The organism is Mesorhizobium amorphae CCNWGS0123 (assembly GCF_001686985.1).
GTDB lineage: Bacteria > Pseudomonadota > Alphaproteobacteria > Rhizobiales > Rhizobiaceae > Mesorhizobium > Mesorhizobium amorphae.
In genome coordinates, this window is record NZ_CP015318.1 from 1,574,204 (window position 1) to 1,688,843 (window position 114,640).

Genomic DNA, 114,640 nt, shown 5'->3' on the forward strand with positions numbered 1-114,640 from the left:
TTGCCGATGGCGTGTTCACCGTAGCCGCGATCCAATCAGTCTTTCGAACCGCATTCGGATGCGCGTAGGGAGCAAATGCGACGGTTTTTGTCCTCCGAGCCGCAACTCCCGGCTCGGACGGCCTTCGGTTCCGAATCCCGATCAATGCCTCGCGCCTGCCTATGTTCTGCACCTCTTCAATGGCGCTGAAGACGATATTCCGGTCGCTCAGCCCCAGTTTTTCGATGTTGCGTGCCAGGTACCAGGTCATCCAGGTGCCGGCGGACACACGGATGGGCGCCGATACGTTTCGTCGCGAGAACTCCCTGGCGATATCCAGGAACCGTTGCTCGATGGTCTCTGCCTGCGATGTCAGCGCTCGACCTGCCGCCGTCAACTCATAGCCGGATGGCAGCCGGGAGAACAATTCGGCGCCCAATGCCCGCTCAAGATCGACGATATGCCGGCTCAGGGTCGCCGCACTCTGGCCAACGGCCTTGGCCGCGGACGAAAGGCTCCCATCGCGCGCGACCGCCAGAAAGATCCTCAGATCCGACCAGTCGATATCCGTTTCATTCATGCATTGCCCTCTCCATTTTTGCCGACTCCCATCTGAGGTCTATCTGGCGCCATATCAAGACCGGGTGGCCTGCGGAGAACATGATATGGCAATGACAATTCACTTGGGATCGCGGATCGGCATGGGCTGCTGGGCAATCGGCGGTCACTTCTGGTCAGGAGAGACACCGGTCGGATATTCCGGCGCCGACGACAGCCAATCCGTGGAAACCATTCATGCGGCATGGGATGGTGGAATTCGGCTCTTCGATACGTCGGCGGTGTATGGAGCCGGCCACTCGGAGGCGCTTTTGGGCGAGGCGCTCTCGGGCCGTTCGGAAGCAATCATCGTGTCGAAATTCGGCCATTCCTTCGATCCGGTTTCCCGCCAGATGACCGGCCCGAAGTTCGACCCCGACTATGTGCGCTGGTCGGTTGCTGAGAGCCTCCGTCGACTGGGCCGCGATTGCATCGACGTGATGTTGCTTCACCTCAATGATCTCACCATCGAAGATGCGGCACCCGCGTTCGAGGTCCTGGAGCAACTTGTCCAGGCCGGAGATATTCGAAGCTATGGCTGGAGCTCTGACTTTCCACCAAGCGTTGAAGCCTTCGCTGACCGGAGCGGCTTTTCAACGGTCCAGCATGCGATGAATGTCTTCTTCGATGCACCCTCCATGTGCAAAACCGCGCATGACAACGGCTTGGCGCAGCTGATCCGGTCGCCGCTTGCCATGGGCGTGTTGACGGGGAAATTCTCGGATGGACGGGCGGTCCCATCCGACGATGTCAGGTCGGTTCCAGCGGATTGGCAGCTATATTTTGAAGCATCGCGCGCCCGTCCCGACCTGAGCAGGCAGATCGATGCAATCCGCGATCTGCTCACCGTCGGTGGGCGGACTCTCGGTCAGGGTGCGTTGTGCTGGCTGCTGTCGAAAGGCGACAACATTCACCCCATCCCCGGCGCAAAAACGCCCAGGCAGGCTGTCGAGAACGCCGCGGCCACGGAATTTGGGCCCTTGCCGGAGAGCGTGATGGTTGAGATCGAAACCATTCTCCAAAGACCGCCGGAAGGTGAGTTTCGCGCTCGGTAGCTGCGCTTTGGATCGAAAGCGGCCGTTCTAACTCCAGCCGAGCGGCACGTAGTCGATCTCCATGAACGCCTCAACTTCCGGCAGCCAACAGTCGCGGACGAAGGCGACATGATCAGGGTGGTCGTTGTAGCGCGTGTAGGCGGCCTGGTCGGCGAACTCCATCGAGAAGCCGAAGCGGTAGTTGTTCTTGGGACTGACCTGCCGCAACTGCTCGAAATGGGTGACGCCCTTGATCGCGGTGAGAATCCTCTTGGCGTCGGCGAGAAACCTCTTTTCCTCCAGCGAATGCGGCGCATGCTTCAGCGTGAACACCACGGTATGACGGATCATTTTTCTGCTCCTACTCGCTATCTACCCAGGCGCGGATAAGGTGGTGGGCGATCGCCCCTTTCGGCGGTGTGACCAGGCCGCCCGCATGCTCGCGGGTCAGCATGAGCCGCACCTCGTCGCGATAGAACCAGCGGCAGTCTTCGAGCTCGTTCAGGTCGGCCTGGATGTCGTCGTTGAGCGGTTCGCCGAAGCAACCGATCATCAGCGAATAAGGGAACGGCCAGGGCTGGCTGGCATGATAGACGACACGGCCCAGCCGGATACCGGCCTCCTCCAGCGTTTCGCGGCGTACCGCCGCCTCGATCGTTTCGCCCGGCTCGATAAAGCCGGCGAGCGCAGAATACATGCCCGGCCCAAAATGCCGGCCGCGACCGAGCAGGCATTTTTTCCGGCGTCACCGTCAGCATGATCGCCACCGGGTCGGTGCGCGGGAAATGCTCGGTGCCGCAGGCCGGGCAGTGCCGCTTGTAGCCGCCCGCTCGCATTTCGGATTCATTGCCGCATTTGCTGCAGAAGCGATGGCTGGCATGCCAGGCCAGCAAGGCCGCGCCTTGCGCCAGCGCGCCGGCCGCCCCCTCGTCGATCAGCCCTTGCATATAGACCGAGCGGTAGTCGATGGCCTTGATCGTTTCGGGAAGCTGCTCAGGTTCGATCCCGACCGGCACGGCAAGCACCGGGCCGCTCTCGGAAAAGCCGAGCAGGACACCTTGTGCAAAGGAAGGCTGCAGCAGCCCGCTTTCGGCTACATGGAACCATGGGTCGAAAGTGCCGTCGTTCAGTTTCAGATGGAGCCGGCCGCCATGCATCAGCAAAAGCCTTGCCGAAGGGTCGGTCAGCGCCTTTTCAACGGAATCGTCGGCGCGGTTCTCGGACTGCCGGTCGATCGTGTTGCCGGCAAAGCCGACGAACTGGCTCGGCTCGCGCAAGGGCGCGTCAAACAGGCGGAAGCTCATGGGGACTCAGAATTGCTCAGGATGGACTCAGGGGTCAGCTTATAACGCCGCCTTGATCGTTTGGGCAAACCGGCGCATGTCGGACTTTTGATAGGGCTCGCGCATGCCGTGTCCCCAGACCGGCCCCGGCCAGCCCGAATCGCCCTCCGAGCGCGCGATGACATGGACGTGCAGCTGGCGCACGATATTGCCGAGCGCGCCGGTGTTGATCTTGGTGCAGCCGGTGGTCCTTTTCAGAGCCTGCGCCACCATGTTGGTCTCGAAGGTCAGCATCGCCTGGTCGAGCGGCGTCATGTCGTGGATTTCCTCCACGCCCGGCCGCTGCGGCACCAGGATCAGCCATGGCCAGCGACGGTCGTTCATGACCCTGAGTTCGCACAGGCCAAGCCACATCAGCTGCTCGCTGTCCGCCTCCAGCCTGGCGTCGAGCGTGAATCCGGCCTTGAGGCCCGGCAGCATCGGCGTTTTCCTCACTTTTATGGGCTTTGCAGCGCTTTTTTGACTCATGGACGCTAGAGCGGCTGCAAGGGGGCTGCAAGCGATTCATTGGCCGGTATTGCGGATTTGAAGGCCCGCAGGGCGAAGAACCTTCCGGGCTTCGTGGCGCCGATTCTCGTGCGCCCTTGCATTTCATCGCCGAATTGCCGATATGGAGCCTGGGAGGTTGGTGGTGGACGATCCACTCGCCAACCGGGTCAGGTCCGGAAGGAAGCAGCCCTAACGAGCCCGGAACGGGTCATTGTTCCAGCCTCCCGCCTCTTCGCCTTTCTGTCGCGACATTGACGGCGCCAAGCCGTGCGGGCGAAACTACGCGCAGGAATCGGCCGCCTTCCGTCGCGGTCCTGGGAGCTTTGACGGCGAATGAGCGAAGCCGGAAATTTGGGGCCTGAAAGTCCGCAGACAGGCAAGGCCGGCGCCTATCGCGTCCTGGCGCGCAAATACCGGCCTTCGAATTTCTCCGAGCTGATCGGCCAGGAGCCGATGGTCCGCACGCTGACCAACGCCTTTGCTTCCGGCCGCATCGCCCAGGCCTGGATGCTGACCGGCGTGCGTGGTGTCGGCAAGACGACGACGGCGCGCATCCTGGCGCGGGCACTCAACTACAAGACCGCCACCGTCGACCAGCCGTCGGTCGACCTTGCCGTCTTGGGGGAGCATTGCCAGGCGATCATGGAAGGCCGCCATGTCGACGTCATCGAGATGGACGCCGCCTCGCACACCGGCATCGACGACATCAGGGACATCATCGAGCGCGTCCGCTATGCGCCGGTCTCGGCTCGCTACAAGGTCTACATCATCGACGAAGTGCACATGCTCTCCACCCAGGCCTTCAACGGCCTGTTGAAGACGCTGGAAGAGCCGCCGCCGCATGTCAAATTCATCTTCGCCACCACCGAAATCCGCAAGGTGCCGATCACCGTTCTGTCGCGCTGCCAGCGCTTCGACCTCAGGCGCATCGATGCCGGCGCGCTGGTCGCGCATCTGTCGTCCATCGCCGGCAAGGAGGGCATTTCGGTCGACGACGACGCGCTGGCGATGATCGCTCGCGCCGCCGAAGGCTCGGCCCGCGATTCGCTTTCCATTCTCGACCAGGCCATCGCCCATGGCAGCGGCGCGGTCAGCGCCGAAGCGGTGCGGGCGATGCTTGGGCTGGCCGACCGCGCCCGCATCGTCGACCTGTTCGAACATGTCATGAATGGCGACGTCGCGGCGGCACTGGCCGAATTCCGCAACCAATACGACACCGGCGCCGATCCGGCCGCGGTGCTCACCGATCTGGCCGAGTTCAATCATCTCGTCACCCGCCTGCGCTTCGTGCCGACGGCGCTGGATGACGCCTCGCTGTCCGAGGACGAGCGTCGGCGCGGCGCCGATTTCGCCGGGACGCTTTCGGTCAGGGTGCTGTCCAGAACATGGCAGATGCTCCTCAAAGGCATCCCCGAGGTGCAGTCGTCCAACCGGCCGGTAAGTGCCGCCGAAATGGTGCTGATCCGGCTCGCGCATGCCGCCGACCTGCCGACGCTGGACGAGGCGCTGAAGTCGCTGGAGGGCGTGGCACCGGTTGCCAATGGGGCGCCGCGTTCGAACGGTGCCCCCGCAAATCCCGGAAATGGTGGCGGCGCAAGCGCTGTTGCGCAGACGCGCATGCCGACGACCGGCGGCGGCGCGCAGACCATGCGGCTGGTCGAGACCGAGCCGATGCCCGCGGCTTTCGTGCCGGCGCCGGAACCCGTCGCTGAGGCCCCGGCCGTTCCGGTGAAATCGCTCGCCGATATCGCCGCCTTGGCCGACACGCATCGCGACATCGCCTTCAAGGTGCTGATCAAGCGTTGCGTGCGCCTGGTGCGCATCGAGCCCGGCCGCATTGACGTCAGCCTGACCGACGACGCGCCGAAGATGCTTCTCAACGACCTGACGACCAAGCTGCGCGCCTGGACCGGCCGCAACTGGCTGGTGTCGCTGTCAAAGGAAACCGGCGGCCAGACAATGGCCGAGATGGAATCGACGAAACGCGAAAACGCCTTCCTCGATGCCAAGAGCGATCCGATCGTCGCCGCCATCCTGGCGCGCTTTCCCGGCGCCAAGATCATCGACGTGCGCATTCCCGACGTGCCGGAAGTCGACGATGCCGAGGCCGACCTGCCGGTCGAGCCAGCGGCGGACGACGAAGAAAACTGAAAACTGAGGACCTAACGATGAAAGATCTTCTCGGCCTGATGGGCAAGGCGAAGGAAATGCAGGCCAAGTTCCAGGCCATGCAGGACGAGATCGCCACGCTGGAAGCCACCGGACAGGCCGGCGGCGGCCTGGTCAGTGTCACGCTGACCGGCAAGTTCGAGATGAAGTCGCTGAAGATCGATCCGTCGCTGTTCAAGGAAGACGAGGTCGAGATTCTCGAGGACCTGCTTCTGGCCGCCCACAATGACGCCAAAAATAAGGTCGAGCAGGTCATGCAGGAGAAGACCAAGGCGCTGACGGCAGGCTTGCCGATCCCGCCCGGAATGAAATTGCCGTTCTGAGCCGGCTCTGACCAGTTAATTGATTATGAACGGAAATTGGACGCCGGGGCTGTTGTTAAGACTTTTCCCGGCGTTGTTCACGCGGGCATTTCCGACCATTCATAAAGTTTTACCTAAGCTGCACGAATGCTAATCCTTTAGCCATCTTTTTGCCGTTAAGAGTCTCATTCTTGCCACATCTCGGGGCGGGCTGGCAGCTGAAAATGAGGCATTTTTGTTGATCGCGACGCGATGGAAGACGCCGCTGCTGCTTAGCATCGTCACTTCTCCCCTGTTCCTGGCCGGTTGCAGCCAGACAACCACGCACGGCATGTCGGTCGCCAGCCTGACCAATGCCATCACGCCAAGCTTCCTTAGCACGCGCGCCTACGGCCACACTCCGAAGGAGAAGGAGTGCCTGGAGCGGGCGATGTTCTTCGAGTCCAACCGGTCCAGCCGCGACGGCATGATCGCCGTCGGCACGGTGGTGATGAACCGGCTGCGCTCAGGCCAGCATGGCAACACCATCTGCGAAGTCGTCGGCGAGAAGGGCCAGTTCGCCCCCGGCGTGATGACGCGGCCGATGAACTCCAAGGCGATGCCCGATGTCGAGGAAGCCGCCGAGGCCGTGCTCAAGGGCGAGCGCAAGGCCAAGCTGAAGAACACCATGTTCTTCCACACCGCCGGCCTGCGCTTCCCCTACAAGAACATGCACTACACGATGGTCGCTGGCGGCAACGCCTTCTATGAGAAGCGCGGCCGCAACTGGAAGCCGCTGCCGGACGAGCCCCAGACGATGGTTGCCTCTGCGACGCCCCGGTCATCGGAACCCGCCGCGCCGGTGCTTGTCGCTTCCGCGGAACCTTTGCCTGGCGTCAAGCCGACCACCGCCAAGGCGACAACTGCCAGGGCGACGGCCGACAAGACAGTTCCCGCCCAGGCAACTTATGTCACTGCAGCAGTAGCGCAGCCGGCGAAATCCTCGCGCGTCGCGGCGGAGGCGAAACCCGCCCCCAAGCAGACCGTTGTGGCGATGCAGGAGCCCATGCAGGAACCGGACGCTTCGCGTTTCGGCGGACCCGCCCCCCAGCAGGTCATCACCTCGTTCCCGGCGCCCCAAGAGGCGGCGATGGGGTTCCAGTCTACGCCTGAGAACACCGATGCCATCGGCGCGATGATCGTCAGCCAGAGCCGGCCGCTCGAAGCCTACTGAGGACGGTCGGCGCTCAGCGTCCTGGCTTGACCACTTATGGCAGGATAGCCTGCGGACGTGCAGCGCTGCGCTGTTCCAAAGCGCGCGAAAAAACCCTAGATCAGTGCGATGTCCAAGCGAATCGCCGGTCCCGAGATCGAACGCCTGATCCAGCTCCTGGCCAAGGTGCCGGGGCTCGGTCCCCGTTCGGCACGGCGTGCCGCCCTTCATCTCATCAAGAAGAAGGAGCAGCTTTTGTCACCGCTCGCCGCCGCCATGGGCGAGGCCGCCGACAAGGTGCGCATCTGCACCACCTGCGGCAATGTCGATACCTCCGACCCCTGCATGATCTGCACCGATCCGCGCCGCGACGCCGCCACGCTGATCGTCGTCGAGGATGTCTCCGACCTGTGGGCGCTGGAGCGGGCAGCCGCCATGAACGTGCGCTACCATGTGCTCGGCGGCACGCTGTCGCCGCTCGACGGGATCGGCCCCGAACAGCTCAACATCCGCTCCCTGGTCGACCGTGTGGCGGGTGGCGAGGTGAAGGAGGTGATCCTCGCCGTCAACGCCACCGTCGAGGGCCAGACCACCGCGCATTACCTGACAGACCAGTTGTCCGGTTTCGAGATCAAGGTCACGCGGCTGGCGCATGGCGTGCCGGTCGGTGGCGAGCTTGATTATCTCGACGAAGGCACGCTCGCTGCCGCGCTACGCTCACGGACGGCGTTTTGACGCAATTGGCGAGGAGGATCTGTGATGGATGATTTTCCTGAAACGATTGCACTCCAGTCTCTGAGGCTGGCTCTGCTTTCGTTGTTTGCAGCGCTAGTTGCCCTCATCCTCGTCAACCCCGCCTCCGCCGCAAAGATCGACGACCAGTTCTACGCCTGGCTGCAGAACGACCTCTGGCCAGAGGCGAAGGCGAAAGGCATCTCCAAGAAAACCTTCGACGAGGCCTTCATCGGCGTGAAGCCGAACCTCAAATTGCCCGACCTGGTCATGCCTGGAGAGAAGCCGAAGACGCCGCAGAAGCAGCACCAGGCAGAGTTCGGTTCGCCCGGGGCCTATTTCGCCGAAAAGACCGTTCGCGCCGTCACCGCCGGCGGGCGGACGCGCGAGGGCTTCAATGCGAGGGTGCTCGGATTGCTCGAGAAGCGCTACGGCGTGCCGGGCGAGGTGCTGCTGGCGATCTGGGGCCGCGAGAGCGGCTTCGGTGCGGCCAAGATGCCTTACGACGCCTTCGAGGTGCTGGGCACCAAGGCCTTCATGTCGACGAAGAAGGATTTTTTCCGCACCGAGGTGCTGGCAGCACTCGAGATCGTCGAGCGCGGCCTGGCCCCGGTCACAGCGATGAAATCGTCCTGGGCCGGCGCGCTCGGCCAGCCGCAATTCATGCCGACATCCTTCCTCAAACACGCCGTCGACTTCGACGGTGACGGCCGGCCCGACATCTGGAACTCGACCCCCGATGTACTCGCCTCGATCGCCAACTATCTCGTCCACTATGGTTGGGTGAGGAACCGCGGCTGGGGGTTCGAGGTGACGGTGCCGCAAAAAGTCTCCTGCTCGCTCGAAGGACCCGACCAGGGCAAGAAGATCTCCGAATGGGTGGCGATGGGCATCAGGCGCGTCGGCACGAAAGCCTTCCCGGCAAGAGAATTGAAGGCCGAGGGCTTTCTCCTGATGCCGGCCGGGCGTAGCGGCCCAGCCTTCATCGTCACGCCGAATTTCTACGTGCTGAAGGAATACAACACCAGCGACCTCTACGCCCTGTTCATCGGCCATGGCGCCGACCGCATCGCCCATGGCGACTCGAATTTTGCCGGCAGTTGGGGGCCGGTCGGCGGACTGCACCGCTCCGACATCGCCACCCTGCAGCGGGCACTCGAGGCCGAGGGCTACGATGTCGGCAGCGCCGACGGCCTGCCCGGCTTCAAGACGCGCCGCTCGATCGGCAGCTGGCAGGCCAAGAACGGCCGTGCCGCCACCTGCTTCCCCGACGCCGATCTGCTCGCCGTGCTGAAGTAGCCCACGCATTGGCAGTTTTTCCCGATTGGCGGCATTGGTTAGCCGGCGTTTGCCTTGGCTCGCCAAGCTGTTCTGGACCAATGTGCGGCCTTGCAGATGCGCGTTGCCGGTTCGGAGACCGCCGGATATGGTGTTGACCAATTGGACAAAAACCACGACGCTAAAGGGTCATGGGGCCGCCGTTCGGCCTCGAAAGAATTCTGCAATCCTGAGCCGGGAACTCAGGTCAACAAACCAACAAAACAGGGAACGATCACCATGATGCTGGAAAAGTTTGCTCTACGCTCACGCGCATTGCTTGCAGGTGCCGCACTGTCCGCGCTGCTCGTAGCACCCGCGTTTGCCGTCACCCCCGCCGACACGCTGGTCGAAGGTTTCGCCATCGACGACATCATCTCCATGGATCCGGGCGAGGCGTTCGAGCTGTCGACCGCGGAGGTCACCGGCAACACCTATGACCTGCTGGTTCGCCTCGATCTCAGCGACACCTCCAAGGTCAAGGGCGACCTCGCCGAAAGCTGGACCGTTTCCGACGACGGCCTGACCTACACGTTCAAACTCAAGCCCGGCCTGAAATTCGCTTCGGGCAATCCGATCACGGCGGCCGATGTCGCCTATTCCTTCGAGCGCGCCGTCAAGCTGGACAAGAGCCCGGCCTTCATCATCAGTCAGTTCGGCATCAGCGGCGACAATGTCGCCGAGAAGGCCAAGGCCGTCGACGACACCACCTTCCAGTTCACCGTCGACAAGGCCTATGCGCCGAGCTTCGTGCTGAATTGCCTGTCGGCCACTGTCGCCTCGGTTGTCGACGCCAAGCTGGTCAAGGAACATGTCGCGGCGGTGACACCGAGCGCCGACTACAAATGGGACAATGACTTTGGCAATGCCTGGCTGAAGACCGGCTATGCCGGCTCCGGCCAGTTCAAGCTGCGCGAATGGCGTGCCAACGAAGCCGTCGTCATGGAGCGCAATGACAATTACTTCGGCGAAAAGGCCAAGCTCGCCCGCGTCATCTACCGCAACATGAAGGAAAGCTCGGCGCAGCGCCTGGCGCTGGAGGCCGGCGACATCGACGTTGCCCGCAACCTCGAGCCGAACGATCTCGACGCCATCGCCAAGAACGCCGATCTGACAACCACCAGCGCGCCCAAGGGCACGGTCTACTACATCAGCCTCAACCAGAAAAACCCCAACCTCGCCAAGCCCGAGGTCCGCCAGGCCTTCAAATATCTGGTCGACTATGACGCGCTGAGCACGACCATCCTCAAGGGCATTGGCGAGATCCACCAATCCTTCCTGCCCAAGGGCGACCTTGGCGCCATCGACGAGAATCCGTTCAAGTTCGACGTCGCCAAGGCCAAGGAACTGCTGGCGAAGGCCGGGCTGGCGGACGGCTTCAGCGTCACCATGGACGTGCGCACCGGCCAGCCGACGACCGGCATGGCGGAATCGATCCAGCAGACGCTGGGCCAGGCAGGCATCAAGCTGGAGATCATCCCCGGCGACGGCAAGCAGACGCTGACCAAGTACCGCGCCCGCAACCACGACATTTATATCGGCCAGTGGGGGCAGGACTATTTCGATCCGAACTCCAACGCCCAGACCTTTGCCTCGAACCCCGACAATTCGGATGAGGGCAAGACCAAGACGCTGGCCTGGCGCAATGCCTGGGACATTCCGGACCTGACCAAGCAAACCGAAGCCGCTCTGCTCGAGAAGGATTCGGCCAAGCGCGCCGACATGTACAAGGATCTGCAGAAGACGATCCTCGACACCAGCCCTTTCGTCGTCATCCACCAGCAGCTGGAGGTGGCCGGCCTGCGCAAGAACCTCAAGGGATTTGCGCTCGGGCCGAGCTTTGACTCCAACTTCGTCGGTTCGGTCTCAAAGGAGTGATGCCGGCGGACGCGCCGCATGAGCGCGGCTGAAAACCAGGTGGCGGCAAGGCGCGGCAGTGCCCGTGCCGTCACTGTTCTGTCAGCGATTGGCCGCTTCCTGGTCATCGCGATCACGACCTATCTCGGTCTTCTCGCGGTGACCTTCTTCATCGGCCGCGTCATCCCGATCGATCCGGTGCTGGCGGTGCTGGGCGACCGGGCGCCGGCCAACGTGGTCGAGCGCACGCGCCGCGAGATGGGGCTCGACCTGCCGTTGATCGAGCAGTTCTACATCTACGTGAAAGGCGCGCTGAACGGCAATTTCGGCACCTCGGTGCTGACCACCAACCCGGTGATGACCGACATCCGCCGCGCCTTTCCGGCGACCATCGAACTGGCGACTCTCGGCACGCTGATCGGCTCGGTCATCGGCGTGCCACTGGGCGTGCTGGCAGCAGTCCGGCGCGGTAGCCTCATCGACCAGATCGTGCGCATCATTGGCCTGATCGGCTATTCCGTGCCGATCTTCTGGCTCGGTTTGCTGGGTCTCGTTCTGTTCTACGCCAAGCTGCAATGGGTCGCTTTCCCGGCGCGGCTCGACGTCGTCTACGAATACACGTTCACGCCGATCACCGGCTTCTACCTTCTCGACGCGGCGATGCAGGGGCAATGGGATGTCTTCTACGACGCCTTTCGCCACATCATCCTGCCGGCCTCGTTGCTCGGTTACTTCTCGCTCGCCTATATCAGCCGCATGACGCGCTCCTTCATGCTGAACGAGCTTTCGCAGGAATACATCGTCGCCGCGCGCGCCAAGGGCCTGTCGGAACGGCGCATCATCTGGGCTCACGCGCTGCGCAATGCCGCGGTGCCGATGGTCACCGTGATCGCGCTTTCCTATGCCGGACTGCTCGAAGGCTCGGTGCTGACCGAAACGGTGTTCTCGTGGCCGGGCATCGGCCTCTACATCACCAATTCGCTGCAGAATGCCGACATGAACGCCGTGCTCGGCGGCACCATCGTCATCGGCTCGGTCTTCATCGCCATCAACCTTCTCTCCGACCTGCTCTACCGGGTGCTCGATCCAAGGACCAAGGCAGGATGAGCGCGGAAACAATCCAGACCCGCCGCGACTGGCTGCTCAGCGATCGGCCGGCTTCGCGCATGCAGGCAAGGCTCGGCCGCGCCTATGTGGCCTGGCGGCGCTTTTCCGCCAACCGGTTGGCATTTGTCGGCCTGCTCATCATCATCGGCCTGCTGGTGGTCGCCGCCTTCGCCGACGTGCTGGCGCCCTATTCGCCGACCATCGGCGACCTCAAGGGCTCGCGGCTCTTGGCACCAAGTGCCGCGCATTGGTTCGGCACCGACGATCTCGGCCGCGACATCTATTCGCGTATCATCTATGGCTCGCGCTGGACGCTCTACGTCGTCATTCTCGTCGCTGTCATCGCAGCGCCCATCGGCCTGCTGGTCGGCACCGTCGCCGGCTATGCTGGTGGCTGGACCGATGCCATCCTGATGCGCATCACCGACATCTTCCTCGCCTTCCCGAAGCTGATCCTGGCGCTGGCCTTCGTCGCGGCCCTTGGCCCCGGCATCGAGAATGCGGTGCTGGCCATCGCCATCACCTCCTGGCCACCTTACGCCCGCATCGCGCGCGCCGAGACGCTGACGGTGCGCAATTCCGATTACATCAAGGCGGTGCAATTGATGGGCGCCTCGCCGTTCCGCATCGTGCTGCGCCACATCATGCCGCTCTGCATCTCCTCGCTGATCATCCGGGTGACGCTCGACATGGCCGGCATCATCCTCACCGCAGCCGGTCTCGGCTTCCTCGGCCTCGGCGCACAGCCGCCGCTGCCGGAATGGGGCGCCATGATCGCATCCGGCCGCCGTTTCGTGCTCGACCAATGGTGGGTCGCCGGCGCGCCGGGCTTCGCCATCCTCATCGTCAGCCTCGGCTTCAACCTGCTCGGCGACGGCCTGCGCGACGCGCTCGATCCAAGGAGTGGTGACCAATGAGCGGCACGCTTCTCGAAGTCGACGACCTGCGCGTCAACTTCCCGACCCGGACCGGCCTGGTCCAGGCGGTGCGCGGCGTTTCCTTCTCGCTCGGCCGCGAGCGGCTCGGCATCGTCGGCGAGAGCGGCTCCGGCAAGTCGCAGACCGGCCGCGCCATCATGGGCTTGACGCCGCCGCAGGCCGAGGTGACGGCGAAAAAACTAGCCTTCGACGGCATCGATCTGCTGGCGGCGCCGGCTCGCCAACGCCGGGCGCTGCGCGGCAAACGCATCGCCATGATCCTGCAGGATCCGAAATATTCGCTCGACCCGGTGATGAGCATCGGCCGCCAGATCGTCGAGACGCTGCGCACGCATGAGAAGGTCGGAAAGGCCGAAGCGCGCGACCGCGCGCTCGCCATGCTGGAGGCGGTGCAGATCCGCGATCCCGCCCGCGTCTTCGACCTGCACCCGCATGAGGTCTCGGGCGGCATGGGCCAGCGCGCCATGATCGCCATGATGCTGATCGCTGGCCCCGAGATGATGATCGCCGACGAGCCGACCTCGGCGCTCGACGTCACCGTGCAGCTCGACGTGCTCGGCATCCTCGACAAGCTGGTCAGCGAACGCGGCATGGGGCTGATCTTCATTTCGCATGATCTGCGCCTGGTCTCCTCCTTCTGCGACCGGGTCATCGTCATGTATGCCGGCAAGGTGGTCGAGCAGCTCAAGGCGTCGGAACTCCGCGACGCCCAGCATCCCTATACGCGTGGCCTGCTCAACTGCATGCCGAGGATTGGCTTCGAACGCCACCCGCTGCCGGTGCTCGACCGCAAGCCGGAGTGGGCGGCATGAATGCGGCGCTTTCCATCGACGGACTGGAGGTGGTGTTCGACCGCTTTCGCGCGCTGAAGGGCGTCAGCCTCGAAGTCAAATCAGGCGACTCCTACGGGCTGGTCGGCGAGAGCGGTTCCGGCAAGTCGACGCTGCTGAAAGCCATCGCCGGGCTGGCGCCCGCCGCATCCGGAACCATCGCCGTCAACGGCAAGACGCTGGGCACGCGCCGCGACAAGGCCTTCTACCGCGAGGTGCAGATGGTCTTCCAGGACCCCTATGGCTCGCTGCACCCGCGCCAGACGGTCGACCGCCTGCTGCAGGAGCCGCTCGCCATCCACGGTTTTGCCGATGGCGAAAAGCGCATTCAGCGCGCGCTCGACGAGGTGGGCCTCGGAACCGGTTTCCGCTTCCGCTATGCGCACCAGCTTTCCGGCGGCCAGCGCCAGCGCGTGGCGATTGCGCGCGCGCTCATCCTCGAACCCTCGATCCTGCTGCTCGACGAGCCGACTTCGGCGCTCGACGCCTCCGTGCAGGCCGAAGTGCTCAACCTGCTGGAAGAGATCCGGCGGCGGCGCAAGCTCACCTTCCTGATGGTCAGCCACGACCTCGCCATCGTCACCCACATGTGCGAGCGGCTGATGGTGATGCAGAACGGCGAAGCGGTGGAGAACCTCACGGCGAGCCAGCTTATCGGCCACCGCGTGACCAAGGATTACACGCGCAACCTACTCAGGGCCTCAGAGGGGTTTGTGAGGGGGTAGCTTTCTATGCCGCTCCACTCTCCGCCAGCGCTTCGCCTTGCGCACTATCCCGTTTCGGTTCCTTGATCCTGAACCACGTCACATAAAGCGCCGGCAGGAACAGCAGCGTGATCGCGGTGCCGGCGATGATGCCGCCCATCATGGCGTAGGCCATCGGTCCCCAGAATACTTCGCGCGCGATCGGGATCAGTGCCAGGCTGGCGGCGGCAGCCGTCAGCGCGATCGGCCGCATGCGGTGTTCGGTCGCCTCGATGACGGCCGCCCAGCGGTCCTTGCCCTCGGCGACGAGGTCTTCGATCTGCACGATCAGGATGACCGAGTTGCGGATCAGGATGCCGATCAGCGCCAGCACGCCGAGGATGGCGACGAAACCGAGCGGCGCGCCGCTGGGCATCAGTGCGGCCACCACGCCGATCAGGCCGAGCGGTGCCACCGCCACCACCAAAAACAGGCGCTGGAAGCTCTGCAGCTGGATCATCAGGATCGTCGCCATGACAAACAGCATCAGCGGCACGACAGCGGCGATCGGCCCCTGGCTTTTGGCGCTTTCCTCGACCGCGCCGGCGGTTTCGACGGAATAGCCCGGTGGCAGCTTGGCGATGAAGGCATCGACCGACGGCTTCAGCTCATTGACGACGGTGGCGGGCAGCACGTCACCGACCAGCCCGGCACGCACTGTAATCGTCGGGATGCGGTCGCGGCGCCATACCGTCGGCTGTTCGAGTTCGTAGCGGAAGTTCGCCACCGCCGCGAGCGGGATCGACTCGCCGGTCCCGGTCGGCAGCTGCATGTTCTGCAGCGTCCCGATCGAGCCGCGCTCGGCCTCGCGTGAGCGGGCCACGACATTGATCAGGTAGGTGGCGTCGCGCACCTGGGTGATGGTGACGCCGCCGACCGTGCTGTTCAGCGCGCTGGCGATGTCCGAGGAGGTGATGCCGAGCTGGCGCGCCTTGTCCTGCAGCACATCGACCCTGAGCACCCGCTGCGGCTCGTTCCAGTCGAAGGTAGGCGCTGCCAGCTTCGGATTGGCGGAAATGATGCCGGCAAACTGCTGCGCCAGGTCCCGCACCGTCTGGATGTCCGGACCGCCGACGCGGTACTGCACCGGGCGTCCGACCGGCGGCCCGAGTTCCAGCGGTTTGACGAAGGCGTCGGTGCCGACGAACTCCTCGCGCAGCAGCTTTTCCAGCGCCGGCTTGACCCGGTTGCGGGCCTCGATGCTCTTGGTGACGATGACGGTCTGGCCGAAATAGGGATTGGCCGGCTGCACGTCGTAGGCGAGCAGGAAGCGCACCGCGCCCTGGCCGATATAGGAGCTGAAATGCTCGATATCGGGATTTCCGGCCAAGGCGCGCCCTTCGAAGCGTTCGATCTGGTCGCGGGTCTCGGCGATCGATGAGTTCTGCGGCAGGTTCCAGTCGACGACCAGCTCCGGCCGGTCCGACGGCGGGAAGAATTGCTGCTGGACCAGGCCGAAGCCGGCGATCGAGGCCGCGAACAACAGCACCGTGGCGAAGATGGTCAGCCAGTGATGGCGCACGGAGCCGACAAGCACACGCCGGAACAGTGAAGTAAAGCGGCCAGGCTGGTCGTGATGCTTGGCCTTCATCGTCGCCGGCAGGATGGTGACGCCGAGCAGCGGCGCGAACAGCACCGCCACGATCCATGACACCAGCAGCGACACGGCGATGACGACGAACAGGGTGAAGGTGTATTCGCCGGCGGCGCTGTTGTTGAGGCCGATCGGGATGAAGCCGGCCACCGTCACCAGCGTGCCGGTCAGCATCGGGAAGGCGGTCGAGGTGTAGACATAGGTCGCCGCCTTGCGCAGATTGTCGCCGACCTCCAGCCGCGCCACCATCATCTCGACCGCGATCATCGCATCGTCGACCAGAAGGCCGAGCGCGATGATCAGCGCGCCCAGCGAAATGCGCTGCAGCGAGATGCCGAGATAGGCCATGACCGTGAAGGTGATGGCCAGCACCAGCGGGATCGACAGCGCCACGACGAAGCCGGCACGCATGCCGAGGCTGATGAAGGACACCGCCAGCACGATGGCCACCGCCTCGAACAAGGCGCGCGTGAAACCGGAAACCGCTTCCTCGACGATCACCGGCTGGTCAGCGACCAGATGCACACCGACGCCGACCGGCAGGTCGGCCAGCACCTTGTTCATCTCCTCGTGCAGGGCTTCGCCGAACTGCAGCAGATTGGCATTCGGCTTCATGCCGATGGCAAGCCCGATCGCATCCTGGCCGTTGAAGCGGAACAGCGCCGTCGGCGGATCGATATAGCCGCGCCTGATCGTCGCCACATCGCTCAGCCGGAAGAAGCGGTCGTTGACGCGCAGATTGATGGCGCGCAGGCTCTCTTCCGAGGTGAACTGGCCGCCGACGCGCACGCTGATGCGCTCCGGCCCGGACTGGATGACGCCGGACGGCGTGATTGCGTTCTGCGCCTGCAGGCTGGCCACGATCGCCTGCTGGTTGAGGCCGAGTGCCGCGATCTGGCGGGTCGAGAATTCGAGGTAGATCGCTTCGTCCTGGGCGCCGACCAGGTCGACCTTGCCGGCGTTCGGCACAGTCAGGATCTGGGTCCTGACATCCTCGGCATAGTCGCGCAGCTGGCGCGGCGTCAGCCCATCGGCGGTGAAGGCGTAGATGTTTCCGTAGACGTCGCCGAAGCGGTCGTTGAAGAACGGGCCTTGCACGCCTTGCGGAAACTGCGCCCAGATGTCGTTGACCATGTTGCGCACCTGAATCCAGGTCGGCACCACATCGCGCGCCTTGGTGGTGTCCTTCAGGTTGACGAAGATAACGGTCTTGCCCGCAGTGGTGACCGAGCGGGTGAAGTCGAGGCTGTCCAGTTCCTCGAGCTTCTTCTCGATACGGTCGGTCACCTGCGTCACCGTCTCGTTGACCGATGCGCCGGGCCAGTTGGCCTGGATGAGCATGGTCTTGATGGTGAAGGCGGGGTCTTCCTCGCGGCCGAGATTGAGGTAGGCAAAGACGCCGGCCACGACGAAGACCAGCATGAAATACCACACCAGCGAGCGATGGTTTAGCGCCCAGTCGGAGAGGTTGAAGCCCTTCATGTGGCCCCTCCTTGCGGGATCTTGACCTTCTGGCCCTCGGTAAGGCTGTGGACGCCGGCGGTGACGACGCGCATCCCGGCTTCGAGCCCCTCGGCGACGGTGAAGGAAGCGGCGCCCTTGGCGGCGACCTTGATATCTCGCGCACTTACGCTCGACGTCTTCTCGTCGACGATCCACACCTTCTCGGCACCATTCTTTTCGAGCAGCGCCGACAGCGGCAATTCGATCGTCGGCGCGACCTTGGCCATGCGTGTCGCCGTCACCGTCGAACCCAGCCTGAAAGCCTGCGGCGGATCGGTGAGCGTCAGCCGGACGCGGCGGGTGCGGGTCGAGCCCTCGGCCTGTGGCGCGATCTCGCGCAGCTTGGCTTCGGTCCGGATGGTTGGCAGCGATTGCAGGATGACCTGGAACGGCGTGCCGGCCGAGAGGTCGCCGGTCAATCGGTCGGGAATGTCGACCACAGCTTCGCGCAGGTCCGAGCGCGCCACGGTGACGACCGTCTGGCCCGGCGAGACCGTCTGGCCGACCTCGGCGCCGACAGCGGTGACGACGCCGTCGAAGTCCGAGAACAGCCGCGCATAGCCAAGCTGCTCCTGCGATTTGGCGAGTGCCGCCTTGGCCCGCTCGACGCCGGCCTCCGCCGCTCGCCTCGCCTGCTGCGCGGCATCGAACACGGCTTGCGAGGTATTGGCCGAGGCAAGCAGCTGCCGTTGCCGTTCCTCGCCGGCGGCGGCGTTGGCGAATTGCGCCTCGGCGTTGGAAAGCTCCGCCCCGGCGGCCTGGAGGGCCAGCTCCAGCGCCGTCGGATCGAGTGTGGCGATCGTCGTTCCCTTGCTGACGATGTCGCCGACCTTGACGTCGCGCGAGACGACCCGGCCGAGCAGCCGGAAGGCAAGGTCGGCGCTGAATTGCGGCTCGACCGAGCCGGCGAAGCCGAAAGTCTCGACGGTCTTCGGTTCGACGACCATCGACAGCACCGGCCGGATGATCTCGGGCGGCGGCTTCTCTTCCGATTGCGAGCAGGCGGCGAGCCACGCAAACAGGGCAGGCGCAAGCAGGATGCGTGGCAGCCGGTTCATTGGCCCGCTCCCATGATCTCGACCGTCTGTCCGGGGCTGAGCAGCTGGCCGCCGGCGGTGACGACGCTTTGCCCCTCCTGCAGTCCCTTGTTGATGACGACCACGCCGGAATCGAAGGCCAGCACCTCGACCGGCGCAGTTGCCACCGCCTTGGTCGAGGGATCGACGATCCAGACGACCGGCTTGCCTTCGCTCGAGGTCAGCGCCTGCCAGGGCAGAAAGATCGCCTTCGCCGGCTTGGCGCTGACCGAGCCGACGACGGCTGCACCGAGCGGCATGCCGGCAGGCGTATCGGGAATGGCGACCTTGACCCGGATCGAACCCGAAGCCGGATCGACCGCAGGCGAGATCTCGCGCACCTTGCCCATCGCCTTGACCTGCGGGTCCGACAACAGCGTGATCGTCACCGCCGGCGATGCCGGCGCCCTCGCAACCAGCGTCTCCTGCACGTTGAAGACCGCATCGCGATCGCCGTCCTCTGCAATGGTGAAGACGGTCTGCGCCGCCTGCACCACTTGTCCGGCTTCGACCTGTCGCGCGGTGATCACGCCGGCCGCGCCCGCCTTGAGTTCGGTGAAGGACAGGTTCTCCTTGGCGTTGGCGAGCGCGCTCTTGGCGGCATCGAGGCTGCCCTGGGCCACCTTCGACGCCTGGTCGGCCGCGTCGTACTCGCGCCTTGTGGTGAAGCCCTGTGCGAGCAACGTCTTCTGCCGCTCGAAGGTGGCCGCGGCCTGGGTCAATTGCGCCTGCGCCGCATCAAGGTCGGCCCGCGCCGAGCGCAGGTCGGATTCCTGTTCCTGCGGATCGATGCGGGCAAGCACCGCGCCCTGATCGACATGCTGGCCGACATCGACGAGCCGTTCGGCGACGCGGCCGCCGACACGGAACGACAAATTGTTCAGCGTGCGCGCCGCGATCACGCCGGTAAGCGAGGTCCTCGGCGCATAGTCGGCCATCGCCACGGTCTCGGCGCGCACCATGACCGGCAGCTTCTTGTCGGCCGCCTCCTGCTTCTGGCAGCCGGTCAGAAGCAGCGGCAGCGCTGCAAAAACGAGCATGGCGCGAGTGGTCGGGAATGACAAAAGGCGAGGGGAAGGCGGCTGCGGGGCGGACGATGTCGCGTTCCTGTTCATGGGTCCCTCACCAGCCAGGGGGCGCAATTGACGACGAGCTGTCACAGGCGACAGCGAGGATAGTCGATCCCCGAGAAAAGGGAACCTGTCTCGTACATGTATCGGCCGACTGGTTAAGAGCGGAGCTATCTACAGATCCGCCACCGGCAGGCTTAATCGCCCGGCAATGCTGCCGACTTGAGGAAAACGTGAAATAAGGTCAGAAGAGGTCTGGAACAGCCAGCAACGAGAACGGGCGCCGGCCCGATGAGGGATGAAATGAAGAATTCAGCCATTTCCGAGCGCAAGAATCAGTCGATTTCACGTGGCGTCGGCATGACGACGCAGATCTACGCCGACCGCGCCGAGAATTCGGAGATCTGGGATGTCGAGGGTCGCCGCTATATCGACTTCTCGTCGGGCATCGCCGTCGTCAACACCGGCCACCGCCATCCCAAGGTGATCGAGGCCGTCAAGGCGCAGCTCGACCGTTTCACCCACACCTGCCACCAGGTGGTGCCGTATGAGAGCTATGTGCGGCTGGCCGAGCGGCTGAACGGGCTGCTGCCCGGCAAGTTCGACAAGAAGACGATTTTCGTCACCACCGGCGCCGAGGCGGTGGAGAACGCCATCAAGATCGCCCGCAACGCCACCGGCCGTCCGGCAGTCATCGCCTTTTCCGGCGGCTTCCACGGCCGCACCTTCATGGGCATGGCGCTGACCGGCAAGGTCGTGCCCTACAAGGTCGGCTTCGGCGCCATGCCGGCTGACGTCTTCCACGCGCCGTTCCCGGTGCCGCTGCATGGCGTTTCCGTCGCCGATTCGCTGGCGGCGCTCGACCGCCTGTTCAAGGCCGATGTCGACCCGGCCCGCGTCGCCGCGATCATCCTCGAGCCCGTGCAGGGCGAGGGCGGTTTCTACGAAGCGCCACGCGATTTCATGGCGGCCCTGCGCAAGATCTGCGACCAGCACGGCATGCTCTTGATCGCCGACGAGGTGCAGACCGGCTTTGCCCGCACCGGCAAGATGTTCGCCATGGATCATCACGAGGTCGCCGCCGACATCACCACCATGGCCAAAAGCCTGGCCGGCGGCTTCCCGCTGGCGGCGGTCACCGGACGCGCCGAACTCATGGATGCGCCGGGCCCCGGCGGCCTCGGCGGCACCTATGGCGGCAGCCCGATCGGCGTCGCCGCAGCCCACGCCGTGCTTGACGTGATCGAGGAGGAAAAGCTCTGCGACCGCGCCAATGCGCTCGGCGCCCGGCTGAAGCAGCGGCTGCAGTCGTTCCGTGATGATGTGCCGGAGATCGTCGATATCAGAGGCCCAGGCTTCATGAACGCGGTCGAGTTCAACGATGTGAAGAAGGGTCTGCCGTCGGCCGAGATCGCCAATGCCGTCAGGCTGAAGGCGCTGGACAAGGGCCTGATCCTGCTCACCTGCGGCGTCTACGGCAATGTCATCCGCTTCCTGTCGCCGATCACCATCCAGGACAGCGTCATGAACGAAGCGCTCGATATTCTGGAAAGCTCGATCCGCGAAGCGCGCGCCGCCTAACCAGCCGCTCGTGCAGGCTCATCCTGTTGGAAGGCGGCTAGCGCCGCCTTCAGTCCCTCGGGTCCGGCCGCAACCGTTTGCGGCGTCGGCGAGAAGCCGGCGCCGAGCATCTTGCGGCCGAGCATGTGGTCGCCGGGGCGGTTGACCGATTCGATGCCTAGCAGCCGATTGGCCGCATAATGGTAGATCGAGAATTTGTTCTCGTTGATGTCGCCCAGCACGACATGGCTGTCGCCGCCTGACGTCAGCCCGACCATCTGCAGCTTCATGTCGCCAATGTCCGACCAGAACCAGGGTACGGCGGAATAGGCGTCCGTATGGCCAAGCACGGTGCGCGCGGCAAGCCGCGCTTGGTCGGTGGCGTTCTGCACCGATTCCAGCCGCACGTCGGCGCCGGTGAACCAGTGCCGGTAGGACGCAGCGTCGCCTATCGCGAGAATCTCGGGCAACGAGCTGCGCATCTGCTGGTCGACGCGGATGCCGTTGGCGGTCGCGATGCCGGCCGCCTCGGCCAGTTCGACATTCGGCACCACGCCGATGCCGATGACGACCATCTGCGCAGGCAGCCGTTCGCCGTCGGAGGTCACGGCGCCCGACACATGGCCGTCTTCACCTTCGAGCCGATCTATGGTGGTTCCGGTGAGGATGCGCACGCCGGTCGCTTCCATCCGCTGCCGGACATGGCTGGCGATGACCGGCGCCACCGCCCGGCCAAGCAGCCGATCGACGGCTTCGACCACCGTTATTTTGCGGCCGGCCGCTCTCAGCGTCGCCGCGATCTCGAGGCCGATGAAGCCGCCGCCGAGGATGACGACATCCTCGCTTTGCGAACTCAACTCGCGGATCAGGCGGGCATCGGCGAGCGAACGCAGCGACAACACGCCGGCAAGTTCCGAACCCGGCAACTTGAGAATGCGCGGCCGCGAGCCGGTCGCCAGGATCAGCCGGTCGAAGCCGAGCGCGCCGCCGCCTGATATCTCCAGCCTGCGGGCGCCGGCATCGATAGCGTCGATCCGGATGCCCGGCCTGTAGTCGACGGCGCTGCCGGTGTAGAAAGCCTCGCCACGCAATGGCTGCGGCTTTGCATCCTGGTCCTTGATGAAGGTCTTCGACAGCGGCGGCTTGTGGTAGGGCAGCTCGCTTTCGTCGCCGATCAGGATAACCGGTCCGTCATAGCCCTCTTCGCGCAGGCTTGCGGCCGCTTGCACGCCCGCATGCCCCGCACCGACAATGACGATACCATTCTTCATCGCAATCCTGCTTTTTTCACATCAAATCTAGACTGTTGCGCCAAGTGGCGATTGTCCGCCGGCGCCGCAAGAGCCCCGATCCGGGTCGCACCGGGAATGGTCGCCTGTCAATCGCCGTGTTTCTGGCGGCATAAGCGCTTAAAGTTGACAGTCGTAGTTTAGAATAATTCTAAACTGTTGTTTCAATTGAATTTTCTGATGCGTGCCAGTTGACTTCCGCCCCCTTCGCCGCTTTATGGAGGCTCGCGCGTCAGCGCATCCCTTTGATGTCTGGGCCTTGAACCCTTTCGATTGGAGGCATTTAGGTGTCTTTCTTCCGCGAACCGCGCAATGGCGCGGCGTCACTTGCGTCCTACGGCATGCCTGTGCCCTGGCACCGGTCGGCACGCACGCCTATTACCGAATTCCCAAAGAACTGGAGAACGATGATGACAGCACGATATGGCGGCAGGCTGGCTGCGATCGGCGCTACGGCTCTGCTGACGGCGGCGGTGTTCGTGCTGCCGGCCAAGGCGGAAACCGACGCCAAGGCGGTCATCCAGACCTATGCCGACATCGCGCTCGCCAAATATGAGGATTCGCTGACCACCGCGCAGGCGCTCGACAAGGCCGTCGACGCGCTGCTCGCCAAGCCCTCGGTGGACACGCTGAACGCCGCCCGCGAGGCCTGGAAGGCATCGCGCGTTCCCTACCAGCAGACCGAGGTCTACCGCTTCGGCAACAAGCTCGTCGACGACTGGGAAGGCAAGGTGAACTCCTGGCCGCTGGACGAAGGCCTGATCGACTATGTCGCCAAGAGCTACGGCACCGAGTCCGACACCAACGCGCTCTACACCGCCAATGTGATCGCCAACAAGAAGATCGAAATCAACGGCAAGAAGGTCGATGCTTCGAAGCTGTCGCCGGAATTCCTCTCCGGCACGCTGCAGGAGGCCGGCGGGGTCGAGGCCAATGTCGCGACCGGCTACCACGCCATCGAATTCCTGCTCTGGGGCCAGGACCTGCACGGCACCGGTCCCGGCGCCGGTGAGCGGCCCTACACCGACTATGACCTCGCCAACTGCACCGGCGGCAATTGCGACCGCCGCGCCGAATACCTGAAGTCGGCGAGCGACCTTCTGGTTTCCGACCTGCAGGACATGGTCAACGACTGGAAGGAAGACGGCGCCGCCCGCAAGAACCTTGTTGACGGCGAGCCGAATACAGCCATCACCGCGATCTTCACCGGTATGGGCTCGCTGTCCTATGGCGAACTGGCCGGCGAGCGCATGAAGCTCGGCCTGCTGCTGCACGATCCGGAAGAGGAGCACGACTGCTTCTCCGACAACACCTACAACTCCCATCTCTACGACGCCATCGGCATCCGCGCCGCCTATCTCGCCAGCTACACCCGCCTCGACGGCACCGTCGTTCAGGGGCCTTCGGTGCACGACATGGTCAAGGCGGCCGATCCGGCGATTGACAAGGAGCTGTCGGACAAGCTGGATGTCTCCGTCGCCAAGATGGAGGCCATCAAGGCGCGCGCACTGGCCGGCGAGGCCTATGACCAGCAGATCGCCGAGGGCAACACCGAAGGCAATGCCACGGTGCAGGCGGCGATCGACGCGCTGATCGACCAGACCAAGTCGATCGAACGCGCCGTCGGCTCGCTGAAGCTCAACACCATCGCCTTCGAGGGTTCCGACAGCCTCGATGCGCCGGACAAGGTGTTCAAGTAGGATCAAGAAAGTACCAGCCAAACGGCGCGGAAGCGACGTCAGCCAGAGCAAACTATGCTGATCTGCCATTGCAACATTATCACCGAGAGGGAGATCGAGCAGTCGATCGTCGAGCTGCTGGACCAGGATCCCTGGCAGCTTATCGTGCCGGCTAAGGTCTATCATGCCATGCACAAGCGCGGTCGTTGTTGCGGCTGCTTCCCAAATGTGGTGGAAACGATCATTCGGGTAACCGAGAACTACCACGCCCGCTCGGAGGCGAGCGGCGTGGACATCGTTTCACATCTGGATCGCGTCAGAGGCCTGCGCGTCCAATACGGGAGCAGAACCCATGAAAGGCGAAAAGCAGATCATCGAGCGGCTTAACGAGGCTCTGTTTCTGGAGCTTGGAGCCGTCAATCAATATTGGGTGCATTTCCGGCTGCTCGAAGACTGGGGATACGCCAAGCTGGCAAAGAAGGAACGCGCCGAATCGATCGAGGAGATGCACCATGCCGACAAGCTCGTGGCCCGCATCATCTTCCTCGAAGGGCATCCGAATCTGCAGTCCGTGGCGCCGCTGCGCATCGGCCAGAACGTCAAGGAAGTGCTCGAGTCCGATCTGGCAGGCGAATATGACGCGCGAACCGCCTACAAGCGCTCGCGCGAGATTTGCGAAGAAGCAGGCGACTACGTGTCGATGAAACTGTTCGAGGAATTGCTGTCCGACGAGGAAGGTCACATCGACTTCCTCGAGACGCAGCTCGACCTGCTTGCCTCGATCGGCGAGGAAAAATACGGCCAGCTCAACGCCGCATCGGCCGACGAGGCGGACTAAGGACATGCGGGAATGCGGCGCCCCGTAGAAGTCTTGCGCCGCTTGCGGCGGGCCGGAGATCATGGCCCGTCGCTCCAGAAGACCCCGCGGTATCAGCTGTTTCGCGGGGCTTCGCTTGCAGTCGGGCTGACACTTTCGGCTTCGGCCCTGGCCGGCGCGTTGGAACCGGCAGGCCTGGCGACGAGCCGCACCGATCTGACGCCGAAGGATCAGGCTCGCGTCCTTGCCGTGACACGACCGACAACGGATTTCTCCAAGCCCGAGCAATTCGAGTTGATGCAGGGCGGCGCCGGTACGTCGCGCAGGGACGCCAACCGCGACGCCTTCTCGCAATTCTCCGCCAACATCACCTTCGAGGAAGAAGGCAACTTCAAGCTCGGCAATGCTCTTTTCCGCAAGAACTGGGTCTCGTCGCCGTCCTCGACCCAGGCTTCGGACGGCCTTGGCCCCCTGTTCAACGAGCGCGCCTGCCAGAATTGCCATTTGAAGGACGGCCGCGGCCGTCCGCCGGAAGGCGACGTCGGCTCCACCTCGATGTTCCTGCGGCTGGCGCGCGATGCCAGCAGCGCGGAAGAAAGGGCTGAGATCGCCGACCACAAGGTGCTCAATTTTCCCGACCCGGTCTACGGTTCGCAACTGCAGGACCTCGCCGTTCCCGGTCTGCGCGGCGAAGGCAGGATGCATGTCGACTACCGGGAACAGGAGGTGACGCTCGGCGACGGCAGCGTTGTTTCGCTGCGCAAGCCCAGCTATTCGGTCGATGGCCTGGCTTACGGGCCGCTCGACCCGTACACCACGCTGTCGCCGCGTTTGACGCCGCCGATGATCGGCCTTGGCCTGATCGAGCAGATCGCGCCGGCCGATATCCTCGCCCATGCCGATCCGGAGGACCGGAACAATGACTGGATTTCCGGCAAGCCGAACATCGTGCGCGACGGCCTGAGCGGCGCGCTGACGCTGGGCCGCTTCGGCTGGAAGGCGCAGACGCCGTCGATCCGCGAGCAGGCTGCCGACGCCTTCGCCGGCGATATCGGCATCTCGACGCCGGAGATGCCGAAAAGCGAGGGCGATTGCACCACGGCCGAGAAGGCATGCCTTGCCATGCCGAACGGCGTGCAGCAGCGCCTCGGCCCGGTCGAGGCGCCACCGCCGGTCATGGACCTGGTCACCTTCTATTCGCAAAACCTTGCCGTCCCGGCGCGGCGCGACCTCGACACGCCGCAAGTGCTTGCCGGTAAGAAGCAGTTTTACGAAATGGGCTGCATTTCCTGTCACACGCCGAAATTCGTCACCCTTCGCGGCACGCCGAACAAGGCGCAAGCCTTCCAGTTGATCTGGCCCTATTCCGACTTTCTGCTGCACGACATGGGCCCTGACCTGGCCGACGGGCAGGCAGTCGGCGAGGCGACGGGCAGCGAATGGCGCACACCGCCGCTGTGGGGCATTGGCCTGACCCGGACGGTCAACGGCAACACCTTCTATTTGCATGATGGGCGCGCGCGTAGCCTGGCCGAGGCGATCCTCTGGCATGGCGGTGAGGGCCGGAAGGCGCGCGACCGCTTTGCAGCCGCCGATGCGGCCGACCGCGATGCGCTGGTCAAGTTCCTGGAGTCACTCTGATGCTGAAGCGTCTTTTGCTTGTTCTCGCTCTTCCGCTGGCCATGTTTGGTGCTTCCCCGGCGTTGGCGGAGGTGAAGGCTACCGACGTCATCCAGCGCGCGATCGATGGGTTCGTCCGTCCGGCCTATGCCAGTCTGCATCGGCACACTGAAACCTTGACCAAATCGATGCGCAATCTGTGCGATGCGCCTTCGCAAACCGCTCTCGATGCGGCGCGTGCCGAGTATTCGTACACGGTCGAGGCCTGGTCGGAGGCCGAGATCATCGGCTTCGGGCCGATCAAGGAGAACAACCGGCTGGAACGCATGCTCTATTGGCCGGACCGCAAGAGCATCGGCCTGAAGCAGGTGCAGGCGGCATTGGCCGGCAAGGACCCGACGGCTACCGATCCGGTCCAACTGGCCGGCAAGAGCGTCGCCATGCAGGGGCTAGGCGCGCTTGAGTTCGTGCTCTATGGCGATGGCGCCGAAGCCCTCGCCGGCAAGGACGATCCCTACCGCTGCGCCTATGGCGCGGCCGTCGCCAGCAACATCGAAACCATGGCCACCGACGTCGATGCGGCTTGGAACAAGCCCGATGGGTTTGCGGCACTCTGGGCCAATCCGGGACCGCAAAACCCGCTCTACCGCGACGGCACCGAAGCTGTGACCGAACTGGTGGGCGTGTTCATCAACGAACTCGAAATGGTCCGCGACGTGCGCCTGAAAGGCTTCCTGGGCGGCAAGCCGGAAGGCGACAAGCCCAAGCTGGCCATCTTTTGGCGCTCGCAAAGCACCGCCACGTCCCTGGCGGGAAATCTCTCGGGCATGGATACGCTGTTCCAGGCTTCGCAACTTGGCGATGCCCTGCCGGAAGATGCACGTTGGATGGCCGATTCGATCCATATCCAGCTCACCAACGGCGTCGCGACCGCCAAGTCCGTGAACGGCCCGATCGACAAGGCGCTCGCCGATCCGGCGCAGCGTGACAAACTCGACCATTTCGCGCTGATCACCTCCAGCCTGTCGACGCTGATCGGCACCAGGCTGACCGCCGAATTCGGCCTGACCGCCGGCTTTTCTTCGCTCGACGGAGACTGATCCATGAAGACGCCGCTGATCGACCGCCGGGATTTCCTCAAGGCCGCAGGCGCGGGTTTCATCGCTGCAATGGCGCCTCAGGCCTGGGCTAACACGCTTGGCACGGATGCTGTCTTTGCCACCGCCTTCGTCAAACGCGACGGCAGCTATGGCGCAGCAGTGCTGTCCGAGGCCGGCAAGCTGCTGCACGCCATCGACCTGCCCGATCGAGGCCACGACGTCACTTTCGATCCGGTGTCGAAGCGCTCGGTGGTTTTTGCCCGGCAGCCCGGCACCTTCGCCGTGGTCTTCGACCACACCGGCCGCGACAGGCCGCTGACCATCGCCAGCATCACCGGCCGGCATTTCTTCGGCCATGGCGTGTTCTCGACCGATGGGGCGCTGCTTTACGCCACCGAGAATGATTTCGACAACGCCGCCGGCGTCGTCGGCGTCTATGACGCGCGCGCGAAATTCAGCCGCGTCGGCGAGTTTCCGACCTATGGCATGGGGCCGCACGAGCTCTTGCTGCAGGGCGACGGCAGGACTATCGCCGTCGCCAATGGCGGCATCGAGACGCATCCGGACTACGGCCGCGCCGAGCTTAACATCGCGACGATGAAGCCGTCCTATGTACTGGTCGACCGCATCACCGGCGATCTCATCGAAAAGCACGAATTGCCGGCAGCACTGCACCAGCTGTCGATCCGCCACATGGATGCAGATCCGTCCGGCACGGTCTGGTTCGGCTGCCAGTATCGGGGGCCGGGCACCGATCGTCCGCTGCTGGTCGGGCGGGCCGCGCGCGGCAAGGAACTGCAACTGCTCGACATGCCGCAGGATGTGCTCTCCGGTTTCCGCAACTATATCGGTTCGGTCGCCGCCAATCCTGCTGCGGGCACGGTCGCCGTCTCCTCGCCGGAAGGCAATTCGCTTGCCGTCATCGACGCTGGGAATGGCCGTATCGTCGCCACCAGGGCGCTGGTCGAGGTCTGCGGCCTGGCGCCGGATGGTTCGGGCTTCATGGCGACGACGGGTGCCGGCGAGATCGTCGAGGGCAATGGCACGACGCGCTCCGAGCCTGACTATGTCTGGGACAATCACATGCTGCGCATCGAGCAGGCTGCATAGGCAGCGGCCCGGAGGCCGACGGATCTGGACCCTGGCCGAAGCGAAGCCGCTTAACAATTGTGCACCATCCCCCTTGCGGCGGCGGGCCATGGCGGGCACAGGGAATTGTTTTTCAACCCTGGGCGTTAACCAGACACCATGAAGTTGCTTGCCATCGACTGTGCCGCCAGTCTCTGCGCCGCCTGCGTCTATGACGCGGCGGCCGGTAGCGAGCTTGGCCGCCAGGTGCTCGATCTCGGCAAGGGTCATGCCGAGCATCTGATGTCGGTTATCGATGCGGCGCTGAAGGCCGCCGGCACCGGATATCCCGGCCTTGGCGCCATTGCCGTCTCCATCGGCCCGGGATCCTTCACTGGCCTGCGCGTCGGCGTGTCGGCCGCGCGAGGCCTGGCGCTGGCGCTGAAAATCCCGGCAATCGGCGTAACGACGCTGGAAGCACTGGCGGCGGAGGCGGCGACGCTGTTTCCGGACCGGCCGGTGCTGGCCGCGCTTGATGCCGGACGCGACGAGATTCATGCTGCTCTGTATGATAAAGCGTCAGCTTTGACTTACGGGCCATCGGTCGCCACTATTCCCGAAGCGGTTGCTATGGCGCTGGAGCTTTCTGCAGTCCTTGCCGGCACTGCCGCGGCACAGATCGCAGCTTCGGTCGACCATCCCTTCGACATCGGTCCGACATCAGCCACAGCCGACATCGCCGTCTATGCCCGACTGGCAGCGGCCAAAGGTGCAGGCGAAAAGCCCAAGCCGCTTTATCTGCGCGGCGCCGATGCAAAGCCGCAGGCGGGGTTCATCCTACCGAGGCAGGTCAGTTGATGCGCATTCCTTTCCTTCCGCCGCGTCGCAGAGACTATGCGCTTCAGCCTCTGACGGTTGCCGACAGTCCCGCTGTCGCGGCGCTGCACCAGGAGGATTTTGTCCGACCCTGGACCGACGATGAGTTTGCCTCGCTGCTCGAGCAGGACACGGTGTTCGGCTATGCCGCGCGCGAGACCGGACAGGGCTCCAAGCCGCCGGTAGGCTTCGTGCTCGCGCGGTTGGCCGCCGGCGAAGGCGAGATCCTGACCGTCGCCGTCGCCCGCTCGCATCGCCGCCAGGGCCTTGGCTGGCAGTTGATGGATGCGGTCCTGCGCGAATTGCACGCGCAGCGCGCCGAGGCGCTTTTCCTCGAGGTCGACGAGACCAACGTGGCGGCCATTGCGCTCTACCGGCGGCTCGGCTTTCGCGAAGTCGGCAAGCGCGCCAACTATTACAGATCGGCGGAGCACGGCCCGACCGGCGCGCTTGTCATGCGCCGCGATCTTCGCTAGCCAGACGCCGCATGGCCCCGAAAATCGGATCCGATTTTCGGAAAGGATTATGCGGCAAATTCACATTGGGGTGTTACAGCGTCCTTTGCGCGTCCAAAAAAGAACGCGCGGCGCCGTAACGGCAGGGCCGGCGAATGATCAAGAAATTCAGGATTTTCGCGGCGCTGGCCCTCGTCGCCACCGGCACGCTGATCCTCGCGCCTCTGCAGATACTGTCGATGAAGACCGGGCTCTGGCCGGAGACGTTCATCCTGAAGATCTGGCACAGGTTGATCGCGAGGGCGCTGGGATTGCGCATCCATGTCAAGGGAGAGCTGTCGACCAAGCGCCCCCTGCTGGTTGTGTCCAACCACATCTCCTGGACCGACATCATGGTGCTGGGGTCCATGGTCGACGTGAAATTCATCGCCCGCGCCGATATGGAAGGCTGGCCACTGATCGGCATGCTGTCCAAACTGCAGCGCACCGTCTTCATCGAGCGCGAGCGCAAGCGCACGTCGGGCGAACAGGCGAGCGAGATCGCCGGTCGCATGGCCAAGGGCGATGCCATGGTGCTGTTTGCCGAAGGCTCGACAGGTGACGGCAATCTGGTGTTGCCGTTCAAGAGCACGCTGTTCGGCGCCGCCTCGATGGCGATCGCGGAAGGCGCGACGGAACAGGTTTTCATTCAGCCGGTGGCAATCGTCTACACGCGGTTGCACGGCGTGCCGCTCGGCCGCCGCCACCGGCCGATCGCCGCCTGGATCGGCGACGAGGATTTGATGCCGCATCTCAAGGTGCTGCTGGCCGAAGGTGCTCTGGACGTCGAGGTCCATTTCGGTGAACCGATCGCCTTTGCCAAGGGATCGAACCGCAAGGAGACGGCAAGGCTGATGGAAGCCAGGGTGCGCGAGATGGCCCAGGCCGCGCTCGCCGATCCACGCCCAAGCCGGTAGGCTGAAAGCGCTAGGCCAGAATCGTCTGTTTTTTGTCACGGAAAGGCGTTAGAAGCCGCCCAATGGACTTGAACACGATAGAGCGCGACGACATCGGCCCTGCGGCTGACAGCGCACCTGCACCCGCTGGCACGGCGAAAAAGGTCTTCGTCAAGACCTATGGCTGCCAGATGAACGTCTACGATTCGCAGCGCATGACCGATGCGCTGGCCGCCGACGGCTATGTCGCGACCGATGCCATCGCCGAGGCCGATCTGGTCCTGCTCAACACCTGCCATATCAGGGAAAAGGCGGCGGAAAAGGTCTATTCCGAGCTTGGCCGCATCCGCGACATGAAGGCCGAGCGCGCCGCGGCCGGGCGCGAACTGCTGATCGGCGTCGCCGGCTGCGTGGCCCAGGCCGAAGGTGCCGAGATCATCCGTCGCTCGCCGGCCGTCGATCTGGTCATCGGCCCGCAGACCTACCACCGGCTACCCGACGTGCTGGCAAGGGTGCGCGGCGGCGAAAAGATCGTCGAGACCGACTACGCCGTCGAGGACAAGTTCGAGCATCTGCCGCAGCCGAAGCGCGCCGAAGTGATCAAGCGCGGCGTCACCGCCTTCCTCACCGTGCAGGAGGGCTGCGACAAGTTCTGCACCTTCTGCGTCGTACCCTATACGCGCGGCTCCGAAGTCTCGCGGCCGGTGGCACAGATCGTCGCCGAGGCCGAGCGCCTGGCCGAGGCCGGCGTGCGCGAAGTGACGCTGCTCGGCCAGAACGTCAATGCCTGGCACGGCCTGGGCGAGGACGGCAGCGAATGGGGCCTTGGCCGCCTGCTGTTCCGGCTGGCCGAAATCCCCGGCCTGGCGCGGTTGCGCTATACCACCAGCCATCCGCGCGACATGGACGACGAATTGATATCGGCGCATCGCGACCTGCCGGCGCTGATGCCTTATCTGCACCTGCCGGTGCAGTCGGGCTCCGACCGTATCCTCAAGGCGATGAACCGCAGGCATACCGCAAGCGACTATCTGGCGCTGATCGAGCGTATCCGCGCTGCGCGCAACGACATTGCTCTGTCCGGCGACTTCATCGTCGGCTTCCCAGGCGAGACGGAGGCGGATTTCGAGGCGACGATGGAACTCGTGCGCCAGGTCAACTATGCCTCGGCCTTTTCGTTCAAATATTCGCCGCGTCCCGGCACGCCGGGCGCCGAAATGACCGATCACGTGCCGGAAGCCGTCAAGGACGAACGCCTGCAGCGGCTGCAGGCCCTGCTCCTGAAGCAGCAGCAGGACTTCGGCACGAGCCTGGTCGGCAGGACCATCGGCACGCTGATCGAGAAGCCCGGCCGTCAGGCCGGTCAGAAGGTCGGCCGCTCGCCATGGCTGCAGCCGGTTATTGTTGATGAAAAGGCCGGCGAAATCGGTGACATTATCCAGGTGCGAATCACAAGGACGGGCTACAATAGCCTGTTCGCCGAATTGGCCTGACGGCCTCGGCAGATGAGGAGAGACGGTTGAGCGCTGCTGAACTGAAGAATCTGCCCCCGAGCCAGGCATCCGGGGCCTCTGACATGGCGCACATCGTTCTGACCTTCGACAACAACAAGCTTGCCAGCGCCCTGTACGGCCAGTTCGACGAGAACCTGGCCAGACTCGAACAGAAGCTCGGCGTCGATATCCGCTCGCGCGGCAACCAGCTGACCATAAAAGGCTCGGCCTCCGCCGCCGAGCAGGCGCGCCGCGCCTTGGACAATCTCTACGGCATTCTCCAGAAAGGCGTCGACATCGGCCAGTCCGACGTCGACGGCGCCGTGCGCATGGCGATCGCCGCCGACGACCAGCTGACGCTGCCGACGCTGGAGCGCAAGGGCAAGATGTCCGCCGCCCAGATTTCGACGCGCAAGAAAACCATCTATGCCCGCTCGCTCAACCAGGACGCCTATATGCGGGCGCTGGAGCGGTCCGAGCTTGTCTTCGGCATCGGCCCGGCCGGCACCGGCAAGACCTATCTGGCGGTGGCGCATGCGGCGATGCTGCTCGAACGCGGCATGGTCGAACGCATCATCCTGTCGCGGCCCGCCGTCGAGGCCGGCGAGCGGCTGGGTTTCCTGCCCGGCGACATGAAGGAAAAGGTCGATCCGTATCTGCGGCCGCTCTATGACGCTCTCTACGACATGATGCCGGCCGACAAGGTCGAGCGTGCGATCGCCGCCGAGGTTATCGAGATCGCCCCGCTGGCCTTCATGCGCGGCCGGACGCTGGCACATGCCGCCGTCATCCTCGACGAGGCGCAGAACACCACGCCGATGCAGATGAAGATGTTCCTCACCCGTCTCGGTGAGAACTCGCGCATGATCGTCACCGGCGATCCGACGCAGATCGACCTTCCCTCGAACACCAAATCGGGCCTGGTCGAAGCACTGCGCATCCTCGATGGCGTCGCGGGCTCGGTGACCGTTCGCTTCGGCGACGGCGACGTGGTTCGCCATCCGCTGGTGGCGGAAATCGTCAGGGCCTATGACCGCGACGCCAAGCTGGCGCGCGGCCTGGGCACCGAGAGCTGATGTGACGATGCGGGCTCATGCCTGAAGACATAAAACCTGGCGGCGGGGATCTTTCGGTTCCCGTCGACATCGATATTTCGATCGAGTCGGGCGACTGGCCTGATGAGGCGGCGCTGACGCGTCTGGTCGATCGCGCCGTGTCGGCCGCCTTTGCCGAAACCGGCGCCGCCGGCCGTTCCGAGCTCAGCATCGTCTTTTCCGACGACGCCCATATCCGCACCCTCAACGACGGCTGGCGCGGCAAGGACAAGCCGACCAACGTCTTGTCTTTCCCGGCTTTTCCGTTTCCGAAGGGCGGTCCGCTGCCGCCGATGCTGGGCGACATCGTACTGGCTGCCGAGACGGTCGCGAAGGAAGCGGGTCTGGAAGACAAGCCGCTCGAGAACCATATCACCCATCTCATCATCCACGGCCTGCTGCACCTTCTGGGCTACGATCACGAGACCGACGCCGAGGCCGAGGAGATGGAAGCGATCGAGCGCTCAGCGCTTGCGAGGCTTGCCATTCCCGATCCCTACGCGTAACTAAAAAGATCAATTGACCGGACGACGATGAACGACAAACCAGAGACTGCCGCCCGCTCCGACGCCGGCAGTGCGACCAAGCCTTCCGAAACGACGGAAGAGGGCTCGAGTCCGAGTACAACGACCGGCAGCATCGCCAGCGAGCCATCGCCTGCCGGTCCTTCCCTGTTCGATCGCGTGCTTGGCCTGTTCAGGCAGCGCAACGGCACCAGCCTGCGTGAGGAAATTGCCGGCGCGCTTGCCGAAACGACCAGCGATGCCGGCGCCTTTTCGCCCGGCGAACGGGCAATGCTCAACAACATCTTGCGCCTGCGCGAGGTGCGCGTCGAGGACGTCATGGTGCCGCGCGCCGACATCGAGGCGGTCGAGATCACGACGACGCTGGGCGATCTTCTCGGCCTGTTCGAACAGTCCGGACATTCGCGCATGCCTGTCTATTCCGAGACGCTCGACGATCCGCGCGGCATGGTCCACATCCGCGACGTGCTTGCCCACATCACCAAGGTCGCCCGCGTCAAGAAGGGCCGAACCAGCCGGAAGGCGCCGGCCACGACGTTGCTTGATCTCGCCCAGGTCGATCTCGCGCGCACCATCGGTGATCTCAACCTGATCCGACCGGTGCTGTTCGTGCCGCCGTCAATGCTTGCCTCCGATCTGATGGGTCGGATGCAGACGACGCGCACTCAGATGGCGCTGGTCATCGACGAATATGGCGGCACCGACGGCCTCGCCTCGCTGGAAGACATCGTCGAGATGGTGGTCGGCGACATCGAGGACGAGCACGACGATGACGAGCCGATGATCACCCAGACCGGCGAAGGCGTCTTCATCGTCGACGGCAAGGCCGAGATAGACGAGGTCGCCAAGATGATCGGCGAGGATTTCGCCGCCGGCGAGCACGGCGAATATGTCGACACCATAGGCGGTATGATCTTCAACACCCTTGGCCGCGTGCCGGCCCGTGGCGAAGTTGTGCAGGCCATACCCGGCTTCGAGTTCCACGTGCTCGACGCCGATCCGCGCCGGGTCAAGCGCGTGCGCATCGTGCAGAGCCAGAAGGGCGAGCGTCGCCGCCGCGCCGCCCGCGCCGAACAGGCCTAAGCGCCGATCGATGTCGGTCGACGACCCGTTCAAGCACTCGACCATAGGTTCCGGCGTATTCTACAAGGACGCGCGGGCCGCGTTGAAATGGCTCGAAAAGGCCTTCGGATTCGAGCCGAGCATGGTCGTCAGCGACGCCGACGGCAGGCTTGTCCATTCCGAGATGCGCTTCGGCGACGGCTACATCATCGTCGATTCCGAATGGGCCGACCATATCGCCAGCCCGGCTTCTGTCGGCGGCCGGAACACGCAATCAATCTATATCCGCCTTGATGCCGGCCTGGACGTGCATTGCGAGCAGGCGAGGGCAGCAGGCGCCGACATCACCCAGGAGCCTGCCGACCAGTTCTATGGCGAACGGCTTTACCGGGCGCGCGATCCCGAAGGCCATGTCTGGACATTCACCCAGACCATGCGGGCCGTGCCACGCGAAGAGGCTGAGCGGCTCGGCGATCTGAAGATCGAGGGCTGGCACCGATAGCGCGGTGATTGGCCGGTCGGGGTTCTCGGCGCAAGCCCCGTTCCGATAATTCTGATAAATCTGCTGTCGTGATTCGCGCGACTGGAAGTGTGTATGCAGCGCCTGGCCGGCCGGATAATACTGCTTTGGGGTTGGCGCCGCGCGCTGGTGGCGTTTCTCGCTGGAGCGTTGGCGGTTCTCGCCCAGGCGCCCTATGATTTCTTCGCCGTCTGCTTCATCTCCTTCCCGCTCCTGGTCTGGCTGCTCGACGGCGCGACCGGCGAGGCCTCCGACGGGTGGCTGAGGCGGCTCAGGCCCGCCTTCGCCATCGGCTGGTGGTTCGGCTTCGGCTATTTTCTTGCCGGCCTGTGGTGGATCGGCGAGGCGCTGCTGGTCGAGGCCGACAGTTTCGCCTGGGCTCTGCCCTTCGCGGTGGTCGGAATCCCCTTTGCAATGGCCTTCTTCTACGGCTTCGCCGCGGTCGTCGCGCGACTCCTGTGGAACAACGATATCGGCCGCATTGCGGCACTCGCCTTCGGTTTCGGCCTGGCGGAATGGCTGCGCGATTTCCTGTTCACCGGCTTTCCCTGGAATGCCGTCGGCTACGCGGCAATGCCGGTGCCGCTCTTGATGCAGAGCGTGTCGGTGACCGGCATGATCGGCATGAACGCGCTGGCGGTCTTCGTCTTTTCGCTGCCCGCGCTCGTTGCGGGGCGCCGGCACCTTCGCCTGGGCTTTGGGCTGCTTATCCTGCTTGTCGCCGCCCATGTCGGCTTCGGCTATGTCAGGCTTGCCATGCCGGTCGAACCGGCAACCCGCTCGATCGATGTCCGCATCGTTCAGCCGGACGTCGATCTCAGCGAAAAGTGGGACGCTTCGGTGCGCGACCGCATCTTCGCCACACTGCTCGGCCTGTCGGCGAAGGAACCGGAACCCGGCCATGCCAAGCCGCAACTGATTCTGTGGCCGGAGACATCGGTGCCTTTCCTGTTCACCGAACGCCCGGACGCGCTGACCGCGCTTGGCGATATGCTGGGTGAAGGCCAGATGCTGGTCGCCGGCGTCGTTCGCGAGGAGGGCGGCTCGGCGGCCGGCGCCGACAGCCGCTATTACAATTCCGTGGTGGCGATCAACGACAAGGGCGAGATCACGGACGCCGTCGATAAGGTCCACCTGGTGCCGTTCGGCGAGTATCTGCCTTTCGCCGGCTTGCTCGGCCGCTTCGGCATCGAACAGCTCGTTGCCGGGCCGATGAATTTCGCGGCCGGCAACGAACGGCATCCGATCACGCTGCCGGACGGTGTGCGGGCGCTCCCGTTCATTTGCTACGAAGTTATCTTTCCCGATCTGGTTGCAGTTGACGCTACGTCATCCGAGCTTATTGTGAATGTCACGAACGACGCTTGGTTCGGGGATACACCGGGTCCGTACCAGCACTTCAGGCAGGCTCAGATCCGGGCCGTGGAGAATGGTTTGCCTTTGTTGCGCGCGGCTAACAATGGCATTTCCGCCGTTGTCGACCCGCGCGGACGCATCGTCGACGCGCTCGCCGTCGACGCGCGTGGAGCCATCGATGTGCGGGTGCCGATATCTGGGCGCGCCCTCATTTCCGCCGCCCAGCGGCGAATTAACGGATTGCTGATCATATTCCTGTTCGCCCTGGGAGGGTTCACATCGAATGTAAGGCAACGGCTACGGGTGAATTGACAGCCGACACATTAGAAACTCATACTGTAAGTGCCTAAAATTTTCTCGAAGTCGGTTGGTGGTTCTGTTGGGGCAGTTGGCTCCGGCTTCGTTTGGGCAAGAAAAAATAGAAAAAGCCGGAAAAATTCGGCGAGGAGAAAATGACAGAAGAAAACAAGAAAAAGCCGAACCCGATCGACATCCATGTCGGAAGTCGCATCAGGCTCCGGCGCAATATGCTTGGAATGAGCCAGGAGAAGCTGGGTGAGAATCTCGGCATCACGTTTCAACAGATCCAAAAGTATGAGAAGGGCACGAACAGAGTGGGCGCCAGCCGTTTGCAGGCGATAGCCTCCATCCTTAGCGTGCCAGTTGCCTTCTTTTTCGAGGATGCCCCGGGTCAGGAGGCCGTGGGCAATCGTGGATTTGCCGAAGATGCGTCGATGGCTTTCGCCGTCGAGTTCTGCGGCAGTCCGGAGGGGCTTCAACTCAACCGCGCCTTCGTCAAGATTGGCGACGTCAAGGTGCGCCGCAGGATCATAGATCTGGTGAAATCCCTTTCCACCGATGACGCCGACTGATCCAGGGGCTTGTGCCACCGGCGGCGCCCTGCCGTCGCTGGCACAAGCCAACTGAGCCGACATTTCATGCCAGAACCGCGGCAGCGCTTGACGAGCGGCGCCCGGCACCGCTAACACGTGGCGCGCCAAAATCGGCAACCAGCCGATTTTTTTCAAGAGGGGACACCCGTGACGCGGCAGAATTACTTCTTCACCTCGGAATCCGTTGCCGAGGGCCATCCCGACAAAGTTTGCGACCGTATCTCCGACGAAATCGTCGATCTGGTCTATCGCGAAGCCAAGAAGACCGGCATGGACCCCTGGAAGGTCCGTGTCGCATGCGAGACTCTGGCTACAACGAATCGCGTCATCATCGCCGGTGAGGTCAGGGTTCCCGAGACGCTGCTGAAAAAGGACAAGGCCGGCAACATCCTGATGGATGCCGCCGGTCATCCGGTCGTCAATCCGGCCAAGTTCAAATCGGTAGCCCGCAAGGCAATCCGCGAGATCGGCTACGAGCAGGCCGGCTTCCACTGGAAGACGGCGAAGATCGAGGTCCTGCTGCACGGCCAGTCGCCCGACATCGGCCAGGGCGTCGACAACGCCGCCGACCGGCAGGGCGAGGAAGGTGCCGGCGACCAGGGCATCATGTTCGGCTATGCTTGCCGCGAGACGCCGGACCTGATGCCGGCGCCGATCTACTACAGCCACAAGATTCTCGAACTGCTGGCCGCCGCGCGCCATGAAGGCAGCGGCGATGCGGGCAAGCTCGGGCCGGACGCCAAGAGCCAGGTCACCGTCCGCTATGTCGACGGCAAGGCCGCCGAGGCGACGCAGATCGTGCTGTCGACCCAGCACCTCGATTCGAGCTGGGACTCGAAGAAGGTCCGCAAGGTCGTCGAACCCTATATCCGCGAGGCGCTCGGCGATCTAAGGATCGCCGACGACTGCAACTGGTACATCAATCCGACCGGCAAGTTCGTCATCGGCGGGCCGGACGGCGACGCCGGACTGACCGGCCGCAAGATCATCGTCGACACCTATGGCGGTGCCGCACCGCATGGAGGCGGCGCCTTCTCCGGCAAGGACACGACCAAGGTCGACCGCTCCGCCGCCTATGCTGCGCGCTACCTTGCCAAGAACGTTGTGGCCGCCAAGCTTGCCGACCGTTGCACCATCCAGCTATCCTACGCCATCGGCGTCGCCCAGCCGCTGTCGGTCTATGTCGACCTGCATGGCACCGGCAAGGTCGAAGAGGCCAGGCTCGAAGACGCACTGCGCACCGTGATGGACCTGTCGCCGTCCGGCATCCGCCGTCACCTCGACCTCAACAAGCCGATCTATGCCAAGACCTCGTCCTATGGCCATTTCGGCCGTAAGGCAGGCCGCGACGGTTCCTTCTCCTGGGAGAAGACCGATCTCGCCAAGGCGCTCAAGGACGCGGTCGCCGCCTGACGGCGGCGCGGAACCCGTCCATGGATCCGAAAGGCAGGCCGAGCCGCGCGACCGAAGGGTTCTTCGGCCGCCGGCGTGGCAAGACCATTCGCCCGCAGCAGGCGGCGGCGCTGGAAAGCGGTCTCGGGACCTACGGTCTCGACCTGTCCGCCGCTCAGCCTGCCGACTTGCGCAAGCTGTTCAAGGCGGATGTCTCGGCGGTGCGGCTGGAAATCGGCTTCGGCGGCGGAGAGCATTTGCTGCATCGCGCCACGGGGGCCCCGGGGACCGGCTTCATTGGCGTCGAACCGTTCGTCAACGGCATGGCCAAGCTGATGAAGGCGGTGAATGAAAAGCCGCTCGCCAATCTGCGCGTCCATGACGATGACGCCACGCGCCTGCTCGATTGGCTGCCGCAAGCCTCGCTCGACGGCATCGATCTTCTCTATCCCGACCCCTGGCCGAAGAAGAAGCACTGGAAGCGACGTTTCGTTGGTCCGTCCAACCTCGACCGTTTTGCCAAGGTACTGAAATCAGGCGGAAAATTCCGCTTTGCTTCCGACATCGACAGCTATGTGAACTGGACGCTGCTCAATTGCCGGGCGCATGGTGCGTTCGCGTGGCAGGCGCAGGACGCGGCCGACTGGCATCGGCCCTACGAGGGCTGGCCGGGGACCCGCTACGAGGCAAAGGCTATCCGCGAGGGCCGGCGGCCGGCCTATCTCACCTTCATCAGAAAATAGTCGAACGCGGGACAGCAGCCCCGCGTTGTCATCCGGTCCGGCTTTAGAAGCGGCCGATCTTGTCGAAAGCGGACGGGTCCATGCCGAGCCGGCGCAAATCGTTGGCGCGCGGCTTGCGGCCGGCTTCGACGGCCCGCGAGGCGGCAACAGCGCTGCCGAACACGGCGAAGGCTTCGCCTATGGCGGAAAACACGGTACGGTTATTCATTGTCTTGACCTTTCGCGCGCCACCGCGCGCTCATCTCGGTTTGTGCAGTGCAACATAGATAGGGATGCGAACTCCGAGATCACAGGGCCGTTACCGCATAGGCGGTATGCGCCCCGCGCAATCCTGGCCGACCACTCCCGGCGGTGCTTCGCCCGGCGGCCCGTTAACAGACTTGAAACGCCGGCCGGGATCGTCTATATCAGCCTCAAATTCTTGGTCGGTATGACGAAGAGTGGGTCCACCCGGTCCCGCTCTTTTTTATTACCTGCCGGTCAGCCACCAAACGACAGGGATCGAATGACTGCAACGGCAAGCGAAGGCGACGACCGCATCATCCGCGAAAGCGGTATCGATGCGCGCATCGCGCTGATCGTGCAGCCGGTGCTGCGCGGGATCGGCTTTCGCCTGGTGCGGGTGCATTTGTCGGGCCAGAACGGGCTCACGCTTCAGATCATGGCCGAGCGCGAGGACGGCACCATGACCGTCGAGGATTGCGAAGAGGTCAGCCGGGCGGTGTCGCCGGCCCTCGATGTCGATGATCCGATCGAAAAGGCGTATCATCTCGAAGTGTCGTCGCCGGGCATCGACCGGCCGCTGGTGCGCAAGTCGGATTTCGCGACATGGACCGGCCATCTGATCAAGATGGAGACCTCGATCCTCGTCGCCGAACGCAAGCGCTTCAAGGGCAAGATCGCCGAAAGCGACGCCGATGGCGTGCTGATCGCGCGCGACAAGGCGGCCTATGGCGAGGAGCCGACGGTGCGCGTGCCCTATGATGCGATCGCCGATGCCCGGCTGGTGCTGACCGACGATCTCATCCGCGATGCCCTGTCGAAGGACAATCGGGCACGCAAGGAAGCAAAGAAGCGCCGCGGCGAACCGGAAGATGCGCCAGAGGGTGCCGAACCGGACGCCGAAGACGGAACCGAACAGGAAAGTTGATTGAGCTGCCGGACGAAAGATTCGGCAACAAGCTCGGGAGAAAGACAATGGTTGTAAGCGCCAACAGACTTGAACTGCTGCAGATCGCCGACGCAGTCGCGCGCGAAAAGTCGATCGACAAGTCGATCGTCATCGCCGCCATGGCCGATGCGATCCAGAAGGCGGCGCGCTCGCGCTATGGCCAGGAGACCAACATCCGCGCCGACATCAACGCCAACACCGGCGAGATGAAGCTGCAGAGGCTGATGGAAGTGGTCGAGAAGGTCGACGATTACGCCACGCAGATCGCCATCTCCTCGGCGCGCGAGCGCAATCCCGACGCCCAGCTCGGCGATTTCATCGCCGAACAGCTGCCGCCGATGGATTTCGGTCGCATCGCCGCCCAGTCGGCCAAGCAGGTCATCGTCCAGAAGGTGCGCGAAGCCGAGCGCGACCGCCAGTATGACGAATACAAGGACCGCATCGGTGAGATCGTCAACGGCACCGTCAAGCGCGTCGAATACGGCAACGTCATCGTCGATCTCGGCCGTGGCGAGGCGATCATCCGCCGCGACGAGCTGATCCCGCGCGAGAACTACAAATATGGCGACCGCGTTCGCGCCTATGTCTACGACGTGCGCCGCGAGCAGCGCGGCCCGCAGATATTCCTGTCGCGTACCCATCCGCAGTTCATGGCCAAGCTCTTCACCATGGAAGTGCCGGAAATCTACGACGGCATCATCGAGATCAAGTCGGTCGCCCGCGATCCGGGCTCGCGCGCCAAGATCGCCGTCATCTCGCGTGACTCGTCCATCGATCCGGTCGGCGCCTGCGTCGGCATGCGCGGCAGCCGCGTCCAGGCGGTGGTCGGCGAACTGCAGGGCGAGAAGATCGACATCATTCCGTGGTCGCCCTCGGCCGCCTCGTTCATCGTCAACGCGCTGCAGCCGGCCGAAGTCGCCAAGGTCGTGCTCGACGAGGATGCCGAGCGCATCGAGGTCGTGGTTCCGGACGACCAGCTGTCGCTGGCCATCGGCCGCCGCGGCCAGAACGTCCGTCTTGCTTCGCAGCTCACCGGTTGGGACATCGACATCCTGACCGAGCAGGAAGAGAGCGAGCGCCGCCAGAAGGAATTCGTCGAGCGTTCGGCGCTGTTCATGGAAGCCCTCGACGTCGACGAGATGGTCGGCCAGGTGCTTGCTTCCGAAGGTTTTACCAGCGTCGAGGAAGTGGCTTACGTCGATTCCGGCGAGATCGCCTCGATCGACGGCTTCGACGAGGACACCGCCTCGGAAATCCAGACCCGCGCCCGCGAGTATCTGGAGAAGATCGAGGCCGAGCACGACGACAAGCGCAAGGCGCTCGGCGTTGCCGACGAACTGCGCGAAATCCCCGGCATCACCACCGCCATGATGGTGACGCTCGGCGAGGACGGCGTGAAGACGATCGAGGACTTCGCCGGCTATGCCGCCGACGACCTGACCGGCTGGAAGGAACGCAAGGACGGCGAGACCAAGGTCTATCCCGGGGTGCTCGCCAACCACGGCGTTTCGCGCGCCGATGCCGAGCAGATGGTTCTGGCTGCCCGCCTCAAGGCCGGCTGGATCACCGAGGACGAGATTGCCGCGCAGGATGCGCCGGCTGACGAAACCGTCGGTGCGTGAGGTGAAACCGCATCGCACAGAACCCGCCCTTGGACGAGATGAACGATCGCACCTGCATCGTCACCCGCAGGCAGGCCGAACCGGATGAACTGATCCGGTTCGTCGTCGGCCCGGATTCGGCCGTCGTTCCGGACATCAAGAGAAATCTGCCAGGCCGCGGTTGCTGGGTCAGCGCCGAGCGCCTACATGTCGACAAGGCAGCGGCGAAGAACCTGTTTGCCCGCGCCTTCAAGGCGCAGGTGACCGTTCCCGCCGATCTCGGCGGCATGGTCGACGGGCTGCTTTCCAGATCCGCTCTGGGTATGCTCGGCCTCGCCCGCAAGGCAGGCGCAATCGCGCTCGGAGCCACCAAGGTGGAGAGCGCCGTGCGCTCAGGGCTGGCGCTTTTCGTGCTCCACGCGACTGAGGCGTCCGACGATGGCGTGCGCAAGATCAGCCAGGCGCGGCGGGCAACCGTCCATCTCGGCGGCCCCGCGATCCTTGCCTACAAACTTTTCTCCGAGGCCGAGTTGAGCTTGGCATTGGGGGGTACAAATGTGATACATGCTGCCGTTCTCGCGCAAGACGCGGGCAGGGCGGTCCAGAGGCGCATGGTTGCGCTCGACCGGTATCGGGGCGGTTCCCCGGACGATCTGGCAATGCTTGCGGCCGTTGCTGACGAAGATGATGCCGCAGAGGATATGGAATGAGCGATACGAAATCGGGCGACGACAAGACGTTGAGCGTTACGCCGAAGAAGACCTTGACGCTGAAGCGGCCCGGCATGGAGCAAAGCACCGTGCGCCAGAACTTCTCGCACGGCCGCACCAAGGCGGTCGTCGTCGAGACCAAGAAGCGAAAGTTCTCGTTGCCCGGCGACAAGCCGGAGCCGGCCGCCGCTCCCGTGTCCGTCTTCACGCCGAAGCCCACTGTTGCGGCCGCGCCCGTCGTGCAGGAAGCGCCCAAGGCGCCGCCGCCTCCGCCGCCGGTCGAGCGAAGCGGCATGGTGCTGAACGAATTGTCGCGTGGCGAGATGGAAGCCCGCCGCAGGGCTCTCGAAGGCTCCAAGGTCCGTGAGGTCGAAGACCGCCAGCGCGCCCAGGAAGAGGCCAAGCGCCGCGCCGAGGATGAAGAGCGCCGCAAGCGCGAGCGCGAGGAATCAGCGCGCCGCCAGGCCGAGGAAGAAGCGCGGCTGCAGACCGAGGCCGAATCCCGGCGCCGCGCCGAGGAAGAGGCACGCCGTCGCGCGCCGCTGGCCGCCGAACTGGCGACAGTCGACGACGATGAGGATGTCAAGCCGAAGCGCACTGGCGCCGGCGCCCCCGTGCGCCGTCCGGTCACGCCCGAAGTGGCGCGTCCGGCCAAGCCCACCAAGGGCGAGGAAGACCGCCGTCGTGGCAAGCTGACCCTCAACACGGCGCTTTCCGACGAGGATGCGCGCGCCCGCTCGCTGTCGTCGATGCGTCGCCGTCAGGAAAAATTCAAGCGCGCGATGCACAATGAGCCGCGCGAGAAGGTTATGCGCGAAGTGATCTTGCCCGAAACCATCACCATCCAGGAACTGGCGCAGCGCATGTCCGAGCGCGCGGTCGATGTGGTCAAGTTCTTCATGAAGCAGGGCCAGATCATGAAGCCGGGCGACGTCATCGACGCCGACACGGCCGAATTGGTCGCCACCGAATTCGGCCATACGGTCCGCCGCGTCGCCGAGTCCGACATCGAGGAAGGCCTGTTCAATATCGCCGACAATGCCGAGGACCTGGTGTCGCGTCCGCCGGTGGTGACGATCATGGGCCATGTCGACCACGGCAAGACCTCGTTGCTCGACGCCATCCGCAACGCCAACGTCGTCTCCGGCGAAGCCGGCGGCATCACCCAGCACATAGGCGCCTACCAGGTCGAGAAGAACGGTCAGAAGATCACCTTCATCGACACGCCCGGCCACGCCGCCTTCACGGCGATGCGCGCCCGCGGCGCCCAGGCGACCGACATCGCCGTGCTGGTGGTGGCGGCCGACGACAGCGTCATGCCGCAGACGATCGAATCGATCAGCCATGCCAAGGCGGCCGGTGTTCCGATCATCGTGGCGATCAACAAGATCGACAAGCATGATGCCGACCCGCAGAAGGTGCGTTCGGAACTGCTGCGCCACGAAGTCTTCGTCGAATCGATGGGTGGCGAGGTGCTGGACGTCGAAGTGTCGGCGACCAAGGGCACCAATCTCGACAAGCTGCTCGAAGCGATCCTGCTGCAGGCCGAAATCCTCGACCTGAAGGCCAATCCGGACCGCACCGCCGAAGGCGTCGTCATCGAAGCCCAGCTCGACAAGGGCCGCGGTCCCGTCGCCACCGTGCTGGTGCAGACCGGCACGCTGATGCCGGGTGACATCCTGGTTGCCGGCAACGAATGGGGCCGGGTGCGTGCGCTGGTCAACGACCGTGGCGAGCATGTCAAGGAAGCACCGCCGGCGATGCCGGTCGAGGTGCTTGGCCTCCAGGGCACGCCGCAGGCCGGCGACCGCTTCGCCGTGGTCAACAACGAGGCGCGCGCCCGCGAGATCACCGAGTATCGCCAGCGCCTGGCGCGCGAGAAGGCGGTGGCCAAGCATGCCGGCCAGCGCGGCTCGCTCGAACAGATGATGTCGCAGTTGCAGACGAGCGGGCTGAAGGAATTCCCGCTGGTCATCAAGGGCGACGTGCAGGGTTCGATCGAAGCGATCAACGCCGCGCTCGACAAGCTCGGCACCGACGAGGTGCGCGCACGCATCGTCCATGCCGGCGCCGGCGCCATTACCGAAAGCGACGTGTCGCTGGCGGAAACCTCGGGTGCCGCGATCATCGGCTTCAACGTCCGCGCCAATGTGCAGGCGCGCGCCGCGGCCGCGGCCGCGGGCATCGAGATCCGCTACTACTCGATCATCTACAATCTCGTGGATGACGTGAAGGCGGCGCTCTCCGGCCTGCTCTCACCCGAGCGTCGCGAGACCTTCATCGGCAATGCCGAGATCCTCGAGATCTTCGACATCACCAAGGTCGGCAAGATCGCTGGCTGCCGTGTCACCGAAGGCAAGGTCGAGCGTGGTGCGGGCGTGCGCCTGATCCGCGACAACGTCGTCATCCACGAGGGCACGCTGAAGACACTGAAGCGCTTCAAGGACGAGGTTTCGGAAGTGCCGGGCGGCCAGGAGTGCGGCATGGCCTTCCAGAACTACGAAGACATGCGCGTCGGCGACGTCATCGAGTGTTTCCGCGTCGAGATGGTGACCCGGACGCTCTGAGTTCGTATACTGTCGATACGGCCGGGCGGTGGTCGAAAGGCCGCCGCCCAAGCCGTATTGAGAAAGCCCTATTGAGACATGCGGTGCGGTCCCATCCCGCGCTTCACGATTTCAGGATTGAGAAAAATGCCCCGTTCAACCACATCAGGTCCATCCCAGCGCATGCTGCGCGTCGGCGAGCAGGTGCGCCACGCCTTGTCCGAAACCCTGCAGCGCGGCGAGATCATCGATCCGCTGATCGAAAATGCCGTGGTCTCGGTGTCGGAAGTGCGCATGTCGCCCGATCTGAAGATCGCCACCGCTTTCGTCTCGCCGCTTGGCGTCAAGGACACCGACGCGGTGGTCGAGGCGCTCAACAAGCATGCGAAATTCGTGCGCGGCCGCGTCTCGGGCGCGCTGCGGCAGATGAAGTACATGCCGGAATTCCGCTTTAGGCTCGATACGTCCTTCGACAATTTCGCCAGGATCAACGACCTCTTGAAATCGCCCGAAGTGGCGCGCGATCTCGACAACGACAAGGACGAGAAATAATGGGGCGCCGCGGCAAGAAGAAGGGCCGGCCGGTCTCGGGCTGGCTGGTGCTGGACAAGCCGGTCGGCATGGGCTCGACCGAAGCCGTCTCCAAGATCAAGTGGCTGTTCCAGGCCGAAAAGGCCGGTCATGCCGGCACGCTCGATCCGCTCGCCTCCGGCATGCTGCCGATCGCACTCGGCGAAGCCACCAAGACCGTGCCCTACGTCCAGGACGGCGCCAAGATCTATCGCTTCACCGTCGCCTGGGGTGACGAGCGCTCGACCGACGACCTCGAAGGCCCGGTGACCAACAGCTCGGACAAGCGTCCCGCCGAGACCGAAGTAAGAGCGCTGCTGCCGAAATACACCGGCGTCATCATGCAGACGCCGCCGCAGTTTTCGGCCATCAAGATAGCCGGCGAGCGCGCCTACGATCTCGCACGCGATGGTGAAACGGTCGATATACCCGCGCGCGAGATCGAGATCGGACGTTTGGACGTCATCGAGCACAGTGGCGAGCGAACCATTTTCGAAGTCGAATGCGGCAAGGGAACCTATGTGCGCTCGCTGGCCCGCGACATGGGCCGCGACCTCGGCTGTTTCGGTCATATCGCCGAATTGCGCCGGGTCGAGGTCGAGCCGTTCACGCAGGAGGACTTCATCACCATCGCCGAGCTTGAGGCAGCGCGTTTCGGCGAACAGGGCGATGAGGATCCGGACACGGCCGATGACGCATCCGACGCTGCCAATCTGCCGGTCGACTTCACGGCCATCGATGCGCTGCTGGTCGACACGTCGGCCGCGCTCGATTGCCTGCCGCAGGTCGCGATCAGCGACGATGCGGCGGTGAAAATCCGGCTCGGCAATCCGGTCATCATTCGCGGCCGCGACGCGCCAGTGGAGGCCGAGGAAGCCTGCGCCACGGCGCGTGGCAGGTTGGTCGCCATCGGCGCCATCGAACAGGGCATGTTCAAGCCCAAGCGGGTCTTTGCCGGGTGACGGCACTAAAGCAATTCCAGGAAAAGTGTGAAACGGTTTTCCGTCCGGAATTGCGTCAAGACCAGAAGATAAAGCGGTTCGGCGTTTCCATGAAACGATGAACCGCTCTAGTTTCGGCTCGACATTACGCTTGAGGGGGCACATGGCAAAAGCTGAGACGGTCGGGAAGCGGGCGCCGCTGAAAACAAGGCGGCCGCCGGTCGGCGCCTCGCCGGGAACGCTGATCGCCGATCCGTCGGCGCGGCGCAGCGAACTCAGGCTGACGCTGATATCGCCGGAGAAATTCGAGACCATCGAAAATGCCAGCATCGACGACCTCAACACGCATTGCGACAGCTGGCCGGTCATCTGGCTGGATTGCACCGGCCTTGCCAACATTCCGCTGATCGAGGAGATCGGCCGCATTTTCAGCCTGCATCCGCTGGCGCTGGAGGACGTCGTCAACACCGGCCAGCGGCCGAAGGTGGATTTCTTTGAGGATCACGCCTTCGTTGTCGTGCGCATGATCGACGACGTCACGGCGCATCGCTACGAACAGATCGCCGTCTTCTTCGGCAAGAATTTCGTCATCACCTTCCAGGAGCGCGAGGGCGACCCGTTCAATCCTGTGCGCAAGCGCATCGAAAGCTCGATGCCCAACAGGCTGCGCTCGCGTGGCGCCGATTATCTCGCCTATGCGTTGATCGACGCCATCGTCGACAGCTATTTCCCACCGATCGAGGCGGCCGGCGAACAGGTAGACAGCATCGAGGACCAGATGCTGAACATGCCGCACAAGCACCAGATGCGGCAGCTGCATGAATTACGCCGCGACGCCAATGTGCTGAAGGGCGTGCTGTGGCCGATGCGCGATGCGCTGGCGACGATGATCCGCAACGACGTGTCCTATGTGAAGGCGGAGACCAAGATCTTTCTCAACGACACGCTCGACCATTCGCTGCGGCTCATCGAACTGGTCGAGACCCAGCGCGACATGCTGACCGGGCTGATCGAGATGCATCTGTCACTGAGCCAGGCGCGCACCAACGACGTCATCTCCTATCTCACTATCGTCTCGGTGATCTTCATGCCGCTCACCTTCCTGGTCGGCGTCTGGGGCATGAATTTCGACCCTGACAGCTCGCCGTGGAACATGCCGGAGCTGAAGTCCCAGTACGGCTATCCAGCTTCACTGTTGTTCATGGCGCTTGTTGCTGTCGGGCTTGTCGCCTTCTTCAAATGGAAGAAGTGGCTTTAAGGCCATTTCGGCCGCGGAATTCTTGGTTTTCACAACAAAAGCCTGCGACAAGCCGGCTTGTGAATTAGGCTGGTGTTTTTGTCGGAATTGCCCTATATGCGCCGCAGCTTCGCGCCCTGACGCGTTGCTTGCACCGGCCCCTGCTGGACGACATCCCGGCTGAGGGCGTCCCGTTTCCTCGAACAGATAAGGAAAAACACGATGTCGATTACTGCTGAGCGCAAACAGGAATTGATGGGTGAATTCGCTACCGCCAAGGGCGATACCGGGTCTCCGGAAGTCCAGGTGGCCATCCTTTCCGAGCGCATCAAGAACCTTACCGATCACTTCAAGGACCACAAGAAGGATAACCATTCCCGCCGTGGTCTGCTTGCTCTCGTCTCCCAGCGCCGCAGCCTGCTTGATTATCTCAAGCGCAAGGACGACGCGCGCTATCAGACGCTGATCGAGAAGCTCGGTCTGCGCCGTTGACGAATTGACCGGCGGGCTTTCTTCGGAGGGCCCGCCGGTCGCGCATTGGAGCATCGGGTCAAATCCAGTACTCCAATGAAAGGAATGGAGCGCCGTGCGTCCCCCTTTGGACGCGCAAAAGGACGCTCCGAAAAGTTTGAATTTGCGCGTGATGCTTCCCGAGATTTCGGAGTCAGGCGCAAGGCCGGTCGGATCGATTGGCCAGACCCGGTTTCGAAAGTGCAGAGGGCCATTCGGAACCGCCCATGGACGGTCATGGGGCAGGATTGCAGGATGCTCGTGCGGCCACCGCGCCGATTGACCCGAGCTTCCCGTTGTCTTGCCCGTGGCTGCCCGAGAAAGGAAGCCAGGCAAGGGCATACGCGCACCGTGAAACGGCGCGGCCCTTTCCGCATATGAAGGACAAGACATGTTCAATCACCACAAAGTGGAAATCGAATGGGGCGGCCGTCCGCTCGTTCTGGAGACCGGCAAGATCGCGCGCCAGGCTGACGGCGCGGTGCTGGCCACCTACGGCGAAACCAAGGTTCTCGCCACCGTCGTCTCGATGAAGGAGCCGAAGCCTGGCCTCGACTTCTTCCCGCTGACCGTCAACTACCAGGAAAAGACCTACGCCGCCGGCAAGATCCCGGGCGGCTATTTCAAGCGCGAAGGCCGTCCGAGCGAGAAGGAAACGCTGGTTTCCCGCCTGATCGACCGCCCGATCCGCCCGCTCTTCGCCGATGGTTACAAGAACGACACGCAGATCGTCGTCACCGTCGTCCAGCATGATCTCGAGAACGATCCGGACATCCTGTCGATCGTTGCCACTTCGGCCGCGCTGACGCTCTCCGGCGTCCCCTTCATGGGCCCGATCGGTGGTGCCCGCGTTGGCTACATCAACGGCGAATACGTGCTCAACCCGCATGTCGACGAGATGCAGGAATCCAAGCTCGACCTCGTCGTCGCCGGTACCACTGATGCCGTGCTGATGGTCGAGTCCGAAGCCAAGGAGCTTGGCGAGGATCTGATGCTCGGCGCCGTCATGTTCGGCCACAAGGGCTTCCAGCCGGTGATCGATGCGATCATCAAGCTGGCCGAAGTCGCCGCCAAGGACCCGCGCGACTTCACTGCGCCGGACTATTCGGCGCTCGAGGGCGAGATGCTGAAGATCGTCGAAAACGAGCTTCGCGACGCCTACAAGATCACCGACAAGCAGAAGCGCTACGCTGCCGTCGACGCCGTCAAGGCGAAGGTCAAGGCCGCGTTCACCCCGGCCGAGGGCGAAGACGCCAAGTACACCTCCGAGCAGATCGGCAGCGTGTTCAAGGAGCTCCAGGCCAAGGTCGTGCGCTGGAACATCCTCGACACCGGCTCGCGCATCGACGGCCGTGATCTGAAGACGGTCCGCAAGATCGTCTCGGAAGTCGGCGTCCTGCCGCGCACCCATGGTTCGGCGCTGTTCACCCGCGGCGAGACCCAGGCGCTGGTCGTCGCCACGCTCGGCACCGGCGAGGACGAGCAGTATGTCGATTCGCTGACCGGCATGTACAAGGAGAAGTTCCTCCTGCACTACAACTTCCCTCCCTATTCCGTCGGTGAAACCGGCCGCATGGGTTCGCCGGGCCGCCGCGAAATCGGCCACGGCAAGCTCGCCTGGCGCGCCATCCGCCCGATGCTGCCGACCGCTGATCAGTTCCCCTACACGCTGCGCGTCGTCTCGGAGATCACCGAGTCCAACGGCTCTTCGTCTATGGCCACCGTCTGCGGCACCTCGCTGGCGCTGATGGATGCCGGTGTTCCGCTGGCCAAGCCGGTCGCCGGCATTGCCATGGGCCTGATCAAGGAAGGCGAGCGCTTCGCGGTGCTCTCCGACATCCTTGGCGACGAGGATCACCTCGGCGACATGGACTTCAAGGTCGCCGGCACCGCCAACGGCATCACCTCGCTGCAGATGGACATCAAGATCGACGGCATCACCGAGGAGATCATGCAGATCGCGCTCGGCCAGGCCAAGGACGGTCGCCTGCATATCCTCGGCGAGATGGCGCATGCGCTCTCCGGCGCCCGCGCCGAGCTCGGCGAGTTCGCGCCGCGCATCGAGGTCATGCACATCCCGACCGACAAGATCCGCGACGTCATCGGCTCCGGTGGCAAGGTCATCCGCGAGATCGTCGAAAAGACCGGCGCCAAGATCAACATCGAGGATGACGGCACGGTCAAGATCGCTTCGTCCAACGCCAAGGAGATCGAGGCGGCGAAGAAGTGGATCCACACCATCGTCGCCGAGCCGGAAGTCGGCGAGATCTACGAAGGCACGGTCGTCAAGACCGCCGACTTCGGCGCTTTCGTCAACTTCTTCGGCCCGCGCGACGGCCTCGTCCACATCTCGCAACTGGCCAACGATCGCGTCGCAAAGACCTCCGACGTCGTCAAGGAAGGCGACAAGGTCTGGGTCAAGCTGATGGGCTTCGACGAGCGCGGCAAGGTTCGCCTGTCGATGAAGGTCGTCGACCAGGCCACCGGCAAGGAAATCGTCCGCGACAAGAAGGCCGAAGGCGAAGAAAACGCCGCCTGATCGGCCTGACGACAGAGTTGAAGCGGGCGCGGCTTTAGTCGCGCCCGTTTTCTTTTACAGGGCACCAGAATGGCCGCAGAACCGTTGAAGACGCTGTTCCATCCCTATGAGGTCGACGCCGTCGCCCTGCCGCGCAAGGACGCCCGGGTTCTTTTTCTCGGCGCCGAACCCGGCTTCCGCTTGCCTTCGGGCTTCGATGCAGCGCTTCACCTCGTGCAGGGCTTCCGGCCGCATTTCCGCGCCCTGCAGGCGTCGGGATTCAAAGTCACGCCGCAAGCCGAAGGTGTCGGCTTCGACGCCGCACTGGTGCTTGCCGGGCGTCATCGCGGCCAAAACGAATTGCGCATTGCCGAGGCGATCGAACGTGTCTCCCCCAGCGGATCGATCATCGTCGCCGGCGGCAAGGAGGACGGCATTGCCAGCCTGCGCAAGCGCATCGACGAGCTTGCGCCGCTTGACGGCCATCTGCCGAAACATCACGGCATCGCCATCTGGTTTGCCCGACCGGCCGATACCGGGGCCGCCTCAGTGCTTCGCGCCGCCAATCCCGACTTGGTCGTGGAAGGCCGCTTTCGCACCGCGCCCGGCATGTTCTCCTTCGACAAGGTCGACACCGGTTCCAGATTGCTGGTGGACAATCTGCCCCACGATCTGCGTGGCAGCATTGCTGATTTCTGCGCCGGCTGGGGCTATGTGGCAGCTGAAGTCGCGGCGCGCTCGTCCGGCATATCCAGCCTCGATCTCTTCGAGGCTGACTTCGCCTCGCTGGAGGCAGCGAAGGGCAATATCGGCAACACGGCGGCCGAGACACATTTCTTCTGGACCGACCTGCTCAGCGAGCCTGTCGAACGCCGCTATGACGCGATTGTCATGAATCCGCCCTTTCATCGCAGCCGGGCTGCCGAGCCGGAGATCGGCGCCGGCATGATCCAGGCAGCGGCCAAGGCGCTGAAGCCGGGCGGCAAGCTGTTCATGGTGGCGAACCGGCAGCTTCCCTACGAACCGGTGCTGGCGAAGGCGTTTTCAAGCCATGCGGAGATCGCCCGCGACGGCATGTTCAAGGTTTTCTCGGCGCGCCGGTGACTGGCACGTTTTGGCTTAATGCACGCTGACGATGCGCGCTTCGCTCTTGACGTGGATGACCTGCGCCTCGAGCCCGATCTTGAGCGGCGCCGGCCGGCCGAACAGATAGCCTTGCACAACCTCGCAGCCGGCCGCCCTGAGCAGCGTCGCCTGGCTCTCGGTTTCGACACCTTCAGCGATGATGCCGACGCCGAGCGCCCGCGAGAGCCCGACGATGGTCGAGACGACGGCACCCGAGTTGGAGTCCGTGTCGATGCGGCTGACGAAGGAGCGGTCGATCTTCAGCTTGCCAAATGAGAAATCGATCAGGTAGCTCAGATTGGAATAGCCGGTGCCGAAATCGTCGACGGCGACCGAGATGCCCATGTCGGCGAGCTCCCGCAGCATGACCGCGGCGCGTTCGCGGTCCTGCATCATCGCCGTCTCGGTGACTTCCAGCTCCAGCCGCGACGGCTTGATGCCGGTGCTTGCCATTGTCTCGCGGACGATGCCGACGAAATCCTTGGTCATGAACTGGACTGGCGAGATGTTGACGGCGACGAAACAGTCCTCGGGCAGATGGCGGGCGTCGTTGCACGCCTTGCGCAGCACCCATTCGCCGATCGGGTTGATCATGCCGGTTTCTTCCGCGATCGGGATGAACTCCATCGGCGGGATCATGCCGCGCTCCGGGTGCTTCCAGCGGATCAACGCCTCGTAGCCGATGATGCGGCCGCTCGGCAGGTCGAGCTGCGGCTGGTAGTGGAGGTCGAAATCGCCGCGCTCGAATGCGGTGTGCAGCTCGGCTTCGATCCACTGCCGATGGTCGGCGACCCGACCCATGTCGGAATGGAAGACCGACCAGTTGCCCACCCCTCCGGCGCGTGCGTTCTGCAGCGCCAAATTGGAGCGGCGCAGCACCAGGACAGGATCGACGCCGTCCTTCGGCATGGCCACGATGCCGGCCGACAGGCTGACCGATTGCAGATGGGTATCGAGCTGGTAGGGCTCCATCATCTCGTCGATGAGCTTCTCGATGATCCGTTCCACGGATCCCTTGATTTCGCGATCCGGCAACAGCACCGCGAACTCGCCGGCGCCGATGCGCCCGATCACCGCGCCTTCCGGCATGCTGGTCTTCAATCGCTGGGAAAAGGCGCGGATCAGCTCGTCACCGTGGCTGTAGCCGATCGCGTCGTTGATTTGCTTGAAGCGGTCGATGTCGATGTCGATCAGAAACACCGGTTCGCCGCTGCGGATCGTCGCCGATGCCGCGTCCGCGATCTTGCCGACCATGGCTGGGCGCGTCAGCAGGCCCGTCAGCTTGTCGAAATTGGTTTCGTTGAAGACGTAGTCGGCCGATTCGTCGACACCGGCGAAGAACGACAGCGCCGCGCCCGCGGCGGCCAGCGCGCAGAGCAGGGCCATGACGGCGACCATCGTCTGGGCCGGCATGCCGGCAAGGCCGTCGCCGAAACCGAACTTCAGGCCCCAGATACCGAGGATGAAACTGCCCAAGCCCGAGCTGACGATGGTGATCAGCCGGAACAACGGTGTGCGCTTCGGGTTGCTGACAGCAGGCATGCGGGTCCCTAAGTTACGGGACTTCTAGCGGATATCCCCTTAAAATGGGTTTCCGCCATTGCGTCCAATTTTACCGGACAGGAATTATTCTTCCGATCGCGGACTATTCCCGACCGTCGCTCTGCTTCAGTTCGTCGAGCGTCGGCATGGAGACGATGTGATAGCCGGAATCGACATAGTGGATTTCGCCGGTAACACCGGAAGACAGATCGGACAGCAGGTAAAGAGCTGAACCGCCGACCTCGTCGATGGTCACCGTGCGGCGCAGCGGCGAATTGCGCTGCTGGTAGGAAAACATGTGGCGCGCGTCCGATATCCCGGCGCCGGCCAGCGTGCGGACCGGTCCCGCCGATATGCCGTTCACCCTTATCCCGCGCGGACCGTAGTCGTTGGCGAGATAGCGCACGCTGGCCTCAAGGCCGGCCTTGGCGACGCCCATGACATTGTAGTTGGGCATGACCCGGACCGAGCCGGCATAGGTCAGCGTGATCATCGAGCCGCCGTCCTTCATCAGCGCGGCGGCATGCCGGGCGATCTCGGTGAAGGAATAGCAGGAGATGACCATGGTGCGGACGAAATTGTCGCGGCTGGTGTCGGCATAAAGCCCCTTCAGCTCGTTCTTGTCGGAAAAGCCGATGGCATGGACGACGAAGTCGAGTCCGCCCCATTCCTTGCCGAGCGTCTCGAAGGTGGCAGCGACCGAAGCGCTGTCCTCGACATCGCAGGGCACGACCAGCGACGCGCCAAGCCTGTCGGCGAGCGGCTTGACCCGGCGGCCAAAGGCGTCGCCCTGATAGGTGAAGGCGAGTTCCGCGCCGTGCTCGGACAATTTCTGGGCGATGCCCCAGGCGATCGAATGATCATTGGCGACACCCATGACAAGCCCGCGCTTGCCCTTCATCAATCCGTCCATGGCTGGCAATCCTTATGCCGAATAGCGCTGGAAAATCAGCGTTGCGTTGGTGCCACCGAAACCGAACGAATTGGACAAAACGGTGTCGATCCTGGCGTTGTCGATGCGCTTGCGTACGATCGGCATGCCCTCGAATTCGGGATCGAGTTCTTCGATATGGGCGCTCTCGCCGATGAAGCCGCCCTGCATCATCAGGATCGAGTAGATCGATTCCTGTACGCCGGCCGCGCCCAGCGAATGGCCGGTCAGCGACTTGGTAGAGGTGATGAAAGGCATCTTGTCGCCGAACACTTCGCGGATGGCGCCCATCTCCTTGGAATCGCCGACCGGCGTCGAAGTGCCATGCGTGTTGATGTAGTCGACCGGCGAGGAAACCGTGGCCAGCGCCTGGCGCATGCAGCGCACCGCGCCTTCGCCCGAGGGCGCCACCATGTCGTAGCCGTCCGAAGTCGCGCCATAGCCGACGATCTCGGCATAGATCTTGGCGCCGCGCGCCTTGGCGTGCTCGAGCTCTTCCAGCACCAGCACGCCGGCGCCGCCGGCGATGACAAAACCGTCGCGATTGACGTCATAGGCACGTGAAGCGGCCGACGCCCTGTCGTTGAACTTCGACGACATGGCGCCCATGGCGTCGAACAGGTCCGACATCGTCCAGTCGAGGTCTTCGTGACCGCCGGCAAAGACCATGTCCTGCTTGCCCCACTGGATCAGCTCGTAGCCATTGCCGATGCAGTGCGCCGAGGTCGAGCAGGCGGACGAGATCGAATAATTGACGCCGTGGATCTTGAACCAGGTGGCTAAAGTCGCCGACGCGGTCGACGACATCGCCTTTGGCACCGCGAACGGGCCGATGCGCTTGGGGCTGTTGTTCTTGAGCGTCGTTTCGGCCGCCTCGACGATGGTGCGCGTCGACGGTCCGCCCGAGCCCATGACGATGCCGGTGCGCTCATTGGTGATGTCGCTCTCGCCAAGGCCGGCGTCCGCGATCGCCTGGTCCATGGCGACGTGGTTCCAGGCCGCGCCTTGCGACAGGAAGCGCATGGCGCGCCGGTCGATCATGGCCGACGGGTCGAGCGACGGGGCGCCCCAGACCTGGCAGCGGAAGCCGTGTTCGGCGAATGAATCCGAGAAGCTGATGCCGGACTTGGCATCATGGAGCGAGGCCTGCACCTCATTGGCATTGTTGCCGATCGACGACACGATGCCGAGGCCTGTCACTACGACCCGTCTCATGGGCTGCTCCTTAGTGTCTGGTGGCGATCAGGCGACCGCCGACTGCTTTGACAGACCTACCTTGAGATCCGTTGCCGCGTATATGGGTTCGCCGTCCGCCTTGAGCCAGCCATCGGCGATGCCGAGCACCAGCCGGCCGCGCATCACGCGCTTGAAATCGATGCCGTACTCGACCTTCTTGACCGACGGCGTCACCATGCCTTTGAACTTCACCTCACCGGTCGACAGCGCCATTCCCTTGCCGGGCTCGCCGAGCCAGCCGAGGTAGAAGCCGGTCAGCTGCCACATGGCATCGAGGCCGAGGCAGCCCGGCATGATCGGGTTGCCGATGAAATGACAGGCGAAAAACCACAGGTCCGGCTTGATGTCGAATTCGGCGCGGATGAAGCCCTTGTCGAACGCGCCGCCGGTTTCGCTGATCTCGGTGATGCGGTCGAACATCAGCATCGGCGGATAGGGCAGCTGCGCATTTCCCGGTCCGAACAGCTCGCCGCGGGCGCAGGCAAGCAGTTCCTCGTAATCGTAGCTGGACTTCGAACCTGCCATCAATTTTCGTCCCCGTGATCGTCCTGGGCGGCAGGGCGCCCTTTGTCGTTGGTTTCCTAACACAGTCTGTTTATGGCCGGAAACCGGCGTCTGCGCTTAACCCGCCCGCCTGCCGGGGTCAATGCGCACCGGGATATCTGCGCGCATGTTGCTCTATTGATCGAATTCGGCCGACAGAATATATGTCAGGAGCTGTCCAGTTTCGGCCGATGCCGTTTTTTCGCCATTCTGGGCGGGTTCTTGGGGCCGAACCGCGAGTTTCGACGGATAGGATGGATCAGGGCTGCCGGAAGGATAATGTCGCTGTGGACAAGCGGGTTCGCGAAGCCGGCCTGAGGCCGACACGCCAGCGCATCGCGCTGGCCGATCTGCTTTTCGCCAAGGGCGATCGTCATCTTTCGGCCGAGGAACTGCATGAAGAGGCGATCGCCGCCGGCGTGCCGGTGTCGCTTGCCACCGTCTACAATGCCCTTCACCAGTTCACCCAAGCGGGCCTGCTGCGCATCCTGGCCGTCGAGGGCTCGAAGACCTATTTCGACACCAACACCTCCGATCACCATCATTTCTATATCGAAGGCGAAAACCGCATCTTCGATATCGCCAGCGGTCCGGTGACGGTTTCCAACCTGCCCGACCCACCGGAGGGCATGGAGATCGCCAATGTCGACATCGTGGTGAGGCTGCGCCCGAAGCGCCGCGATTGATCCGCGCTCGATGAGACCAGTCGACCTGGCAGTCCGGCTCGAGTGGATTGCCGTTGCGGTGGTTGCGCTCGTCCTCTACGCGATGGCCGGTGTCTCGTGGTGGCTGTTTGCCTTGCTCATCCTGGCGCCGGACCTGTCGATGCTGGGCTATCTCGGCGGGCCGCGCGTCGGTGCCGTCGCCTACAACGCGCTGCACATCCTGATCGTCCCGCTGCTGCTGGCGCTTGCCGGCCACGTCCTTGCCAATCCGATGGCGACCGCGATCGCCCTGACCTGGGTCATCCACATCGCCGTCGACCGCGCGCTGGGTTACGGCCTCAATCTGTCGAGCGGTTTTCAGCACACCCATCTCGGCCGCATCGGGCGCTAGACCATGATCCCGAAAAGTGGAAACCGGTTTTTGCTGCGCTGACCTACGGCTCGGATACGATCATGGTCCAGACAAGAAACCTCAGTTCTTGACGTGTTCGCCCGGATAGGCGCCCCAGACGACCGATTGGGGGAGCCAGCCGGTGTGGCCGTCGAAGGTCATTTCGCACCACTGGCCGTCGCAGGTCTTGATCGACCCCATGACCCCCGGCTCGATGATGGCCACCACGCTGGCGTCCTTGTCCTTGTCGTCAAGCAGGTTGATTCGTCCGCCCTTGCCGCGTTGCCAGGGCGCGACGATCGCCGTGCGGCGGCCAGACAGCAGCGACTGGTTGATCCAGCCTTCCGAACCGTCGGCATCGCGCACGCGGCGCCAGGTATCGAATTCCTGGATGATTTCCATCGGCAGCCCGGCCTTCATGTACATCCAGTTGACGGAGTAGTTGGCGCCGGGGCCGACGCGCGCGTTGACGCGACCCGATTTCAGGCTGACGAAACGCGGCAGCGGCAGGCCGCTCGGCCCGAGCGTGATCGTCTGCGCGGGGGCCGCGGCGCTTTGCGCCACCGTTTGCGGGGAACAAAGGAGGGTGCCGAGGACTGCTGCGCTGAAGGCCAGGCGGAGCGACGCGAAACCAGACACTTTCATTCCTTTCGGCGCTTGCCCGTCGGCACCGGCGCCCCTTTTTCTTTGTCTTCGGCGGCACCGCTTGTTACAGAGTGGCAGGCACCGCGACCGGCTTCGATTTTCGCCTGTCTTGGTTAAAGAGGTCTCAACGAGATCGGGTTCGAGGAAACAATGGCAGGCAAGAAAAGGCCCCTCGTCGTCATCACGCGCAAGCTGCCCGACCCGGTCGAAACCCGCATGCGCGAACTGTTCGACGCAAGGCTGAATGTCGAGGACAGGCCGATGACGCAGCCCGAACTGGTCGCGGCGATCAAGGAGGCCGACGTCCTCGTGCCGACGATCACCGACAATATCGACGCGGCGCTGATCGCCCAGGCCGGCGACAATCTCAAGCTGATCGCCAATTTCGGCAACGGCGTCGACAAGATCGATGTGGAGGCGGCGGCCAAGAAGGGCATCACCGTCACCAATACGCCGAACGTGCTGACCGAGGACACGGCCGACATGACCATGGCGCTGATGCTGGCAGTGCCGCGGCGCCTGGCGGAAGGCGCCAACGTGCTGACCAGCGACAAGAAATGGGCTGGCTGGTCGCCGACCTGGATGCTCGGCCGCCGCATCTGGGGCAAACGGCTCGGCATCGTCGGCATGGGCCGCATCGGCACCGCCGTCGCCAGGCGTGCCAAGGCCTTCGGCCTGTCGATCCACTATCACAACCGCCACCGCGTACTGCCGGCGGTGGAAGACGAGTTGGAGGCGACCTATTGGGAAAGCCTCGACCAGATGCTGGCCCGCATGGACATCATCTCGGTCAACTGCCCGTCGACGCCGGCGACGTTCCACCTGCTGTCGGCGCGGCGGCTGGCGCTGATGCAGCCGTCAGCCTACATCGTCAATACCGCGCGCGGCGACATCATCGACGAGGAATCGCTGATCAAGCTGATCCACGACGGCAAGATCGCCGGCGCCGCGCTCGACGTCTACGAGCACGAGCCGGCGCTGAACAGCAAGCTTCTGAAGCTCGCGGCAAAGGGCAAGGTCGTGCTCTTGCCGCATATGGGCTCGGCGACGCTCGAGGGCCGCATCGACATGGGCGAGAAGGTGATCATCAACATCCGCGCCTTCGTCGATGGCCATCGCCCGCCGGACCGTGTGCTGCCGCTGCGAACCTAATTCAGAAGTCGCGCTTCATCATCACCCATTCGCGCGGACCGCTTCTGCCGCCATAGGCGACCCAGGGAAGTCTGTCGGCAATGACGAACCCAAGCCGTTCGTAGACGAAAATTGCCGAAAGGTTGGTGTCTTCGACGACCAGGCACAGCCCTTCTGCTCCAGCCGCGCCAGCCAGTTCGCCGGCGTGAGAAAGCAGCTGCATTGCCAGTCCCCTGCCGCGAAATTCGAAGTAGACGGCAATTGCCAGGATTGACCAGTAGCCGACGAGTCGCGTTTCCAGCGTCACAAGCGGCATCAGCGCGGGTGAAATTTCCGCTGCATAGTGGTCGTGTTCCGTAAGCAGTTCTCCGACCAAGCCGCCGGCGACGATACCGTCCACTTCAATGAGGTGAGCCTTTGAAAAGTGGTAGGGCGAATTCAAGTCGGCGGATGCCGCCCGCCGTGCCGCTTCAAGGACCGCGTGATCATCCCCGCTGCTCCTGATCCAGTTTTCGAGATCGATGCCGTGGCCGGCAATATCCACGAACGCAGCCACGTGAAGCGCGTCATTGCTGGTGGCGGGGCGGACCCGGGTGTTCATGGATTGCAAGCACTCTTCCCCGCGTCGGTGTCCAAAATGATTGACCCATCGGTCTTGATGCCGGGCCTTCTTCCTCGAAACCGGTCGAACTGATCGCGACCGAGCCTGAGCGCCATCGGCGTCTCCCAGCCCATTTCCCTGGCGACGATCAGGCCGAGCAGCAAGATCGCGTCCGGTTCGTGCAGTACCAGCGCCGCTGGCGCGTGGCCGTTGTGGACCAGTTCCAGCAGCACGGCGGAGGCCGAGGACGAGCCGATCGTGCCGGGCAGGAACAGCACCCGCCTCTCAAGGTTCTGCCCGTGCTGCGGATGGCGGACATCGGCGATGCGGCCCGTCTTCGGGTCGACGCCGCCCCAGAAGCTGATCGGCGCCGTCAGCACCAGCGCCTCGCCTTCGCCGGCGCGGCCCGGCACCAGGATCTCGGCCATCGCGCTCATGCGGCGATGTCCGTAAATGCCGGCTTACCGAGTACCGCGCTTTCGACGCAATCGGCCAAGGAGCCGTAAAGCACGGCGTAACCGGTATTGCCCGGCGCGTAATGCGCGAATTTTCCGGAGTTGGTCATCAGTATGCCGCCGGCAAGCTCGGGCATGATCGGCGTCACCACCACGCAGGTGTCGGCGACGATGATCACCCCGCTTGCTTCCAGCGTCTTGCGCCGACCGTTCTTCTCCAGCGACGAAAGCACGTGGCGCCCGGTGCAGGCATAGATCGGCACGCTGAGCCGCCGTCCGGCGATCAGCCGCTCCAGCAAGTCGAACTCGTCGAGCGACAGGTGCGGGCTGCCGATTGCCACAGCATCGATGGTCTTCGCTGCTGTCGCCGTCGACAAGCCAGCACGGGCCTTCGCCGCCATCTCCGGCGTGACACGAACGACCGTTTCCGGTGCTGCGCCGTCCAGAATGGTCAAAAGATCGGGCGCCTCGGGCGTCACGCCGGCAATGTGGAAAAGGCCGACCGCGCCGGATGAGGCGGCGGCCGCGCCGAACGCCTTCAGCGCGTCTTCGCCGGGATGGCCCGGCACGCCGGTGACGACGCCGATTGTGTTGCCGACCTCGCGGCCATAGAGGCTGCCCAACACCGGCCAGGCGATCTCGGAGCCAAGGAACGATGCGGAAAGCCCCGAGACGTCGAACACCAGCCGCGCCCGCCGGCCCTCGGTGCGGTGCAGGCCGTAGTCCGGCGCGCGGCCTGATATGGCGCAAGCGATGTCGAGGAAGTCGCCATAGCGGTTGGTGCGCGCGCCCAGCACCGAATTGCAGAACACCACGGCGTTGGATTCGCCCCAGGCGACATCGCTGCCCAGCGCCGGCCGATGCCCCGCCTGGTAGGGCGCGCAGGTCCAGCTCTGCTCGCAGCCGAGCTTGCGATAGGCCTCCATCATCCGCCGCGCCATGCCGCGCGCCGGCTCCTTGAGGCGGATGCGCGAGCAGCCCATCAGGTCAAGCGCCCCGACATTGAGCGTCGAGCGCACCGAAACCCGGGCGCCGCCCTCGACCAGCCTCTCGGCGAACAACGTGCCGGAATCGCCATGATAGAGCGCCCCGTCAATATGCGCCGAGGCGATCGGAATCAGCCGCGGCGCACCGAGCAGGCGGGCGCTGTCGGCAACGATGCGCATCGCCGTCGCCGCGCCGTCCTTGCCGGAGGCGATCGCCTGTTCTTCCGGACTGAGGATAAGGCTCACGAAAGCACCTTGCGCATTGTGATCGAAGTCGGCCGGTCATAGCCCGTATGCGCCGTGCGTCCGGTCTCACGAAAGCCGAGCCGGGAGAAGGCGGCGTGATTTCCGCTCAGTTCAACGCGGGTCTGCAACTCGATGGCGCACTTGCCGTGGCTCAGCGCAAGATGCTCGGCGGCTAGCATCAGCCGCCTGCCGACGCCTTGCCCCTGAAGACCCGGCTCGACGGCGAGCTTGCCGACATAGAAATCATCAGCCCGCTCCAGGACGAAGATGCAGCCGACGATCCGGCCAGCTTCCAGCGCCAAAAAACCCGTCTCCTGTCGGGCCTTGTCCTTCAGCCTTTCGGCGGTCAGCAGATGCGCCGAGGATGGCGGATCGATGATGCCATCCATGTACGCGAAGGCGCGTAGGATCAGCGAAAGCACCTCGTCCCAGCGCCTGAAATCAACTGGGATTTGCGTGACGAAGGCACCGGTCGTCTGATCCATGCGGTCAGTTTCTCTTGTAGCGGATGGTGTCGAAGCGCGCCGAGAGCGCATCGTAGAGCAGCAGCCGGCCGACCAGAGGCTCACCAATGCCGGTGATCAACTTGATAGCCTCCATCGCCTGCAGCGTGCCGACGACGCCGGTCAGCGCGCCGACCACACCGGCCACCGCACAGGACGGCACCAGTCCCGGCGGCGGCGCCTCGGGGAAGAGATCGCGATAGCCTGGGTTCGGCCTGCCGTCCGCGCCGGCCTCGAACGGCTTCAGCACGGTCAGCGAACCGTCGAAGCGGCCGACGGCGGCGTGAACCAGCGGCCGTTTTTCTGCGGCGCAGGCGTCGGCAAGCGCGTAGCGCGTTTCGAAATTGTCGGAGCCATCGACGACCATGTCGTAGCGCGCTACAAGGGCAGGGGCGTTGTCAGTCGTCAGCCGAAGCTGGTGCAGTTCCACCGCGACATTGGGGTTGATGCGCGCGATGGCCGCCTTCGCGCTGTCGGTTTTCGCCATGCCGATCGTCTCTGTGTCATGGATGACCTGCCGTTGCAGGTTGGACAGCGAGACGTCGTCGTCGTCGACGATGCCGAGCGTGCCGACGCCGGCGGCGGCGAGATATTCCAGCACCGGTGCCCCCAGCCCTCCGGCGCCAATGACCAGCACCCGCGCGCGCTTCAGCTTCTGCTGGCCGGCACCGCCAATCTCGGGCAGCACGATGTGGCGGGCATAGCGTTCGAGTTCTTCGTCGGAAAGGGCGGTAGCGGTCATTGCCGGACCATATAGCGGCGCAAAAACCTTGTCAGGAGGCTTCGGTTGGCCCAACCGTGCCGTGATCGACCGTCAGGAACAGCGCCCTTCCAGCGAGACTGGAAAACAGCGCCGCATCGGTTCCGGTCATGAAGGCCTGGCAGTTGAGTTCTTCCAGGATCGAGAACAGCGCCGCACGCCGGCCGGCGTCGAGATGCGCCGCGATCTCGTCGAGCAGCAGGATCGGCGTCATGCCCGACATCTCGCCGGTCAGCCTTGCATGCGAAAGCACGATGCCGACCAGCAGTGCCTTCTGCTCGCCGGTCGAACAAAGTTCGGCCGGCATCGCCTTGGGCCGGTGCCGCACGACGAGGTCGGAACGGTGCGGGCCTTCCAGCGTGCGCCCGGCGGCGCGGTCGCGGTCGCGGCCGCCGGCAAGCGCTGCGCGGAACCGCTCCTCGACGTCGACGGCAGGCGTGGTGGCCACCTGCTCTTCCAGTTCGCCGGAGAGGCCAATGTCTGCCTGCGGGAATGGGCCGCTATCGGGCAGCCTGTCGATCATGGCGGCGAGCAGGCGCACCAGTTCAGCCCTGGCCGCGGCAATCGCCACGCCAGTCTCGGCCATCTGCGTCTCGATCGCATCGAACCAGGCGCTATCGCGCGATCCTTCCGTAAGCAAACGGTTACGGCCGCGCATGGCCTTTTCATAGTCGAGCGCGCGCTGGCCATGCCCGGGGTCGATCGCCAGCACCAGCCGGTCGAGAAAGCGCCGGCGGTCGGCGGCCGGCCCCGGGAACAGGCCGTCCATCGCTGGCGTCAGCCAGACGACGCGCAGCCATTCCAGCATGTCCTCGGCCGATCGTGCGGCCGCGCCATTGATCCGCACCCGCCTGCCGCCTTCGCCGGCATTGTCGCCGCCGGCGACGCCGGTGCCGATTTCAACCTCGCCTTCCGCCCCTTCGATCAGGGCGTGCAGGGCAAAGCCGCCATCGCCACCGTCGCGCGCCACGTCGGCATAAGGTGCGCGGCGCAGGCCGCGGCCCGGCGTCAGCAGCGAGACCGCTTCCAGGAGATTGGTCTTGCCGGCGCCATTGTCGCCGGAAAGCACCACGGCGCCTGGCGCAAGGTCGATCGTCAACGCCGCATAGTTGCGGAAATTAGTAAGCGTTAGCTTACTTACATAGGTTTGCTTTTGAGACTGTTTTGCGGTCACGGCAGCAAAATGGCGTGCCGATCTCCACCTCCCTGTATGCAGAGGAGATGTCCGGCAGGACGAAGAAGGGTGATTTCTCGCATAGGCCTCGTTCGGGCCTACACCCGCATCGGCATCAGCACGTAAAGAGCGGTTTCGTCGGCCATGTCGTGGATCAGCGTCGGCGAGCCGGCATCCGCCAGCATAAATTTCGCTTCCGTGCCGGTCAATTGCGCGGCAACGTCGAGCAGATATTTGGCATTGAAGCCGATCTCGATCGGATCGGACGAATAGTCGGCCGCCAGTTCCTCGGTGGCGCTGCCCGAATCCGGATTGTTGACCGCAAGCGTGACCTGGCCTTCGGCGATCGAAAGCTTCACCGCCCGGCCGCGCTCGGACGAAATGGTCGAGACGCGATCGACGGCGGCGGCGAAGGACTGGCGGTCGATGATCAGCTTCTTGTCATTGCCGGTCGGAATGACACGCTGGTAGTCGGGGAAGGTGCCGTCGATCAGCTTCGAGGTCAGAACGACGCTGCCGATGGTGAAGCGGATCTTGGTGTCGGACAGTTCGGTGGTCACGGCCACGTCCGGGTCATCGACCAGCTTCTGCAGCTCGCTGACCGTCTTGCGCGGGATGATGATGCCGGGCATGCCCTCGGAGCCTGCCGGCGCGTCGATCTCGGCGCGCGCCAGGCGATGGCCGTCGGTGGCAACCGAGCGCAGCTTCAGCTTGCCGCCGGCCTCATGCGTGTGCAGATAGATGCCGTTCAAATAGTAGCGCGTCTCTTCGGTCGAGATGGCGAACTGGGTCTTCTCGATCAGGCCCTTCAAACCGACCGAATCGAGCCGGAAGATATGCGAGAAGGAGCCGGCCGAGAGTTCCGGGAAATCGGACTGCGGCAGGCATTGCAGGCGGAAGCTCGAACGGCCCGACGTCACCGTCATGGCGTTGCCGTCCTCGTCGGTCTTCAGCATCACCTCCGCCCCATCGGCGAGCTTGCGCACGATGTCATAGAGCAGATGCGCCGGAACCGTCGTCGCCCCGCCGCGCTCGACCTTGGCGGGCGTGGCTTCGGTCACCTCGAGGTCGAGGTCGGTCGCCTTCATTTCAAGGCTGGCGCCTTCGGCGCTGAGCAGCACGTTGGACAGGATCGGTATGGTGTTGCGTCGTTCGACTACGCGGTGAACGTGGTTGAGCGACTTCAGGAGATTTGACCGTTCCAGGATAACACGCATGACGAAACAGGCTCGCTTGAATGGATGAGCGGGTCTCCGGCTGGCGGCGCCCCGCGAAAGGTCTGAACAGGCTCAGAATCTGCGTAAGCTGACAGGAAAAAGCCTGCAAACGCAAGCCCGCGCCACCGGTTCAGGCCGGTTACGCGGGCTTTCTGGGGATAAAGCCGGCACGGCGCGCCAGCCGGCGTTTTCCATGCGATCAGGCCTGGTCGTTGATCAGCCTTCTCAGCAGTTCCAGTTCCTGCGCCAGCGTGTTGTCGTTGCCGGAAAGATCCTCGATCTTGCGCACGGCATGCAGCACCGTGGTGTGGTCGCGCCCGCCGAAGCGCCGCCCGATCTCCGGCAGCGAACGCGGCGTCATCACCTTTGACAGGTACATGGCGACCTGCCGCGGCTTGACGATGGTGCGCGTGCGCCGATTGGACAGAAGCTCGGTCTTCGACACATTGTAGTGGCGCGCCACGATGCGCTGGATATCCTCGATGCGCACCCGCTTCGGCTCGCCCGAACGATAGATATGGCCGAGGATCTCGTCGATGCGGTCGATGCTGATCTGCGGTTCGAAGGATTGGCGGAACAACAGCTGGTTGAAGGCGCCTTCGAGTTCGCGCCCGCTGCCCGTCACCGTGCGGGCGACATGGTTGAGGATCTCCTCCGAAATGTCGAGCGAGGCGTCATCGACCTTGGCGGTGGCAAGACGCAGCTTGAGCATGCCGATCCGCATGGCGAAGTCGGGCGCCGACATTTCGAGCGCAACGCCGCCATTGAGACGGGAGCGCACACGGGGCTCCAGCGATTCCAGCTCCGATGGCGGCCGGTCGGCGGCAACCACCACCTGCTTGGCGCTGTCGAGCAGCATGTTGATCAGATGGCAGAATTCATGCTGGATCGACTTGCCCTGCAGGAACTGCATGTCGTCGATGATCAGGAGATCGATGTCGCGCAGCTGTTCCTTCAGCGTCAACGCGTTGTTGTCGCGGATGGCGGTGGCGAAGCGCCACATGAAATACTCGGCCGTCAAATAGACGACGCGCGACTTCGGATTGTGCCGCAGGGATTCGGCCGCGATCGCCTGCAAAAGGTGTGTCTTGCCTAGGCCGACCGTTGCATGAAGGAAGAGCGGATTGAAACGCACCGCGCTCGACTGCGATTCCGCAACAGCCTTGGCGGCGGCAAAAGCCACCCGGTTCGACGGCCCTTCGATGAAGGAGCCGAAAGTGTAGCGTGGGTCGAGCGGGGAACCCAACACATTGTGCCGGTATTCGGCTTCGATGGGCGTGCCCTGGCGAGGCGCCGGCGCCCGTTCCACCCTGCCGGGCCCCGCGGTGCCGGCTGCCAGCGTCGTCTGCGTCTGCCTGGTCATCTTGCGCGCCGGAACGGCCTCCGGCTCGACGCCGTTGCGTCCCTGGCGCGTGGCGGTGCGCACCACGATCTCGATCTTGAGGATTTCGGGATCTTCGTGCTTCCACAGCTCCGCGATAAGGTCGAGATAATGGCCGTTGATCCAGGACCGCAGGAAGGCCGTCGGCACGGAAATGCGCACAATGCCGCGCGATGCTTCGGCAACCTTCATGCGGCCGAACCAGCTTGAATAGACTTCGACTCCGAGACGTGCCTTCAGCTGGGTCTTGACGCGCTCGAACTTCTGTTCCGCGTCGCTGGAAGCCGCCATGCTGTCCCCTCCGACAAATGTTGCTGGGAATGGGAGTTCGCTCGTTAGCTCCCTTTCGATGCCGCTCTGCATGATCGAGTTCCTTGTCCTTTGTACCCTTTTTCCGCCGGGGATGCGCCTCCTGCATCCATGTTTCCGGCGACCGTATCTTCGTTGCGACACCACCGCCGCCGCCGGCAGGTGAATGTCGCCTCGTCACAAAGGGACCGGTGCCAGCTCTCGCAAGCCGGGCCGTCTCGACACCAGGGCAATACAATGCCATCCGGCGAAAACGCCGGCGCCATCGACCTGCCATGTACAGTTACGCCAGTCCCCTACCGCCTCGAAAAGACAAATCGAACCCGTTCGCGGAATTGATCCACGTCATGAATTCTGCCATTTTGTGCTGGCCAATTCAGGCTGGGTTGAGAGCCAAAAGCCCGTCCCTTCGATGGATGGACATTACCGAAATCGCTGTGGATAGGGCAAGGCCACGACTAACCAATTTTTAACGAATCTGGTTAGCGGAGACGGGTTCGGAGCAGATGCCGCAACGGCACATTTTGATAAAGCCATTGTGATTCAAACCCTTTTCCGGCGAATATGAAAATGGCCACCCGACGCGAAATTTTCTGAAATAATTCTCTTGACAGCAACTTGTCCCCCATCGCCCGGACGCGATGTGAACAAGCTGTGGATCACCATCTGTAACTATTTGAAAAATATATGGAATTTGTGTCAGCCCGAATTATCGACCCTGCCACTTTCGGCATAACCGGGTATCAGCGCGCATGTATATGCCGGCAAAGCTTTCCGGACTTTGAAATCCAAGCCAGACGCGCTTTGCGGGCGTTCTTTTTAAGTACTTGCCGGCAAACGAAAAAACCCGGCGCGATGCGCCGGGTTTGAACAAGCCAAGTTTAGTTAAATGTAATATTAGGCCGACAGCACCTTGAGGCGGTGGGCCAGGCGCGACACCTTGCGGGATGCCGTATTCTTGTGCAGCACGCCCTTGGTCGCGGCGCGCATCAATTCCGGCTCGGCGGCCTTGAACGCGGCAAGTGCCGCGGTCTTGTCGCCGGCGGCCAGCGCCTCTTCGACCTGCCGGACATAGGTGCGGACACGCGAGCGGCGGTTCTTGTTGATCGCTGCGCGGCGGGCGATCTTGCGCGTTGCCTTTTTGGCCGAGGAGGTATTGGCCATGATGCCTCTCTTCTGATCTGGTGGGCGCATGCGGGATGCCGCAGGGCGCAAAAAACAAACGGGCAGCCAAAGGCCGCCTCGGTTGGAGCGGCTTATAGTTCAGCTTTTCCGGCGCGTCAACGCCGCTTGGCCTTCTTTTTGGCCCGCTTAGCGGTTGGTGAAATTTGGCTTCCGCTTCTCGGCAAAGGCGGCCATGCCTTCCTTCTGGTCGTCCAGCGCAAACAGCGAGTGAAACAGGCGCCGTTCGAAGCGAAGCCCTTCGGCAAGCGTTGTCTCATAGGCGCGGTTGACCGCCTCCTTGGTCATCATCACCGACGGCAGCGAAAACTCGGCGATCTTGCCCGCAGCCTTCAGTGCTTCCTCGACCTGGTCGCCGGCGGGCACGACGCGCGATACCAGCCCGCAGCGCTCGGCCTCCGCCGCATCCATCATCCGCCCGGTAAGGCACATGTCCATGGCCTTCGACTTGCCGACGAAGCGGGTCAGCCGCTGCGATCCGCCCATGCCGGGCATGACGCCGAGCGTGATTTCGGGCTGGCCGAACCTGGCATTGTCGGCCGCGATGATGAAATCGCACATCATTGCCAGTTCGCAACCGCCGCCAAGCGCATAGCCGGCAACCGCGGCAATGACAGGCTTTCGCGTGCGCGCGAGTTCTTCCCAGCCGACGAAGAAGTCCTGCACATAGGCGTCGACGAACGTGATTGCCTGCATTTCCTTGATGTCGGCGCCCGCCGCAAAGGCCTTCTCGGAACCGGTGATGACCATGGCGCCAATCGTGGCATCGGTGCCAAACCCGTTCACAGCCGCCACCACCTCCGCCATGACCTGGGAGTTCAGCGCGTTGAGCGCCTTGGGTCGGTTCAGCATGATCAGCCCGACCTTGCCGCGCGTTTCCACGATGATGGTTTCATAGGCCATGGCTTCGCCTCCTCGTTCCGGCCGATCGATGTTGACTGGTCCTAGCTTACCGCTGACAGGTCCGGCAATAGAAGGTCGAGCGCCCGCTTTGCACGATGCGCTCGATTTGGCCGCCGCAGCCGGGCGTTGAGCATGGTTCGCCTTCCCGGTCGTAGACCGCGAACGAATGCTGGAAATAGCCCAGCGAGCCGTCCGTCCGCACATAGTCGCGCAGCGACGATCCGCCGGCGGCGATTGCATCGGCGATGACTGAACGGATCGCCCCGGCCAGGCGTTCGCTCTGCCCCGCCGCCTTCTTTCCAGCCTTGGCGATCGTGCCAGATTCACGCAGCGGCGACAGGCCGGCTCGCCACAGCGCCTCCGACACATAGATATTGCCAAGTCCTGCGATCAGACGCTGGTCGAGAAGCGCTGCCTTCAACGGCGATCGGCGGCCTTCGAGCAGCGAGGCGAGCAGAACGCCGTCCAGCGTATTGCCGGTCGGCTCGACGCCCAGCCCGGCCAGCATCGGATGCGTGTCGGGCGTCCCTTCGGCAAACAGCATGAAGCCGAAGCGGCGCGGGTCGTTGAAGATCACGCGCGAGCGGGCGCCTTCGGCGGAGACCACATCGAACACGACATGATCGTGCGCAGCGCTTTTCGAACGCTCGTGATGGAATACACCCGGGATATCGCTGCCATCTGATGTCTCGATGCGGAACGAACCCGACATGCCGAGATGGCAGATCAGCACCGGCCCACCATCGATATGCATGGTGAGATATTTGGCCCGCCGGCCTAGGGCGGTGATGGTCTTGCCGGTCAGCCGCGCGGAGAAATCCTTGGGAAACGGGAACCTGAGATCGGGCCGGCGCGCCTCGACGCGGACGAGGCGGGCGCCTTCCAGAACCGGTTGCAGGCCGCGCCGGACCGTCTCGACCTCAGGCAATTCGGGCATGGCCGCCTATCGTCGCATAGAAAGAAGTGCCGTGACGGCCACGCGCCAGCCCGAGATGTTCGGCGACGGTTTCGCCGATGTCGGCGAAGGTCGCTCTGAGCCCGATATTGCCCCCTGTGAGCCCCTGTCCGACGCCGATCACCGGAATGCGTTCGCGCGTGTGGTCGGTGCCGCGCCATGTCGGGTCGTTGCCGTGGTCGGCGGTGAGGAAGAGCAGGTCGCCCTGCTTCAGTTTGGCAAGCGCCTCTGGCAGGCGAAGGTCGAAGGCTTCGAGTGCTGCCGCATAGCCGGCGACGTCGCGGCGATGACCGAACTCGGTGTCGAAATCGACGAAATTGGCAAACACCAGATCACCGTCGCCAGCGTCGTCCATCGCACCCAGCGCCTTGTCGAACATCGCCATGTTGCCGGCGGCCTTGCGCACTTCGGAGATGCCGCGATGCGCGAAGATGTCGCCGATCTTGCCGACCGCGAAGACCTTGCTTCCGCGTTGCGTCAGCCGGTCGAGCAGCGTTGGTTCCGGCGGCGGCACCGCATAGTCGCGGCGGTTGTAGGTGCGCTCGAAGGTAGCGACGGTTTCCCCGACAAAAGGCCGTGCGATCACCCGGCCGATGTTCAGCGGATCGACCAGCCCGCGCACGGTCTTGCAGAACGCGTAGAGCCGCTCCAGTCCGAAATGCGCTTCGTGCGCGGCGATCTGCAGGACGGAGTCGACCGAAGTGTAGCAGATCGGCTTGCCGGAGCGGATATGCTCCTCGCCGAACCGCTCGATGATTTCGATTCCCGCCGCATGGCAATCGCCCAAAATGCCGGGCACCTTTCCTTCCCGGATCATCGCCTCGGTCAGGGCCGCCGGAAATGCCGGCACCGTCTGAGGAAAATAGCCCCAGTCGAAGCGCACCGGAAGGCCGGCGATTTCCCAATGACCCGAGGGCGTGTCCTTGCCGCTCGAGACCTCCTGCGCCGCGCCATGAATGGCCGTGGCAAGCGGGATCTTGCTGCCGTCGAATCGAAAACCGGTCGCGGTTTCCGCCGCGCGGTCGAGACCGAGCGAGACCATGTTCGGCACCGCGAGCGGCCCCTTGCGCAGGCCTTCGCGATCCGCGTGGCCTTGCGCGCAGGCCAGGGCGATGTGCCCGAACGTATCGGCGCCGGCATCGCCATAGCGCTCGGCATCGGCGGCGCCGCCGATGCCGAAGGAATCGAGAACGAATAGGAAAGCGCGTGCCATCGAATGGGATCGTGTTGCCTGTCTGCGGTCCCAGACATAGGGTTCCACATCGCCATTGGCAATTCGGAAACCAAACGGCAACGGCTTGGACGCGATAGTCGGGCGAGACCGGACGGCGAAGCGGCAGGGCAGGGATGAGACATGGTGGCGCATTTTCGGCGAGGCCCGCCTTGAAGGCATGCGTGGCCGCGTTTGCGTTGCTGGCCGCATCATGGCCGAACGCGGCGCATGCTGACTGGCGCGACGACATCGGCACGTTCCGCATCGGCATCGTCGCCGAACCCGGGGCCGGCAACACCGTTCCGGGCCTGGCGCTGCTGACGGACGCCTACACCAAGGCGCTCGGCATGAAGGTGGAATTTGTCGTCGCCCGCGACTACGCGGCGCTGATCGAGGCGCAGGCAAGCGGCCGGATCGAATACGCGGTCTATTCGGCGACGGCCTACGCCACTGCCGCGCAACGCTGCGGCTGCGTCGAACCTCTCGTGGCGCCGGTCGATGAAGACGGCGCCATCGGCATCCGCTCCGTCCTCGTGACGCGCGACGGCAAGGTTCCGGATCTTGCCGCCATGGCGACGCACCGGATCGCGATCGCGCCTTCCGACAGCATCGGCGGTTCTCTGTTGCCGTTAGCCGGGCTCAAGGCGGATGGCGTCGAGCTCAGCGAGGATGCGCCATATCTGGTGCGCGCCGCCTCGGCCGCCGCGGCCGAAACGATGCTCATCGACGGCCAGGCCGATGCCCTGTTCGGTTGGGTGGAAGCTATGGCGGACGGCCAGCCCGCGACGCCGGACGGCCAATCGGCGGTCCCGGACGGCCAACTGGCTGACCCAGGCGGCACCGTGGCGAGGCTTGAAGCGGCGGGTCTTTCGAAGAGCGAACTTCAGGTCGTATGGACGTCCGGCTTGCTCAGATACGGCCCGCATGCCGTCCGCAGCGATCTCGACCCCGAGGCCAAGCGCCGGCTCGCCGTTTTCCTCACCAACCTCAAGTCGATGACGCCTGATGTCTACGATCTGCTTGAGGCGGCGCACTCCGGCGGGTTCGCCGTTGCCTCTTCGAAGGACTATGCGATGGCTGCGGCCATCGTCCAGTTTGTGTCAGGCAAGAACGGCCAGCAATGATCCTTGGCGCCCGACCGCGCCCACTCAGCAGTCGCCGCAGGGGATCGTCGTGCTGCGGCGGGGGCGCAGGTAATAGGTCTCGCCCATCGATATCTTGTTGAAGGCCGAGGTCAACCCAAGACGCTGCTGACCGTCCGCCGACCAGGTGATGACCGGCTCGTAGGCAAGATCGCTTTCGACACGAATAAGAAAAGTGCCTGCAACCTTCAGCGTGGCGGGAACCGTGGTGGTGGTGCCCTTGGTGGCATCGACGTCCGGGGTGCCATCGACGAGCTTGCGCGACCACACGACCTTCACCGTCGGCGTCGCATCCGTCGAGACCTCTATCGCTGTGATGACGATCTTCGGGGTCGAGCGATTATAGGGCTGCAAGGTTGTTGTGCCGATCTGCATGATCGCATCGAGCTCTGCCTTGGTGATCGTATTCTGCTGCGTGACGAGGTCCGCCACCATGCTGCCGATGCGACTGACCTTCTTGCTGGTCTCGATGGCCTGCGAAGCCTCCATGGTCACGAAATACATGACGAGCAGGACAGGCACGATGAAGGCGAACTCGATGGCCGCGACGCCGCGGCGATCAGCGCAAAACCGCATCGCTCTCGTCCAGACTGCTGAAATCCCCCGGTGTGCCCCCGCACGAAACATGCCTTTACCCCCGTTTTGCCAAAGCAAGCCTGCAATCTCAGTTGTCGAACGGCTCGTTCTGCCAGGTCACCGATGCGAAATGCAGCGTGTTACCGTCCTTGAGATTGGCCATCGACTTGGCCATGAAATCGGTCATGACAGGCCATTTGTAGAACACCCGCAGCATGTTCCTCGATTCCGCCAGGCCGGGAGTGACGGCGAAGCTCGTTGCATTCGTGCCGTGCTTCAGAACGATCTCGCCGTCCACGATCCTGAAGCTCGCCGTGGCGGCGTCGGCAAAGGTCGGATACTCGCGCAGGTCCACCAGCAGTCCCGGGCAGGTCTTGGCGACCATAATCTCAAGCCTGCTGCAGATGAGGTCCCGCAACTTGGTCCCGGCTACATCGGCCGGCCTCAACTGGCCGGTGCGCAGCTGTCGGGCGACGTCGTCCGTGGCGTTGGCCATCACTTCCTGTCCGGCAAACGAGATGCAGCTCTCGAGGATGGCAAAGACGAGAAGGGCGAACGGCAGGGCAAGCATGGCAAATTCTATCGCCGTGCTGCCGCGCTTGTCGCCAAGGAAACGGGAGCGGAACCATGGCCGCCTGGTGCTGCGATTGCCGTCTTCGGGTGCCGGATCCCTGCTCATGTCCGTTCCTGCCGATGCTTGTGCGGTGTCGGCGGCCACATTAGGGATGACCCATTGAAACCCGGTTTGGATGACCGCTAAATTCGTCGAGCCGGCCTTAACTGCCTGCTAACCGTGGCGGCCGTCGCGCAATCTGCCGACGCCGGGACGCTCAGTGGCCGGCGCTCATCTCGGCTTCCGAGGCCTTCTCGCTGTCGCTCTTGTAGGAGCTTTCGCAATAGGGCGTGCAGGACATGGTCTGGATTTCGGAGCGCCTGTAGATTCTGACCGAGGACGCATCCTGCCGCACGACCGTGACCTGTTCGTCGATGATCGGGCTGCCGTCCTGGTCGAGGACAACCAGGTTGGTGACGCCAAATCCCTTGCCGGTCAGAACGATTGTCGATGCATCCTGAACGGCGGCATCGGCGATCGCTGGATTGCCGACGACGATGGTGTCGGCGGCGCGCGACAATTTGACGATCTTCGCCTGGTTCATCGTGACTTCGATACCGGATCCGGCCCTGGCCGGCATGACGAAGGCAGATGCGGCGAGAAGCGCGGCAGCTGCGAATGACGATCTCGACCCGGTCATTGAGACGCTCCAAGGCGGCGAATTGTTCAACGGAACATGAACGAGATTGGTGAACCAACAGTTAAACATGGGCTGGTTGCGATAAGGATTGGTGCGCCCAGCTCGCGGGTGCGCCACAGCCTGCGCTGTTTTAGCAATACTGAAGGTGCGCCGATCTCCGCGCTTTCCCGGCGTTTAGCTCACGGTTAACCACGCAACGGGTTCGGTGCCGGAAAGGAATCGGTAAGGCTGTTTATTAAGCCGATCGAAAGAGCTTCTCCCTAGATTGGCAGCATCCGATCAACCGGCAAGAGAAGTTGACGGAAGTGCTGTAACACAGTGGAGTAGGAGCTCTCGAATGTCTAACCTGATCGCACGTTTTGTGAAGGACGAATCCGGCGCGACCGCCATCGAATATGGTCTGATCGCTGCTCTCATTGCGCTCGCCATCATGGTCGGCGCTGGCGCCCTCGGCAATGCTCTGAACGCCAAGTTCGCGAACATCGCCTCGGAAATCAACGGTTCGTAATACCGAAGCAACCTGGTTGCTTTCAATCAAGGGCCGCCTCATTGGCGGCCCTTTGTTTTTATGACGTCTGCATCTTGTGATGTCTGGGGTTTTTGAAGTCCCGGCCTCATCAATCGTTAATCGAACATGCCTAGGCTGCTTCCAGGCACATTTGACCACAGGCGCCGCGCCCATGCTTGAAGCCCTGATCTTCGTCGTCTTTCCGTTCTGCATGCTTTTCGCCGCGATCTCCGACACATTGTCGATGACAATCGCCAATCGCGTGCCGGTGCTGCTTGTGGCCGTCTTTGCCCTGGTCGCGCCGCTGACCGGTATGGATTGGGCAACCTATGGCTGGCATTTCGCCGCTGGCGGCCTGGTGCTGGCCGTGACCTTTGGTCTGTTCGCGCTCGGCGGTATGGGAGGCGGCGACGCCAAGCTGCTGGCCGCCACCGCCGTCTGGATGGGGCTCAACATTCACCTTGTCGAATACCTCGTGGCCTCGACGATCATCGGTGGCCTTTTGACGATCGCCATCCTCGTCTACAGGAAATCGCCGCTCGCCACCTATACGGGCCACAACCCGTTCCTGCGCCATTTCGCCGACGAGACGTCCGGCGTTCCCTATGGCATCGCGCTTGGCCTCGGCGGACTGCTCACCTTTCCGGACTCGCCCCTGATGGTGTGGGCGCTGGCACAGCTGGCAGCTTAGCCAGCTTTTCAGATTTCGCTTTCGAAAAGGCGGCCCCGGCCGCCTTTTTTGCGCGCCGGCGGCAGTTCGTTCTAATTTATGTAAACCTTAAATTAATCACGATCGTAAGCATTACATTAACCTTGTTTTGACGATTGCGGCTGCAAAGTCCCCCTTGGCTAGGTGGTTTGCCAAAGGCGAGGGTTCGGACAGATGCCAGCATCCCGACTGATCATTCTGAGCGTGGCGGTGGCCGCGGCGGGTGGTGCAGGATATGTGGCGAAGAACATGGTGGCGACTCCGCCGCCTCAGGTCATCGTCGATTCTCCGCAGGCGCCGGCCATCGCATTGCAGGACGTGCTTGTCCTGTCCGGCGATGTCGCCATGGGCAGCCCGCTGGAAAACAACATCAGCTGGGAGTCGTGGCCGTCCAACGGCATCAATGCCAATTTCATCACCCGCGCCGTAGAGCCCGATGCGGTCGAGAAGCTGAAGGGGTCCGTTGCCCGCGTGGCGATGTTCACCGGCGAGCCGCTGCGGCGCTCCAAGCTCATCGGCGAGGGGCAGAGTTTCATGTCGTCGATCCTGCCCTCCGGCATGCGCGCCGTCGCGACCGCGATATCGGCCGATACGTCCGCGGGCGGCTTCATCCTGCCCAATGACTTCGTCGACGTCATAATGACCCGCCGCTCCGATACCGGGACCGGTGGCAGCGGTTTCACCACCGAGACCATCCTGAAGAATATCCGCGTTCTGGCGATCGACCAGACCATCCAGGAAGATGAGGAAGGCAAGAAGACCAGGGTCGGCCAGACCGCCACGCTGGAACTGACGCCACAGCAGGCCGAGATCATCACGGTCGCCCAGCAGATGGCGGATCGCCTGACGCTGGCGCTGCGCTCGATCACGGACAGCCAGGAAAAGAATTTGGGCGAGGCTGACTATCTCGTTTCCGGCAACGGCCGGCGCGGAACGGTGCGGTTGATCAAGTCGGGCGAAGTTTCCGAAGTGGGAGCAAGGAAATGAGGCTAAACGGTAAACTGCCGTTCGCGATGGCGGTGGCAATCGGCCTGTTCCTGGCCGGCACGAACGCGCCTGGCCTTGTCGAAGCGAAGGCTGCGAACAGGACAGCCGGCGTCACGGCATCCGTCGCCACGCAGCGCGTCAAGCTTGGCCTCAACAAATCGGTGGTCATCGACCTGCCGAGCGACGCCTATGACATCCTCGTCGCCAATCCGGCGGTCGCCGATGCGGTGACCCGTACGGCACGGCGCATCTATCTGTTCGGCAAGTCGGTCGGTGAGACCAACATCTTCGTCTTCGGCCCCAATGGCGAGCAGATCGTCAGCCTGGACCTGGCGGTCGAGCGCGATGTCGCCGGACTTGAGGACTATCTCAAGCGTTTCATTCCGTCGTCCGAGATCAAGGTCGAACTGCTCAACGACAATGTCGTTCTGACCGGAAGCGTCGATACCCCGCTCGACGCCAAGCGCGCGGTCGACCTGGCAACCATCTTCGTGTCCGGCGGTGAAGCGACGACCGGTCAATATTCACAGACCGCCGCCGGCGGCTCCGCCAATGGCGGCGTCGACATCAACAATCCGGACGCCGAGCGCCGCGTCTCGAAGATCGTCAACCTGCTGCAGATCATTGGCGATGATCAGGTGACGCTCAAGGTGACCGTTGCCGAAGTCAGCCGCTCGGTGATGAAGCAGCTTGGCGTCAACATGATGGGAAGCGGCGGCAGCAACGGCATCACCTACGGCGCCATCAGTGACAATTTCACTGGGCTCGGCAAATCGCTTTCGCATTCGGGTGTCAACTTCGCCACCAACGAATTGCAGGGCTACATCAACGCCATGGAGCAATCCGGCGTCATGAAAACGCTGGCCGAGCCAACCTTGACCGCCGTCTCCGGCGAGAAGGCGACCTTCAAGGTCGGCGGCGAATACAACATAGTGCAAAATCAATCCGCGCCAGACAGCAGCGGCGGGATCACCTATACGACGGAAAAGATCGATTATGGTATCGGGCTTGAATTCCAGCCGGTCGTGCTGTCGCCTGGACGTATCAGTCTGAAAGTAAGGACGTCGGTTTCGGAACCGACGACGGAAGGATCGGTATCGCTGTCCGGCGGCGTGTCCGCCCCGGGCATGAATGTACTATCGCTTCGCAAGCGCCTTGCCGACACGACGGTTGAACTGCCTTCCGGTGGCTCGATGATGATCGCCGGCCTCGTCCGTGATGACATCAGGCAGGCGGTAAACGGCTTGCCTGGGCTGACAAAGATTCCGGTGCTCGGAGCCCTTTTCCGCAGCCGTGACTTCGTCCGCAATGAAAGCGAACTGGTCATCATCATAACGCCCTATCTGGCGCGGCCGGTGGCGCGCAACGACCTCGCCAAGCCGGACGACAATTTCAACGCGCCGAGCGATGGCGCCGGCATGTTCCTTGGCCGCGTCAATCGCGTCTACGGCACGATGCAGACCGACAAGCCCAACGGCCGCTACCACGGCGTTGTCGGCTTCATCTACAAGTGAGCGGGGAAGCGGACATGTTCCAGTCAGCATCGAAGGCCATGATGATCACCGCCGCAGGGTCCGGCCGCAAGCGGATCCACCGGACGGTCGTTCCGGCCCTGGCGGTCCTGCTCGTCGCATCGCTTGCCGGCTGCGCCAACCTCAAGCGCGACAGCGTCACGGTCGGCGCCATTCCGGACGACTATCGCACCAACCACCCGATTATGATCGCCGAGAAGAACCAGAAGATCGATCTTCCGGTCGGCGCCGGCGACCGCGGCATGACCGGTTCCCAGCGCGACACGCTGCTGGGCTTTCTCGACGGCTATGACAGGAGCGCGGCCCCGGCGCTGACGATCGCAATCCCGGTCGGCTCGGCCAACGAGATCGCGGCGGCCGCGGCGGGACGCGATTTCGCCAGGTTGGCGGTCGCCAGCGGCATAAAGCGGAACCGGATCGTGATGACGTCCTATCAGTCCGTTTCCGCCGAAGCGTCGGCGCCTGTGCGCGTCGCCTACATCTCGGTGAAAGCCCAGACCGACAAATGCGGACGCTGGCCCGACGATCTGCTGCAGACGTCGGAAAACAAGCACTATGCGGATTTCGGCTGCTCGTATCAGAACAACCTTGCCGCCCAGATGGCCAATCCGGCCGATCTGCTCGGCCCGCGCAAGTCTTCCGATATTGATGCCGAAAATCGCAGCGCGGTGATCGATACGTACCGTGGCAGGGGCATTTCGGACGAGTTCCTGGGCAATTCGGAAGTGACCTACTGAGCGGCGCAAGTCACGGAAAGAGCATGACGATGAGCAATCTTGCCTATGACACTCCGGTAGATGGCGCAGAAACCTCGCAACAGGACATTGCCGCGATGCAGGCCCTGCGGCCGGTCCCGCGCATCTCGATCCAGGCATTTTGCGAGACCGAGGGCGTCGCCAATCCGGTCAAGCTCGCCGGTGAGGATCGCCGCATGGCGAAAGCTCATCTGAAGGTCCATATGGGAGGCATCGCCACGGCGATCGAATTCTATCAGTCGGCGCCGACGCCGAACCTGATCCTGCTTGAATCGCGCAGCGAGCCCAAGCAACTGCTGGAGCAGCTTGCCCAGCTTTCCGAATATTGCGACCCGACCTCGAAGGTCGTGGTGATCGGCCACTACAATGATGTCGGCCTTTACCGCGAACTCATCCGCTCGGGTATTTCCGAATATGTCATCGCACCGGTGTCGATGACCGACATCGTCAGTGTGGTTTCGTCGATCTTCGTCGATCCGGAGGCCGAGCCGATCGGCCGTTCGATCGCCTTCATCGGTGCCAAGGGCGGTGTCGGCTCCTCGACCATTGCCCACAACGTCGCCTGGGCGATGTCGTCGCTGTTCAAGTCCGAAGTGGTGGTGGCCGATCTCGATCTTGCCTTCGGCACGGCCAACATCAACTTCGATCAGGATCCGGCACAGGGCATCGCCGAAGCCGTATTCTCGCCCGAGCGCGTCGATGAGGTCTATCTGGACCGGTTGCTGGCGCAATGCGCCGAGCACCTGTCGCTGCTGGCGGCGCCGTCGACGCTCGAGCGGGTCTACGATTTCGATCCCGACGCCTTTTCGCAGCTGATCGACACGGCCCAGCGCAGCGCACCGCTGCTGGTGCTCGATGTCCCGCACGTCTGGACGGGATGGGCCAAGAGCACCCTGATCAAGGCTGACGAGATCGTCATCACCGCGACGCCGGAACTGGCCAATCTGCGCAACACCAAGAATATGGTGGACATGCTGAAACGGCTTCGCCCGAACGATCCGCCGCCAAGGCTGATCATCAACCAGGCAGGCGTGCCGAAGCGCCCCGAGATCGGGTCGTCGGATTTTGCCGAGCCGCTCGGCATCACGCCGATGGCGGTCATCCCATTCGACCCGCTCCTGTTCGGAAATGCGTCCAACAACGGGCGCATGCTTGGCGAGATGGATGCCAAGAGCCCGATCGTCGGCCTGGTCAATGAGATCGCCCATGTGCTGACCGGGCGCAGCGAAATCAAGGCCAAGAAGAAGGCAGGACTTGGCATGCTCCTTGGCAAGCTCTCGCGCAACAAGAAGTGACGCTCAAGCAGCGGAATTGGTAGTCGATCATGTTTGGTAAGAGAGGCTCAGACGACGGCAACCGGTTCAATCCGGAATTCCGTCAGCCGGCACCGGCGCCGGCTGCGACCGTGCCCGCGGACACGGCGGTTCTCGCGCGGCCGGCCTCTGCGACGCCGCAGCCCGGTGCCGCCGTTGCCCCACCCGCCCGACGCCCGGTCGAGCCGCCGCCGCTGGCGCCGCCGCCGCCGAAGAAGATCCAGCGCGAACGCAGCGAAAGCTACTACGACACCAAGAGCCAGGTCTTTTCCGCCCTCATCGACACGATCGACCTGTCGCAGCTTGCCAAGCTCGATCCTGAAAGTGCGCGCGAGGAAATCCGCGACATCGTCAACGACATCATTGCGATCAAGAATTTCGCGATGTCGATCGCCGAGCAGGAGGAACTGCTCGAGGACATCTGCAACGATGTGCTCGGCTACGGCCCTCTGGAGCCCTTGCTCGCCCGCGACGACATCGCCGACATCATGGTCAACGGCTCCAAGAACGTCTACATTGAAGTCAACGGCAAGGTCGAACAGACCGGGATCCGTTTCCGCGACAACCAGCAACTGCTCAACATCTGCCAGCGCATCGTCAGCCAGGTTGGCCGCCGTGTCGACGAATCCAGCCCGATCTGCGATGCCCGCCTGCCCGATGGCTCCCGCGTCAACGTCATCGCGCCGCCGCTCTCGATCGACGGCACCGCGCTCACCATCCGCAAGTTCAAGAAGGACAAGCTGACGCTCGACCAGCTGGTCAAGTTCGGCGCGATCTCGCCGCAAGGCGCCGAGGTTCTCAAGATCATCGGCCGGGTCCGCTGCAATATCGTCATCTCGGGTGGCACCGGCTCGGGCAAGACGACGCTGCTCAATTGCCTGACCAACTACATCGACCGTGAGGAACGCGTCATCACCTGCGAAGACTCGGCCGAGTTGCAGCTGCAGCAGCCGCATGTTGTTCGCCTCGAAACCCGCCCGCCCAATCTCGAGGGTGAGGGCGAGGTGACCATGCGCGATCTGGTCAAGAACTGCCTGCGCATGCGGCCGGAGCGGATCATCGTCGGCGAAGTGCGCGGACCGGAGGTCTTCGACCTGCTGCAGGCGATGAACACCGGTCACGACGGCTCGATGGGGACGATCCACTCGAACAGCCCGCGCGAATGCCTGAACCGTATCGAATCGATGATCGCCATGGGCGGCTACTCGCTGCCGCAGAAGACCGTGCGCGAGATCGTCGTCGGCTCCATCGACGTGATCATACAGGCGGCCCGCCTGCGCGACGGATCGCGCCGCATCACCCACATCACCGAGGTGATCGGCATGGAAGGTGACGTCATCATCACGCAGGACCTCGTCCTCTACAACATCAAGGGCGAGGACTCGAACGGCAGGCTGCTGGGCGAGCACGTGTCGACCGGCATCGGCCGGCCGCATTTTTGGGATCGCGCCCGCTACTATGGCGAGGAACAGCGCCTCGCCACGGCGCTCGAGGCCATGGAGAAACGCGCTGACTGACGCATCTGGAGGCGTAGGGGTCCTGGTCGATGTTCGGAATTGACACCACAGTACTGGCGTTTGTCGTGCTGGCCGGCTTCAGCGCCGGCGCGGTCGCCTATGCTTTCCTGTTCACCCGGATGAGCAACGAGAAGCAGGTCGGCAAGCGTCTCGAGACCATCAAGACCGCCGAAACCGATCGTTCCGTCGTCAAGGCCTCGCGTGATCGTGTCGCCGAAGCAACCAAGCGGCGAAAGTCCGTCCAGGATTCGCTGAAGCAGCTCGACGAAAAACAGAAATCCAACGATCGCAACGTCAAGAAGCCGCCGCTGAAGGCGCTGATCCGTCAAGCCGGCATGACGGTTTCCATTGAGCGCTTCTACATCTACTCGGCCGTCTGCGGCATCGTTCTCACGGCTCTCGCCTATATGGCCGGTGCGCCTTTGCTGATCCTTCCGGGCGCGTTGCTGGCCGGCGCCCTTGGTCTGCCGCGCTGGTTCGTCGCGTTTCGCCGCGGCCGGCGCGTCAAGGCATTCCTCGCCGAGTTTCCGAACGCCCTCGACATCATAGTGCGGGCGGTCAAGTCGGGCCTGCCGCTCAATGACTCAATCCGCCTGATCGCCAACGAATCTCCGGAACCGGTAAAGACCGAGTTTCGCCGTATCATCGATTCACAGCAGATGGGCATGTCGATCCCCGATGCGGCGATCCGCATGGCCGAGACCATGCCTTGCCCTGAGGCGGGCTTCTTCGGCATCGTGATCCAGATACAGTCGCAGGCCGGCGGCAATCTTTCCGAAGCGCTTGGCAATCTTTCGCGCGTGCTGCGCGACCGCAAGAAGATGAAGGCCAAGGTGCAGGCACTTTCGATGGAGGCCAAGGCCTCCGCGGTCATCATCGGCGCCCTGCCTTTCGTCGTCGCCTTTCTCGTCTACCTGTCGAGCCCGAACTACATCATGCCGCTCTTCACCACCAGCACCGGCCACCTGATCATCGGCTGCTCACTGGTCTGGATGTCGATTGGCATCATGGTGATGCGCAAGATGATGAACTTCGATGTCTAGAGCATGATCCCGAAAAGTGGGTCCCGGTTTTCGGAGAAGATCATGCTCGAACAAAAAAGATAGAAACCAATGACAGACCAGGTCGTCAAATCCCTTACCGACCCCGCTTTCCTGATCGCGCTCCTGGTCGGCATCGCGGTGTTTGCGACCGTCTTCACGGTCTTGCCTGCCCTTGGCGGCAACCAGCTCAAGTCGCGCATGAAATCGGTGGCGCTCGAGCGTGACGAATTGCGCGCCAAGCAGCGCACGCGGCTTGCCAACGAAGCCGATCGCCGCCGCAAGGGCCTTCGCGAGGAACAGTCGATCGGCATGCGCAACATCGTCGATCGGCTGGATCTGAAGCGCGCGCTGGCCGATGAGAGCACATTGCAGAAGCTCAAGGTGGCGGGTTTTCGCGGCCAGAATCCGCTGACGCGCTTTCTGTTCTTCCGCCTTGTCCTGCCCTTCGTCGGTTTCGCGTTGGCGGCTCTTTACGTTTTCATGCTCGGCGGACTGCCTCTGCAGCCGCCTTTCATCAAGCTGTTCGTCTGCGTTGTCGTCGCCTATGGCGGCTTCTATGCGCCGATACTCTACGTCAACAACCGCGCCGCCAAACGCAAGCAGTCGATCCAGATGGCGTGGCCGGACGCACTCGACCTGATGCTGATCTGCGTCGAGTCCGGCATGTCCGTGGAGGCTGCCCTGCGCAAGGTCGCCGACGAGATCGGCGCGCAATCGGTGGCATTGGCGGAAGAATTCGTCCTGACCAATGCCGAGCTCTCCTACCTGCAGGAACGCAAGGTGGCCTATGAGAACCTCGCCAGCCGCACCGGCCTGGAATCGGTCAAGTCGGTTACGCAGGCGCTGGTCCAGGCGGAGCGCTACGGCACGCCGGTGGCGCATGCGCTGCGCGTGCTGGCCAGTGAAAGTCGTGACATGCGCATGAACGCTGCCGAGAAGAAGGCCGCCGCGCTGCCGCCCAAGCTCACCGTGCCGATGATCCTGTTCTTCCTGCCGGTGCTGTTCGCCATCATCCTCGGCCCGGCCGGCATCCAGGTCAGCCAGCGCGGCATCTTTGGCGATCAGCAGAAGTCGAGCAGCGAGTAGCGCCGAGATCCGGCTCACGCATTTACGAAAAGCCGCGCTGGCTATGCCGCGCGGTTTTTGTCTTTGGCGGGATTGCAGGATGGATGCGCTGGCGCGGATCAGCTTTTGCGCAATTCCGAACGGAAACCGCTAAGCACTTTTCCAGGAATTGCTCCAGCCGTGCCTTCAGTTGGTGGCGGGCTTGTCCTTGTCCTGGTCCTTGAGCTGGCTCCAGGCGTTCTGCTGCGCAAGCATCTGGCGCAGATAGGCGACGTTGGCCTGTGCCTGCTCGGGCGAGAGCTCCTGCGAGGCGATCTTCTCTGCCTCGTCGAAGCGGCCCTGCAGGCCGACGACCAAAGCCAGGTTCTGCCGGACCCGGCTGTCGGCGTTGGGCTGCTCGGCGGCCGAGCGCATATAGGTTTCTGCCGTGCGCAGATCGCCTTCCAGCACGTAGGACATGCCGAGATTGGACAGGATCGATGGTTCGTTCGGCTTGAGGTCGAGCGCCTTGCGGTAATTCTGGCGCGCTTCGTCCTTCTGCCCCAACTGGTCGAGAATGGCCGCTTCCGCAGAAACCAGCCGCCAGTCCGGATATTCCGGCGTCTGCGCGCGGCGAACCGCATCGAGCGCCGGCTCGAACTGCCCGTTGGCGGCCAGCGCCTTGCCATAGGCGGCAAGCACGTCGCGGTCCTTGGGGAAGGCAATCGCCAGCTTGCGCATGACGGCGAGCGACTGGTCGGCATCGCCGTCCATCTGCAGTGCCGCCGCATAGTTCGTGGCGATGCGTTTGTCGTTGGGATTCTTGGCGTAGGACTCGCCGAGCGCTATCGTCGCGTTGTGCAGCTCGCCGGCGGCCATGGTCTCCAGTGGTTTGCCGCTGGAGCGGGAAATCGAGCCGGTCGTGAACTTGCTGGTGGTGCCGCAACCCGCTACGCTCGCCGCCAACGCCGCCAAGAATGCAGTGGTGATCAGACGCTTGCCTGTGATGTTCGACACTTTGATCGGCATTGGCACCCGGTCTCCATTCACGCGGCCATTGCCTGGCCGTCTTCCCTCCCGCAGAAATATTCTGTTAACCCTAACGGACAGTTAAGAAACGCCGACTCGCGATGCGACCGGCCGGAGATCATCGTATGCCTGTCGAACTTGTCGAACGCACGCTGCAGACTGCCTTGCCGGTTCATCTGGTGGCAAAGGGCGATCTGGAGGCAGCCGGTCTCGCGCCGTCGTCGATCGCCTGGGCCAAGGCCAACGGCTTCTCCGGTGAAGCCGGCAGGACGCTTGTCGTTCCCGGCGAGAGCGGCGCGCTTGCCGGTGCGCTGTTCGGCATCGGCGATGGCGAGGGCATGCTTGCCGTCGGTGCCTTGGCGCGAGCCTTGCCGGAAGGCGACTGGCATTTTGCCTCCGACCCCTCGGAGCCCGAACTCGCGGCCATTGCGCTGGCGCTCGGCGGCTATGTCTTTACGCGTTACGGCAAGAAGTCAGGCAAGGCGCTGCGCTTCGCCTTGCCATCCGGCGCCGATGCGGCACGCGTCGGCCGCATCGTCGACGGCGTTTTCCTGACGCGCGATCTGGTCAACACGCCGACCAGCGACATGGGGCCCGACCATTTGGAGGTGGCGGTTCGGATGCTGGCCGCTGAGCATCAGGCCGAGGTGTCGGTGACGAGGGGCGACGACCTGCTTGCGCAGAACTTCCCCATGATCCATGCGGTCGGTCGCGCATCATCCGATGCGCCGCGCCTGATCGACATGAGATGGGGACCGGAGGGCGCGCCGAAGATAACGCTGGTCGGCAAGGGCGTTTGCTTCGATACGGGTGGTCTCGACATCAAGCCGTCATCGGGCATGCTGCTGATGAAGAAGGACATGGGCGGCGCCGCCAATGTGCTCGGCCTCGCTTCGATGATCATGGCCGCTGGATTGTACGTGCGGCTGCGCGTGCTCGTCCCCGCGGTCGAGAATTCGATTGCGGGAAATGCGTTCCGGCCGGGTGACGTGCTGACGAGCCGCAAGGGCATCACCGTCGAGATCGGCAACACGGACGCCGAGGGGCGGCTGGTGCTGGCCGATGCGCTGGCTTTGGCCGACGACGACGAACCGCAACTGCTGGTCGACATGGCGACGCTGACCGGAGCGGCCCGCGTTGCGCTTGGCCCCGACCTGCCGCCTTTCTACACCGGCGACGAGGCGCTGGCCGACGATCTCGCGGCAGCTTCCGTCATGGTCGAGGATCCGTTGTGGCGCATGCCGCTTTGGCGGCCCTATGATGCAAAACTGTCGTCGAAGATCGCCGACATCAACAACGTCACCACGGACGGTTTTGCCGGCTCGATCACCGCGGCACTGTTCCTCAAGCGGTTTGTCGAGAAGACTCACAGCTGGGTGCATTTCGACATCTTTGCCTGGAACCCGTCCGATCGCCCGCACGGCGTCGCCGGCGGCGAGGCGCAAGGCATTCGCGCGCTGGAGCGGATCATCTCGACACGTTACGGCTGACCATCCAGAGCAGCCGGCAAAACTCTGAAACTGAAACGGAACCGAAACAATTTGGCGTCATGCTGGGGCGATGTCGATCTCGATGCGTCCGAGCCAGGCCATGCGATTGTGGCAGCAGGTGATGCTGTCGCAGGTGCGCGACGGCGCGCCCGATCTCACCATGCGCCAGACGGCGATCCTGTTCACCATCTATCTCGACCCGCCGCCGCACACTGTGCGCGGGCTGGCCGCAAGGCTCAACGTCACCAAGCCGGTCATCACCCGCGCGCTCGACACGATGGGCGCGCTGAAGCTGGTGTCGCGCCATCGCGACGAACTCGACAAGCGCAACGTGCTGATCAGGCGCACTGTCGAGGGCGCGCTCTTTGTCGAGCGCTTCGGCGATGGTATCGTTGCCAGGGCCCATGAACTGCCCATCTGACCAATTGTCGATTTGCCCACCTTACCGATTAGAAACGAGTTGCCGATTTGACCGCCAGGGATGCCCGCCTTCACGCCTTTCGTGCCGATCTCGCCGATGCGCGGCTGAAAGGCGAAGTTTCCGCCGATCGTTTCGTGCCCGGCCAGCCGGCGCGGATTTCGGTTTCCGTCGCCGATATCCGCAAGGCGCCGAGCTGGGATGCCGGGGTCAACACCCAGGCCCTGTTCGGCGAAGATGTCCTCGTCTTCGAGGAGAAGGAAGGCTGGGCCTGGATACAGGTCGAGCGGGACGGCTATGTCGGCTATGTCACCGACACCGTGCTGGGAGCGAGGGACCATCCGCCGACCCATACTGTCTCGGTGCCGCGCACCTTCCTCTATCCCGGTCCAGACCTGCGCTTTCCGATCAGCGGTCAGTTGTCGATGGGGTCGGCGGTGACGGTGACGGGTGCCGCGGAAACCCGCGGCACGCACTATGCTCTGCTGCCCTCTGGTCAGGCGGTCATTGCAGGCCATCTCAGGCCGATCGCGGATAAGTCTGCCGACTATGTATCGGTCGCGGAAACTTTTCTCGGCACACCCTATCTCTGGGGCGGTGCCTCGGGCTTCGGCATCGACTGTTCCGGCCTCGTGCAACTGGCGATGCGCATGGCAGGCAAGGATGTGCTGCGTGATTCCGACATGCAGGCGGCGACCATCGGGGAGCCGCTCGAACCCGGCCCGGATTTCAGCGGGCTGTGTCGCGGCGACCTTGTCTTCTGGAAAGGCCATGTCGCCATCATGACCGACGCCGAGACCATGATCCACGCCAATGGCCACACCATGCTGGTGTCGCGCGAAGGGCTGAAGGACGCCATCGCCCGCATCGGCTATCTCTATGGCGGCCCGACGGGGTTCCGGCGGCCGTAGGCCTCTTCCTTCTCCCCGTAAACGGGGCGAGGAACGCGCTCTTCGATCACTTTTTGTTCCGAATCTGCTTGGCGTTCTCGCGCTGTCGCGCTACCTCTGGCGTGTGACAGAGCAGCCGCGCCTTGCCGAACAGAATGCCGCCGTCGTCCTGCCCGAGCCATTCGTCAGATGGTTCGCGCAAAAAGGCTGGGCGCCGCGCGCCCACCAGATCGAGTTGCTGGCGAGGACCCAGGCCGGGCAGTCCGTGCTGCTGATCGCGCCGACCGGCGCCGGCAAGACGCTGGCCGGCTTCATGCCGTCCCTGACGGAACTCGCCGATCGTCCCAGGCGAAAACCGGGCCAGGCGCATCGCGGCATCCACACGCTCTACATCTCGCCGCTGAAGGCTTTAGCCGTCGACATCGAGCGCAACCTCGGCAAGCCGGTGGAAGAGATCGGCCTGCCCGTCACAATAGAGACGCGCACCGGCGACACGCCCTCGCACAAGCGCCAGCGGCAGAAGCTGGTGCCACCGGATATCCTGCTGACGACGCCCGAACAACTGGCGCTGCTGATCGCGGCACCCGACGCCAGGCGCTTCTTCGAGGATCTGCGCTACGTGGTGCTCGACGAGCTGCACTCGCTGGTGATCTCGAAGCGCGGTCACCTGCTGGCGCTCGGTCTGGCGCGGCTGCGCAACTATGTGCCCAAGCTGCAGACCATAGGTCTGTCTGCCACCGTTGCGGAGCCCGATGAGTTGCGGCGTTGGTTGGTTAGCCAGAACCCGCTGGGCGGTATGGCAGAGCTGATCACCGTGGTCGGCGGCGCCAAGCCCGACATCTCGATTCTCGATTCACAAGAACGCGTGCCGTGGTCGGGCCATTCGGCCCGCTACGCCATTCCGGAGATCTACGAGGCGATCAAGAAGCACCGCACGACGCTGCTGTTCGTCAACACCCGCAGCCAGGCCGAACTTCTATTCCAGGAGTTGTGGCGGGCGAACGAGGATTCGCTGCCGATTGCGCTCCATCACGGCTCGCTCGATGTTGGCCAGCGCCGGCGCGTCGAGAAGGCTATGGGCGAGAATGCCCTGCGCGCCATCGTCGCCACCTCGACGCTCGATCTCGGCATCGACTGGGGCGATGTCGATCTGGTCGTCCATGTCGGTGCGCCGAAGGGCGCCAGTCGGCTTGCGCAGCGCATCGGCCGCGCCAACCACCGCATGGACGAACCGTCGAAGGCGATCCTCATTCCGGCCAACCGCTTCGAGGTGCTGGAATGTCGCGCCGCCCTCGACGCCAACTATCTCGGCGCGCAGGACACGCCGCCGCTGATCAAGGGCGCGCTCGATGTGCTGTCGCAGCATGTGCTGGGTGTCGCCTGCGGTGCGCCCTTCGATGCCGATCTTCTGTTCGAGGAGGTGCGCAGTGCGGCACCCTATGCCGCCCTGGAGCGCGAGACTTTCGACCGCGTCGTCGACTTCGTCGCCACCGGCGGCTATGCGCTGAAGAACTACGAGCGCTACGCCCGCATCCGCAAGACGGTCGACGGGCTGTGGCGCGTCTCGCATCCGCGCGTCGCCCAGCAATACCGGCTGAACGTCGGCACCATCGTCGAGATGCCGGAACTCAATGTCCGCTATGTCAAGCAGGGGCGCGGCATGGCTGGCCGCGGCGGGCCGGTGCTTGGCAAGATCGAGGAATATTTTGCCGAAACGTTGCGCCCCGGCGACAATTTCCTGTTCGCCGGCAAGGTGCTGCGCTTCGAAGGCATCCGCGAGAATGAATGCGTCGTCTCCAGCGGCGCCGGTGCCAACATCATCGTGCCAAGTTATGCCGGCGGCAAGTTTCCGCTGTCGACCTATCTCGCCGAACAGGTGCGCGGCATGCTGGCCGACAGCAACCGCTGGCAGGCACTGCCGGAACAGGTCGCCGATTGGCTGCGGCTGCAGAAGGAGAAGTCGGTGCTGCCGAAGCGCGGCGACCTGCTGGTCGAGACCTTTCCGCGCGGCAACCGCCACTACATGGTCGCCTATCCCTTCGAAGGCCGGCTGGCGCATCAAACGCTCGGCATGCTCTTGACGCGACGGCTGGAGCGGGTAGGCGCCCGGCCACTCGGCTTCGTCGCCACCGACTATTCGCTGGCCGTCTGGGCGTTGGACGACATGGCAGCGCTGTTCAAGGCGAAGAAACCGTCGCTGGCAGCGCTGTTCGACGAGGACATGCTGGGCGACGATCTCGAAGCCTGGCTGAACGACAGCTGGATGCTGAAGCGCACCTTCCGCACCTGCGCGGTCATCGCCGGGCTGATCGAGAAGCGCTACCCCGGGCAGGAGAAGAGCGGCCGGCAGGTGACGGTGTCGGCCGACCTGATCTACGACGTGCTGCGCAGCCACGAGCCGGACCATATCCTGCTGCAGGCGACGCGCACAGACGCCTCCGCCGGCCTGCTCGATGTCAGCAGACTTGCCGAGATGCTCTCGCGTGTGCGCGGCCGAATCGTGCATAAGCATCTCGACCAGATCTCGCCGCTGGCGATACCGGTGATGCTCGAGATCGGCAAGGAACCGGTCAATGGCGGCGCCAACGAGACGCTGCTGATGGAAGCCGCCGATCTGGTCGAGGAGGCCATGGGCCGAAGGTGACGAACTGAGAGTGACGAGGGCATGAATTTCTCGCTGGCGCGCACGTCGCTGATGGCAGAGGCCGACCTGGTCGGCATCGCCGGCGAGCGTGCGGTCTGCGATCCGCGTGGCGTGCTCTATTTTCCCGAGCTTCGGCTGCTGGCGGTGTCCGACCTGCATCTCGAAAAAGGCTCGTCCTTTGCCCGCCGCGGTGCGCTGATCCCGCCTTACGACACCGGCGCCACCTTGCTCCGGCTGCAGGCGGTGATATCAGATTATCAGCCGGCGATCGTCATCAGCCTCGGCGACAGTTTCCATGACGGCGGCGGTGCCGGGCGCATGCATCAAAGTTTTCGCGAGCGCCTGGAGGCGCTGATGGCTGGCCGCGACTGGTTCTGGATCGCCGGCAATCATGATCCGGACGCGCCGGCCGACCTGCCTGGTGACACCGTGCGCGAACTCGCCATCGGCGCGCTGCTGTTCCGGCATGAGCCATCGAAGGTGCGTGTCGAAGGCGAGATATCAGGCCATCTGCACCCATGCGCCCGGATCGTCCAGCGTGGCCGCTCGGTGCGGCGGCGCTGCTTTGCCGCGGATGGCGGCCGCATGATCATGCCCGCCTTCGGCGCCTATACCGGCTCGCTCAACGTGCTCGACCACGCCTATGCCGGCCTGTTCCGCCGTGAGACGCTGATGGCCTATATGCTCGGTGCGGAGCGCATCTTTGCCATTTCCGGCTCGATGCTCAGGCCAGGGTAAAACCTATCTGCCATAGTACAAAGTGACCGTGTGCTTGGCCTCGGCGAAGAACAGCCAGCGCTCGACCAGCATGCCGGCGAACTGGGCGAAGGCCGCGAGTACCGATGCGATCGCCGCCAACGGCCAAGGCAGAAAGATCGCCGCGAGCAACAGCAGAGCGGGCAAGGCGAAGGCCAAAATCTGCGTGATCAGCCGCAGCTTTGCGCCGTGCTTGCGCGCGATGCGAAAACCCATTTCCTTGAGAAGGTAATTTTCTTCTGTGTGCGGCCATTCCAGCGAGCGCACTGTGCCGCCAGTGAGCCCCGTCGCCGTATTGGCGGTGGTCGCGATCTCCAGCGCATCATTGTAGCGCCACGTCGCCAGCTTCCAGCCCCAGCCGAGCATCGTCACCAGCAGGGCGGCGGCAGCAATGGCGGTCGAGCCGATGGCGAAAACCTGCAGCAGCGCGTTCAGCAGCACGCTGCCGGTCATCGCCGAGAAGATCAGATAGCCAGGCAGCGTGAAGCGGCTGTGCCACTGGGCGATCGGCTTCAGCGAGGCATAGATCATGCCTGTGGTGCAGACGGTGACGATCGCGCCGACGGCAGCCAGCAATCCGGCCAAGGTGACCCAGACACCCGTGCGGCCGAAAAACAGCCAGCCGATGCCGAACAGGCCGGCCGGAATGAAGGTCAGGACCGACGACACGCCCTCGCGCGACAGCCAGGAGCTGCGCCACTGCGAGAAGGCGCGCCAGGCCCGTTCCGGCCGGCCGAGATGGCCGGTCGACGACAGCAGGCCGGCGGCGATCAGGCCGAGCGCCAGCCCCATGCCGATGAGCCCGAACCAGAAATCAGGTGGGATTAAGCCCAATCCGCCGAGCACGCCAAGCAGCGCCAGCAGGCCGTAGCCGGCACCGGTGGCGGTGGTGAAGAAGACGACGGAAAAGGCTGGATGCATCGGGTCAGTTCGAAAGCATGCGGTCGACCCAGCCGAGGAAACCGCCTTCGGCCCGCACCGGCTCGAGCGCGGGTGCGGCCACCGATGCGGCGCGTTGGGTGTGGGCGCGCGGCGGCAGGTACTTGTTGGTCGGGTGATAACCCATCTCGGGCATCAGGTCGACGCCGCCGCGATCCGCCACCAACTGAGAAACCGCCGAGGCGGGGTCGCCGAGATCGCCGAAATGCCGGGCGCTGGTCGGGCAGGCGGCGACGCAGGCCGGCACGCGGTCTTCCTCGACCAGATTGTCGTTGTAGATGCGGTCGACGCACAGCGTGCATTTCTTCATGACGCCGACATCGGTGTCGAATTCGCGCGCGCCATAGGGGCAGGCCCAGCTGCACAATTTGCAGCCGATGCACTTGTCCTCATCGATCAGCACGATGCCGTCCGAGGCGCGCTTGTAGGACGCGCCCGTCGGGCAGACGGTGACACAGGCCGGCGTCTCGCAATGCAGGCAGGAGCGCGGGAAGTTGACGGTGCGCCCGCCCATCTCCGTTATGTGCTCGTAGCTGTGCACGCGGTTGAACCAGACGCCGTCGACATTGCTGCCATAGGGGTCGATGTCGGTCAGCGGCGCCATGTGGCCGCCGGTGTTCCATTCCTTGCAGGCGGTGACGCAGGCCTGGCAGCCGACGCAGGTGTCGAGGTCGATGACCAGGCCGAGCCTTTTGTCGGTGTGGGCGGGAAGGCAGGTCATTCGGCGGCTTCCCTGTTTGTGCGGAATTCGGCGCCGAAGCTGAGCTTGTCGGGCGAGGGTTCGAAACGCGGCGGTTGGTGAAAACGCTCGAATTGCGGTTCGGTGAAACCGGCTTCCTCGGCTGCGCATTTGACGATGCGCACCCTGAGATCGAACCATGCCGCCTGTCCGGTGACCGGGTCCGAATTCGAATAGCGCTTGCCGTTCGCGTCGGCGGATGTCTGGTCGCCGATGATGTGGTTGAGCAGGAAGCCGCGATTGCTCTCGGCGGCATCGTCCTTCAACCCCCAGCTGCCGCGCCGCTTGCCGATGGCGTTCCAGGTCCACACAGTGTCGGGATTGACGCCGTCGACCAGCTTGATCTGTCCCTTCACCCGGCCGTTTATGCTCTCGATCCACACCCAATCGTCATCGGCAAGGCCACGTCCGGCTGCGGTCTGGTGGTGCACGAACAGCCGGTTCTGGCTGGTGATCTGCCTCAGCCACGCATTCTGAGAACCCCAGGAATGGTACATGTGCATCGGCCGCTGCGTCAGCGCATGCAGCGGATATTCTTGCAGGCCGACGGCTGCTTCCTCGAACGGCGCATACCAGAACGGCAGCGGGTCCATATAGGTTTCGATGCGGCTGCGCTCGGCTTCCGGTGGCTGCATCTTTCCATGGCCGCGCGCCGCAAGCCGGAAGCGTTGCATGGGCTCGGAATAGAGCTGGAAGACGATCGGTTCGGCCTTCGGGATGAACCCCATCTGCTCGGCGAAGTCGAGATAGGAGCGGTTGGCCATCTTGTAGTAGCGTTGGTCGGCGGAAAAATCGTGGTGCCAGAAGCCGCCATTGTCGATGTAGCGCTGCAACTGGTCCGGATTGACCGTGCCGCTGCCGATCGCCGTCCCGTCCTTGCCGCGCCAGCCGGCCAGCGGCCCGATGCCGGGCGTGCGTTCGTGATTGACGATGTAGTCGGCATAGTCGCGGTACTTTGCCGAGCCGTCGTCCTCGACGAAGCCGGGTAGGCCGAGCCGCGCACCGAGCTCGATCAGCACCGACTGGAACGGCCTGACATCGCGGTCCGGCTCGACCACCGGATGGCGGATGGCGTCGCCCGGCCCGTCGGCGTGGCTGATCGGCCTGTCGAGCAGGCTGATGCAATCATGTCTTTCGAGATAGGTGGTGTCGGGCAGCACCAGATCGGCGAACGGCACCGTCTCGGAACAATAGGCGTCGGAATAGATGATGAAGGGGATCTTGTAGTTGCCGGCCTCGTCTGCGTCGGTCAGCATGGCGATCGTCTCGACAGTGTTCATCGAGGAATTCCAGGCCATGTTCGACATGTACATCATGAGCGTGTCGATCCGGTAAGGATCGCCCGCCCAGGCGTTGCGTATGACGGTGTGCATGAGGCCGTGCGCGGCCAATGGCGCGTCCCAGGAATAGGCCTTGTCGATGCGGATGGGCGTGCCTGCCTCGTCGACCAAGAGATCGTCCGGCCCGCAGACGAAGCCGAGCGGCATGCCCTCGAGCGGCGTCATCGGCTGCACATTCCTGCCCGCCGGCTTCGGCCCCGGCGGCGCCGGGCGGGGATAAGGCGGCTTGAAGCGGAATCCGCCCGGCACGTCCACCGTGCCGAGCAGCACCTGCAACAGATGAATGGCGCGGCAGGAGTGAAAACCGTTCGAATGGGCCGAGATGCCACGCATCGCATGCATCGACACCGGCCGGCCCTTGATCGTCTCATGCCGACGGCCGGCCCAATCTGTCCAGGCCACCGGCAATTCGATCGTGTGTTCGAACGCGACATGCGCCAGCTCGGCGGCGATCTTGCGGATCGTGTCGGCAGCAACGCCGCAGCGCTCGGCGACCGCGTCGGGCGAAGAGCTTTCATCGAGATAACGGTCGGCGACGAGCTGGAATACCGGCACACAGCGGCGGCCATCGACGGTGAAGCTGCCGGTCAGTGCTGGCTTGGCATCGGCATCTGCAGCCTTGACGGGCGCCTTGGCCACCCTGTCCCAGGCCAGCGGATTGCCGGCGCCGTCGCGCACGAACAGGCCGTCATCGGCAGCGCCAGGCTCCTGCACGACAAGCACATGCGCGTTGGTGTAGCGCAGCAGATAATCGAGATCGACCCGGCCGGCCTTCAGCAGCTCGTGGATGAGGGCGAACACGAACAGGCCGTCCGTGCCGGGTCGGATGCCGATCCAGTCGTCGGCAATCGCATTGTAGCCGGTCCGGCATGGATTGATCGAGACCACCTTGGCGCCGCGCGCCTTGAGCTTGCCCAAGCCGATCTTGATCGGGTTGGAATCATGGTCCTCGGCGACACCGAACAGCATGAAGTACTTGGTGTTGTCCCAGTCGGGCTCGCCGAACTCCCATAACGAGCCGCCGATCGTGTAGAGGCCGCCGGCCGCCATGCTGACCGAGCAGAAGCCGCCATGGGCGGCAAAATTCGGCGTGCCGAACTGGCTCGCCCACCAGCCGGTCAGCGACTGCGACTGATCGCGCCCGGTGAAGAAGGCAAGCTTCCTCGGATCGGTCCGGCGGATCGCGGAAAGCCGCTCCGTCGCGATCGAAAGGGCTTCCTCCCATTCGATCTCGCGGAATTCTCCCGAGCCGCGCGGGCCGGTGCGCAGCAGCGGCTTCTTCAGCCGCGCCGGGCTGTAGTGCTGCATGATGCCGGAGCTGCCCTTGCCGCAGATCACGCCGCGATTGACGGGATGGTCTTTGTTGCCGTTGATGTAGCGGACCTTGCCGTCCTTGATGTGGACGTCGATGCCGCAGCGGCAGGCGCACATGTAGCAGGTGGTCTTGGCGATCCTGTCGGAGACGCTTGGCGAAGTGTCGACTCCGTCGCCTTCGTCGGGTGCGCGCGTGTCGGCCAGCGGCCGTTGCGACGGTGCGGAATTGGCGCCGCGAGGCGCTCCGTGGCTCATGATCCGCGAACGCTCTTGCCGCTCGCCGTCTTGGCTTTCGTCTTCGGTCCGGGGCCGCGCATGTAATGCTGTTCAGGGTGGTAGCGCTCGCCGGCGAACCGCCGCCTTACCCGGCGGGTCCAGTGCGCGAACAGCGATTTGAAGCGCCCGATCAATTTCCCAACCTTTGCGGCGGCACCGCCAATTTTTTCCAACTTTCCGCAAAAACTTAGAACAAAGCAATTGATCTGTCTAACAAGCAGCTCTTGTAATTCCGATCGAGTTTGCTTCTTAGTTGATCATGACCCTCGACCAGCTACGCATCTTCGTCGCCGTCGCCGAGCGCGGCCACATGACCAAGGCGGCAGCGCTTTTGGGCATCTCCCAGTCGGCGGCGTCGGCGGCCATCCGCGCGCTTGAACAGCAGCATGGTGTGCAGCTGTTCAACCGGGTCGGCCGCAACATCGAGCTGGCGCAGACCGGTCGCCGGTTCCTGCCGGAGGCCAAGGCCGTGCTCGAACGAGCGGCCGCCGCAAGCAACGTGCTCGAGGATGTCTCGCAGACCGTCACCGGCTCGCTTTCGATCGCCGCCAGCCAGACCATCGCCAGCTATTGGCTGCCGCGCCGGCTGGCTTCCTTCCATGAGGCGTACCCTGCCGTCAGGCTGAGCGTCACCATCGGCAACACCAGGCAGGTCGAGACCCATGTTCTGGACGGCACGGCGGATTTCGGCCTGGTCGAGGGGCGCACCGAATCCGACATCTTGCGGCGCGCCAAGGTCGACATCGACAGGCTGAAGCTTGTCGTTGCCACCTCGCATCCGGAGATTGCCGACATCGCGCCGGGCCGCCCCGACATCAGGGAACTGCGCTGGATCATCCGCGAGGGCGGTTCCGGCACGCGCGAGGTGCTGGAGGATCTGGCGCGTCGCGAGGAGATTTCACTCGCCGAGCTCCAGATATTCCTGGTGCTGCCGAGCAACGAGGCAATCCGTCAGGCGGTCGAGGCCGGCGCCGGCGCCACCATCATTTCCGAACTCGTCGTCGCCGGCGCGATTGCCGAGGGCAGCCTGCGCTCGGTGCCGATCGACCTGCCGAAGCGCGACTTCGCCATCATCACCCACCGCGACCGTCAGGCCAGCCTCGCCCAGATGGCATTGAAGGCCCATCTGAGCGAGAAGGCGATGGCTTCAGCCTAGCTGGATCAGCCGAACTTCCGCTGCGCATCCAATGCTAGCCCGAGCCCGACCGAACCGAACATGTCGCCTTCGATGACGGAGGCCTGCGGCATCAGTTCCAGGATCTGCCGCCTCGCCAGCGGAATTGCCGTCGATCCGCCGGTGAGGAATACGGCGGTGATGTCGGTGGCCTTTACACCGGCGTCCCTGATGGTCTGGCCGACCGTCGCGGTCACTCTATCGATATCCCCCCCGATCGTCGCTTCGAGGCCTGCCCGCGTGATCTCGGCGGCGAAGCGCGCGTCGGGAAGCGGGACCTGCACGCCGGCCGAGGGTTGGTCCGTCAGTGCGATCTTGGCCTTTTCGACCAAACCTGCCAGCGCATGTCCGTAGCGATGTTCGACGATATGGATGAAGCGATCGACCAGGTCGGCGCGTTCGGCCTCGAACCGGATCTGTCTCAGATGCGTCATCGCCCTGGCAGTGTAGACGAGGTTGATGCGCTGCCATGTCGCCAGGTCGATGAAATAGCTCGCCGGCAAATTGCGCTTGCCGTCCTTGGTCGGCGTCAGATAGCCGAGCTGCGGCATCACATGGGCGATGCTGAGCAGCCGGTCGAAATCGGTGCCGCCTATATGGATGCCCCGGTTGGCCAGGATGTCGTCCTTGCGATCGGTCGAGCGGGCTCGCTCGGGCGAGACGCGCACGATCGAAAAGTCCGACGTGCCGCCGCCCATGTCGACGATCAGCGCCAGTTCCTCGCGCGTGACCTTCTGTTCGTAGTCGAGCGCTGCTGCGATCGGCTCGAACTGGAAGGCGATGTGCTTGAAGCCCTGGATGCGCGCTGCGTTCTCGAGTTCGCCTTGCGCCTTCGCATCGGCTTGCGCGTCATCGTCGACGAACTGCACCGGACGCCCAAGCACCACGTTTTCGACAGGTGCCTTTGCATCTTCCTCCAGCCGCCTTTTCAAGTGGCCGATGAACAGCCCGACGATTTCCATGAAGCCGATCGAGCGCGCCTTGATGCGCGTCTTCTCATGCACCAGCGAACTGCCGAGTACGCTCTTCAGCGAACGCATCAGGCGGCCTTCGATGCTGTCGGTATAGTCGGCGATGGCCCGGCGCCCAAAATAGGTGTGGTTGTCGTCGAAGTTGAAGAACACAGCACTTGGCAGCGTCACCTGGCCGTCCTCCAGTCCCACCAGCCGGGGCTGTCCGTCGCGGATCACGCCGACGGTGGAATTGGACGTGCCGAAGTCGATACCGCCGAATGCTGGTCGCATCGCAGTTTCCTGTCGCTTTTTTTGGGGCAGCGGGACGGAGCCTTGTCAGCTGCGCCAATGTCCGGGTGACCGGACCTTTCTGCCGAACCGGATTGTGATGTGCGCTTGTTGCGCCGGGAGGCGGCGGTCTAGCGCATGAGCCCGCAAAGGGGAACAGGCTTTCGCGAGGAAATCTAGTCTTTGCGGAAGATCAGCCTTCCAAGCCAGCCGGTGAGCATGGCGAGCGATACGGCGAAGACGCCGTAGAGGAACGAATAGTCGTGCGCGACGCGGAAGATCGACTGTTCGAAACCGGATTTGCGGATTTCGAGCTGGGCCGAGCTCTCCTTGATGAACATGCCGCTCTTGAACAGGAAGGCGCGGGCCTTATGGGTGCCGACCGGGACATTGGGCGCCAGCCTGACGGTGGCGCGAAACAGGTTCTGCGACAGGAACTGCACGCCGCCGACATTCTCGCTATAGAGGCCGGTCGCGGTCTTGCGGTCCCTCAACGCGGCGGTGAACTCCTCGATCGTCGCCGGGCTGTCGGTCACGTCAGCTGGCTTCATGTAGAGATTGGAGGCACCGAGCGAGAGCTGCTTGTAGCTGTTCGGATCGGTGACATCCTGCAGCGGGCGCGTGCTTGCCACCGAATAGGAGACCGGCACGTTCTCGAACGTTTCCGACTCCAGATTGATCCAGACGCCGAGCACTCTGTCCTTGCGCCGCACGACCACCGGCCGTGGCGGGCCTTCAAGCACGACGATCACGTCGTAGCGTCCCTGGCGCGCGACGAGCGGATCGGCGTTCTCCAGCGAACCGAAGATGGTGAGGTCGGCGCCGGAAAATCCGGCGGTGATCGACACGGCATCCGTGGACAGCCCGATCTGGATGCTTTCGGCCGGCGGCGTCTGCGCGACCGCAGGCAATGCGGCGACGAGCGACAGGAAAGCAGCGGCTGCGAACGCTTTCAGGCCCGCCATCAGTTCAGGCCCGCGGCGGACAGCGAATAAAGATTGGGCGGCGTGACGAACAGATCGATGGCAAGCCGGATGGCGACCGCCAGCACCAGCATCGCCAGCAGCGCCCGCAACTGCTCGCCGCGCAGCTTCTGGCCGGCCTTGGCGCCATATTGCGCGCCGGCGACGCCGCCGGCCATCAGCAGGAAGGCAAGCATGACATCGACCGTCTGGTTGGTGGTGGCGTGGACCAGCGTGGTGTAGGCCGAGGTGAAGATGATCTGGAACAGCGAGGTGCCGATGACGACGTTGGTCGGCACCTTCAGCAGATAGATCAGTGCCGGCACCATGATGAAGCCGCCGCCGACGCCCATGATCGACGACAGGAAGCCGATGCCGGCGCCGAGCCCTAGCACCGGGATGACACTGACGAACAGTTTCGAGGCCCTGAAGCGCATCTTCAGCGGCAGCCGGTGGATCCAGTTGTGCTGGCCGGATTTCTTCAGCACCGGAGCGGCACCGCTGCGGGTGGCGCGCAGCGCGTTCACGCTTTCGACCAGCATCAGACCGCCGACCGTGCCGAGCAGCACGACATAGAGCAGCGAGATGAACAGGTCGAGCTGCCCCATCCGGCGCAAAAGCGCAAAGACAAAAATGCCGCCGGTCGAACCGACAATGCCGCCGGCGAGCAGCACCCCGCCGAGTTTGAAGTCGAGCGTGCCGCGCTTCATGTGCGACAGCGCGCCCGAAAACGAGGAGGCGATGACCTGGTTGGCGCCGGTGGCGACCGCGATCGCCGGCGGGATGTTGTAGAAGATCAGCAGCGGGGTGATGAGAAAGCCGCCACCCACCCCGAACATGCCCGACAGGAAGCCAACCGCCGCCCCCATGGCCAGCAGTACGAAGACGTTGACGGAAATTTCCGCGATCGGGAGATAGATGCCCACCCGTCAGTCTCGATCAGTTTGCCTGTCGGCGATTGCAGCCGTTGCGGCAGTGTCGCACCGAAAAGCCAATTTTTTCTTGCGCCGACGGCGCGGCCGGGTTGGAAACCCATGCCGCGCCGCCGAAACAAAAAACATCTCAATCAGTTAACAGGCAAATGTGTGGCAAGGGCGTCGCGGAAGCGACGCATATGCCGTTATTTGCGCGCCAGCAGCGCCTTTACCAGATCCGCGTCGATTTCGCCGGTCGCCTTCATCTTGTTATCGGTCTGGAAGGCCATGATCGCTTCTCTGGTCTTCTGGCCCATCACACCGTCGGCGCCGCCGGCCTCGTAGCCGTTCTTGTTGAGGATGAGCTGGATGTTTTTGACCGCCTTCTTCATGTCGATGCTGGCGGTCGTCTGCGGCGTGCCTTCCTGCCAGGATTCGGGGATGTCGGCCGAATTGGCCGCCTGGTCGAGCGGCTTGGCCTTCCACAGCTCGGTGGCGGAGCGCGCCCGCTCCAACTGCTCGGGCCGCAGCGCATTGGCGATCTCGTCGCGCTTGGCCGCCGCATCCTTGTCGCCGGTCTTGGCGACGAGCGCGAACCATTTGTAGGATTCCTCCAGGTTCTGCTTCATGCCGACGCCCTTGGCGGCGAGGATGCCGAGATTGAACTGGCTGTCCTTGACGCCGAGGTCGGCCGCCGCCTGGAACCAGTGCGCCGCCGATTCATTGTCGGTCACGCCGTCCGCGGCCATGGCGAACAGCACGGCCAGATTGTGCATGGCGCTGGCGTTGCCCTGCGCTGCCGCCATCTGGTACCAGGTCTTGGCTTTCTTGATGTCGCGCGCGACGCCGATGCCCTTTTCGTAGAAATTGCCGATACGGTATTCCGCCGGCGCGAAGCCGAGCTCAGCCGATTTCTCGTACCATTTGGCGGCTGCGGCCATGTCTTCCTTGACGCCGCGCGACTCGGCAAAGCGCGACCCGACCTCGAACAGCGCCTTGGCGTCGCCACCGGCGGCCGCATCGCGCAGCGCCTGCGGGCCGGCATCGGCCGGAATGTCGATCTTGGCCGCGGCTGCTGCCGTGGCGGTATTGGCGGGAGGAACGGCACCCGTGGTGTCCTGGGCCGGGGCCGGGGCGACCGGCGTGGCAGCCATTGGCTGGCTGTCCGCATCCGCCGCCGCCGCGGCCGCAGGTGCCGAGGCCGCAGCAGTCGGCTCCGTCGCATCGGAAGGTGCCGCTGATTCCATGGGGGCCGGCGCCGGCTCGGAAACGGCATCCATGGGCATATCGGCGCCTGATGGGGGGAAGGCGGGCTGCGCCAGCATGTCGTCCTTGACTGTCGGCTCGGAAGGCTCCGCTTGTCTGACGGCACGGGTCGGCGCGTCCTGCGCCATGGCCTCTGCCTTCGGCTCGCTTGCGGCATTGACCGATGCGGTTTCCACCGGCTGCGGGGCGACGATCGGCGCAATGTCGTTGCTGGCCACCGGGGCAGGGTCGGAGAAGAAGGCCTTGCCCAGCTGCAGGCCGGCCAGCGCCAGCATGATCGCGGCCGCCGCCATCAGGATCGGCTTACGCCGCGCCTTGAGCAGGTCGCCGATCCTGAGCGCCTTGACCGGTCCACTCATCGTCGACTGGCGCTTCAAAGCGTCGGCTTCAGCGGCGGCGGCCTGTGCGGCGCGCCTGGCAGCGGCGATGAAATCCGACTTTGCCGCGTCGCCCTCGCTGCGCTTGACCGGCTGGCCGCGCTCGTCACGCACGCGCTTCATGATGGCATTGAGGTCGGGTGCGCCGGAGCCTGGCTCAAGCGGCCGGTTGGCAAGCTTCGGGTCGAGCGGCTCGTCGAGATCGACGCTCGGTATGTCGGCATCGGGCGCCGAGCCGGCAAGCGGCGGCATATCCGTGTCCTTCTTGCCCCTGAAGGCGCGGGCCAGTCCGCCGAACATCGATTTCTTGCGGCCGGTCGTGTCTTTCTTGTCGGCGATCGTGTCCGAGCCGAGCGCCGCCATGGCGGCCGCGGCAGCCGCTTCAGCCGGCGAGCGCGGCGCAGGTTCGCCACGCATAGCCGGTTCGTTGCGCAGGATGGCGGCGGCGCGGCCATCGAGGTCGGCCATGTCTCCGGTCAGCGGCAGCGGCTGGTCGATATCCATCGACGGCGCGTCCTGCACCGCGATCTTGGAGCCGCGTGCACTCCGCTTGGCTGTTGGCTGCGGGTCCACGAGTTCGCTGACGGCCTCAATCGGTTCGCTGGTTTCCAGCGAGCCCAGACGATCGACGATCTTGAGCAGCGTGTCGTGGATGGCCTCGAAGGTGCGCGAATTGCGCTCGTCCGAGCGGCGTGTCAGGGATTCGAGCGTCTTCAGGTCCTGGGCGAGACCGCTGACGGCTGCCGTGTTGGCGCTCGTATCGGCCATCGAGCGCACCGCGCTCTCGGCCGCCTCGCGCGCCGCGCTGAGGATGGAATCGCGGGTTCCGGCCAGCGACTTCTCGATCTCGTTGAGGCGCGGGCTGATATCCTCGAATTCCGGCAGCGGCGTGCCGGGCTTGGTCAGATGCGCCGAAAGGCCGGAAACCTGCGCCTCCAGGCTGCGGATGAGTGCCGGGTCGATGCCGGCGACATGCGCGGCCGACGATTCCAGCCGGCTTGAAATGTCTTCGAGCCGGCTCTCCAGCCCACGGATCGCCGCTTCGTTGGCGGGATCGGGAACCCGTGTCTCCAGGCGCTTGGCCAAAGCGGTGAAGCGGGCATCGATGGCGTCCATGATGCCGGCGCTGTCGGCCTGCGGCATGCGCTGGTCCAGCCTGTCGGCAACTTCGTCCAGCCGCCGCTCGAGATCGCGAAACAGCATGTTGCCCTGTTCGATCGCGTCGCCCTGGCGGCGTTCCATGATTCCGGACAGCGCGTCGAAGCGCTGTTCCAGACCCTGGAAGATATAGTCGGCGTCCGGCATGGCCGGCGCGCGGTCTATTCTGTCGGCGATCAGCGCGATCTGCTTGCCGAGTCGCTCCATCGCCTGTTCCGGCAGGTTGGCGCGGCTGGCCAGTTCGTCGACACGGCTCGACAGCATGTTGAGGCGGTCGATGACTTCACCGCTTGGCTGAGCCTGCGTGACCTCTTCGATCTGCTGCGCCAGCGAGGCGATCCGCCTCTCGATGCGCTCGAAAGGCTCGGCATCGAAGGCGTTGGCCTGCGCGGCGACGGTCGAGGCGACGATGGCGCGTGAAATCTCGTCCAGCCGCTCGTCGATCATGCCGAACGTGTCGCTGCTGCGATTGCTCTGCTGGCTGACGAAATGGTCGACGGCGCCGGCAAGTGTGCGGACCTTTTCCTCCAGCGACCGCAGCGACAGCGATTCCGGCAGATTGTTGACCGCACTGCTGATCTGCTCGAGCCGCTCGGTCAGCGCCGAAAGGCCGGCACCGTCGGTGCGCTTGCGCTGATCGGCGTCGACGCGGTCCTCGAAAGCGCTCCAGCGGCGGTCGAAGTCGTCCCAGCGGCGATCGACCGCCTGCACGCTCTCCTCGCGCGCCAACGTGTCGAGTGCCGCCTTGACCTGCTCCACCTCGAGCCGCAGCATGTTGACGCTTCTGTCGTCGCTCTTTTCGGCCAGCGTCTGGATGGCGCCCGAAAGCCGCTCGAATTCGACGCCGAGTTCGGCGCTGCTTTTGCCCGCCTGGCCGCCCGATTGTCCGCTTGCCTGGAAGGCCCGCTCGATGTCCTTGCGCAGCGCGTCGAATTCGCGCTTCAGCCCGGCGGTCATCTGGTGGCGCAGCTCCTCGCGCAGGCCGCGCAATTCGCCGGCGATCTTGCCGACCACGGCGACGCTGTCCTCCTGGCCGCGCACGCGGTCGATGTCGCGCGCGATCGCCTGATAGTTCTGGTCGAAGGCAGGTGCTGACGGCGCCGGGCTCTTCGGGCGCGGCGCGGGCTGTGGGTCCTCGTACCAGCGCTGCTGGTTATAGGGCTGGGCGCTGGCGTAACGCGGTTCGGCTGCAGGCCGGCGCGGTTCGAAACGTTCGGCGGTATCCTCGCGCGTCCGCTCCAGCCGCTGTTCCAGCGTTTCCAGGGAGCGGTTCAACTGCTCGAGCGTGGTGGTCGGCTTGCGCTGCCTGCCGGCATTGAGTGTATCGAGATAGGACCGCTTGCTGTTCATCGATGCGCCCGTGTTCAGAATGGCCGGCTCGTGACCGGATTCCCCAAAGTCCTGCCGGGAACGAAGACGACCGCGCGGTTCTGCTGCGGTGGAAGACGAGCCTCCCGGGTTTTCACCCGCGCTTCGAAAAACCGTGAAAAATTCGCTACAGGATAAACACGGGTGACCGACATGCGCACATTTCACCCAACGTGGTAAACAACGCGTTAACCAAGCTTAAGAAGTTGCAACATCCTTGACGGGCTGCCTGTCGGGTGCGGCATAAAGTTCTGGCCCGAGAACGCCCTTGCGTCATGAGACGGCTATCGGTATAGCATTGACGTAAACGTAAACGGTGCGCAGATCCCGCCTTTTGCGATTTGTTTGTTGAAACCACGACTGGAAGCATGCCCCCGCTTCCACTCAGGCGACGCAAGGTCCCGGACCGCGATGCCACCAGACGGGGAAAGCCAGTGACCATGAAACTTGTTTCGCCCGGCGAAGCCGCGGCCAATACCAATGACATACCGAACGATGCCGGCGAGGATCTTGTCCGCATCGGCGAGATGGCCAAGAAATACGGCGTGACCCTGCGCACCTTGCGCTTCTACGAGGACAAGGGCCTTCTCAATCCGCAGCGCGACGGTTCGACCCGACTCTATACGCGCCGCGACAGGGCAAGGCTGAAGCTGATCCTGCTCGGCCGCAAGGTCGGGTTCTCGCTGCGCGACGTCAAGCAGATGATGGATCTCTACGATCCGACCGGCTCCAACACCAAGCAGCTGCGGCTGGCGCTGGACAAGTCCGAGAAGCAGCTTACCCGCCTGCAGAAGCAGCGGGCGCTCATCGAGGATGCCATCAACGAACTCAGCGGCTCGATGGCCGCTGTGCGGCAGATGCTCGCCGAGCGTTCGGCGCCGCAAGCCAGCGCGGCCAGCTGATCCGCCGGCATTAGGCAAACCGCCTGACCAATGAGAGCCGCGCGGCCCGTGCCGCGCGGCTCTTTGCATGACTCCCTCACGAAGAGAGGCGTCCGCTGCGCTGGCGTCCTTGACGCCGGGCCGCTACCGTCCCGATGCATGATGCCAAGGAAAATTTGTCGCAACGTCAAAAATTGACGTTTACGCAAACGTCAATTTTTGCTATCCGGGCTTCAACATTGGTCCGTCTGCCGCGCACGGCACGATTTTGGGCCAAGACCGCATGGTGGAGGAAACGCATGCCGATCTACAGGGCCCCGGTCCAGGACACGCTGTTCGTTCTCAACGACGTGCTGGGCTACCAGCGCTATTCCAATCTTCCCGGATTCTCCGACGCGACGCCCGATGTAGTCGAGGCGATCCTCGCCGAAGGCGCCAAGCTCGCAGAGAATGTCATGCACCCGTTGAACCGTGTCGGCGACATGGAAGGCTGCGTGCGCCATGACGACGGCTCGGTGACGACGCCGAAGGGCTTCAAGGAAGCCTTCGACCAGTATCGCGAAGGTGGCTGGATGGGGCTGGCCGCACCGGTCGAGTTCGGCGGCCAGGGCCTTCCCTATGCGGTGCACACCGCGGTTGCCGAATACATGGTCTCCGCCAACATGGCGCTGATGATGTACCCCGGCCTGACGCAAGGCGCGATCGCGGCCATCATCACCCACGGCACCGACGCGCAGAAGGCGACATGGCTGCCGAAAATGGTCGAGGGCGCCTGGACCGGCACCATGAACCTGACCGAACCGCATTGCGGCACCGATCTCGGCCTGCTGCGCACCAAGGCCGTGCCCAACGGCAACGGCACCTACAAGATTTCCGGCCAGAAGATCTTCATCTCGGCCGGCGAGCACGACATGGCGGATAACATCGTCCATCTGGTGCTGGCCCGTATCGAAGGCGCGCCGGAGGGGGTGAAGGGCATTTCGCTGTTCATCGTGCCGAAGCTCAAGCTCGATGGCTCGGGCAATCCCGGCGAGAGGAACACGCTCTCCTGCGGTTCGATCGAGGAGAAGATGGGCATCCACGGCAATTCGACCTGCGTCATGAACTATGACGAGGCCGAAGGCACGTTGCTCGGCGAGGCCAATGGCGGCCTGAAGGCGATGTTCACGATGATGAACGAGGCCCGTCTCGGCGTCGGCCTGCAAGGGCTTTCGCTGTCGGAGATCGCCTACCAGAACGCCGTGTCCTACGCCAAGGACCGCCTGCAGGGCCGTTCGCTGTCAGGCGCCAAGGCGCAGGACAAGAAGGCCGACCCGATCATCGTCCATCCCGACATCCGCCGTGCGCTGATGACCATGAAGGCCTTCAACGAGGCCGGCCGCGCGCTGGCGCTGTGGACTGCGATCAAGTCCGACATCGCCCATCGCTCGGGCGACGACAAGGATCGCCAGTCGGCGGACGACTACACCAGCCTGCTGACGCCGGTGGTCAAGGGCGTGCTCACCGACAAGGGCTTCGACCATGCCGTCATGGCGCAGCAGGTGTTCGGCGGCCACGGCTATATCGAAGAGCACGGCATGAGCCAGTTCGTGCGCGATGCCCGCATCGCCATGATCTATGAAGGCGCCAACGGAATCCAGGCGCTCGACCTCGTCGGCCGCAAGCTCGCGCTCAACGGCGGCCGCGCCGTGCAGGCCTTCTTCAAGGAGGTCGGCGAGTTCTGCGAGGAAAACCGCACTGATGAGAAGATGGCGCCCTTCACCAAGGCGCTGAAAAAGGGTCTCAACGACCTGCAGGCGGCGACCATGTGGCTGGTGCAGAACGGCATGGCCAAGCCCGACAATGCCGGTGCCGCCTCGACCGACTACATGCATCTCTTCGGCCTGGTGGCGCTGGGCTATATGTGGGCGCAGATGGCCAAGGCGGCCGGCGTGAAACTGGCCGACGGCGCCAACGGTCCGGCGTCCTTCTACGACAACAAGCTGGTGACGGCGCGCTTCTTCATGGAGCGGATCATGCCGGAGACCTCGGCACATCTCGCACGCATTTCCAGTGGCGCGGACACGCTAATGGCGCTGCCGGCGGAAGCGTTCTAGGTTTGGCGGGCCGGTACGCCGGCCCACAATTGTCGGAACGCGGAGGAAATCGTGGCGACAAATCCAGCCGAAGTTCTTGGCCTGCCGAAGCCCACCTGGGCGGCGGACGAGGTCGGCATGCTCTACGACATGGCGCATCGTTTCATGTCGGAAGAAATCGCGCCGCGCTACGACGAGTTCGAAAAGAACGAGATGGTCGACCGCGAGAGCTGGCTGAAGGCCGGTTCCGCCGGCCTGCTCTGTGCCTCGATGCCGGAGGAATATGGCGGCTCCGGCGGCACCTTCGCGCATGAGAGCGCCATCATCGAGGCGATCGGCCATGTCGGCGTCGACGGCTTCGGCATCGGCCTGCACAATTCGATCGTCGCCCCCTACATCCTCCACTACGGCTCGGAGGAGCAGAAGAAGAAGTGGCTGCCGAAGCTGGCGACCGGCGAGTTGATCGGCGCCATCGCCATGACCGAGCCGGGCGCCGGCTCCGACCTGCAGGGCGTCAAGACGCGCGCCGAAAAGGACGGCAACCAGTACAGGATCAACGGTTCGAAGACCTTCATCACCAACGGCCAGCTCGCCAATCTCGTCATCGTCGTCACCAAGACCGATCCGGCCAAGGGCGCCAAGGGCACGTCGCTGATCGTCGTCGAGACCGACGAGGTCGATGGCTTCGAGCGCGGCCGCAACCTCGACAAGATCGGTCTCAAGGCCAACGATACGTCGGAGCTGTTCTTCAACGACATGCGCGTGCCGACCTCGAACCTTCTCGGCCATGAGGAGGGCCAGGGCTTCATCCAACTGATGCAGCAATTGCCGCAGGAGCGGCTGCAGATCGGCACCGGGGCGATTGCCATGATCGAGCGGGCGCTGGCGTTGACCATCGACTACGTCAAGGAGCGCAAGGCCTTCGGCAAGGCGATCATCGACTTCCAGAACACCCAGTTCAAGCTGGCAGAGCTGAAGACCGAGGCGACCATCGGCCGCGTTTTCTACAATGACTGCGTCGCCCGCCACGTCGATGGCGGCCTCGACCCGGTGACCGCCTCGATGGCCAAATACTGGCTGTCCGACCTGCAGGGCAAAGTCGTCGACGAATGCCTTCAATTGCATGGCGGCTATGGCTACATGAATGAATACCCGATCGCCCGCATGTACCGCGACGCCCGCGTCCAGCGCATCTACGGCGGCACCAACGAGATCATGAAATTGCTGATCGGACGCTCTCTCTGAGCAGCTTTCAGCGAACCCAAGGAGCATGAAAATGGCCGAAGCTTATGTCTACGACGCCGTGCGCACGCCGCGCGGCAAGGGCAAGAAGGATGGCTCGCTGCACGAGGTGCCGGCGGTAAGGCTGGGCGCCAAGGTGCTGGAGGCGTTGCGCGACCGCAACGGGCTCGACACCGGCGCCGTCGACGACATCATCTTCGGCTGCGTCGACCCGGTCGGCGAGGCCGGTTCCGTCATTCCGCGCGCCGCCGCTTTCGAGGCTGGCTACGACACCAAGGCACCCGGCATGCAGCTCTCGCGCTTCTGCGCGTCCGGCCTTGACGCCATCAATTTCGGCGCCGCCAAGATCGCGCAGGGCGCCGACGAGATCGTCATTGCCGGTGGCGTCGAATCGATGTCACGCGTCGGCATGGGCGCCTCTGGCGGCGCCTGGTTCATGGACCCTTCGGTCGGGCTGCCCGGCTGGTTCGTGCCGCAAGGCATCTCGGCCGACCTGATAGCCACCAAATATGGTTTTTCGCGCGACGACGTTGACGCCTATGCGGTCGAGAGCCAGAAGCGCGCCGCCAAGTCCTGGGCCGACGGCCGCTTCAAGAATTCGGTGATCCCGATCAAGGACCAGAACGGCCTCACCATCCTCGATCATGACGAGCACATGCGGCCCTCGACCGACATGCAGTCGCTGGCCTCGCTCAACCCGTCCTTCGTCATGCCCGGCGAAATGGGCGGCTTCGATGCCGTCGCGGTGCAGAAGCACCCCGAGGTGGAAGAGGTCAACCACGTCCACCATGCCGGCAATTCGTCCGGCATCGTCGATGGCGCCGCTGCCGTGCTGCTCGGCTCCAAGAAGGCCGGCAAGTCGATGGGGCTGAAACCGCGCGCGCGCATCCGCGCCTTCGCCAATATCGGCTCCGAGCCGGTGCTGATGCTGACCGGCCCGGTCGACGTCACCGAAAAGCTTTTGCAGCGCGCCAAGATGAAGCTGTCGGACATCGATCTGTTCGAGCTCAACGAGGCCTTCGCCTCGGTGGTGCTGCGCTACATGCAGGCCTTCGACATCCCGCACGACCAGATCAACGTCAATGGTGGCGCGATCGCCATGGGCCATCCGCTTGGTGCCACCGGCGCGATGATCTTCGGCACCGTCTTGGACGAACTGGAGCGCCGTGACCTCAACACCGCGCTGGTGACGCTGTGCATCGGTGCCGGCATGGGTACTGCAACCATCATCGAACGCGTCTGATTTTCGGCCGGAAGGAGAAAGACATGACCTACACAAACTTCACGGTCGACACCGACACCGACGGCATTGCGCTGGTCACCTGGGATATGCCCGACCGCTCGATGAATGTCTTCACCGAAGAGGTGATGAACGAACTCGACAAGATCATCGACCAGGTCGTGGCCGATGCCGGTATCAAGGGCGCGGTGATCACCTCGGGCAAGGACAGCTTCTCTGGCGGCGCCGACCTGACCATGCTGCAGAAGATGCTGACGGTCTTTGCCAAGGAAAAGGTCAAGGATCCGGAGAAGGCGGCGAGGCTATTGTTCGACAATGCCGGCCGCATGACCGGCCTGTTCCGCAAGCTGGAGACGTCGGGCAAGCCTTGGGTTTCGGCGATCAACGGCACCTGCATGGGTGGCGCTTTCGAACTGTCGCTGGCCTGCCACGGCCGCGTTGCCGCCGACTCGGACAAGGTCAAGATGGCCTTGCCGGAAGTCAAGGTCGGCATCTTCCCCGGCGCCGGCGGCACCCAGCGCGTGCCGCGACTGACTGACCAGCAGCAGGCACTGCAGATGCTGACCACGGGCCAGACACTGTCGCCGCAGAAGGCGAAGTCGATGGGCCTGATCCATGAGATCGCCGAACCCAAGAAGCTTGTCGAGACCGCCAAGGCGATGATCAGGAACGGCCTGAAGGCCGTCCAGCCCTGGGACGAGAAGGGTTTCAAGCTGCCCGGCGGCCAGATCTACTCGCCCGCCGGCTTCAACCTGTGGCCGCCGGCCATCGCCATCCTGCGCCGCGAGACGTACGGCAATTATCCGGCCGCGGCTGCGATCCTGAAATGCGTCTATGAAGGCCTGCTGGTGCCTTTCGACACGGGCTTGCGCATCGAGCAGCGTTATTTCACCGAGATCATGCAGAGCAAGGAAGCGGCGGCGATGATCCGCTCGCTGTTCGTGTCGCTGCAGGAGCTGAACAAGGGCGCCCGCCGCCCGGCCGGCGTGCCGGAGACGAAGTTCAAGAAGATCGGCATTCTCGGCGCGGGTTTCATGGGTGCCGGCATCGCCTATGTCACAGCCAAGGCCGGCATCCCGGTGGTGCTGCTCGACCGCGACATGGAGTCTGCCGCCAAGGGCAAGGCGCACTCCGAGAGCCTGGTGTCGGACCAGGTGAAGAAGGGCCGCGCCAAGCCCGAGGAGAAGGACAAGCTCCTGTCGCTGATCACGCCGACGGCCGACTATGCCGACCTTGCCGGCTGCGACCTGGTGGTCGAGGCGGTGTTCGAGGATTCGGCCGTCAAGAAGGCCGCCACCGAACAGGCGGAAGCCGTGCTGAAGCCGGCGGCGATTTTCGCGTCGAACACCTCGACCATTCCGATCACCGCGCTGGCCAAGAATTCGGCCCGGGCGAAGAATTTCATCGGTATCCACTTCTTCTCGCCGGTCGACAAGATGATGCTGGTCGAGATCATCCTCGGCAAGAAGACCGGCGACAAGGCTTTGGCCACCGCGATCGACTTCGTGCGCGCCATCAAGAAGACGCCGATCGTCGTCAACGACACGCGCGGCTTCTACGTCAACCGCTGCGTGCTCCGCTACATGTCGGAAGCCTACAAGATGCTGATCGAGGGCGTCCCGGCGCCGATGATCGAGAATGCCGCCAAGGCGGCCGGCATGCCGGTCGGCCCCTTGGCATTGACCGACGAAACGGCGATCGATCTTGCCCAGAAGATCATGAAGCAGACCATCAAGGACATCGGCGAGAAGGCCGTCGATCCGAAGCAGATGGCGCTGATCAACACTATGGTCGACACGCATGGCCGCTTCGGCCGCAAGAACGGCAAGGGCTTCCACGATTACCCGCAAAAGCCGGCGAAGAAGAAGCTGTGGCCGGGCATCAAGGATCTCTACCCGCAGCTCAAGCCGGAGAAGGTTGACTATGAGGAGCTGAAGCAGCGGCTGCTGGTCACCATCGCGCTGGAAGCGGCACGGGTGATGGAGGAAGGCATCGTCACCGATCCGCGCGAGGCCGATGTCGGCTCGATCCTCGCCTTCGGTTTCGCCCCCTTCACCGGCGGCGCGCTGTCCTACATCGACGGCATCGGCGCCAAGGAGTTCGTCAAGATCGCCAAGGGCCTGCAGAAGAAATACGGCGCCGAGTTCAAGGCGCCCAAGCTGCTGCTCGACATGGCCGAGAAGGGCGAGACCTTCTACCAGCGCTTCGACCCTTACCAGAAGGGCGAGGTCAAGCAGGCAGCCTGACGGCCGACGCAGATGTATGTCTGGGCGCGGATGGCGCGCATGATGGCCACGGCGCGAAGCCGTGGCCCTTACCTTATCGGCGATGAAAGCCGGCTGGCCTTTCGCTGCCTGCCGACCGACATCGATTTCAACAGCCACCTCAACAATGCCCGTTACATGATGCTGGCCGATCTCGGCCGCATCGACATTTTTCTGCGCGCCGGGCTGATCGCGCTGGCGCGCCGGAACGGCTGGGCACCGATGATCGGCGGGCTGCAGGTTGCCTATGTGCGCGAGATCCGGCTGTGGCGGCGCTTCGAGGTCATATCCTCGATCGAGACCTGGGAGGGCACATCGGTGATCGGCAGACACCGCTTCCTCCTCGACAGCGGCGAGACGGCCGCGCTGATCATGACCACCGGCGGTGTCTACGACCGCCGCAATCGCCGCTTTCTCGACATTGACGAGGTTGTGGCTGCGCTTGGCCGTTCTGCTCAACCACGCCCACCCACCGAGGCCGAGCGGATGTTCATGGCCTCCCATCAGGGCTTGCGCGGCCTGGCCAAGGGACCGGCTTGATCAGGCTGGCCGCGCGTGTGGCGAGCGACGCGCGGCGCTGCCGCTTTGTTGACGATCCGCCACCTCGTGGGTGGACAATCGTGTGGTTGCGGACTAGAAAGGAAAGGTATTTTTTCCTGTTCCGGAGGAGAGCGAAGTGCTCTCGCATGACCGTGTCTGGGCCGCCATCGATGCTCTCGCCGAGCGCTATTCGCTGTCGGCTTCGGGCCTGGCAAGGCGCGCAGGGCTCGATTCGACCGCCTTCAACAAGTCCAAGCGACTGTCTTCGGATGGGCGCCCGCGCTGGCCCTCGACCGAATCGCTGGCCAAGATCATCGAGGCGACGGGTGCTTCGCTCGACGAATTCACCGGCCTGGTCGAAGGCCGCGACAAGACCGGCGTTGCGCCGGCGCAGCGGTCATCGGTGCCGCTGCTCGGCTTTGCCCAGGCCGGCGCCGGCGGCTTCTTCGACGATGCCGGCTATCCGGCGGGGCAGGGCTGGGATCTGGTCGAGCTGCCGGCGCGGGCGACCGCGACCTCCTATGCGCTGAAGGTGCAGGGCGATTCCATGCTGCCGCTCTACCGCAACGGCGACGTGCTGATCGTCGAGCCGGGTGCCGCCACCCGCAAGGGCGACCGCGTCGTTGTCAAGACCGCCGCGGGCGAGGTGATGGCCAAGGTTCTGGATCGCCATACCACGAAGTCGATTGTGCTGATCTCGCTCAATCCCGAGCATCCGGATCGCGATATCCCGATGCGCGATGTCGAATGGGTGGCGCGCATCGTCTGGGCAAGCCAGTAGGGTGCGGCTGTTCCATCTCGCCATAGCCGCTCTGGCGGTCCCGGCGATGGCGGCCCTGGTCGTCGCCGGCGGTCGCACAATGCAGCGTGGCGAAGGCAGCGGCACCGTCACTGTCGATCAGATCCAGGCAGACGTCGACGCTGCGCCCCAAGAGCCGGCCACCTCGGCCATTCCCGCGCCGCAGCCGATAAAGCCGGCACCCCATTCCAGGTCGATCGATCCCGAAATGGTGGCGCCGCCCCCGCTCACCCCCGAAGAGCTTCAGCGGGTCGAACCGCGCGCGCCGTTGAGCGACCTTGCGCTGGCCGGCCCGCCCAAGCCGCCCAAGCTGAAAATGCCCGACGACTGGAACGGCACAAAACTGTTCCAGCCGGTGGCGTCAGCCGCCGGCGTGATCGAGGCGAAGGGCTATTCGGTCGCGCTTTCGGGCGTCGATGTCGTCGGGCAGGATGAGACATGCACTGATGACGGCAAGGACTGGGCCTGCGGCATCCGGGCGCGCACGGCGTTCCGGGCTTTCCTGCGCGGCCGGGCGGTGGTCTGCACGGTGCCGCCCGAGGGCGGCCGCGACCTGATCACCGCCGAATGCCGCATCGGCAAGCAGGATGTGGGGCAATGGCTGGTCGAGAACGGCTGGGCCCGCGCCGCCGAGGGCGGCCCCTATGTCGAGGCCGGCGAGAAGGCGCGCGCTGCGAAA

104 protein-coding genes, 1 other RNA gene and 1 pseudogene (2 of these 106 cut by a window edge) are annotated in these 114,640 nt (G+C 63.8%); 68 read left to right on the forward strand and 38 right to left on the reverse strand.

From position 1 onward, the window contains the following. Positions 1-559: the 5' portion of a LysR family transcriptional regulator gene (locus A6B35_RS07420; RefSeq protein WP_006199381.1), read on the reverse strand. 284 nt of this gene lie to the left of the window's left edge; only the first 559 of its 843 coding nucleotides appear in the window; it begins with the start codon at positions 557-559; the stop codon falls past the left edge of the window. An 85-nt stretch (positions 560-644) separates the two neighbouring features. Here A6B35_RS07420 and A6B35_RS07425 point away from each other — a divergent pair, with 85 nt between their 5' ends. Next, positions 645-1,631 (forward strand): aldo/keto reductase, encoded by a 987-nt coding sequence (locus tag A6B35_RS07425; protein WP_006199382.1) that lies wholly within the window; start codon positions 645-647, stop codon positions 1,629-1,631. Between the two features lie 27 nt (positions 1,632-1,658). Here the strand turns inward: A6B35_RS07425 and A6B35_RS07430 are convergent, their stop codons facing one another. The 3 genes and pseudogenes from A6B35_RS07430 to A6B35_RS07440 form a co-directional block, all read right to left on the reverse strand. Then, entirely contained in the window at positions 1,659-1,961 is a 303-nt protein-coding gene (locus A6B35_RS07430; RefSeq protein ID WP_006199383.1) for a Dabb family protein, read from the reverse strand. 10 nt (positions 1,962-1,971) lie between these two features. Further along, positions 1,972-2,914 (reverse strand): annotated as a pseudogene (gene nudC, locus A6B35_RS07435) (NAD(+) diphosphatase). A 39-nt stretch (positions 2,915-2,953) separates the two neighbouring features. Further along, positions 2,954-3,373: an HIT domain-containing protein gene (locus A6B35_RS07440; RefSeq protein WP_006199384.1), complete on the reverse strand. Its 420-nt coding sequence runs from the start codon at positions 3,371-3,373 to the stop codon at positions 2,954-2,956. Positions 3,374-3,573: 200 nt separating this feature from the next. On the opposite strand from A6B35_RS07440, the gene ffs reads away from it, so the two are divergent. The 11 genes from ffs to A6B35_RS07495 all read left to right on the forward strand — a co-directional run bounded on the left by ffs (position 3,574) and on the right by A6B35_RS07495 (position 14,611). Next, positions 3,574-3,670: signal recognition particle sRNA small type (gene ffs / locus A6B35_RS07445), an RNA gene on the forward strand. A 105-nt stretch (positions 3,671-3,775) separates the two neighbouring features. Continuing rightward, complete coding sequence (locus A6B35_RS07450) at positions 3,776-5,593, forward strand: DNA polymerase III subunit gamma/tau (RefSeq protein WP_006199386.1); 1,818 nt, start codon at positions 3,776-3,778, stop codon at positions 5,591-5,593. A gap of 17 nt (positions 5,594-5,610) precedes the next feature. Further along, a complete protein-coding gene (locus A6B35_RS07455; protein WP_006199387.1) occupies positions 5,611-5,934 on the forward strand; it encodes a YbaB/EbfC family nucleoid-associated protein in 324 nt (107 codons plus the stop codon). 217 nt (positions 5,935-6,151) lie between these two features. Then, the gene (locus tag A6B35_RS07460) at positions 6,152-7,126 is read left to right on the forward strand and encodes a cell wall hydrolase (protein WP_040581738.1); all 975 of its coding nucleotides are present in this window, start codon (positions 6,152-6,154) and stop codon (positions 7,124-7,126) included. Between the two features lie 108 nt (positions 7,127-7,234). Beyond that, the gene (recR, locus tag A6B35_RS07465; RefSeq protein ID WP_006199390.1) at positions 7,235-7,840 is read left to right on the forward strand and encodes a recombination mediator RecR; all 606 of its coding nucleotides are present in this window, start codon (positions 7,235-7,237) and stop codon (positions 7,838-7,840) included. A gap of 24 nt (positions 7,841-7,864) precedes the next feature. Then, complete coding sequence (locus tag A6B35_RS07470) at positions 7,865-9,136, forward strand: lytic murein transglycosylase (RefSeq protein WP_065518163.1); 1,272 nt, start codon at positions 7,865-7,867, stop codon at positions 9,134-9,136. Positions 9,137-9,394: 258 nt separating this feature from the next. Further along, complete coding sequence (locus A6B35_RS07475; protein ID WP_065518164.1) at positions 9,395-11,032, forward strand: ABC transporter substrate-binding protein; 1,638 nt, start codon at positions 9,395-9,397, stop codon at positions 11,030-11,032. Between the two features lie 18 nt (positions 11,033-11,050). Further along, positions 11,051-12,118, forward strand: a complete 1,068-nt coding sequence (locus tag A6B35_RS07480; protein WP_006205474.1) for an ABC transporter permease — start codon at positions 11,051-11,053, stop codon at positions 12,116-12,118. After that, complete coding sequence (gene nikC, locus A6B35_RS07485; protein WP_006205473.1) at positions 12,115-13,035, forward strand: nickel transporter permease; 921 nt, start codon at positions 12,115-12,117, stop codon at positions 13,033-13,035. Before A6B35_RS07480 ends, nikC begins: the two co-directional genes overlap by 4 nt. Continuing rightward, a complete protein-coding gene (locus A6B35_RS07490) occupies positions 13,032-13,868 on the forward strand; it encodes an ABC transporter ATP-binding protein (protein WP_006205472.1) in 837 nt (278 codons plus the stop codon). The genes nikC and A6B35_RS07490 overlap by 4 nt, the downstream gene beginning before the upstream one ends. Next, a complete protein-coding gene (locus tag A6B35_RS07495) occupies positions 13,865-14,611 on the forward strand; it encodes an ABC transporter ATP-binding protein (protein WP_065518308.1) in 747 nt (248 codons plus the stop codon). The genes A6B35_RS07490 and A6B35_RS07495 overlap by 4 nt, the downstream gene beginning before the upstream one ends. 4 nt (positions 14,612-14,615) lie before the next feature. On the opposite strand, the gene A6B35_RS07500 is transcribed toward A6B35_RS07495, so the two are convergent. From A6B35_RS07500 to A6B35_RS07510, 3 genes are read right to left on the reverse strand one after another with little or no spacing between them, the layout of a single operon-like run. Beyond that, the gene (locus A6B35_RS07500) at positions 14,616-17,705 is read right to left on the reverse strand and encodes an efflux RND transporter permease subunit (RefSeq protein WP_006201113.1); all 3,090 of its coding nucleotides are present in this window, start codon (positions 17,703-17,705) and stop codon (positions 14,616-14,618) included. After that, on the reverse strand, positions 17,702-18,784 hold the full coding sequence (locus A6B35_RS07505) for an efflux RND transporter periplasmic adaptor subunit (protein WP_006201114.1): 1,083 nt from the start codon (positions 18,782-18,784) through the stop codon (positions 17,702-17,704). Before A6B35_RS07505 ends, A6B35_RS07500 begins: the two co-directional genes overlap by 4 nt. After that, positions 18,781-19,917: an efflux RND transporter periplasmic adaptor subunit gene (locus A6B35_RS07510; RefSeq protein ID WP_040582415.1), complete on the reverse strand. Its 1,137-nt coding sequence runs from the start codon at positions 19,915-19,917 to the stop codon at positions 18,781-18,783. Before A6B35_RS07510 ends, A6B35_RS07505 begins: the two co-directional genes overlap by 4 nt. Positions 19,918-20,175: 258 nt before the next feature. Here A6B35_RS07510 and A6B35_RS07515 point away from each other — a divergent pair, with 258 nt between their 5' ends. Continuing rightward, positions 20,176-21,453 (forward strand): 4-aminobutyrate--2-oxoglutarate transaminase, encoded by a 1,278-nt coding sequence (locus tag A6B35_RS07515; RefSeq protein WP_006201117.1) that lies wholly within the window; start codon positions 20,176-20,178, stop codon positions 21,451-21,453. Here A6B35_RS07515 and A6B35_RS07520 read toward each other — a convergent pair. After that, positions 21,450-22,703 carry an NAD(P)/FAD-dependent oxidoreductase gene (locus tag A6B35_RS07520; protein ID WP_006201119.1) on the reverse strand — a complete coding sequence of 418 codons (1,254 nt, stop codon included), beginning with the start codon at positions 22,701-22,703 and terminating at the stop codon, positions 21,450-21,452. The genes A6B35_RS07515 and A6B35_RS07520 overlap by 4 nt on opposite strands. 428 nt (positions 22,704-23,131) lie before the next feature. On the opposite strand from A6B35_RS07520, the gene A6B35_RS07525 reads away from it, so the two are divergent. The 18 genes from A6B35_RS07525 (at position 23,132) to trmB (ending at position 40,348) form a co-directional block, all read left to right on the forward strand. Beyond that, positions 23,132-24,421 carry an imelysin family protein gene (locus A6B35_RS07525; protein ID WP_040582416.1) on the forward strand — a complete coding sequence of 430 codons (1,290 nt, stop codon included), beginning with the start codon at positions 23,132-23,134 and terminating at the stop codon, positions 24,419-24,421. Positions 24,422-24,475: 54 nt separating this feature from the next. Continuing rightward, positions 24,476-24,787, forward strand: coding sequence for a hypothetical protein (locus tag A6B35_RS34305; protein ID WP_006201122.1), 312 nt, complete (start codon positions 24,476-24,478; stop codon positions 24,785-24,787). Beyond that, positions 24,753-25,238: a bacterioferritin gene (gene bfr / locus A6B35_RS07530; RefSeq protein ID WP_065518165.1), complete on the forward strand. Its 486-nt coding sequence runs from the start codon at positions 24,753-24,755 to the stop codon at positions 25,236-25,238. The genes A6B35_RS34305 and bfr overlap by 35 nt, the downstream gene beginning before the upstream one ends. Positions 25,239-25,250: 12 nt before the next feature. Further along, positions 25,251-26,858 (forward strand): di-heme oxidoreductase family protein, encoded by a 1,608-nt coding sequence (locus A6B35_RS07535; RefSeq protein ID WP_040583001.1) that lies wholly within the window; start codon positions 25,251-25,253, stop codon positions 26,856-26,858. Next, positions 26,858-27,937 carry an imelysin family protein gene (locus A6B35_RS07540; protein ID WP_006203002.1) on the forward strand — a complete coding sequence of 360 codons (1,080 nt, stop codon included), beginning with the start codon at positions 26,858-26,860 and terminating at the stop codon, positions 27,935-27,937. The genes A6B35_RS07535 and A6B35_RS07540 overlap by 1 nt, the downstream gene beginning before the upstream one ends. 3 nt (positions 27,938-27,940) lie before the next feature. Beyond that, positions 27,941-29,047: a DUF1513 domain-containing protein gene (locus A6B35_RS07545; RefSeq protein WP_006203001.1), complete on the forward strand. Its 1,107-nt coding sequence runs from the start codon at positions 27,941-27,943 to the stop codon at positions 29,045-29,047. Positions 29,048-29,185: 138 nt separating this feature from the next. Beyond that, positions 29,186-29,863, forward strand: a complete 678-nt coding sequence (gene tsaB / locus A6B35_RS07550) for a tRNA (adenosine(37)-N6)-threonylcarbamoyltransferase complex dimerization subunit type 1 TsaB (protein WP_006203000.1) — start codon at positions 29,186-29,188, stop codon at positions 29,861-29,863. Beyond that, positions 29,863-30,357: a ribosomal protein S18-alanine N-acetyltransferase gene (gene rimI / locus A6B35_RS07555; RefSeq protein WP_006202999.1), complete on the forward strand. Its 495-nt coding sequence runs from the start codon at positions 29,863-29,865 to the stop codon at positions 30,355-30,357. Before tsaB ends, rimI begins: the two co-directional genes overlap by 1 nt. Before the next feature lie 134 nt (positions 30,358-30,491). Beyond that, positions 30,492-31,292 carry a lyso-ornithine lipid O-acyltransferase gene (gene olsA, locus A6B35_RS07560; RefSeq protein ID WP_006202998.1) on the forward strand — a complete coding sequence of 267 codons (801 nt, stop codon included), beginning with the start codon at positions 30,492-30,494 and terminating at the stop codon, positions 31,290-31,292. A gap of 170 nt (positions 31,293-31,462) precedes the next feature. Continuing rightward, complete coding sequence (gene miaB, locus A6B35_RS07565) at positions 31,463-32,764, forward strand: tRNA (N6-isopentenyl adenosine(37)-C2)-methylthiotransferase MiaB (RefSeq protein ID WP_244425947.1); 1,302 nt, start codon at positions 31,463-31,465, stop codon at positions 32,762-32,764. Positions 32,765-32,847: 83 nt separating this feature from the next. Continuing rightward, positions 32,848-33,840, forward strand: a complete 993-nt coding sequence (locus A6B35_RS07570) for a PhoH family protein (RefSeq protein WP_006202995.1) — start codon at positions 32,848-32,850, stop codon at positions 33,838-33,840. A 17-nt stretch (positions 33,841-33,857) separates the two neighbouring features. Next, entirely contained in the window at positions 33,858-34,364 is a 507-nt protein-coding gene (ybeY, locus tag A6B35_RS07575; RefSeq protein WP_006202994.1) for an rRNA maturation RNase YbeY, read from the forward strand. Between the two features lie 27 nt (positions 34,365-34,391). Then, a complete protein-coding gene (locus A6B35_RS07580) occupies positions 34,392-35,465 on the forward strand; it encodes a hemolysin family protein (protein ID WP_065518166.1) in 1,074 nt (357 codons plus the stop codon). Positions 35,466-35,475: 10 nt separating this feature from the next. Next, entirely contained in the window at positions 35,476-35,946 is a 471-nt protein-coding gene (locus A6B35_RS07585) for a VOC family protein (RefSeq protein ID WP_006202916.1), read from the forward strand. Positions 35,947-36,039: 93 nt separating this feature from the next. Next, positions 36,040-37,632, forward strand: a complete 1,593-nt coding sequence (gene lnt / locus A6B35_RS07590) for an apolipoprotein N-acyltransferase (RefSeq protein WP_006202917.1) — start codon at positions 36,040-36,042, stop codon at positions 37,630-37,632. A gap of 140 nt (positions 37,633-37,772) precedes the next feature. Further along, positions 37,773-38,192: a helix-turn-helix domain-containing protein gene (locus tag A6B35_RS07595; RefSeq protein ID WP_006202918.1), complete on the forward strand. Its 420-nt coding sequence runs from the start codon at positions 37,773-37,775 to the stop codon at positions 38,190-38,192. Positions 38,193-38,360: 168 nt separating this feature from the next. Further along, positions 38,361-39,626, forward strand: a complete 1,266-nt coding sequence (gene metK, locus A6B35_RS07600) for a methionine adenosyltransferase (RefSeq protein WP_006202919.1) — start codon at positions 38,361-38,363, stop codon at positions 39,624-39,626. Positions 39,627-39,646: 20 nt separating this feature from the next. Next, positions 39,647-40,348 carry a tRNA (guanine(46)-N(7))-methyltransferase TrmB gene (gene trmB / locus A6B35_RS07605; protein WP_006202920.1) on the forward strand — a complete coding sequence of 234 codons (702 nt, stop codon included), beginning with the start codon at positions 39,647-39,649 and terminating at the stop codon, positions 40,346-40,348. Between the two features lie 43 nt (positions 40,349-40,391). On the opposite strand, the gene A6B35_RS34310 is transcribed toward trmB, so the two are convergent. After that, the gene (locus tag A6B35_RS34310; protein WP_006202921.1) at positions 40,392-40,556 is read right to left on the reverse strand and encodes a hypothetical protein; all 165 of its coding nucleotides are present in this window, start codon (positions 40,554-40,556) and stop codon (positions 40,392-40,394) included. A 297-nt stretch (positions 40,557-40,853) separates the two neighbouring features. On the opposite strand from A6B35_RS34310, the gene rimP reads away from it, so the two are divergent. The 10 genes from rimP to A6B35_RS07655 all read left to right on the forward strand — a co-directional run bounded on the left by rimP (position 40,854) and on the right by A6B35_RS07655 (position 53,256). Next, positions 40,854-41,498 carry a ribosome maturation factor RimP gene (rimP, locus tag A6B35_RS07610; RefSeq protein WP_006202922.1) on the forward strand — a complete coding sequence of 215 codons (645 nt, stop codon included), beginning with the start codon at positions 40,854-40,856 and terminating at the stop codon, positions 41,496-41,498. A 47-nt stretch (positions 41,499-41,545) separates the two neighbouring features. Further along, positions 41,546-43,141, forward strand: coding sequence for a transcription termination factor NusA (nusA, locus tag A6B35_RS07615; protein ID WP_040582987.1), 1,596 nt, complete (start codon positions 41,546-41,548; stop codon positions 43,139-43,141). A 38-nt stretch (positions 43,142-43,179) separates the two neighbouring features. Continuing rightward, complete coding sequence (locus A6B35_RS07620; protein WP_081482170.1) at positions 43,180-43,830, forward strand: RNA-binding protein; 651 nt, start codon at positions 43,180-43,182, stop codon at positions 43,828-43,830. Continuing rightward, positions 43,827-46,397, forward strand: a complete 2,571-nt coding sequence (gene infB, locus A6B35_RS07625; protein ID WP_006202925.1) for a translation initiation factor IF-2 — start codon at positions 43,827-43,829, stop codon at positions 46,395-46,397. The genes A6B35_RS07620 and infB overlap by 4 nt, the downstream gene beginning before the upstream one ends. Before the next feature lie 126 nt (positions 46,398-46,523). Continuing rightward, positions 46,524-46,928, forward strand: a complete 405-nt coding sequence (gene rbfA, locus A6B35_RS07630) for a 30S ribosome-binding factor RbfA (RefSeq protein ID WP_006202926.1) — start codon at positions 46,524-46,526, stop codon at positions 46,926-46,928. After that, positions 46,928-47,908: a tRNA pseudouridine(55) synthase TruB gene (truB, locus tag A6B35_RS07635; RefSeq protein WP_006202927.1), complete on the forward strand. Its 981-nt coding sequence runs from the start codon at positions 46,928-46,930 to the stop codon at positions 47,906-47,908. The genes rbfA and truB overlap by 1 nt, the downstream gene beginning before the upstream one ends. A 142-nt stretch (positions 47,909-48,050) precedes the next feature. Further along, positions 48,051-49,145: a magnesium/cobalt transporter CorA gene (gene corA / locus A6B35_RS07640; RefSeq protein ID WP_006202928.1), complete on the forward strand. Its 1,095-nt coding sequence runs from the start codon at positions 48,051-48,053 to the stop codon at positions 49,143-49,145. A gap of 201 nt (positions 49,146-49,346) precedes the next feature. Continuing rightward, on the forward strand, positions 49,347-49,616 hold the full coding sequence (gene rpsO, locus A6B35_RS07645) for a 30S ribosomal protein S15 (protein ID WP_006202929.1): 270 nt from the start codon (positions 49,347-49,349) through the stop codon (positions 49,614-49,616). 409 nt (positions 49,617-50,025) lie between these two features. Beyond that, positions 50,026-52,173: a polyribonucleotide nucleotidyltransferase gene (gene pnp / locus A6B35_RS07650; protein ID WP_006202930.1), complete on the forward strand. Its 2,148-nt coding sequence runs from the start codon at positions 50,026-50,028 to the stop codon at positions 52,171-52,173. Between the two features lie 69 nt (positions 52,174-52,242). Next, positions 52,243-53,256, forward strand: coding sequence for a class I SAM-dependent methyltransferase (locus A6B35_RS07655; RefSeq protein ID WP_040582974.1), 1,014 nt, complete (start codon positions 52,243-52,245; stop codon positions 53,254-53,256). A gap of 15 nt (positions 53,257-53,271) precedes the next feature. On the opposite strand, the gene A6B35_RS07660 is transcribed toward A6B35_RS07655, so the two are convergent. The 4 genes from A6B35_RS07660 to fabA form a co-directional block, all read right to left on the reverse strand. After that, complete coding sequence (locus A6B35_RS07660) at positions 53,272-54,819, reverse strand: putative bifunctional diguanylate cyclase/phosphodiesterase (protein ID WP_040582975.1); 1,548 nt, start codon at positions 54,817-54,819, stop codon at positions 53,272-53,274. A 103-nt stretch (positions 54,820-54,922) separates the two neighbouring features. Continuing rightward, the gene (gene fabI, locus A6B35_RS07665) at positions 54,923-55,732 is read right to left on the reverse strand and encodes an enoyl-ACP reductase FabI (RefSeq protein WP_006202933.1); all 810 of its coding nucleotides are present in this window, start codon (positions 55,730-55,732) and stop codon (positions 54,923-54,925) included. Positions 55,733-55,744: 12 nt separating this feature from the next. Continuing rightward, on the reverse strand, positions 55,745-56,965 hold the full coding sequence (fabB, locus tag A6B35_RS07670; RefSeq protein WP_006202934.1) for a beta-ketoacyl-ACP synthase I: 1,221 nt from the start codon (positions 56,963-56,965) through the stop codon (positions 55,745-55,747). A gap of 27 nt (positions 56,966-56,992) precedes the next feature. Continuing rightward, positions 56,993-57,511: a 3-hydroxyacyl-[acyl-carrier-protein] dehydratase FabA gene (gene fabA, locus A6B35_RS07675; protein ID WP_006202935.1), complete on the reverse strand. Its 519-nt coding sequence runs from the start codon at positions 57,509-57,511 to the stop codon at positions 56,993-56,995. A gap of 272 nt (positions 57,512-57,783) precedes the next feature. Here fabA and irrA point away from each other — a divergent pair, with 272 nt between their 5' ends. Both irrA and A6B35_RS07685 read left to right on the forward strand, forming a co-directional pair. Then, positions 57,784-58,215, forward strand: a complete 432-nt coding sequence (gene irrA, locus A6B35_RS07680; protein ID WP_040582976.1) for an iron response transcriptional regulator IrrA — start codon at positions 57,784-57,786, stop codon at positions 58,213-58,215. A 10-nt stretch (positions 58,216-58,225) separates the two neighbouring features. Beyond that, on the forward strand, positions 58,226-58,585 hold the full coding sequence (locus tag A6B35_RS07685; protein WP_006202937.1) for a DUF4260 domain-containing protein: 360 nt from the start codon (positions 58,226-58,228) through the stop codon (positions 58,583-58,585). 81 nt (positions 58,586-58,666) lie between these two features. On the opposite strand, the gene A6B35_RS07690 is transcribed toward A6B35_RS07685, so the two are convergent. Further along, the gene (locus A6B35_RS07690) at positions 58,667-59,224 is read right to left on the reverse strand and encodes an SH3 domain-containing protein (RefSeq protein WP_040582988.1); all 558 of its coding nucleotides are present in this window, start codon (positions 59,222-59,224) and stop codon (positions 58,667-58,669) included. A 156-nt stretch (positions 59,225-59,380) separates the two neighbouring features. Here A6B35_RS07690 and A6B35_RS07695 point away from each other — a divergent pair, with 156 nt between their 5' ends. Continuing rightward, positions 59,381-60,382 (forward strand): 2-hydroxyacid dehydrogenase, encoded by a 1,002-nt coding sequence (locus A6B35_RS07695; RefSeq protein WP_006202939.1) that lies wholly within the window; start codon positions 59,381-59,383, stop codon positions 60,380-60,382. Position 60,383: 1 nt separating this feature from the next. Here the strand turns inward: A6B35_RS07695 and A6B35_RS07700 are convergent, their stop codons facing one another. The 12 genes from A6B35_RS07700 to A6B35_RS07755 all read right to left on the reverse strand — a co-directional run bounded on the left by A6B35_RS07700 (position 60,384) and on the right by A6B35_RS07755 (position 72,246). Beyond that, positions 60,384-60,962, reverse strand: coding sequence for a GNAT family N-acetyltransferase (locus A6B35_RS07700; protein ID WP_006202940.1), 579 nt, complete (start codon positions 60,960-60,962; stop codon positions 60,384-60,386). After that, a complete protein-coding gene (locus A6B35_RS07705; RefSeq protein WP_006202941.1) occupies positions 60,959-61,399 on the reverse strand; it encodes an aconitase X swivel domain-containing protein in 441 nt (146 codons plus the stop codon). Before A6B35_RS07705 ends, A6B35_RS07700 begins: the two co-directional genes overlap by 4 nt. After that, positions 61,396-62,649 (reverse strand): aconitase X, encoded by a 1,254-nt coding sequence (locus tag A6B35_RS07710; RefSeq protein ID WP_006202942.1) that lies wholly within the window; start codon positions 62,647-62,649, stop codon positions 61,396-61,398. Before A6B35_RS07710 ends, A6B35_RS07705 begins: the two co-directional genes overlap by 4 nt. Further along, positions 62,646-63,134: a GNAT family N-acetyltransferase gene (locus tag A6B35_RS07715; protein ID WP_006202943.1), complete on the reverse strand. Its 489-nt coding sequence runs from the start codon at positions 63,132-63,134 to the stop codon at positions 62,646-62,648. Before A6B35_RS07715 ends, A6B35_RS07710 begins: the two co-directional genes overlap by 4 nt. Positions 63,135-63,138: 4 nt before the next feature. After that, complete coding sequence (locus A6B35_RS07720; protein WP_040582993.1) at positions 63,139-63,894, reverse strand: molybdopterin-synthase adenylyltransferase MoeB; 756 nt, start codon at positions 63,892-63,894, stop codon at positions 63,139-63,141. 31 nt (positions 63,895-63,925) lie between these two features. After that, positions 63,926-65,086 (reverse strand): DNA replication/repair protein RecF, encoded by a 1,161-nt coding sequence (recF, locus tag A6B35_RS07725; RefSeq protein ID WP_040582978.1) that lies wholly within the window; start codon positions 65,084-65,086, stop codon positions 63,926-63,928. Between the two features lie 98 nt (positions 65,087-65,184). Continuing rightward, on the reverse strand, positions 65,185-66,303 hold the full coding sequence (gene dnaN / locus A6B35_RS07730; protein ID WP_006202946.1) for a DNA polymerase III subunit beta: 1,119 nt from the start codon (positions 66,301-66,303) through the stop codon (positions 65,185-65,187). Between the two features lie 199 nt (positions 66,304-66,502). Then, positions 66,503-68,047: a chromosomal replication initiator protein DnaA gene (gene dnaA, locus A6B35_RS07735; protein WP_040582979.1), complete on the reverse strand. Its 1,545-nt coding sequence runs from the start codon at positions 68,045-68,047 to the stop codon at positions 66,503-66,505. Between the two features lie 843 nt (positions 68,048-68,890). Continuing rightward, positions 68,891-69,157, reverse strand: a complete 267-nt coding sequence (gene rpsT / locus A6B35_RS07740; protein ID WP_006202948.1) for a 30S ribosomal protein S20 — start codon at positions 69,155-69,157, stop codon at positions 68,891-68,893. A 147-nt stretch (positions 69,158-69,304) separates the two neighbouring features. Further along, a complete protein-coding gene (locus A6B35_RS07745) occupies positions 69,305-70,078 on the reverse strand; it encodes an enoyl-CoA hydratase (protein ID WP_006202949.1) in 774 nt (257 codons plus the stop codon). A gap of 46 nt (positions 70,079-70,124) precedes the next feature. Continuing rightward, positions 70,125-71,015, reverse strand: a complete 891-nt coding sequence (gene mutM / locus A6B35_RS07750; RefSeq protein WP_006202950.1) for a bifunctional DNA-formamidopyrimidine glycosylase/DNA-(apurinic or apyrimidinic site) lyase — start codon at positions 71,013-71,015, stop codon at positions 70,125-70,127. Beyond that, positions 70,999-72,246: a phosphopentomutase gene (locus tag A6B35_RS07755; RefSeq protein ID WP_006202951.1), complete on the reverse strand. Its 1,248-nt coding sequence runs from the start codon at positions 72,244-72,246 to the stop codon at positions 70,999-71,001. The genes mutM and A6B35_RS07755 overlap by 17 nt, the downstream gene beginning before the upstream one ends. A 134-nt stretch (positions 72,247-72,380) precedes the next feature. Between A6B35_RS07755 and A6B35_RS07760 the strand changes: the two genes are divergently transcribed. Further along, positions 72,381-73,370: a phosphate/phosphite/phosphonate ABC transporter substrate-binding protein gene (locus A6B35_RS07760; RefSeq protein ID WP_081482168.1), complete on the forward strand. Its 990-nt coding sequence runs from the start codon at positions 72,381-72,383 to the stop codon at positions 73,368-73,370. A 24-nt stretch (positions 73,371-73,394) separates the two neighbouring features. On the opposite strand, the gene A6B35_RS07765 is transcribed toward A6B35_RS07760, so the two are convergent. From A6B35_RS07765 to A6B35_RS07775, 3 genes are all read right to left on the reverse strand, one after another. Beyond that, a complete protein-coding gene (locus A6B35_RS07765; RefSeq protein WP_040582983.1) occupies positions 73,395-74,015 on the reverse strand; it encodes a TadE/TadG family type IV pilus assembly protein in 621 nt (206 codons plus the stop codon). Between the two features lie 37 nt (positions 74,016-74,052). After that, positions 74,053-74,643 (reverse strand): TadE/TadG family type IV pilus assembly protein, encoded by a 591-nt coding sequence (locus tag A6B35_RS07770; RefSeq protein WP_006202954.1) that lies wholly within the window; start codon positions 74,641-74,643, stop codon positions 74,053-74,055. Positions 74,644-74,794: 151 nt separating this feature from the next. Next, a complete protein-coding gene (locus tag A6B35_RS07775; protein WP_006202955.1) occupies positions 74,795-75,217 on the reverse strand; it encodes a pilus assembly protein N-terminal domain-containing protein in 423 nt (140 codons plus the stop codon). A 337-nt stretch (positions 75,218-75,554) separates the two neighbouring features. Between A6B35_RS07775 and A6B35_RS07780 the strand changes: the two genes are divergently transcribed. From A6B35_RS07780 to A6B35_RS07820, 9 genes are all read left to right on the forward strand, one after another. Further along, positions 75,555-75,725: a Flp family type IVb pilin gene (locus A6B35_RS07780; RefSeq protein WP_006202957.1), complete on the forward strand. Its 171-nt coding sequence runs from the start codon at positions 75,555-75,557 to the stop codon at positions 75,723-75,725. Positions 75,726-75,897: 172 nt separating this feature from the next. Beyond that, entirely contained in the window at positions 75,898-76,416 is a 519-nt protein-coding gene (locus A6B35_RS07785; RefSeq protein ID WP_006202958.1) for an A24 family peptidase, read from the forward strand. A gap of 192 nt (positions 76,417-76,608) precedes the next feature. Continuing rightward, positions 76,609-77,421 carry a Flp pilus assembly protein CpaB gene (gene cpaB / locus A6B35_RS07790; RefSeq protein ID WP_040582984.1) on the forward strand — a complete coding sequence of 271 codons (813 nt, stop codon included), beginning with the start codon at positions 76,609-76,611 and terminating at the stop codon, positions 77,419-77,421. Next, positions 77,418-78,935 (forward strand): type II and III secretion system protein family protein, encoded by a 1,518-nt coding sequence (locus tag A6B35_RS07795; protein WP_006202961.1) that lies wholly within the window; start codon positions 77,418-77,420, stop codon positions 78,933-78,935. The genes cpaB and A6B35_RS07795 overlap by 4 nt, the downstream gene beginning before the upstream one ends. Before the next feature lie 14 nt (positions 78,936-78,949). Next, positions 78,950-79,690, forward strand: coding sequence for a CpaD family pilus assembly protein (locus A6B35_RS07800; protein WP_006202963.1), 741 nt, complete (start codon positions 78,950-78,952; stop codon positions 79,688-79,690). Positions 79,691-79,719: 29 nt separating this feature from the next. After that, positions 79,720-81,003, forward strand: coding sequence for a CpaE/TadZ family protein (locus A6B35_RS07805; protein WP_193364564.1), 1,284 nt, complete (start codon positions 79,720-79,722; stop codon positions 81,001-81,003). Between the two features lie 29 nt (positions 81,004-81,032). Continuing rightward, the gene (locus A6B35_RS07810) at positions 81,033-82,538 is read left to right on the forward strand and encodes a TadA family conjugal transfer-associated ATPase (RefSeq protein WP_006202966.1); all 1,506 of its coding nucleotides are present in this window, start codon (positions 81,033-81,035) and stop codon (positions 82,536-82,538) included. A 29-nt stretch (positions 82,539-82,567) separates the two neighbouring features. Beyond that, positions 82,568-83,581: a type II secretion system F family protein gene (locus tag A6B35_RS07815; RefSeq protein ID WP_006202968.1), complete on the forward strand. Its 1,014-nt coding sequence runs from the start codon at positions 82,568-82,570 to the stop codon at positions 83,579-83,581. A gap of 69 nt (positions 83,582-83,650) precedes the next feature. Next, a complete protein-coding gene (locus A6B35_RS07820) occupies positions 83,651-84,667 on the forward strand; it encodes a type II secretion system F family protein (protein WP_006202969.1) in 1,017 nt (338 codons plus the stop codon). A gap of 165 nt (positions 84,668-84,832) precedes the next feature. On the opposite strand, the gene A6B35_RS07825 is transcribed toward A6B35_RS07820, so the two are convergent. Next, positions 84,833-85,654 carry a tetratricopeptide repeat protein gene (locus A6B35_RS07825; protein ID WP_006202970.1) on the reverse strand — a complete coding sequence of 274 codons (822 nt, stop codon included), beginning with the start codon at positions 85,652-85,654 and terminating at the stop codon, positions 84,833-84,835. 125 nt (positions 85,655-85,779) lie between these two features. Here A6B35_RS07825 and A6B35_RS07830 point away from each other — a divergent pair, with 125 nt between their 5' ends. The 5 genes from A6B35_RS07830 (at position 85,780) to pdeM (ending at position 91,834) form a co-directional block, all read left to right on the forward strand. After that, entirely contained in the window at positions 85,780-87,144 is a 1,365-nt protein-coding gene (locus A6B35_RS07830; RefSeq protein WP_006202971.1) for a leucyl aminopeptidase family protein, read from the forward strand. Between the two features lie 70 nt (positions 87,145-87,214). Beyond that, complete coding sequence (locus tag A6B35_RS07835; protein WP_006202972.1) at positions 87,215-87,565, forward strand: MarR family winged helix-turn-helix transcriptional regulator; 351 nt, start codon at positions 87,215-87,217, stop codon at positions 87,563-87,565. A gap of 47 nt (positions 87,566-87,612) precedes the next feature. Then, positions 87,613-88,473, forward strand: a complete 861-nt coding sequence (locus A6B35_RS07840) for a C40 family peptidase (RefSeq protein WP_006202973.1) — start codon at positions 87,613-87,615, stop codon at positions 88,471-88,473. A gap of 103 nt (positions 88,474-88,576) precedes the next feature. After that, a complete protein-coding gene (locus A6B35_RS07845) occupies positions 88,577-91,096 on the forward strand; it encodes a ligase-associated DNA damage response DEXH box helicase (RefSeq protein WP_006202974.1) in 2,520 nt (839 codons plus the stop codon). Positions 91,097-91,117: 21 nt separating this feature from the next. Continuing rightward, positions 91,118-91,834: a ligase-associated DNA damage response endonuclease PdeM gene (pdeM, locus tag A6B35_RS07850; RefSeq protein WP_006202975.1), complete on the forward strand. Its 717-nt coding sequence runs from the start codon at positions 91,118-91,120 to the stop codon at positions 91,832-91,834. Between the two features lie 3 nt (positions 91,835-91,837). Here the strand turns inward: pdeM and A6B35_RS07855 are convergent, their stop codons facing one another. From A6B35_RS07855 to A6B35_RS36155, 4 genes are read right to left on the reverse strand one after another with little or no spacing between them, the layout of a single operon-like run. After that, positions 91,838-92,773, reverse strand: a complete 936-nt coding sequence (locus tag A6B35_RS07855; RefSeq protein ID WP_006202976.1) for a dimethyl sulfoxide reductase anchor subunit family protein — start codon at positions 92,771-92,773, stop codon at positions 91,838-91,840. Between the two features lie 4 nt (positions 92,774-92,777). Further along, positions 92,778-93,512, reverse strand: coding sequence for a 4Fe-4S dicluster domain-containing protein (locus tag A6B35_RS07860; RefSeq protein ID WP_006202977.1), 735 nt, complete (start codon positions 93,510-93,512; stop codon positions 92,778-92,780). After that, entirely contained in the window at positions 93,509-96,439 is a 2,931-nt protein-coding gene (locus tag A6B35_RS07865) for a molybdopterin oxidoreductase family protein (RefSeq protein WP_006202978.1), read from the reverse strand. Before A6B35_RS07865 ends, A6B35_RS07860 begins: the two co-directional genes overlap by 4 nt. Next, positions 96,436-96,594 carry a hypothetical protein gene (locus A6B35_RS36155; RefSeq protein WP_167361596.1) on the reverse strand — a complete coding sequence of 53 codons (159 nt, stop codon included), beginning with the start codon at positions 96,592-96,594 and terminating at the stop codon, positions 96,436-96,438. Before A6B35_RS36155 ends, A6B35_RS07865 begins: the two co-directional genes overlap by 4 nt. A gap of 125 nt (positions 96,595-96,719) precedes the next feature. Here A6B35_RS36155 and A6B35_RS07875 point away from each other — a divergent pair, with 125 nt between their 5' ends. Beyond that, a complete protein-coding gene (locus A6B35_RS07875; RefSeq protein WP_006202980.1) occupies positions 96,720-97,616 on the forward strand; it encodes a LysR family transcriptional regulator in 897 nt (298 codons plus the stop codon). Between the two features lie 5 nt (positions 97,617-97,621). Here the strand turns inward: A6B35_RS07875 and A6B35_RS07880 are convergent, their stop codons facing one another. From A6B35_RS07880 to A6B35_RS07895, 4 genes are all read right to left on the reverse strand, one after another. Then, positions 97,622-98,878 carry an Hsp70 family protein gene (locus A6B35_RS07880; protein WP_006202981.1) on the reverse strand — a complete coding sequence of 419 codons (1,257 nt, stop codon included), beginning with the start codon at positions 98,876-98,878 and terminating at the stop codon, positions 97,622-97,624. A gap of 173 nt (positions 98,879-99,051) precedes the next feature. Then, the gene (locus A6B35_RS07885) at positions 99,052-99,840 is read right to left on the reverse strand and encodes a TIGR02186 family protein (protein ID WP_006202982.1); all 789 of its coding nucleotides are present in this window, start codon (positions 99,838-99,840) and stop codon (positions 99,052-99,054) included. Next, a complete protein-coding gene (locus A6B35_RS07890) occupies positions 99,840-100,763 on the reverse strand; it encodes a sulfite exporter TauE/SafE family protein (RefSeq protein WP_006202983.1) in 924 nt (307 codons plus the stop codon). Before A6B35_RS07890 ends, A6B35_RS07885 begins: the two co-directional genes overlap by 1 nt. 194 nt (positions 100,764-100,957) lie before the next feature. After that, on the reverse strand, positions 100,958-104,902 hold the full coding sequence (locus A6B35_RS07895; protein ID WP_006202984.1) for a peptidoglycan-binding protein: 3,945 nt from the start codon (positions 104,900-104,902) through the stop codon (positions 100,958-100,960). Between the two features lie 458 nt (positions 104,903-105,360). Between A6B35_RS07895 and A6B35_RS07900 the strand changes: the two genes are divergently transcribed. From A6B35_RS07900 to A6B35_RS07935, 8 genes are all read left to right on the forward strand, one after another. After that, positions 105,361-105,822: a MerR family transcriptional regulator gene (locus A6B35_RS07900; RefSeq protein ID WP_006202985.1), complete on the forward strand. Its 462-nt coding sequence runs from the start codon at positions 105,361-105,363 to the stop codon at positions 105,820-105,822. 278 nt (positions 105,823-106,100) lie between these two features. Then, entirely contained in the window at positions 106,101-107,897 is a 1,797-nt protein-coding gene (locus A6B35_RS07905) for an acyl-CoA dehydrogenase (RefSeq protein WP_006202987.1), read from the forward strand. Between the two features lie 51 nt (positions 107,898-107,948). After that, positions 107,949-109,121, forward strand: coding sequence for an acyl-CoA dehydrogenase family protein (locus A6B35_RS07910; RefSeq protein WP_083209831.1), 1,173 nt, complete (start codon positions 107,949-107,951; stop codon positions 109,119-109,121). Positions 109,122-109,152: 31 nt separating this feature from the next. Continuing rightward, a complete protein-coding gene (locus A6B35_RS07915) occupies positions 109,153-110,361 on the forward strand; it encodes an acetyl-CoA C-acetyltransferase (RefSeq protein WP_006199967.1) in 1,209 nt (402 codons plus the stop codon). A gap of 23 nt (positions 110,362-110,384) precedes the next feature. Beyond that, positions 110,385-112,604, forward strand: coding sequence for a 3-hydroxyacyl-CoA dehydrogenase NAD-binding domain-containing protein (locus tag A6B35_RS07920; protein ID WP_006199966.1), 2,220 nt, complete (start codon positions 110,385-110,387; stop codon positions 112,602-112,604). 12 nt (positions 112,605-112,616) lie between these two features. Further along, entirely contained in the window at positions 112,617-113,162 is a 546-nt protein-coding gene (locus A6B35_RS07925; RefSeq protein ID WP_006199965.1) for a thioesterase family protein, read from the forward strand. 136 nt (positions 113,163-113,298) lie between these two features. After that, positions 113,299-113,943, forward strand: a complete 645-nt coding sequence (locus tag A6B35_RS07930; RefSeq protein ID WP_006199964.1) for a S24 family peptidase — start codon at positions 113,299-113,301, stop codon at positions 113,941-113,943. Between the two features lies 1 nt (position 113,944). Next, positions 113,945-114,640, forward strand: the 5' portion of a protein-coding gene (locus A6B35_RS07935) for a thermonuclease family protein (RefSeq protein WP_006199963.1). The gene runs 150 nt beyond the window's last position; 696 of the gene's 846 nt are visible here — the first part of the coding sequence; it begins with the start codon at positions 113,945-113,947; its stop codon lies beyond the right edge, outside the window.

Bases quoted from the DNA above. Each gene is read 5' to 3' on its own strand.
- A6B35_RS07425 (WP_006199382.1), top strand. From the start codon at position 645: ATGGCAATGACAATTCACTTGGGATCGCGGATCGGCATGGGCTGCTGG.
- A6B35_RS07430 (WP_006199383.1), bottom strand. From the start codon at position 1,961: ATGATCCGTCATACCGTGGTGTTCACGCTGAAGCATGCGCCGCATTCG.
- A6B35_RS07440 (WP_006199384.1), bottom strand. From the start codon at position 3,373: ATGCTGCCGGGCCTCAAGGCCGGATTCACGCTCGACGCCAGGCTGGAG.
- A6B35_RS07450 (WP_006199386.1), top strand. From the start codon at position 3,776: ATGAGCGAAGCCGGAAATTTGGGGCCTGAAAGTCCGCAGACAGGCAAG.
- A6B35_RS07455 (WP_006199387.1), top strand. From the start codon at position 5,611: ATGAAAGATCTTCTCGGCCTGATGGGCAAGGCGAAGGAAATGCAGGCC.
- recR (WP_006199390.1), top strand. From the start codon at position 7,235: ATGTCCAAGCGAATCGCCGGTCCCGAGATCGAACGCCTGATCCAGCTC.
- A6B35_RS07470 (WP_065518163.1), top strand. From the start codon at position 7,865: ATGGATGATTTTCCTGAAACGATTGCACTCCAGTCTCTGAGGCTGGCT.
- A6B35_RS07475 (WP_065518164.1), top strand. From the start codon at position 9,395: ATGATGCTGGAAAAGTTTGCTCTACGCTCACGCGCATTGCTTGCAGGT.
- A6B35_RS07480 (WP_006205474.1), top strand. From the start codon at position 11,051: ATGAGCGCGGCTGAAAACCAGGTGGCGGCAAGGCGCGGCAGTGCCCGT.
- nikC (WP_006205473.1), top strand. From the start codon at position 12,115: ATGAGCGCGGAAACAATCCAGACCCGCCGCGACTGGCTGCTCAGCGAT.
- A6B35_RS07490 (WP_006205472.1), top strand. From the start codon at position 13,032: ATGAGCGGCACGCTTCTCGAAGTCGACGACCTGCGCGTCAACTTCCCG.
- A6B35_RS07495 (WP_065518308.1), top strand. From the start codon at position 13,865: ATGAATGCGGCGCTTTCCATCGACGGACTGGAGGTGGTGTTCGACCGC.
- A6B35_RS07500 (WP_006201113.1), bottom strand. From the start codon at position 17,705: ATGAAGGGCTTCAACCTCTCCGACTGGGCGCTAAACCATCGCTCGCTG.
- A6B35_RS07505 (WP_006201114.1), bottom strand. From the start codon at position 18,784: ATGAACCGGCTGCCACGCATCCTGCTTGCGCCTGCCCTGTTTGCGTGG.
- A6B35_RS07510 (WP_040582415.1), bottom strand. From the start codon at position 19,917: ATGAACAGGAACGCGACATCGTCCGCCCCGCAGCCGCCTTCCCCTCGC.
- A6B35_RS07515 (WP_006201117.1), top strand. From the start codon at position 20,176: ATGAAGAATTCAGCCATTTCCGAGCGCAAGAATCAGTCGATTTCACGT.
- A6B35_RS07520 (WP_006201119.1), bottom strand. From the start codon at position 22,703: ATGAAGAATGGTATCGTCATTGTCGGTGCGGGGCATGCGGGCGTGCAA.
- A6B35_RS07525 (WP_040582416.1), top strand. From the start codon at position 23,132: ATGACAGCACGATATGGCGGCAGGCTGGCTGCGATCGGCGCTACGGCT.
- A6B35_RS34305 (WP_006201122.1), top strand. From the start codon at position 24,476: ATGCTGATCTGCCATTGCAACATTATCACCGAGAGGGAGATCGAGCAG.
- bfr (WP_065518165.1), top strand. From the start codon at position 24,753: ATGAAAGGCGAAAAGCAGATCATCGAGCGGCTTAACGAGGCTCTGTTT.
- A6B35_RS07535 (WP_040583001.1), top strand. From the start codon at position 25,251: ATGCGGCGCCCCGTAGAAGTCTTGCGCCGCTTGCGGCGGGCCGGAGAT.
- A6B35_RS07540 (WP_006203002.1), top strand. From the start codon at position 26,858: ATGCTGAAGCGTCTTTTGCTTGTTCTCGCTCTTCCGCTGGCCATGTTT.
- A6B35_RS07545 (WP_006203001.1), top strand. From the start codon at position 27,941: ATGAAGACGCCGCTGATCGACCGCCGGGATTTCCTCAAGGCCGCAGGC.
- tsaB (WP_006203000.1), top strand. From the start codon at position 29,186: ATGAAGTTGCTTGCCATCGACTGTGCCGCCAGTCTCTGCGCCGCCTGC.
- rimI (WP_006202999.1), top strand. From the start codon at position 29,863: ATGCGCATTCCTTTCCTTCCGCCGCGTCGCAGAGACTATGCGCTTCAG.
- olsA (WP_006202998.1), top strand. From the start codon at position 30,492: ATGATCAAGAAATTCAGGATTTTCGCGGCGCTGGCCCTCGTCGCCACC.
- miaB (WP_244425947.1), top strand. From the start codon at position 31,463: ATGAACGTCTACGATTCGCAGCGCATGACCGATGCGCTGGCCGCCGAC.
- A6B35_RS07570 (WP_006202995.1), top strand. From the start codon at position 32,848: ATGGCGCACATCGTTCTGACCTTCGACAACAACAAGCTTGCCAGCGCC.
- ybeY (WP_006202994.1), top strand. From the start codon at position 33,858: ATGCCTGAAGACATAAAACCTGGCGGCGGGGATCTTTCGGTTCCCGTC.
- A6B35_RS07580 (WP_065518166.1), top strand. From the start codon at position 34,392: ATGAACGACAAACCAGAGACTGCCGCCCGCTCCGACGCCGGCAGTGCG.
- A6B35_RS07585 (WP_006202916.1), top strand. From the start codon at position 35,476: ATGTCGGTCGACGACCCGTTCAAGCACTCGACCATAGGTTCCGGCGTA.
- lnt (WP_006202917.1), top strand. From the start codon at position 36,040: ATGCAGCGCCTGGCCGGCCGGATAATACTGCTTTGGGGTTGGCGCCGC.
- A6B35_RS07595 (WP_006202918.1), top strand. From the start codon at position 37,773: ATGACAGAAGAAAACAAGAAAAAGCCGAACCCGATCGACATCCATGTC.
- trmB (WP_006202920.1), top strand. From the start codon at position 39,647: ATGGATCCGAAAGGCAGGCCGAGCCGCGCGACCGAAGGGTTCTTCGGC.
- A6B35_RS34310 (WP_006202921.1), bottom strand. From the start codon at position 40,556: ATGAATAACCGTACCGTGTTTTCCGCCATAGGCGAAGCCTTCGCCGTG.
- rimP (WP_006202922.1), top strand. From the start codon at position 40,854: ATGACTGCAACGGCAAGCGAAGGCGACGACCGCATCATCCGCGAAAGC.
- nusA (WP_040582987.1), top strand. From the start codon at position 41,546: ATGGTTGTAAGCGCCAACAGACTTGAACTGCTGCAGATCGCCGACGCA.
- A6B35_RS07620 (WP_081482170.1), top strand. From the start codon at position 43,180: ATGAACGATCGCACCTGCATCGTCACCCGCAGGCAGGCCGAACCGGAT.
- infB (WP_006202925.1), top strand. From the start codon at position 43,827: ATGAGCGATACGAAATCGGGCGACGACAAGACGTTGAGCGTTACGCCG.
- rbfA (WP_006202926.1), top strand. From the start codon at position 46,524: ATGCCCCGTTCAACCACATCAGGTCCATCCCAGCGCATGCTGCGCGTC.
- truB (WP_006202927.1), top strand. From the start codon at position 46,928: ATGGGGCGCCGCGGCAAGAAGAAGGGCCGGCCGGTCTCGGGCTGGCTG.
- corA (WP_006202928.1), top strand. From the start codon at position 48,051: ATGGCAAAAGCTGAGACGGTCGGGAAGCGGGCGCCGCTGAAAACAAGG.
- rpsO (WP_006202929.1), top strand. From the start codon at position 49,347: ATGTCGATTACTGCTGAGCGCAAACAGGAATTGATGGGTGAATTCGCT.
- pnp (WP_006202930.1), top strand. From the start codon at position 50,026: ATGTTCAATCACCACAAAGTGGAAATCGAATGGGGCGGCCGTCCGCTC.
- A6B35_RS07655 (WP_040582974.1), top strand. From the start codon at position 52,243: ATGGCCGCAGAACCGTTGAAGACGCTGTTCCATCCCTATGAGGTCGAC.
- A6B35_RS07660 (WP_040582975.1), bottom strand. From the start codon at position 54,819: ATGCCTGCTGTCAGCAACCCGAAGCGCACACCGTTGTTCCGGCTGATC.
- fabI (WP_006202933.1), bottom strand. From the start codon at position 55,732: ATGGACGGATTGATGAAGGGCAAGCGCGGGCTTGTCATGGGTGTCGCC.
- fabB (WP_006202934.1), bottom strand. From the start codon at position 56,965: ATGAGACGGGTCGTAGTGACAGGCCTCGGCATCGTGTCGTCGATCGGC.
- fabA (WP_006202935.1), bottom strand. From the start codon at position 57,511: ATGGCAGGTTCGAAGTCCAGCTACGATTACGAGGAACTGCTTGCCTGC.
- irrA (WP_040582976.1), top strand. From the start codon at position 57,784: ATGGATCAGGGCTGCCGGAAGGATAATGTCGCTGTGGACAAGCGGGTT.
- A6B35_RS07685 (WP_006202937.1), top strand. From the start codon at position 58,226: ATGAGACCAGTCGACCTGGCAGTCCGGCTCGAGTGGATTGCCGTTGCG.
- A6B35_RS07695 (WP_006202939.1), top strand. From the start codon at position 59,381: ATGGCAGGCAAGAAAAGGCCCCTCGTCGTCATCACGCGCAAGCTGCCC.
- A6B35_RS07700 (WP_006202940.1), bottom strand. From the start codon at position 60,962: ATGAACACCCGGGTCCGCCCCGCCACCAGCAATGACGCGCTTCACGTG.
- A6B35_RS07705 (WP_006202941.1), bottom strand. From the start codon at position 61,399: ATGAGCGCGATGGCCGAGATCCTGGTGCCGGGCCGCGCCGGCGAAGGC.
- A6B35_RS07715 (WP_006202943.1), bottom strand. From the start codon at position 63,134: ATGGATCAGACGACCGGTGCCTTCGTCACGCAAATCCCAGTTGATTTC.
- A6B35_RS07720 (WP_040582993.1), bottom strand. From the start codon at position 63,894: ATGACCGCTACCGCCCTTTCCGACGAAGAACTCGAACGCTATGCCCGC.
- dnaN (WP_006202946.1), bottom strand. From the start codon at position 66,303: ATGCGTGTTATCCTGGAACGGTCAAATCTCCTGAAGTCGCTCAACCAC.
- dnaA (WP_040582979.1), bottom strand. From the start codon at position 68,047: ATGCAGAGCGGCATCGAAAGGGAGCTAACGAGCGAACTCCCATTCCCA.
- rpsT (WP_006202948.1), bottom strand. From the start codon at position 69,157: ATGGCCAATACCTCCTCGGCCAAAAAGGCAACGCGCAAGATCGCCCGC.
- A6B35_RS07745 (WP_006202949.1), bottom strand. From the start codon at position 70,078: ATGGCCTATGAAACCATCATCGTGGAAACGCGCGGCAAGGTCGGGCTG.
- mutM (WP_006202950.1), bottom strand. From the start codon at position 71,015: ATGCCCGAATTGCCTGAGGTCGAGACGGTCCGGCGCGGCCTGCAACCG.
- A6B35_RS07755 (WP_006202951.1), bottom strand. From the start codon at position 72,246: ATGGCACGCGCTTTCCTATTCGTTCTCGATTCCTTCGGCATCGGCGGC.
- A6B35_RS07760 (WP_081482168.1), top strand. From the start codon at position 72,381: ATGAGACATGGTGGCGCATTTTCGGCGAGGCCCGCCTTGAAGGCATGC.
- A6B35_RS07765 (WP_040582983.1), bottom strand. From the start codon at position 74,015: ATGTTTCGTGCGGGGGCACACCGGGGGATTTCAGCAGTCTGGACGAGA.
- A6B35_RS07770 (WP_006202954.1), bottom strand. From the start codon at position 74,643: ATGAGCAGGGATCCGGCACCCGAAGACGGCAATCGCAGCACCAGGCGG.
- A6B35_RS07775 (WP_006202955.1), bottom strand. From the start codon at position 75,217: ATGACCGGGTCGAGATCGTCATTCGCAGCTGCCGCGCTTCTCGCCGCA.
- A6B35_RS07780 (WP_006202957.1), top strand. From the start codon at position 75,555: ATGTCTAACCTGATCGCACGTTTTGTGAAGGACGAATCCGGCGCGACC.
- A6B35_RS07785 (WP_006202958.1), top strand. From the start codon at position 75,898: ATGCTTGAAGCCCTGATCTTCGTCGTCTTTCCGTTCTGCATGCTTTTC.
- cpaB (WP_040582984.1), top strand. From the start codon at position 76,609: ATGCCAGCATCCCGACTGATCATTCTGAGCGTGGCGGTGGCCGCGGCG.
- A6B35_RS07795 (WP_006202961.1), top strand. From the start codon at position 77,418: ATGAGGCTAAACGGTAAACTGCCGTTCGCGATGGCGGTGGCAATCGGC.
- A6B35_RS07800 (WP_006202963.1), top strand. From the start codon at position 78,950: ATGTTCCAGTCAGCATCGAAGGCCATGATGATCACCGCCGCAGGGTCC.
- A6B35_RS07805 (WP_193364564.1), top strand. From the start codon at position 79,720: ATGAGCAATCTTGCCTATGACACTCCGGTAGATGGCGCAGAAACCTCG.
- A6B35_RS07810 (WP_006202966.1), top strand. From the start codon at position 81,033: ATGTTTGGTAAGAGAGGCTCAGACGACGGCAACCGGTTCAATCCGGAA.
- A6B35_RS07815 (WP_006202968.1), top strand. From the start codon at position 82,568: ATGTTCGGAATTGACACCACAGTACTGGCGTTTGTCGTGCTGGCCGGC.
- A6B35_RS07820 (WP_006202969.1), top strand. From the start codon at position 83,651: ATGACAGACCAGGTCGTCAAATCCCTTACCGACCCCGCTTTCCTGATC.
- A6B35_RS07825 (WP_006202970.1), bottom strand. From the start codon at position 85,654: ATGCCGATCAAAGTGTCGAACATCACAGGCAAGCGTCTGATCACCACT.
- A6B35_RS07830 (WP_006202971.1), top strand. From the start codon at position 85,780: ATGCCTGTCGAACTTGTCGAACGCACGCTGCAGACTGCCTTGCCGGTT.
- A6B35_RS07835 (WP_006202972.1), top strand. From the start codon at position 87,215: ATGTCGATCTCGATGCGTCCGAGCCAGGCCATGCGATTGTGGCAGCAG.
- pdeM (WP_006202975.1), top strand. From the start codon at position 91,118: ATGAATTTCTCGCTGGCGCGCACGTCGCTGATGGCAGAGGCCGACCTG.
- A6B35_RS07855 (WP_006202976.1), bottom strand. From the start codon at position 92,773: ATGCATCCAGCCTTTTCCGTCGTCTTCTTCACCACCGCCACCGGTGCC.
- A6B35_RS07860 (WP_006202977.1), bottom strand. From the start codon at position 93,512: ATGACCTGCCTTCCCGCCCACACCGACAAAAGGCTCGGCCTGGTCATC.
- A6B35_RS07865 (WP_006202978.1), bottom strand. From the start codon at position 96,439: ATGAGCCACGGAGCGCCTCGCGGCGCCAATTCCGCACCGTCGCAACGG.
- A6B35_RS07875 (WP_006202980.1), top strand. From the start codon at position 96,720: ATGACCCTCGACCAGCTACGCATCTTCGTCGCCGTCGCCGAGCGCGGC.
- A6B35_RS07880 (WP_006202981.1), bottom strand. From the start codon at position 98,878: ATGCGACCAGCATTCGGCGGTATCGACTTCGGCACGTCCAATTCCACC.
- A6B35_RS07885 (WP_006202982.1), bottom strand. From the start codon at position 99,840: ATGGCGGGCCTGAAAGCGTTCGCAGCCGCTGCTTTCCTGTCGCTCGTC.
- A6B35_RS07895 (WP_006202984.1), bottom strand. From the start codon at position 104,902: ATGAACAGCAAGCGGTCCTATCTCGATACACTCAATGCCGGCAGGCAG.
- A6B35_RS07900 (WP_006202985.1), top strand. From the start codon at position 105,361: ATGAAACTTGTTTCGCCCGGCGAAGCCGCGGCCAATACCAATGACATA.
- A6B35_RS07905 (WP_006202987.1), top strand. From the start codon at position 106,101: ATGCCGATCTACAGGGCCCCGGTCCAGGACACGCTGTTCGTTCTCAAC.
- A6B35_RS07915 (WP_006199967.1), top strand. From the start codon at position 109,153: ATGGCCGAAGCTTATGTCTACGACGCCGTGCGCACGCCGCGCGGCAAG.
- A6B35_RS07920 (WP_006199966.1), top strand. From the start codon at position 110,385: ATGACCTACACAAACTTCACGGTCGACACCGACACCGACGGCATTGCG.
- A6B35_RS07925 (WP_006199965.1), top strand. From the start codon at position 112,617: ATGTATGTCTGGGCGCGGATGGCGCGCATGATGGCCACGGCGCGAAGC.